Consider the following 109,639-nt stretch of genomic DNA (forward strand, 5'->3'; position numbering starts at 1 on the left):
GAGTCGCCATCACGCGTTTGTTGCGTCATATCCGAGTGCCCTGGTACACTTAAGGGCATCGTCTCGCGGTGCGAGGCACCCCGAGACGAGCCCAAGTGTCAGCCGAGGTGGCTGATGGGCGGGTGGATATGATGCCAACCTCCGTGCCGGGAAACGGCCGGAGGGGACGTGGCGGCGTGGGCCACGTCGTTCACAGTAATGACGAGGCGAGGGTACATATATAAGGCCGTCGTCTCGCGGGCGGTCTGGTCCGTGTTGGTGTGTCTCGTAAGCAAGAAAGTCACACCGGGACGATCAAAGGAGGGAAACAACAGATAGAGGGACCCTCTAGCCAATAGGGCCGAGTTCAGAAAGCGGCTAACGAGAAAGTGTGGGGCGTGACCGACACGATTTACCGGCCGCAGTCGTAGCGAAGGATATGGATCGATCGGGGTTTGTCAAACTCTCGGTGGTCGCGTTCGGACTCGTTATTCTGAGTTTTTTCGTGCGCGGGTTCAGCCAGCTTGCGTTCGGCCGTGGCGTTGCAGATGTGCTCCAGGCACCGATTGCGATCGTGGGGTTTGGGCTGCTGGTGTATCTATTCGTGCGCGCGACACTCGATGCGGTGGGGGTCTGGAAAATCGAAGAGGCAGATAGCGAGTCAGGACCGGGACAACGCGGCTAACGCGGGAAGGAAACCGTTTTTCGACTGCCGCCCTAACCCAGTGATATGACAATCGACGTGCGTGAGATCGCCGACCTTGGACCGGACGATCGCGTCGCGTTCTTCGATCGGGACGCCGGCATCGAGGCGGTCAGGGGAGACGTTCGAGAGATCGTCGATCGAGTTCACGAGGAGGGAGACGTTGCGGTTCGCGAGTTCACAAGTGAGTTCGACGGCGTCGAAGTCGGGAATCTCGAGATAACGGACGAGTGTGAGCGCGCGTACGAGGGGCTCGATACGGAACTCCGTGAGGCGATTGAGGCGGCAGCGACGAACGTCAGGGAGTTTCACGAGGCGCAGGTGCCGGAGGATTGGCGACGAGAGTTCGGCGAGGGACGAGAGCTCGGCCGTCGGTTTCGACCGATCGAACGCGTTGGCGTCTACGTTCCCGGCGGGGAAGCGGCGTATCCGTCGAGTGCGATCATGGGCGTCGTCCCGGCCGTCGTCGCGGGCGTCGAGCACGTAACGGTAGTGACGCCGCCGGCGGACGTACTGAATCCGGCGACGCTGGGAGCGATCCACGCTGCGGGTGCGGATGCGGTCTACAGTGTGGGGGGCGCACAGGCGATCGCCGCGCTGGCGTATGGGACCGAGACGATCACGCGCGTACAGAAGATCGTTGGCCCGGGGAACAAGTGGGTCACGGCGGCCAAGGCGGAGGTCCGTGGCGATGTCGAGATCGATTTTCTGGCGGGGCCGAGCGAGGTCGTCGTCATCGCGGACGAGACTGCCGATCCGGAACTTGTCGCGGCCGAGCTGGTAGCCCAGGCCGAGCACGACCCGAACGCGTCGGTCGTGGCTGTCACCGATGACGAGGAGATGGGGGAAGCAATTGCCGCGGCAGTGGACGCACAGGCCAGCTCGCGCGAGCGCGAAGATGTGATTCGAGAGGCGCTTGCGAACGAGGCGAGTGGCATCCTTCGCGCGCGATCGATGAGCGAAGCGATCCTGTTCACGGAAGAATACGCACCGGAGCACCTCTCGATTCTTGCAGCGGACGACGAGGAAGTGCTCGCGCGCGTCGAGAGCGCCGGCAGCGTTTTCTTGGGGCCCGAAACGCCCGTTGCGGCCGGTGATTACGCCAGTGGCACGAATCACGTTCTTCCGACGAACGGTGGTGCACACGTCGCAGGTGGGCTTTCGGTCGAGACGTTCCTGCGATCGACGACGGTACAGCGGCTTTCGGCTTCAGGCCTGGCCGAGTTGGGTGAGACGATCACGACGCTGGCCGACGCGGAGGGACTCGAGGCACACGCAGCGAGTGTGCGAACGCGCATCGAGGGTGCTGAAGCCGAGACGGGGCCGACCGATTCGGAGTAACGCGAGACGTAATCGGAGCCTACAGAACTTGAATGACCTGGCTACTCCGCAGCCTGGTTTTACGTAGCTACGTCTCGAACCCTATCGTAGATACCAATGCAACCGCGTGAGGTCGACCCTACCGATGAGCGAGTTCTCGAGCGCAACTACGATTATGCACAGCGAAACGTTCGGCTTCTCGCGATGTGGTACGAGTGCGATGTCGAGCGGATGCTCGTGTTGCTGGCCGAGCACGGAATCGAACTCTCCAGGAACGACCGTCTCGAGTTCGGAACGCAGTATCGAGCAGCCAGAGATCGGTTCGAACGGGATGGTGAGTGGACTCACTGAGGCAAGCGAGAGCGAGTTCCGGTGGCGTCAAGGTTAACATCGTTGCCCGGGAATGAGTGTGTATGAGCACGGACAGCGTGGACGGTGGACAGCAAACGCAGCCGGAGATCGAGGTTACGGAAGAGGCAGCGACGCAGGCGCTTTCGCTGCTCGAAGGTGAGGGGATGGATGCCGGAGAGGCGGGACTTCGACTGTTCGTCCAACAGGGTGGCTGTGCGGGACTCTCGTACGGAATGCGATTCGACGATGCGCCGGACGAGGACGACACGATCTACGAGCACCACGATCTGCGTGTGTTCGTCGATCCGGCGAGTATGAACTATATCGAGGGCAGTGTGCTCGATTACGAGAGCGGACTCCAGGCGGAAGGCTTCCACGTGGAGAACCCGAACGTCGTCAGTGAGTGCGGCTGTGGTGAGTCGTTCCGGACGTAAGCCCGCTCGGTGTTCCGGTGTTTGTTGAGGGCCGGAGCAGGAATAGAGTTCAGACGGCTGCTAGTTCGAGAGGCCGAGAAATCGGCCGTAAAAACTGTCCGAGATGTGCTGTGGTTGTGGCTCGTTTTCCTATCGGTGCCAGTAGTTACTGCGTCTGTGCGCTCAGAACGGCGTCACTCTTCGAGTTCGAATGCGACGGTGACTTCGGCCTGATACTCGCGGTTGTCTGCGGTGGCAACTTCGACGCCGAGTTCGTCGACTTCGATCCATTGGACGTTCTGGAGGGTTTCCTCGGCGCGATCGATCGCATTGTCGGCGGCGGTGTCGAAGCCCTCGGTACTCGTTCCGACGAGCGTGATCTTCTTGAAGACCATGGCTGCCCGTGCTACACCGTCGGTACCTGTAAAGCTAGTGCCGGCGTGAGAACGAGGTGGTGAGCGCAGGGATTCGAGAGTGTGAGCGAGTGAGAGTGGGTGTGGGTGTGGGTGTGGGTATGGGTATGGGTATGAGTACGGGTAAGTAGGTAAGTGGGTGAGCGGGTGCGTAGATACTGTGCCGGCGTACCGCCGAATCGTGGGTTATCGGCTATCGAGGCGATCCCGAATCGCTCCCGTCACGTCCGAGAGGTACGCGCCGCCCCACAGTGCGACGATGATCGCACCGATGGAGTTGAAGATGAGATCGAGCATCGTGTCGTCGAGACCGTACTGGGTGAGAACGGCGTTCATCCCGAGGGCATCTGCCGTGAGTGCGATCGCGAACTCGAGGACTTCCCAGAGGACGCCGAACGCGAGGACGAAAAGCAGGATGAAGATGGCGACGAACCGCGGAGGGAAGTGAATTCCTGCCGAGTGTTCGTCGAGTGCACGGACCGTTGCGTAGCCGACGCCGGCAACGAGTGAGGACGACAGTGCGTGGGTGACGTGGTCCCACCACCAGACCTGGCTGTAGAACGTCGTGGTCGTCCCTGGGAGTCCGACGGTTCCGAGGGCGTGGAGGAACACTGCGCTGGTGATCCAGAGGGTGAGTCGGGGATCCATGGGAATGCCGTAGTCGCGTTCGAGGATGGACGGCAATCGTGTGACGACGAGCGCAACGCCGGTATTGATAACGATGCCACCGTTGGCTCGCTCGAGGCCGATAAACAGCATCCCGATCAGCCCGAGTTCCATGAGATGCGTGAGCTGGCGCTGGCGACGCGAAGACAGGCGAAGGGAATCGAGTTCAAACATGGTCTCGGTGGTCTTCGTCTTCTGCTTCGGGGTCCGATTCTACGCGGGGAGCCGGCTCTGAGGGTGGGGGAGAAGTCGAATCAGGTCCTGGCTTTGGATCTGACTCGTCAGTGTGAGTTGGCTCGGATTCTGCTTCCGATGTCGGTGATGCCGTCTTGGGGTCGTCACGACCCGAAACTGAACTCGGGGAACTCGGAGTGCCCGGGTCTGATCGCGAGTTCGGTGGTGTTGCAGCCGACGGGATGGAGTAGGACTGGTCGAGACGGCCGAGTCGTCTGAAGTAGACTTCGAAGACGATGCCGCTCCCGAGGCCGGCGACGGCGGAGTAGACGAACTCCCACATGATTTCGTCGTGGGTGCCGGTAAAGGGAGTATCGAGGAGGCCGCCGATGCTCCATCGAAGGAGAGCCCACAGGGCGGCCGCGGAGAGGGTCGAGACGATGACGAAGATGACGGCGAAACCGGGCGTCATGCGGACGGTGGTAAACATCTGGAGTTCGACGGCGAGGACGAGTGCGATGGCCGCGACGGAGAGATACGATGCGAAGTGGCCCGTGAGCCCGGTGGCGTCGAGCGCCATGCCGAGCATTGGGAGGGCGGCGAGCAACAGGACCTCCCAGGGGAGCATCACGAGCGGAGAGCGAAAGGCGATCGACGGCAGGAGTGCCAGAACGAGGAGTGTCGCTGCGAACGTCGTCCAGAGGACCTCGCCGAGGAGCAACTCGCTGAGTCCGATGCCGGCGATGGCGATGACGAGTAGCCACGAGGCGATCGCGTTGGTTCGCCCGTCGGCGATCAACGTATCGAGTGTTGACCGAGACACGAACGGCTGTAGCGGTCGGGCGTACAAAAACGTACGTAACCGGCACTGTTCGTGCGCCACAGCGATTTAAACGGAACCGAGTGAAGAGAGATAGACGACGACGTACGCGAGGAACGCGCTCGTGATGGCGGCGAGCCCCGTGAGTGCGGTTGCAAGCAGCGACTCCGTTCGTGGAAGCGATGGGAGAACTGGTTGCAACCGCGGATGGCGGGCCACTGAGACCGGTGACCGCAGCGTGATACCGGAGAGGAGGCCGACGCTGAGAATCGAGAAGACGAAGTGATAGGACACATCGAGCGTTGGCGGTGTCGTCACGACTGCGGCGAGTCCGTATCCCGCGGCGAGGCCGGCCCGTGGATCGATCGCCGCGAACACGTTGCGGTCGGTGAGGCGACAGAAGGTGATCGCCGCCAGCCAGATGGCGCCGAGTTCGATCGCGAACGCGGCGAGGAGATGAAGCGTGGGGTCGGAGTGAAGGACGACTCGGGACGCGAGGAGGGTCGAGTCGGCGGGAAAGAACCAGTCGGGTGGCGAACCGGTGACGAGGTCGCCCCAGGGGTGAGACCAGAGTCCCCAGAGGGCGGCGAGCGTAAGGGTCGAGGGAGAGATCGCGGGGAGTGAAGCGGAGTTCAGGTCGGGGGTGTCTCCGAGTGCGGAGGCGAGTGTCGATGCGCGGACGCTGGCGAGGGAGAGGAGTGTGCCGGTCCCGAGAAAGAGGCTCATAACGAAGGCGGCGAGCGGACCGGAACGGAGGAGTGCCGCCAGGACGAGGAGACCGAAGAGCGAGAGTGAGGCGAGTGCGGCGAGCGCGCTACCGATCGGTCGGCGGGGGCGGTCCGGCTCTCGCGTTTGCATCGCGAACGCAACGAGTCCGAACGCGGGGGCGGCGACTGCACCGACGAGGAGCGAGTGGGTCACGGATCGGTGAACGGTTCGGCTCGCGTTCCAGAACGCGGTCGGCGCACTGAGAGCGCCGTCGGCGAGCAGCCAGTGGCCGAGGCCGGTCAGGGCGTACAGGATGTCGATATCCGGCAGTGCGCCGAACGCGCCGGCGATGACGGCGACGAAGAGTGCGTGCCGGCGCGGCCAGCCATGCCAGTCAGCGATGAGGCCGGCGACGGCGAACGCGAGTAGAGCGTGACCGACGAACACGACGTATCGGGTACGCGATGACTCCTCTTAAGCGACTCGCACGTCGGGTGTCGGGTGTGAGAAAGCGACCGAGGTCGCCGCTGTCGGTAAGTCTTTGCGAGTGGCACTCGAGCACACACCCATGGCACAGGAACCGTCGATCGAGACGGATCGAGCGCCGGCCGTCGGCGAACTCACACCACCGGATCGAACGCTGATGGGACCGGGGCCGAGCGACGTGCACCCGCGTGTGCGTCGGGCGATGAGTACGCCGCTCGTCGGCCATCTCGATCCGTCGTTCGTCGAGATTATGGACGACGTGCAGGAGTTGCTTCGGTATACGTTCCGGACGGACAACGAGTGGACGATTCCGGTTTCGGGGACGGGGTCGGCGGCGATGGAAGCTGCGATCGGGAACGTCGTCGAGCCTGGCGACACGATGTTGGTTCCGACGAACGGCTATTTCGGCGGTCGCATGGCCTCGATGGCGCGCCGCGCGGGCGGCGAGGTCGTCGAGGTCGACGCCCCGTGGGGCGAACCGCTCGATCCTGCCGATGTTGCCGACGCGCTCGCGACGCACGATCCCGACGTTTTCGGGTTCGTCCACGCCGAGACGAGCACGGGCGTTCGCCAGCCCGACGTTCCGGAACTCACCGCCGCGGCGCACGACCACGACGCGCTGGTAATCGCCGATACCGTCACCTCCATCGGCGGGGTCGAACTCCGCGTCGACGAGTGGGACATCGACGTGGCCTACGCCGGGCCGCAGAAGTGTCTCTCCTGTCCGCCGGGCGCGAGTCCGCTCACCCTCTCGGACGAAGCCATGGAAAAGGTCCTCGCACGCGAGGAGGACCCCCGGTCGTGGTACCTCGATCTCTCCTTACTCGAAGGCTACTGGGGCGAGGAACGCGCCTACCACCACACCGCGCCGATCACGAACGTCTACGCGATTCGGGAGGCGCTTCGACTCGTCGCCGAGGAGGGCATCGAGGAACGCTGGGCGCGCCACGAACGCCTCGCCGGCGCGTTGAAGGCCGGCGTGGAAGGAATGGGCCTCGAGATGAACGCACCCGACGAGTTCTGGTTGCCGAGTCTCAACGCGGTCCGCGTTCCCGACGGGGTCGACGACGGCGAAGTCTGTGCCGAACTGCTCGAGCGCTACGATCTCGAAATCGCGAGCGGCCTCGGCGATCTCGACGGGGATATTTTCCGGATCGGCTGTATGGGCTACTCCGCGCGCCCGGAGAACGTGATTTACGTCGTGACGGCCCTGGGTGACGTGCTCGAGTCACTCGGGGCGACGGTCGATCCGGGCGCTGGCGTGACGGCGACACGGCGGGCGCTCTCGGAGTAGCACGAAAAACGGGGAAGTGATCCCGGGTAGGGCGCTTGGGAGTCGGTTGCGGGCGATTCGAGTGGTGTTCGGGCGGTCAAACCCGCTGGGTCACGCCGAGACGCGGGGCCCTGGCGGCGCACGTTCGACCTGATAGTCGTCGCCGTCGACGACGATGATTGCCCACTCGTAGCTGGGGTTCGTCCGACGGAGTTCAGCTTCGAGATCGTCGGCGTCCTCGGGCTGGGCGACGAAACAGTGAAACTGCCCCGACGACGATGACGAACGCGGAAGCTCTGCGTTCTCGAGGACTGTGTTTACGTGGACGACTTTCCACGCGCGTTCGGCCCGGAAGTCGGGGCCGGTTCCTTCGACGGTGTATCCGAGCTCTGCGAAGATCGACCTGGCCTGCTCGACGAGTCGCATGTTAACAGGACCCATTCATAGAAGCCTACGGTACCCACCGACATAAATGTTGGTCTGGAATAGAAAGCAAGCCGTTGCTATCCGAACCGGAGTTCAACACAGTATTTTATTGACAATGTTTATCTACTAATCGGAACTCGATTCGGTAATATCCAATTAGGAAGCGGTGATACCAGCGTCGGTCGAGCGAGAAGACACCGTCACCGAAAGTGACCGGAGAGAGAAGACAGAGTACACGTTCGACAAAAGCGACACTGAACTCGTGTTATTCGTGGGCAGCGTCCCACTCGGTCGGTTTTCGGAAGTTCCCACACCGATTGCACTTGATTCGTCCCATCGAGTCCATGGCGTTATCGATGCGCTCGCAGTTCGTACAGAACCATCCGTACCGACTCTCTGCGTCGTTCGTCTCGTAGACGATCAGAAACGGCCCTTTCGATCCTCTGTCACCGTCGGTCTCCGAGACAAAGACGGTGCCGGCGTCCTCGGTCGTGATCGATCGCAGCGCCATGGGAACCGGTAGTCACGCGCCCAATAAAGGACTTCTGTCCGACTCGAGTAAAACCGGGATGAGACGCTCACCCACGTGAGAGTAGCGCTAACTGAAACCTTTACCCGCACGGAACTCGTCCGATGCTGTAATGGCGCTTGTCGTGGTTCCCGTTCGGTATCCGCTAACGAAACACTCACGACGAACGCTCGAACGGGCCATCGATATCGCCCGCGAGCGCGAGGCGGCGTTGACAGTTCTGCACGTGGACCTCTACCAGAACGGGAAGAAAGTGACGCGTATCGATCTGAAAAATACCGTCGAGCGGTCGATCGGGCCCGTCGAAAACGCCCGGTACGTCGTTCGGACCGGATTTCTCGTTGAGGAGAGTATTCTCGACGAGGTGGCGGCAGAGGATGCAGATGTCGTCGTCGTCGGCAGCCAACAGGCGAGTCGATTCCGCCGGCTCTTCCGCCGGCTGACGGATAACCCGGATATCGACCGCTATCTGCGGACCCATCTCGACTGTGAGGTAATTACCGTCGAGAGCGCCCGCGCGTAGCCTGCCCCGTCCGCCCAGAGACGCTACGATCTCGGAACTTATCCCTCGTTTCCGTCCGACACCACCGACTCACCGTGGGACGGCGCGGCTGAACTCGAGTCCCCGTCGGCTGTCTCGGACTCGTCGAAAACGATCCGTGCAGTCCCGCTTTGCGCGTTAAACACGTGATGGCGGTGCGGATAGGCGAACTCGACATCGAGTTCAGCGAAGCGCTCGCGGACCGCCGACTGTACTCGCGATCGGGCGACCATCCGTTTGTAGGGTTGTTCGACCCAGAACGAGAGTCGGAGCAGGATACCGCTGTCGGCGTAGGATTCGATCGTACAGACGGGGGCGGCCGCGTACCGTGCGCTTCCGATACGGATATCGGGGCCGCCGGTGATGACCGTCTCGACGCTGCGTGCGGCGCGTTCGGCGTGACGGCGCGCGGCGTCGACGTCGCTCTCGTACGTGATTTCGAACTCGACGTCGATCCGAGTGCGTTCGTCTTCGGCTGAGTAATTGATCACGTCGCGGGTGTAGATTTCGGAGTTCGGGATGACCAGCAGCGTATTCTCGAGGGTGAATATTTTCGTATAGCGGATCGTGATGTCCTCGACGAATCCGGTGTGGCCGACATCGGCGATTTCGATCATGTCGCCGATCTCGTAGGGACGGTCTGCGAGAACGAAGATACCGGTGATGAAACTGCTGACGAGCGGTGCGATGACGACGGCAATCACGGCGGAGATGACGGTCACTGAGAGGAGGATCTGCGTGTTGCCGATATCGAGGATACTGGCAGCGACACCCAGTGTTAGCAACAGGACAGCCGCTCGAACGCCGCGCAGGACGGTTCGGGTGACGCTCGGACGGTCGATACGGCGAGCGACCGTGCGGCCGGTAAGTCGTACGACGACCTTCGAGAGGTACCACCCGATGACGAGGACCAGAAGCGCCCCGACGAGTTCGGTCGCACCGAATGGGAGGTAGCCCTGAACTCTCTCGAACGGCTCACTTGCAACTCCCGGCCAACCCTCACGCATGAGATGACAGTCATGGCGGGAGTGGTTAAGGGTTCTGTCCGCCCACGAGCGGATGAAACGCGGTGATCAGTACCCGGGAATGCGAATCACACTGAGCCCGATATCGGACCGATCGCGGGCCACAACGGAGGTCGGGCCGAACAACCTAATTTCGAAAATAGATGCTACTCGATGCATAATAAATCATTTAGCCATCGGGATCGTAGGGTGTGCTATGGCATCAGACGAACTGCGCTCGACGGTCGAGCGTGTCGGGGACCGGTTCAACCTCGGCGAGTACGAGATCGACGCCTACCTGACCGTCCTCGAACACGGCCAGCTGACGGCGAGTGAAATCGCCGATCGAACCGACATTCCTCAGCCCCGCGTCTACGATACTGTCCGGAGTCTCAGTGACCGCGGTCTCGTGGAACTCCGCGAGTCCCGCCCGATGAAAGTCGTCGCGATCGACCCCGGGGAGGCGTTCGACGACGTCCAGAGTTCGCTCGAGCAGATGATCGACGAACTCGAGGCACGATACACCGCGCCGGCACGGGACACCGAGGCAGTCTCGCTGGTCAAGTCGCGATCGACGATCCTCCGATACCTGGAGGAGGTTATCGACGCGGCGGAATACGAACTCTCGCTGTCGCTCACGCCAGGACTGTTGACGCGGTTCGAAGACGAACTCCGGGCGGCGATCGATGCCGGTGTCAGCGTGGATCTGATCGTCACGCCGGCCACCGAGGCACCCGATCCGGACGAGTTCGACTACCGGGAGGTTGCGACGACGGCCCGGGCTCGACGCGGGATCACGACGCCGGTGATCGCCGTCGCGGACGGGAACTATTCGGTGTATGCGACGCAGGATGCGCTGCGTGACGATCAGGACCGGTACGGCGTCATCTTCAATCGGTCGTCGCTCGGCTTTCTGGTTTCGGGCTTCTTCGGCACCGTTCTCTGGACGACCGCCGAGCGGACGCTCGGTGAGGACGGGTCGAAGCGGACCTATCCACGCAAGTACGCCTCGATCCGGCGTTGCGTGAAGGACTTGATGGAGGACGGCGGCGAGTTCTACGCGACGATCGAGGGTCGTGATGTGGATGTTGGCGGAACGCGGATCGTTCGCGGACGAGTTCTCGATATTTCCTTCGAGGTCAGCGAGGAGGTCGCGAGTTTGACGATCGAGACCGAAAGCGGTGAGGAAGTCACGGTCGGTGGCCGCGTCGCGGCACTCGAGGACATCGAGGGCCACGAGATCCACATCGGTCGTGACGAGCCGCCGGCAATCGAGGAGTGAGTGCGACGGGGTCGACGAGAGTGGCGAGACGGAGCGATGAGGGCGGCGGGATGGAGGGCGGAGAGTAGCGAGTAGCGACGACGGAGCAATGATCCCGGGCGACTCTGTGGCGCGCAAAACGACCGTTTGTTTCTGTCCCCGGTAACGGCTAACTTCGGTCGATAGCGGTGCCCGTAATAGCGTATTATACGAGTCAGCGGACGCGACTCTCTGGAGTAAGGGCTCGTGTGCAAGCCAATCACTAAGATACCAAGCGGTATTGTATTACGTCGGATGGGTCGAGATACCGTGGACCAGGATCCGAGCCCGGACCCGAATCCGAACCCCGTGCAGCCGAGCACGCCGCGCGACGAACGGGGTCGCACTCGTCGGCAGCGGCTTTCTCGCCGCGCGTTCGTGGCCACAGCCTCGGCGACGGCGCTCGGAGCGACGGCGATCGCAGGCTGTCTCGGCGGCGGACCGGGGCCGAACACAGTTGTCATGACCGGAGCGACCGATTTCGAGGGCATTCTGCACACGCCGGACGACGAGCCGGACGTGCAGGAGGCCCTCTGGGAGGCGGGGCTCGACGAGGACATCAGCGTCGAAGTCCAGACGGTCGTCAGCGACTCCGTCCAGCGAATGCAGGAGGCCCAGTCGACGCTTCAAGCCGGGCGCGCCCCGCCGGACATCCACATGATGGACACCGGCTGGACGATCCCCTTCATCCTCCGCGAGCAGACGACGAATCTGACGGAAGAGTTCCCCGACGATGTCGTCGATCGCGTCGAGGAGAACTATCTGGAGGAAATCCTCGAAACGGCGCGCCACCCGGAAACCGGGGATATTCACGGGTTACCGCTGTTTCCGGATTTCGGCATGATGCTGTACCGCCGGGATCTGCTGGAAGACGCCGGCCACGATACGAGCGACTGGGCGAGCGATCCGCCGACGTGGGAAGCGTTCGCCGAAGCGGTCGCCGACGCCCAGTCTGAAGCCGGGCTCGACTTCGGCTTTACGACCCAGGCGGCCGCCTACGAGGGACTCGCGTGTTGTACGTTCAACGAAGTCATGTCGACCTGGGGCGGCGGCTACTTCGGCGGCACGGAAACCCTGTTTACGGCGGGCGACCGGCCGATCACCGTCACCGACGACGCCGTGATCGATGCCCTCAGAATGATGCGCACGTTCATCCACGGCGACGAGGACGACCACGCGCTCGAGGGCTACCCGCAGATCTGTCCCTCCGCTATCGTCCAGTGGTCCGAGGACGAATCGCTCGCCTCCTTCTCGAGCGGCGACGCCGTCGCCCACCGAAACTGGCCCTACGCGATCGCGGAAACCGGCGGCGACGACGCGTTCGGCGAGAACCTCGGCGTCACAACGCAACCGTACGCCGTCTCCGAAGACGACGCTGAACTCGAGGGGGTCGGCGGAACGGCCGCCGCACTCGGCGGCTGGAATCTCGCTCTCAGTCCCTACACCGACAAAACGGAGCAGGCGCTGCAAGTGCTGGAAGCGTTCACGCACGATGAGGTCATGCTCACCATCTTCGAGCTCCAGGGCTTTCTCCCGCCAAATCTTGACCTGGTTGCGGATGCAAATCCCGACGAAATCGGCCCCGTTGCCCGCTACGTCGAACAGATTCAGATGGCGGGGGAAAACGCCGTTCCCCGGCCGGTCACGGACCTGTGGCCGGAGCAATCGGCGCTCATCTTCCAGGAGGTAAACGCGGTCTACCGCGGCGCAAAAGCGCCGACCGCTGCGATGGACGAGTTAGCGTCTCGCCTCGAGCGGAGCGAATCGGAGGTGGCAGCACAACATGGCGGGTGAACCAGAAGCGGGTGCTGGGACCGGCACTGAAACCGGTGACCCCGGTCACGGCGGTCTGGGAAGCCACCCGGAACGGGAGACCGACCAGAAACGGACCGGCAATCCCGTGATCAACTGGATGGAAAACCTGAGCGAGGCGGCGTACGCCTACCTCCTCTTGCTCCCCGCGTTCGCCCTGCTCACGCTGATCGCTTTCTACCCGCTCATCCGAACGTTCATCATGTCCCTCCGTCGGGACGAAACGCGCGGCGCGGACCCCCTCGGGGGATTCGTCGGCATCGACAACTACGTCGACATTCTCACCGGCAACGCCAGGCTTGCCCGACAGTTCGTGGATATCTCGCTGTCGTCGTCGTTCCCGTTCGTCGAACTCGGCGTCCCGTTCCTGCAGCAAGCACTGTTCGTGACGCTCGGCTTTGCAATCCTCAGCGTCTTCTTCGAGACGGTTATCGGCTTCGGACAGGCCTACGTGCTCGACCAGGACTTCCGCGGCCGACGCTGGGTTCGCGTCGCGATCATCCTCCCGTGGGCAGTCCCCATCGTGATCCAGGGGATGATCTTCTACCTGCTGTTCCAGCCCGGGGTCGGCTTCGGTAGCGACCTCATGCAGTGGCTCGGTATCTTCGGGCCGAACCCGCTCGCCGACAGCCAGGACGCGTTCATCATCATCCTCGTGGCGGACATCTGGAAATCCGCGGCGTTCATGGCCCTGCTGATCCTGGCCGGGTTACAGAGCGTCGATCGAAGCCTGTACGACGTCGCTCGCGTCGCGGGCGCATCGCCGTGGCAACGATTCAAGATGATCACACTCCCGCTCGTGTTGCCCGCGCTCCTCGTCGCCATGCTGTTTCGCACGATGGACGCCATGCGCGTCTACGGGCTGATCGAGTCGACTGCCGGCTGTGCGTCCGTCCCCTCGCTCACCTGCCTCGTCGTCGAAGCCATGTTCGGCGGCACGCGAATCTTCGCCACGGCGGCCGCCGTCGCGTTCGCAACCGCGCTCGTGATCGGACTGATCATCTCGGTGTACGTGTTCTTCTTCCGCGACACCGAGGGAGGGCTCTACTGATGACCGACGACAGCACACCCACGGACCACCGACGACACCGCCATCAGAACCAGAACCAGTACCAGCGCCAACACCAGTACCGGCACCAACACCAACACACCGACGAAGACGAAGACAAAGACGAACACCGCCCCGCCGAAACGGACGGCGGCCAACCCACCGATCGCCAGTCGGACAGCGTGCTCGTCGACGGCGAGGACGCCGAACTCGACCGCGGCCCCCTCCAGCGCTGGGTCGCGAACTCGATCTCGAACCCCGGCCGCGCCTACCGCGCGATGTTTTACACCGCGACCATCTTCTTCCTGTTTACGACGCTGTTCCCCTTCTACTGGCTGCTCATGGTCGCGCTGACGCCGGAAGGACGACAACAGGATATTATCCTCACCCCGAACGGATTCAATCCCGGATCGTTCGTCGAGGTCTTTCAGGTGCTGCCGTTTTACCGGTATATGTTCAACAGTTTCGTCATCGCGACCGCCTCGACCATCGTCGTCCTGGTCATCGCGAGCCTCGCCGGTTACGCCTTCGGCCGCCTCGAGTTCCCCGGCAGAGTGCCGTTGATGTTGCTCGTGCTGGTGATCTCGTTTTTCCCACCGGCCGCGTTCTTCATCCCGTTGAACGACCTGTTCAATACGTCGTTCTTCGTTCTCGAACCGATTACGGGCGACGGCACGCTCTACAACACGCCCGGCGCGATGGTGTTGCCGCTATCGGCGATCTTCATGCCGCTGGCGATTTTCATCCTGACGACGTTCTACTCGCAGATCCCGGACGGCCTGGAGGACGCTGCGCGGGTGGAAGGGACGACCAGACTCGGCGCGCTGTTCCGAGTCATCATCCCGCTGTCGGCCCCCGGCGTGGCGACCGCCGGCGTGTTGACCTTCATCGCCGTCTACAACGAGTTCTTCTTCTCGTTTCTGATGACCGACGGCCAGCCGGAGAACTGGGCCCCGATTCTCGAGGGAATCCTCGGCTATCAGGGCCAGTATCAGGTGATGTATCACTTGATGGCGGCGGCGAGTATCATCGGGGTCATTCCCGTCGCGATTCTCGTGATCATCGCACAGGAAAAGATCGTTAGCGGGCTCACTGCGGGTGCGCTCAAGGAATAACCGTAATCGACAGTACCCTACACCCTACCACTATGGCACGAGTTCAACTCGAACACGTCACGAAACGCTACGAAGATGTCATCGCCGTCGACGATGTCTCGATGGAGATCGAGGACGGCGAATTCGTCACGTTCGTCGGACCCTCGGGTTGTGGAAAGTCGACGACCATGGAAACTGTCGCGGGGCTCACGAAGCCGACCGAGGGCCGAGTGTATATCGGCGAGAAGGACGTGACGACGCTCGCGCCCAAGGATCGCGGCGTCGCGATGGTCTTCCAGAACATCGCGCTGTTTCCTCACATGAACGTCTTCGAGAACATTTCCTTCGGGCTTCGCCTCCGGAAGTACGACGACGAGGAGGTGAGCCGTCGCGTCGAGCAGGCGGCGGACATCGTCCAGCTCGAGGGTCTGCTCGATCGAATGCCCGATGAGATGTCCGGCGGCCAGCGCCAGCGGGTCGCGATCGCCCGCGCGATCGTTCGTAATCCGGATGTCTTCCTGATGGACGAACCCCTCGCGAATCTGGACGCGAAACTGCGCGTGCACATGCGGACCGAACTCCAGCGGCTCCACCGCGAGTTGGGGACGACGATCATCTACGTCACCCACGACCAGGCCGAGGCGATGACGATGTCGAACCGGATCGCCGTCCTCAACGAGGGACGCCTCCAGCAACTCGCTCCACCGCTCGAGTGTTACAACCAGCCTGCGAACCTGTTCGTCGCCGGCTTCATCGGCTCGCCGTCGATGAACTTCATGGAGGGCGAACTGACCGAGGCCGGATTCCAGTCTGACAACGTCGATGTCGAACTCGAACCGGAGCAGGTTCCGGGAGTCGGGGTCGGCGACGGAGTCACACTGGGCGTTCGCCCGGAGGACGTTCACATCGCGGAAACGTCGGACATGATCAGCGAGCCAACCGCGCGGATCGGGGCGGAGACCGACGTGATCGAACCGATGGGTGACGAGATATTCGTCTACCTACTCCTCTCGGAGACGGCAGGGCATTCGATGGAGCAAGATCCTGCGTCCGCCCCGGATCAACTGCTCATGAGCGTCACACCGGATACGGATATTCGCGCCGGAACAACCGTCGATGTCGTTCTCGATCGATCGAAACTCCATCTCTTCGAGACGGCAACCGGCGATGCGCTCCGTCACGGACTTACGGACCGCTCCGAACCCGGTACCGGAACGACGCCGACGGAGGCCGATAGCTGACTGAAAACCACCAATGGACAAAAGGTGGTCCAGAACGAAGATTCGATATAGCGACAAAGGATGTATCGGCTCGAAACCAGTCGTATCCCTCCCGCCGGTGACTGATGGGAAACCGGGTTCTCCGCAGTCACTTCCCGTCGGATCAGGACGGGAGAGACATCGGCGAGTTCCACACCTCCAATGACAGACGATCGCACTGACATCAAGACCGGTATCGTCGGCCTCGGAAACATCGGGCAGTATCACGCCGAACGGCTCCGTGAACTCGGTGTTCCGTTAGTCGGCGGCATGGACGTCGCGGCGGAAGCGCGGCGACGATTCGCCAGACGCTACGATGTCGACGTGTACGAAGACCATCAGGAGCTGTACGAGACCATCGATGCGGTCGTCATCACGACGCCGAACAAGTTTCACGAGGAGTACGCTATTGATGCCTTCGACCGGGGCATCCACGTCCTGCTCGAAAAGCCCCTCGCACACAGCTATGACAGCGCACAGCGGATCGCAAGGGCGGCGAGAGACACCGATAGCTACTGCATGGTCGGCTTCAACAATCGCTTTGCAAACACCGTCCAAATCGTGAAAAATCGAATCGATCGCGGTGAACTCGGGGAAGTGACTCACGTCGAGGCGAACTACGTCCGACGGCGTGGAATTCCCGGTCGCGGCTCGTGGTTCACTCGGCGACAGATCGCCGGGGGCGGAGCGCTCATCGACCTCGGCGTTCACGCGATCGATCTCGCGCTGTACCTGCTCGGATACCCCGATGTCGAGGAGGTAACCGGCGTCGATCGAAGCGAGTTCGGCTCGCGCGAGGAATACGCCTATCTCGAGATGTGGGGGGACGATACGGGGCCGCGAGGGTTCGATGTCGACGACTCGGCGAGTGCGTTCGTTCGCTGTCCGGGAAAGCGAACGATCAGTCTCGAGGTGGCGTGGGCGACGAATCGGCCGACGAACCACGAGTTCATCGTTCGAGGAACGAGTGCGGCTGCCCGGTTCGACCTTCTCGAAGGGGATCTGACGATCCATTCGGCGAGTACGTCGGGGCCGGATCACCTCGAGAATACGTCGATCGAAGCGAGACAGAACGACACGCATACGGCGGAACAGCGGGCGTTTTTCGATCGGATCGTCCGCGACGACGGCGGCGATGGGACCGTCGAACAGGCGCTGTCGGTACAGCGGATCATCGACAGCATCTACCGGTCGAGTGAAGAGGGGAAAACGGTGACATTCGACGACGTGTAAGCGTGCCGGTTCGCCGATTTGCCGATTTGCCGATTTGCCGATCCGATGGACTGCTGCCAGTCAGTGCCGTCGCACCTGCGATCCGTCCTAGGTCCTTCGAGTGCGACGAGCGATCGGGACAGCGGACCGTACCGTGGCGGCTGGATCGACGTGTTGTAATCAGTATCGTACCCGCATTTTATTTCATCGTCCACCGTTCGTCAGCCCGTATGCAACTCGGCGTTCACACCCCACCGCTTGCCGACGAATCGCTCGAGGGCGCGCTATCGTACCTCGACGAGCAGGGCGTCGACGCGATCGAGCCCGGCGTCGGCGGCCACCCCGGCCAGGATCATCTGCCGCGTGCGGAGTACCTCGACGACGAGACGGCTCAGCAGGAACTACAGGATCTGCTCGCAACGTACGAGATGGAGATCAGCGCCCTCGCGATACACAACAATCCGCTACACCCCGATGACGAACGTGCGGCAACCGCAGATACCGAACTCCGCGAGGCGATTACGCTCGCCGACCAGCTCGATGTCGGCGTCGTCACCTGTTTCTCGGGACTGCCGGCCGGCGGACCGAACGACGAGGTGCCGAACTGGATCACCGCGCCCTGGCCGCCCGAACACGACGAGGCGCTTTCCTACCAGTGGGAACAGGCGACCGACTACTGGACTGATATCGCGGCACACGCCGATACCCACGGCGTCGATGTCGCGATCGAGATGCATCCGAACATGCTGGTCTACGAGCCCCACGGAATGGCTCGGCTCCGCGAGGAAACCGGAGAGCGAATCGGCGCGAATTTCGACCCGTCGCACCTCTACTGGCAGGGGATCACGATCACCGACGCCATCAGGTATCTGGGCGAACGCGATGCGATCCACCACGTCCACGCCAAAGATACGCAAATTTACGACGCACAGGCGCGGGAAAAGGGCGTTCTCGATACGACAGCCTACGACGACGAGCCGAACCGATCGTGGCTGTTTCGCTCCGTCGGCTACGGCCACGACGAATCACATTGGAAGGACATCGTCTCGACGCTTCGGATGATCGGCTACGACGGCACCCTCAGTATCGAACACGAAGACTCGCTGACGAGTTCACGCGAGGGCCTGGAGAAGGCGATCGATCTCTTAGAGCGGGCGATATTCGAGACTGAGCCGGGGAAGGCCTACTGGGCGGAGTGACTGTTGCTTGTGGCTGGCGAGGCGAAATCTAACGGAGCGGGCAGCCAGGGACCACGGATCACGGCTCGTGGCCACGAACAGAACCCATCCCGTCACTCGTCGACAGCCCCGACGGACTCGTCCTCGTCGGCGCTGGCCCCCTCATCGAGGTCGACAGTCCCATCGCTGTAGACGGTCACCGTGTACCCCTCGTACTCCAGCCGAACGTGGCCGGGAGCGGCTGATTGTGAACTCGAGGAGGGAGGACCATCAGGTGTCGTGTCGGGCTCCGAGCCGGTGCTGTGAAAGAGGGCATCGAGCGCTTCCGGATTAATGGCGGCGTACAGCGGGTCGTATGCTGGGGGCTCGATGTCGGTGGGGGCAACTCCCTCGCGTGCAGCGATCGCTTCGATGATCGCCTGGCTGAGAGAGACCGCTCCCTCGAACTCGGGCGGCGACTGATCGTCCGGGGAGGACATATCGAACGCTAAGGGATTCCAGGGGATAAGGGTGATGGCAGTCCTCGCTGCGGTAGAGACCGATCACAGACGCTCTCTATGGGAATGTATCGATCGTTCAGTGAAGCAGAAAAACGGAACGTAGAAATTCATATATTTGTCATTTGAACCGGTAACAGTCCGGAGAGTGGGCAACCAGCGACGGCGGTGGTCGTTCCGGTCACGACCACCGTGGCAGACCCGCCGATCGCGAGTGTCGGTGCATCATCCGATCGACCGTCTGAGATCACGGATAGAGTAGGATCGGCCGATATAGACACTGATGAGCGCAAGCACTGTTCCGGCGACGACATCGGAGAACCAGTGGATGCCGAGATACATCGTCGAGACGGCGATACTGATCGCGAGAACACCCGAAACGGGGACCCACAGCGGGTACTTCTTGCGCGTCAGCCACGCGAGGAAGAAGACGGTCATCGACAGAGACGTGTGCAGTGAGGGAAAGACGTTCGTACTCTGATTCACCTGGTTCGTCAGGCGGCGCATCTGTGGAAACCCGTCGTAGAGAAGCCCCTCGAACAACAGCGGATCGAAGTTCCGCGGGCCGTAGGCGATGAAGAGGACGTAACACGCGAGACCGATCGTGTAGTTCACGGTGAACGCGAGCAACAGCGTCGAGAGATCGTCCATCGTCTCGAGTGCGAAGTATGCGACGATCGGGAACAACAGCAGGAAGGCGTATCCGTAGATGTACACGAAGGCGAAGAACGATGTGAGTTCCGGTGACTGAAACGTCTGGAGCACTGCGACCGGATTCACCGGGAACAACAGCTGCTCGAGTTCGAACAGTTGCGGGGTGATGTTGTTCCCGAGCACGCGGTGCTCGATGCGGACGGCGATGTCTACCGTCGACCAGCGCAAAAACAAGACGAGTGCAAGCGCCGCAACCGGGAGGAGGCACATCTCGAGTCGCCATCGAACGTCCTGCAACGCGGTGACGAGTCGGCGCGGCCCGATGACGACGAGTGCCGCCGTCACGAGCATTGTGGCGACCACGAGGGCGAGTTGGAGTACGACGCTGGCGAGAGCCATACGGGAGCCTAGCTACGGCAGGAGGGGATTAATAGCGTCCGGTCGATACCGGAGCAGGCGGCGGTCCGCAACGCAATATTGATATTGAACTCGAATCGGTCGCGGAGCTATCGTCACAACTGCAACGAGTTCCGTATCGATCGCGTCGCTGTCGGGCAATCGAATGTGCAGTACCTTGACCTTGCAGCGGCTCCGATCACAGCAGCCGCCGGAGAACAGCTACCGGAGTAACACGCCGTCCTCGTACCGATACCCGATCTCGTCGAACAGTCGCCGGACCCGTTCGACATCGAGTTCACCGTCGGTCCCGGGAAATCCGGCCAGTGGCAGCGGCTCCGATCGGTCGTCGCCGTCGCGGTAGCCGAGAAACGATTCTTGCGTCGTCGGGGCCGTCGCCAACCCGTCGAAGAGTTCGGAGACGATGTACTCGCGGTCGATCAGCCGCGAGAGAATCCGCCGCACGTTCGGGTTGCCGAGTTCGGGGTGGTGCGTGTTGTAGCCGATCAGGTACACCGACGTACTCGGTGCCGTGAGCAGCGATACCGCGTTGTCGTCGGCGAGTGATTCGATCTGCTCCGGCGGGAGGGGGCTTGCGGTGACGTCGACATCGCCGGCAAGCAGTGCATCGACCATCGTGCCAACGTTCGGCGAAAGATTGTATCTGAGACCCTCGAACTGGGGGAATCCATCGAGGACGGCGGGCACGTCGGTCGACACCGAATCCCGGAGAACGTGATCCGCGACCGGCTCGAGAACGAGTTCCTCCGGTCCCGCCTCGCTGAACTCGAGGAGGCCGGAGCCGACGGGTGCGTCGTTGTTGGTCGTCAGCGCCCTGGTCCGGCGTTCGGCGACGAGTTCGGAACGGGGTTCCCAGATGTGTTCGGGGAGAATCGGGACGGTGAGAAATTGGGCGGCAGCGGGGGCGGTGGTGGTTCCGAACGGGATTTCGAGCGTGAGTCCGTCGACAACCTCGATCTGATCGGGCGTGTCGACGAGCGTCTGGCGGCCGCGATACCGGGGCGCAGGGATGCCGCTATCGGCTGTACCGAGCGACGTGTCGGCCAGAAGCCGGAACGTGAAGGCGACGTCGTCGGCGTCGAGCGGTTCGCCGTCGTGCCAGGTGAGTCCCGGGCGAAGCGAGACCGTCGCGCTGAGTCGACCGGTATCGTCCCAGCGAACGTCGTCAGCGAGCCACGGAACGTACTCCTCCGGGGGGACGGATTCTGCGTTCGACGGGGAGTGAGCCGGTGCGACTCCGGCGGCTCCCTCCCACCCCTCACTCGGCCGGCGGACGAGTGGGGCGTACACCAGATCGAGCAATCCGGGAACGCGATTTCGATCGACTGCGATCGGGTTCAGCCGATCCGTTACGCCGTCGCCGTAGATCCCGACCGTAAGCGGCCCATCGCGATCGCCCGCAGCGGCGGGCGCGGTCGAAAGCAGATCGATGAACTCGATCGCGCGCTGTGGCGGGGCGGGGGCATCGATCGACTGGCGGGTACCACCGATCCGATCCGGGTATGCGACGACGGTAAACGGCGTCGTCTCCGCGAGGTACTCGAATAACTCGTCGAGCGTCTCACGGCGCGTTTCTTCGCTCTCCGTTCGCTGTTGCTCCAGGAGATCATCGGCCGTGACAGACGAGAAGTGAAACGGGTTCTGCCAGCCGCCCTCGCTGACGAACTGCGAGTGCAAGAGCCCGTACAGGTCATCGAACTCGTCGAATCCCGGATACCTGATGACGAACACGTCGTACTCCCCCTCGAGAAGCACGTCCCGATACAGCTCCGACTCGGTGATCGGCTCGGGAGACACATCGATGCCGGCCGCCTCGACGTTCTCCCGGAACCGACTCACGATCATCGACGCCATCGCGTCGTCGTCCGCCGGGACCGTCTTGATCGTGAGCGCGACCTGGTCGGGACCGTTGTTTTCCGCACGCGACCAGAATCGCTCCGCACAGCCGGCGAGCGCGCTCACGCCGAGTCCGCCTGCGCCCGCCAAGAGGTGTCGCCGCGTCAGCGACGGAGCGCCTCGCGTCATATCGAGACCGATACGCAACCGCGATGTATAGGACTTCCCTTCACAGCGACACGTCAGCGCTGCCGACCGAAGGACGAACTCGTGGGGTACCTCCCGAATCCGGCTCACGACTCCCAACTCCGAGCGCTACGTCGAGCAGTGAACGCAGTACACTCCGTGTCGATTCCGAACAGGTCGCCAAACCAGCAGCAGGCACTCGATTCGACGCCCAGTAGGCGATGACTATCACGAGTTCAAGATTGTTGCAGATCGATGACGGTCTTTTCTCCGTTCGTATGCCCGCCATAACAATAGCTGAATCCGAGGACTATCGATTCGTGGCACCAGTTCGCACGTTCCGGCGCGGTCGAGCAGGTCGAGTGGCGTGGGCGACGAATCGGCCACGCGAACGGGCGAGCGTTCGGCCCGACCGCTCGAGAACCTGGCCACCCGCGGAGCGGACGAACGACCACGAGAGACAACCATGAAGCTCGCACTCATCGGCTTTGGGCAAGCAGGCGGAAAGATCGTCGACGAGTTCCTGGCGTACGACAGCGCCATCGACAACAGTTTCGTCGAGGCTGCAATCGCGGTGAACTCCGCGACGACGGACCTGCAGGGGCTCGATCACGTTCCACAGGAAAACCGCGTTCTCATCGGACAGGCGCGCGTGAAAGGACACGGTGTCGGTGCGGACAACGAACTCGGGGCGGAAGTGACCGAGGCTGACATCGACGAGCTCCAGGGCGCGATCGACCGCGTCCCGGTTCACGAAATCGACGCGTTCCTGATCGTCGCCGGCATGGGCGGCGGCACCGGCTCCGGCGGCGCACCCGTGCTCGCACGCCACCTGAAACGCATCTATACCGAGCCCGTCTACGGACTGGGAATCCTTCCCGGAACGGACGAAGGCGGCATCTACACGCTCAATGCCGCGCGCTCGTTCAAGACGCTCGTCGACGAGGTCGACAACCTGCTCGTCTTCGACAACGACGCCTGGCGCAGCGCCGGCGAATCCGTCGGCAGCGGCTACGACCGGATCAACCGCGAAATCGTCGAGCGTTTCGGACTGCTGTTTGCCGCCGGCGAGGTCGGGCAGAACGATCACGTCGCCGAGAGCGTCGTCGACTCTTCGGAGATCATCAACACGCTCGAGAACGGCGTCTCGACCATCGGTTACGCCAGCGAAACCGTCGAGTCCGCGAACGAGGGGCTGCTCTCGTCGTTCCGCTCCGACACCGAGTTCGACGAAGGCACCGCAACGAACCGGATGACGAGCCTCGTCCGGAAGGCGACGCTCGGGCGACTTACCCTCCCGTGTGACGCCGCAAGCGCCGACCGCGGGCTCGTGGTCGCGACCGGCTCGCCGGAGCACCTGAACCGAAAGGGCGTCGAACGCGGCCGCCAGTGGCTCGAGGACGAAACCGGCAGCATGGAAATCCGCGGCGGCGACTACCCGATTCCCGGCCGCGACGATGTCGGCGCGATCGTCCTCCTCTCGGGCGTGACCGCCGTCCCGCGGATCGACCAACTCCAGCAGGTCGCGATCGAAGCCCAGGAAACGACCGAGTCGGTCCGAGCAAACGCACAGGAAGACTTCGCCACGCTGGTCGACACCGGCGGCGAACTCGACGCGCTGTTTTGAGACGGTCGGATTTCGCCACGTGAAGCGACGCGTGTTTTTGCGTTCTTTCCGGTCGAAGATACTGGATCAGTCTCGACCGTCTGCAACGCTGCGTTCGTTCGTGAGAGGCCGAGACGGTCACGGACACCAATCAAGTGGCACTAACTCCGGAGTACAGCAGACACCACTTGACCGCGCAATACCGTTTAACCGCCCGCCATCGAGCGGCGAAGCACCCGAAAAGAGTCCCAGTCGACGTATCAACAGTGTATCAGTACTGATTCTGAACGTCCCCGACAAAACCGAGTCGACGACTGGTTACCAGCGGCTTCAGTCACCGTAACCGGACAATAACGAACTATGATATGATCGATCGATCGGGTATGACGAGACAGCACCGGTCTGGCTGGGGGGCAAAATCATCGATGCGAGAGGCGGTCAAATCCGTTCTCCTCGGACGCGGTGAGACGACAACGATCGAGGAATGCCGTCGCTGCGGGCGGACGACCGACACACCGGATACCGTCTGCCCAACCTGCGGTTGTACGGAAATCGTCACGTATCGAATCGAGTAATCCGACAGCACACTTCTGGAGCGGGTCGCGAGAGAGAAAGAGAGAGAGAAACCCTTACGCCAGTGGCAACGCATCGATCGCCTCTCGTCGCCCATCGAGCACACCGAACCGCTCCTCACGGCGGCTCTCGAGCCACCGGAGCAACCGTTCCGCCCACGCAAGCTTCCGCGCTTTCATCGAACTCACCGTCTCGTCGTCGAGATCCCACCCGACGAAATCCAACCGGGCCGCGCCGAGGTGATCCGCGAGAAACGCCGCCCGGTCGCCGTCGGTGAAACCCCCGAAATTCCGGACCGGTCCCCGCGGCTTCACCTGCGTCGTCGGCAGGACGAACTCGTCGGCACAATCCGGCACGACGCGCCGAATCGCCGGCATATTGTCGCCGTGGGCGTGAACTGCCACCGGAACACCGTCCGCGGTCAGTCGTCGAACCGTCTCCGGGTTCTTATCCAGGTCCGTCACCATACAGCCCACCTCGATGCCGTTCGACGCGAGCACGTCGACCGCTGTCGAGGCCGCGACAACCACATCTGCGGCCCGCGCTCGCTCGAGTTCAGGATCGGTTTCGAGCGACGGGCCGGCACCTGCGATGGCGACAACCGCACCGTCGATCGACGACAGCGCGTCGAGATCGAACGGCGTCGTGAGCGAGGCGAGCACGTCGCGGGCCCGCTCGTCGCCGCTGCGCTCGTAGCCGAACTCGCGACGGATTTGCTCGTAGACGGGGTTCCAGCAATCGAATTCCATTATCGAGAGATGGGCGCGCGTACAGTTGTGTGATTCGACTTCGACGACCCCAGCGTCGCCACTGCAAAACGTAACACCACAATAATTCCGTGTTGTGGGCCGGGGGTCGCCTCCAAAGTACCCCTACCCGGGAGGCCGCCCGGCGTCCAGTCTTCCATTTCGAAGCCTTCGGTATAAGCTTTCTCTTACGACAGTAGGTTGTCGAGTTCGCGCCCGAGGAGACCGATACCCTCTCCAGACGACCTGAGACGGCGAGAAACGGCCGAAAGTCCGGCTATCGTTCCGACAAGGAGCGAACGGTTATCAGCCGTCTCGAACAGTGCGACGGGGGCCGCACGACCCCCGTCGTCACCGTCGGCGCTAGTACCTTGACGGCTACCGCGTCCACGATCACTAGTGCGAGCGCTTGCACGCTCCGAGCGAACGGTTTCGACGGCTGCCGCCACCCGCTCGTGCTGGCTTGCAGACAGCCCCTCGAGTTCGATCGCGTGGGTCTGGAACGCGTCCGCAACGTCGGGATCGACACCGCGTTCGGCGAGCTGGCGGCGGAACGTTCGCGTCGAGTCGATATCGAGTTTCGAAATGGTGACGGACTCGGTTGTTGAACTCGCCCGTTCAGTGAACGCAGCGCCGATACGCGCCGCGTCGCGCGTTTCTGCCACGTCGTGGGTTCGAATCACGTGGGCACCGCGTTCGACCGCCATCGAGGTTGCCGCGAGACTAACCGGGAGTCGGTCCTCGGTCTCGCGGTCCGCAATCGTACCGAGGAAGTTCTTCCGGTTGATCGAGACCAGTACCGGCCGTCCGAGTGCGCGGAACTCGCGGAGCCGTCGGAACGTCTCCCGGTCGTCTTCGAGCGTCTGTGCCTCGCTCCAGCCGCCGAATGCGGGATCGATAATCGTCTTGTCCGTGAGTCCGTTCTGTTTGAGCGCCTCGTAGACCTGATCGACGTAGTCGGCCTCGGCTGCCCACGACGGAGATTTTCGGGCCGCCCAGTCGGTTTCCTCGACCGCGCCGGGGCGCTCTAAATCCGGCGGGCTTGCCATTTTCGCGACAGGTGCATCGTGGTCTGTACAGACTGCAGGCAACTCGGGATCGGCGAACCCGGCGATGTCGTTGACCATGTCGAACCCCTGCGAGAGGGCAGCGTCCGCGACCTCGTGGTAGCGAGTTTCAATCGAGAAGATCGCATCGCCGGAGACGCTTTCGATCGTTTCCAGGGCGACGTGAAGGCGGTCGAGTTCTTCGTCGGCCGAGAGCACGTCGAAGCGTTTGTTCGCAGATTCGAGACCGATATCGACGATGTCGGCACCCTCGTCGATCAGTTCTTCGTCGACGTACCGGGCCGCCTCGCCGGGGTCGTCGTAAACGCTCGGATCGTAGGGCGACTCCTCGCTGACGTTCAACACACCCATGATCCGCGGCGGGAACTCGTCGCCGATGCCGAGTCCGGCCGCGTCGACACTGTTCATACCCCGAGTGAGGAGCGGAGACTGAAAATCGACGCGGTTGCGGCGAAGCGGCTACGCACGGATCACGTTACGAACGATGTTCGAACGGTGAGAAACGGTCCTCCGGAGCGTCATACAGGAACCAGCCCAGCGAAGAGTGAGGGTACCCGAGGCAGTGACCGTCCACTGATCACCGGTGACAACTGGATCTGAGTTAAAACGACTAGAGGCGGCTGATTACAGCCAGAGATGACCGATAACGGTGAACTCGAATGTTGACCGTCACTGAGAGTTATGCCCAGTGACCTACACTCGATTGCTCGTCGTCCGTATCCTGGGGCTCATCGCTCGCTCCCTCCTCCAGCGGCGCGAGTCGTGAATCGCGCAACAGGACCTTCTTCACTATCGACGGATTCTCGAGCAACCGGTGTTTCGCGTGCGCCCCGCGTCCGCGTCCCCGCCCCTCGCGTTCGGACTGGATCACGTTGAGGAAGTTCTGCTCCTGGAGGATCTCCTGCACGCGGCGTTCCGAGAGCACGTCGAAGTCGAGTCGGTTTGCGACTTCCTTGTACTGGTTGTAGATGATCTTCGTTGGGAACTCCTTTTCCGTGCTGTTCTCGGTGAGCAGCGTCAGCGAGTACAGAATCGCTTTGGCCTGCTGTGGCGAACCCTCGATGAGTTCGTTGAACCGGTCGGCTTCGGTCTTCTCTTTGGCGTCGCGGACGTGATCCGCCGTCACGCGCGTGGCGTTTTGCTTTTTTGCGATCCGGCCCGCGTTCCGGAGGATGTCGATCGCCTTGCGCGCGTCCCCGTGTTCTTGCGCGGCGAGCGCTGCGGTCAGCGGGATCACGTCCCCCGAGAGCACGCCGTCGTGGAACGCGTCGCGGCGCTTTTCGAGAATTTCGACCAGTTGATTCGCGTCGTACGGCGAGAAGACGAGTTCGTCGCGGGAGAGGCTCGATTTGACGCGTTCGGAGAGGTGGTCGGGAAAGTCGATCTTGTTCGAGATGCCGATGATGCCGATGCTCGAATCCGAGATACGGCGGTTCTCGCCCGCCCGCGAGAGTTTGCGCAGGACTTCGTCGTCTTCGAGCATGTCGATCTCGTCCAGAATAACGATGGTTACGTCGGTACACTGGTCGACGGCCTGCCAGAGGCGTTTGTAGTAGTCGCCGGTGCCCAGGCCACGGTCGGGAACGGTGATGCCGCTCTGATTCGAGTCGTTGACGATCTGGGCGATCGTCTTGATGATCGAAGCCTCGGTGTTCTGCTCGCCGCAGTCGATAAAGGCATACTTTACCGTCACGTCGTCGCGTCGGGCTTCCGAGATCACGCGCTTGGTCACCGAGCGCGAGATAAGCGATTTGCCGGTGCCGGTCTTGCCGAAGATGAACAGGTGGTTTGGCTCGCTCCCGAAGATGGCCGGGTTCAGCGCGTCCGCCACCCGTTGCATCTGCTCGTCCCGGCCGACGATGCGGTCCGGGCCGGGCAGATGCGTGATTTCGAGCAATCGCTCGTCGGCAAAGACCGGATCGTCGTACCGAAAGAGCGGGTCACGATCGTCGTTGGCGGACATTGCAGTACCGGGTGTCTTCCAACTGGACTGAAATAAAGGTATGGAGATCGATCGCGGATGTAAATAAGGGCTGTTCGAGCCTCAAGCGCCACAATAGAAGCAGTACGAAGGATAGGACCGGAATAGCCGGCCTCGCGCTTCTAACGACACCCGTGAGAGCGTGGAAGTTCGCACGATGACCCCGCGCCCCCGACACCCCCGTCGCGGATGTAAATCCCCGACACGGAAGCGCGATCCGAGCGCAAAAGCAGGCGCTAAGAATCCGTTTCCGGAACCGGAGTCAGTCACCTGACTGCCGGAGAATCCGTACGAGTTCAGTGATAAAACTAGGAGCAGCGTTTCGACGGTGGCTGGCGCGGCTGGTACGTCGGGACACACACCCCCGTCGCGGATGTAACGCCGAGAGGGGTGGGGTGGTATTCTCGCAAGCCCTTATTTCGGAAAATACTGTGGGTTCCGAAGCGGATTTTACATCCGCGAGACAGGTGTGTTGTCACACAGACCCTCCCCACGCAAACGGCGTTACAAACGCGAGGGTGGTGTGTCCCTGTTCCACAACGCGACAACATGTTCGCTATTCCGCCGATTTGTGTCTTCAAACGCTGCTTGCGGACGGGAGCGGGTTCGACACGGGTGAAAGAGGGGAACACAACGCGAAAGCGGGAAACGAGACGGTATGAGAAAGCTCTATCTAGTAGAGCTAGATCTAGCTAGTCTAGCTAGACTAGAACCGTTCTAGACAAGAGAGACAGAACACGACACCCCTGAGAGAACACAACAGCTACGAGATATCCGAACAAGAGCCGTCAATACTCTCACTGTGGACGACTCGACAGCGACGGCGGTCGATCGTAACGGCAACTCGACCGCACCGACGAACACGTCACTTTTGACCGCTCGCTCGATACTCTGTACACACCCACTCCAGCCGTCATGACCGACACTCACTCCTCTTCGAACGGATCCGACGCGTCCGCTCCGGACCACCGAACGCCGCCAGCAGTCGCCGTCGTCGACGCCAAATTCTCCGGCAACGTCGGCACCATCGCCAGGGCCATGAAAAACTTCGGATTCTCCGATCTGCTACTCGTCGACCCGCCCGAACTCGACCCCGACGGCGAGGCCTACGGCTTCGCCGGCCACGCCCGCGAGGACGTCCTCCCGAACGCGACCGAACTCTCTTTCGACGAACTCGTCTCGTCCTACCACACCATCGGCTGTACCGCCGTCACGAACGAAGACGACCGCAGCCACATTCGATTTCCGTTCTCGACGCCCGCTGAACTCGCCGACCGACTCCCGACCGTCGACGCGCCGACCGCGCTCGTCTTCGGCCGCGAACGCGTCGGTCTGACGAACGAGGAACTCGCCCGAATCGACGAGATTTGTTCGATTCCAGCGAACGAGGAGTATCCCGTCCTCAACCTCGGCCAGGCCGCGACGGTCACGCTTTACGAACTGCGGTCGCTCGCACTCGAGGCGGACGAGACGCAACTCCCCGATGTCGACCGAGTTCGCGCGTCCGAACAGACGATCGATCGGGTCTACGACCAGTGGAGCGAATTACTCGAAACGATCAACCACCCGCCCGAAAAGCGCGAGAAGACGATGCGGATGCTCCGTCGCATCTACGGTCGCGCCGACCTCACGGAGCGCGAGGCGAACTCGCTCCTCGGTCTGGTTCGTCGGGCGGCGGAGCGGCCGGCGGAACGGGACTGAAGGCGAACCGCTCAGTGCCTAAAAACGATCAATACTTGCTCAGTACTGTGACGGTAGTACGGAGCGGCCGATCGGCCGATTAACGGCGTCCGTCTTTCCCCTCGATACGTTACCCAAACGAAACGAGGATAACGAGCGCCGCCGACCGTATCGACAATCACCGGACCAACGGTTGTAGTGCCGGTGGCCATCGCCGGTCTGAGATTTCCGGGACGGTTATCTACAGTCGACGCGCGACGACGCGCTTACGCTCGCTTCTGAATCTCCTCGCGCAGCAACTGACTCACGAGGTCGCCGTCCGCCTTCCCGCGAAGCGCGCCCATGCACTCGCCCATGAGCCCGGAGAACGCCTGCATCCCTTCCGCTTCGACCTGTTCTTCGTTTCGCTCGACGACCTCGACGACGGCCTCTCGCACCGCCGCCTCGTCGGCCCCGCCGAGTCCGGCTTCCTCCGCGGCCTCCTCGGCGGTCCGATCGGGTTCCGCCGCCAGCGCGGTCAACAGGTCCGGCACGCCCTCGTTCGGCAGATCCCCGCTCTCGACCATCTCGAGGACCGATACGATGTGCGTCTCCGTGAGCCGTTCGACGGGAACGTCGTCGCGCCGGAGTTCAGTGAGCGTCGATTCGAGCGTCGTCGCGGCGAGGGTGGGATCGACGCCGTCGCCGTCGCCGTCACCGCCGGCAACCACCTCCTCGAACAGCGGCATGTGCTTGCCGTAGGCGACCTGCTCGGCCAGCCCTTCGCCCAGACCGAACTCGTCCCGGTAGCGCTCGACCTTCTCGGTGAGCAGTTCGGGCTCGGGAACCTCGCTCGGGTCCGGCTCGACCGGCGGCACGTCCGTTTCGGGGTACATCCGCGCCGCACCGGGAAGCGGGCGCAGATAGCGGGTCGTGCCGTCGTCGTTCGCGCCGCGGGTTTCCTCGGGGACCCCTTCCAGCGCGGTTGCAGCCCGTTCGGCGGCGGCCTCGATCGCCGCCTCGGCTACGTCGGTATCGGCGGCGACGATGGCGACGGCGTCCTCGGGTCCTGCGCCGACCGCGTCGCGCAGCGCCGCAACCTCGTCGTCGGTCACGCCGTAGGCCGGGAGTTCGTCGGTGTGGAAGATGCCGCCCGCGCCGTGGCGCTTGGCGTGATCGGAGAGTTCAGTGCCGAGTCGTCGGTCGGGGACGATCTCTCGGCCGACGAGTTCGTCGAAGCCGTAGAGGGGGACGCCCACGACCGACCCGCCGTCGTCGAGCGCGCCGGCGATGACGCCGCTGTCGGTGTCCTCGAAGACGGCGGTCACGTCCTGCACCTCGCCCACGGACGCCTCCCGGGCTTCGAGTTCGTCGCGGATGGAGACGAGTTCGACCTGGCGGGCGGCCTCGGTGCGGACGATGTCGTCGATGTCGTCGAGGCTCTGGACGCCCTTGATCTCGACGCGTGCGCCGTCGGCGATGGAGACGTTGACGTCCTGGCGGATCGTTCCGAGGCCGCGCTTGACCTTGCCCGTCGAGCGCAGGAGCATGCCGATGCGCTCCGCGGCTTCGAGCGCCTGCTCGGGCGTCGAGATGTCCGGTCGCGTGCCGATTTCGACCAGCGGGATGCCGAGCCGATCCAGGCTGTAGCGAACCCCGTCGTCGGTCTCTTCGACGCGCTGGGCGCTTTCTTCCTCCAGCATGAGGTCCTCGATGCCGACCGCGCCCTCGCTGGTCTCGATCTCGCCGTCGGTCGCCATGAGCGTCGAGCGCTGGAAGCCCGAGGTGTTCGAGCCGTCGACGACGATCTTGCGCATGACGTGGGCCTGGTCGACGGGCGACATGTCCATCAACTGTGCGATCTCGAGGACCGTCTCGAGCGCCTCCGCGTCCAGTTCGTGAGGCGGCTCGTCGTCCTCCTCGACGAGACAGGTCGAATCGTACGCGAGATAGCTGAACTCGCGGTCGACGCGGCTCTCTTCGAGGGCGGCCTCGTCGATCTCCCCGAGTTCGCTTCGGGTGGGGTGGAGGTAGCGCGTGAACGTCCGTGCTGCCTCTTCGGGTTCGCGAAGGGTGGTCGGACACTGACAGAACAGTTTCGTCGCCGTATCGAGTTGCTGGTGGATTTCCAGCCCGGCGACGAGGCCGAGTTCGTCGTAATCGTACTCGGTCTCGCGTTCGCGTGCGGTCATTGCGCGGTAGTCGGTGACGGAGGGGTAAAAAACCGTCCAGTTGCGGTCTGGTCGCGTCTAGTCGTCCGACGACTCGTGCGGCGGCGTCGGGCCGTCCGCCGCGCTGTCCGCGTTCGCAGGGGCCCCTTTATCGTCCGATATCGTCCCCCCGGCGGGCAGTCCGGCGTCGGAGGGCCGTTCGGTGCGCCCCGACTCCGAAAGCGCGGTTGCAACGCCTTCGAGCACGCTCTCTGGTGGCACCTCGATCCCGCGCTTCCGGCAGGCCTCGTACCGCGTTCGCGCCACCTTGCCCGCCCCCGCCTCGCTCGTCGTCCCCTCCCCGCCCGTACTCGCCCCGCTTCGATCGGCGAACCGCTGCGTGTCCACGACGACTGGCCGCTCGACGGACGCGACGAGTTCGAGAACGCGCCCGGTTTCGCCGCCCAGTGCGGGATCGGCGAGGACCGTCGCGTCGGCGGCGGCGATGCGCGCGGCGAGTTCGTCCCGAGCGTCGGCGGAAAGCGGCGCGAAGGGATCGACGCGGATCGTCTCGACGCCCGCTGAACTCGACTCGCCGGTGAGTCGCCGAGCGGCTTCCTCCGCGGCATCGCCGGGCGTGACGGGGCCGACGGAGAGATCGAGTTCGGCGGCGGCGAGCCGAGAGAGGACGCTGGCGGCGGCCGTGCCGGTGCCGATGAGGTGGACGCGAGCGGGCGTCGAGCGGGGGTTGTCGGTATCCTCGTTATCGTGACTCCCGTCCTCGACGTCCGTGGCGATCGAGTCTCGCACAGTAGCGTCGGGAAGCGCCGTCACCGTTTCCGTCCCCGTGATCGGGTTCGTCGTCACCGTCGCCGTCGCGTCGAAGGCCTCGGCGAGGGCGTCGGTCGTGAGCACGCTCGAGGGAGTGCCAACGTCGTGGACCGCGCCGTCCGCGAGCAACGCGAGGCGGTCGCAGTACCGGGCCGCCAGATCCAGGTCGTGGATCGCCGCGACGGCCGTCCGCCCCGAATCGACGAGTTCGCGGACGAGTTCGAGCGTTTCGACCTGGTGGTTTACGTCGAGGCTGGCCGTGGGCTCGTCGAGCAACAGCGCGGGCGTCTCCTGGGCGATGGCGCGCGCGAGGACGACGCGCTGGCGCTGGCCGCCGCTGATTTCGTCGATCGGCCTGTCCGCCAGTTTCGCCGTCCGCGTCCGCTCGAGCGCTCGTTCGACCGCGGCGCGGTCCGCGGGCGTCGGCGACGAAAACCGGGAGCGATGTGGGTGTCGCCCCATTTCGACCACGTCCCGAACCGGGAACGCAAACGACAGCGCGGTGTCCTGCGGGACGACCGCGACGAGCCGACTGGACGCCCGGGAAGAGACGCCGTGAACGTCGACTTCGTCCACGGCGACCGTTCCCGCGTCGGGTTCGAGCGCGCCGCTGATCGCTCGCAGGAGCGTCGTCTTGCCGGCTCCGTTCGGCCCGACGACGCCGACGAACTCGCCCGGCTCGACCGAGAGGGAGACGTTCTCGAGCACGGGCACCTCGCCGAACGACAGCGAGAGACCGTCGACGGCGATCGACGCCGGTTCGAGTGCTGTTGTCGCCGTCTCTGTCTCCGCGGCCGTCGCTGACTCTGTCTCCGTCCCTGTCGCCGACTCTACTGCGTTCTCGCGTGCGCGCTCACCCGCGTCGGCGTCGCTCGGCGTCGGCGATTCGGTCACAGCGAGTGCACCTCCCGGCGAACGAGCAAGAAGAGGAAAAACGGCGCGCCGACGAACGCGGTGACGATGCCGACGGGGACCTCGGCCGGACCGATGCGGGCGATCGTGTCCGTCGCGACGAGGAACGACGCCCCGGCGAGCGCGCTCGTCGGGAGCAAAATCCGGTGATCCGGGCCGACGATCAGCCGCATGATGTGGGGAACGACGAGGCCGACGAAGCCGATGACGCCGGCGACCGCGACGCCCGCCGCGGTGATGACACTCGAGAGCGCGAGCAGGAGGAGCTTGGTTCGTTCCACGTCCACGCCGAGGTGGTGGGCGTCCTCCTCGCCGAGCAAGAGCACGTTCAACTCGCGGGCGTAGGCTCCCAGAACGAAGACGCCGAGCAGCGCCACCGGCAGCGCGAAGCGAACGTCGCCCCAGGTGGTGTTGCTCAGGTGGCCCATCATCCAGACGACGGCCCGTCGCAAGTCGTCGCCGCTGTGGACCAGCATGTACGAGATCAACGCACCCAGAAAGGCCTGAATCGCGACGCCGGCCAAAAGCAGCGTCGCGACCGGCGTTCGCCCACCCTCGGTTGCAATCCCGTAGACGAGAAACGCGGTCCCGAGCGCGCCGACGAACGCCGAGAGGTGAACGCTCGAAAACGGCGCGAGCACGGGAAACGCGATCGCGGCGACGGCTCCCGCCGCCGCACCCGAGGAGACGCCGATGATCGAGGGGTCCGCAAGCGGATTCCGGAAGAACCCTTGCATGACCGTCCCCGCGGCGGCCAGCGAGAAGCCGACCGTCGCGGCCAGCGCGATCCGCGGGAGCCGAATCGTCTCGACGATCAACTGGTGGGATCCAGTCACCTCGAAATCGAAGACGCCGGTGAACTCGAGCGTCGGCACCGTCGTCGAGAAACCGAGCCCCGGAACGGTGGTGGTACCCGTCGACACGCCGGTGGGAACGGCGATTGCGTTGAGCGCGGCCATCGCGACCGTTATCGGATCGATCCTGACCGGGCCGAGCGCGGCGCTACCGAGTGCGACGACGACGAGCAGAACCGTCAACCCCGCCGACCACGACGCCGTCCGACCCGGTCGGTACATACGCTACAACCACGATTGCTTTAGCCAAATATTTGTTGAAGTACGCCCCATCACGGTGCAATGCGACGCCATTTCATCCTCGCACTGACCGTCATCACCGTGGTCGCTGCAGCCGTGGCCGCGCCCGCAGCGGCTGCCGGCTCGTTCGCACAGCCACAGACGCAGACACACCCTCAGACGCAGGAGCAGGCACAGGCACAGCCACAAACCGCAATCCAAACGCAGAACGACACGCCAACCTGTGACTACCCGATCGAGGTGACCGACGCGACGGGCGAAACGATCACGATCGACGAGGCACCCGACTCCGTCGTCGCGCTTCAGGCCAGCGACGCCCAGACGATGTTCGAAATCGACGCGGCGGATCGCCTCGACGGCCTCCCGTACAGCCCCGCGACGAGCGAACTCGACCGCGGCGACCGCGCGAATATCGGCAGCGGTTGGAACCTCGACCACGAACAGATCATCGCCACCGAGCCGGACCTCGTCTTGGCCGGGAACACGACGCAGGAAGAAGACATCGAAACCCTGCGCGAGGAGGCCGGCCTCACCGTCTACCACTTCGCCGAAGCCGAATCGATCGACGACGTTCGCGACAACGTCCTCCGAACCGGCGAACTCGTCGGCGAGTGCGAGGGCGCACAGGACACCGTCGACTGGATGGACGACCAACTCGAAGTCGTCGACGCCGCGCTCGAAGACGCCGACCGGCCGCTCTCGTACTACGCGATGCCCGATGGCTGGACCGCCGGTTCGAATACGTTCGTCCACGACGTGCTGACGACTGCAGGACTCGAGAACGTCGCCGAGGAGGCCGGCATCGAGGGCTACCGAGACATCAACTCGGAGACGGTGGTCGACGAGGATCCCGAATGGATCATCTACCCCGACGACGCAAACGATGAGCCACCGATCCCAGACGCACTCCAGGCGACCACCGCCGCCGAACAGGACAACGTCGTCGCCGTCAACGCGAACCAACTGAACCAGCCCGCACCCCACGTCGTCTCCGCAGTCGTCTCCATCGTCGAAGAAATCCACCCCGAGGCCTACGCGGAAGCCAGCGCCGAACTCGAGAGTTCACCCGCCGCGAACGATAGCGGGACGGATGGAGACGGGGGTGACGACGCCGATGGCGGCGACTCGATCCCCGGATTCGGCGTGCCAGCGGCTATCGGTGCCGCTCTCGCCGCGCTCGCTATGATCGGCGCTCGAACGCGACTTCGGTGATGTTGCGCTCCGGCACCAACCGAAGTTGAAAAAGGTTTACTCACCCCCCGACACAGGAACGAGCATGGTCGAGAACGTGATCTGGCCCGCCTATCTCGATGTTGCCCTCTCGCGGGCCGACGGACGGCGCGTGTCCGAGGACTTGGCGGTCGAGGAGCCATCGGTCGACGAAATCGCAAAGGCCGTCCAACAGATCGGCTACGACGCGACGATCGAACGGGACAAGGCCTACTCGCGAGAGCCGTGGGCCGACCGCGGCCGCGTCGTCGTCCGCGGTGCGGACGATTCGTCGAAGAACGACCTCGTCCAGGCCGTGGCGGCGTACGTCGTCGCGATGCGCGAGTAACCGAGTACCCGAGACGCAACGCCCATACTCACCGGCCCCGACTGAACTCGTAATGAAACGAATCGGAACGGTCGTTCGCACGTCCCAGGGATTGGCGGTGCTGCGAGCGGATGCCACCGAGACCAGCACCGACGATGGCGCGGCTGAAGACGAACGCAGCCACCGGATCGGCACGACTGCGATCGACGACTCCCTCGCGGAAGTCGGCCGCGTCGTCGACGTCTTCGGTCCCGTCGACCGGCCGTATCTGGCCGTCACACCGGACGACGACGTCCACCTGCCGTCGCTCGTCGGCTCGACGCTGTACGCCAGATAACGCCGCGGAGCAACGTGCCCAGCCACCGTCTTGCTCTCGATCCGTTACAACTGCAGCGCTGTTCGTCCCGCAAAATCGGATGCACTCACCGCGAAATCGGAAGAACTGACCGTCAGAGTTGCGAAGAAATCTCGTCGGCCACCGCGGCGTCCATGAACGCAATCACGCGGTCCCCCGTTTGAATGACGGTTCCGCCGCGAGGCGTTCGGAGCGTTCCGCCACGAATCACCGCGCCGACGACGAACTCTTGTGGCAGTTCGCTATCCGCGCCCTGGATCGTACTGCCGGCCAAGAGACTCTCTTCGTCGACTTCGATCTCGAGAACTTCCGCCTCATCGTGTTCCAGAACGGCGACCTTCTCGGAACCGCCCTCGTAGATCGTCTGGAGTATCTCCCCGGCCACGATATCCTGCGGATGAACCACCACGTCGAGCCCCGTCGATTCGAACAGGTCGATGACGTCGCGATTATCGACAACTTCGACGGTTTGCTCCACGCCCAGTTCACGAGCCAGTTTTGCGAGCAGGTAGTTCGTGTCGTCGTCGACCGTGCCGACGAGCAGATCCGCCTCGGTGAGGTGGTCCCGTGCGAATCCGTCGACGTCCGTCGCGTCGGCTTCGACGACGGTCGAGGTGCCCAACTGATTGGCAAGCCGGGAAACTCGTTCCGGATCGTGCTCGATGACCTCCGGAGCGAACCCGCGGTCTTCGAACAGTCGAGCGACGTTGTATCCGAGGGAGTCACCGCCGGCGATGACGATGTCATCATCCGGTTGCAGCGTCGGTCGGTCGGAAACGTCCTTCGCAAACCGGCTCACGCCGTGGGTGCTGCCGATGACGACGAGACAATCGTCCGCTTTGATGACCGTCTCGCCGTTCGGGATAAGCAACTCCCCATCGCGGATAATCGCGGCGAACGTCACCGACGGATACTGATCGGCCTCGGCTACTGACTGACCGGAAATGGGCGTCTCCGCTCCGATGTCGAACTCGGCGACTTCCGCCGTTCCGTCGGCGAACGTATCGACGGCCTTTGCCCCCGGTAATACGACGGATCGAACGAGCGACCGTGCAGCGAGCAAATCGATACACAACATTGCATCCACTCCGAGGCCTTTGTCGAACGATTGCCAGGCGCGATAGAGGCCGACATCCTTGACTCGGGCAATCGTATGCGGATCGGTGGCTTCTTTCGCCGCATTGCAGACCATCACGTTGGCCGAATCGCTATCGGTGCTTGCCACCACGATATCCGCTTCGGACAGGCCCGCCTCGTCGAGCGTCCCGACGGATCGACCGTCACCGACAACGCCTGCAAGCGCCGCGTCAGCGGTGAGTGCATCGATCCGTTCCGAATCGCGGTCGATGACCGTCACAGCGTGCGAATCGGCGAGGTCGTGTGCGATATTGGTCCCAACGTCACCCGCACCGACGATGAGGATGCGCATAGTTTTACTTCTCAAAGAATAGAAATAAATCTTGTGGGGACGTGTCAATGAGCACCGTACTGCTACGCCCTTCTCCGTCGTCGCGACGAGTTCAGTCGTTGACCGTACCTCCTCAACCGTCCACCGCACATCCCAAACGAGGAGTCGGTCACAGCGCGACCGCGACCGGCGACGACCGAGCCGGAGACGAAAACACCCATACCACCACGCGCCAAACCTCGCGCCATGAACGACCGGATGCGAGTCGGTGCTGCCGTCTGCGTAACCGTCTTGCTATTTCTCGGCGTCCAGCTCGGTGCCCTGGCCCTTACGGAACCGTTCTACGAATCCGGCCACCAGGCCGTCGAGAATCCCGAGGACCCCACCAATAGTATCGCCTACATCGCAGTTATTCTCGTCGCAACCGCACTCATGCTCGCCGCCTTCAAGTACGACCTCCAGGGGCTCATCCGCGCGCTCATCATCGGCGTCAGCGTCATGATCGCCTGGTACGTCTTCGCCGAACTCGTGCCGCCGGTGGTCACCGCCGGGGCGGCGGGCGTGAACGTCCTCGCCGTCCTCGCCGCGGTCGGCGTCGGGGCTGCACTCCTGTTCTATCCCGAGTGGTACGTCATCGACATCGCGGGCGTGTTGATGGGTGCTGGAGCGGCCGCCCTCTTCGGGATCAGTTTCGGCCTCCTTCCGGCACTCTTGCTCCTCTCGGTACTCGCCATCTACGATGCGATCAGCGTCTACGGCACCGAGCACATGCTCGATCTCGCCGAGGGCGTCATGGACCTCAAAATCCCGGTCGTGCTCGTCATCCCGACGACGCTGTCGTACTCGTATCTCGCGTCTGCGGACGAACACGGGGACGAAACCGGTGCTGAGAGCGAAGTTCAGGGTGAGGACACCCCCGACGCCGACACCAGCGCCGAAACGACACCCGAGACCGCCCCAGAAGATGCTCCAGATGCGCGGGAGGGCCAGCGTGACGCGCTGTTCATCGGACTCGGCGACGCCGTCATTCCGACGATCCTCGTCGTCAGCGCGGCCTACTTCGTCGAGGAAGGAGCCCTCGACGTCCCCGGACTCACGCTGAATCTGCCGGCACTCGGCGCGCTTTTGGGAACGATGGCGGGGCTCATCGCGCTCATGGCGATGGTCGTTCGCGGCCGGGCACACGCCGGCCTGCCGCTGCTCAACGGTGGTGCTATCGGCGGCTACCTCATCGGTGCGCTCGCCAGCGGCCTGTCGATCGCGGCCGCGCTCGGTCTGTAAGGTGTACGGTGCCCATTTTGTCGTCGCGGTCTCGCCTGTCGTCGGTGCGGTTCGATAATCGCTTGCGACCGTTCTCCAGAACTCGAACGCCCACGCCTACTCTTCGACGAGTTCAACGTCGCCGGCCTCCCGGTCGAGACCGTCTCCGTGCTCGACCCCGTCGATGAGCGTATCGATCCGGTCGACCTCGTCCTCGCGTTGCAGGCGCTGGATATCCGGCGTGACGCCGATAAGGACGAGATGATCGCCCTCGCTGGTGAGCTGGGCAACGTCGACGAAAATATCGACCTCGCCGATACTGGCGTGCGTCGCCGTCCCCGGAAACGTCTCGACGGTAATCGGCTGGCCGAACGGCTCCGCGGTCCGTCGCTCGACGACGCGATCGTCGATCGTGAACTCGTCGTACCGGTTCTGGACGCGACCGACGAGTTCGGCATTGGACATGTCGCTGATGGGGTTGAGTTGCGTATCGAGGAATCCGATCTGTGGCGTCGTCGCGACGCCGAAGACGCCGGCCGCTGGCGTCTCGTCGCCGAAGAGACCGGCGAGCGCATCGATCGTCCGTGTATACTCACTTGCGTAGTTCGTCGCCTCGATAGGCCGGCCGGCGACCGTCTCGGTTTCGATCACTTCTCGCGTACCCTGATACTCGTAGTCGGCTGTCTCGAGGGCTGTCGACGAGACGATCGCCGGCGTCGCGGAAACCGAGGTCACGTCTTCGAGCATGCCGCCGAGACAGCCGGCCGACAGTCCCAGCCCGCTCACTGCGGCGGCTGCGACGAACACCCGGCGTTCCATACGCGCTCGACGACGAGCGCCGGCAAAATAGCCGCGCCTGCCATCACCCGGTGACGGCCCGATACCGCATACTGCGCTGTCGAATCCGCCCGCAGCGTTACTTTACTCCCCCTCGCCCGACGGCAACCGATACGTCGGTCCCTCGTCCGTATCCTGTACTTCGATCCCGAGCGCCTCGAGTTCGTCGCGCAGGTCGTCGGCGCGCTCGTAGTTGCCGCCGTCGCGCTCGCGTTCGCGTACGTCGAGCACGAGATCGACGACATCGCCGGCGAGGGCGGCGCTTCCGGTCGTATCCCCGGTGAAGGAGAGCCCGAGGACCCCGCCGAGCTCTTCGAGGGCGTCGACGGCCCGGCGGAGACCACGGTAGTCGTAGCCCTTGTCCTCGTCCGCTTTCTCACTCGCACTCGCACTCCCACTCTCGCTGCCGCCGACCGTCGGCTCGTACGCTTCGAGATGCCGATTCGCCGCCGAGGCGATCGACAGCAGCGCCGACTGCGCCTCGCGCGTGTTGAAGTCGTCGTTCATCGCCATCCTGAACTCGTCCCGGGCCGTCTCGACGGCCGCGCGAAACTGCTCGTCTTCGACTTTCGTCCGTGCGTCCGGCGAGTCGACGGCCTCGGCGGCCGCCTCGTGGGCGCGCTCGAGTTGGTCCCAGCGTTCCTCGGCCTCGGCGATGGTCTCGTCCGAGTAGAGCTGCGTGCTGTTGTACGAGCCCGCCGTCAGGAACGTCCGCAGGACGTTCGTCCCCCACCGGTCGACCGCCTCGTCGACGGTGACGAAGTTGCCCAGGCTCGAGGACATCTTCTCGTCGTCCATCTGGAAGAGTTCGCAGTGGAGCCAGTAGTTGGCGAAGCGCTCGCCGGTCGCGGCTTCTGACTGGGCGATTTCGTTTTCGTGGTGGGGAAAGACGAGGTCGCGGCCGCCGACGTGGATGTCGAGCGTCTCGTCCAGGTGGGTCATGCTCATCGCGGAGCACTCGATGTGCCAGCCGGGGCGGCCCTCGCCCCAGGGGGAGTCCCAGGTTTGCCCCGCGGGCGGGTCGCCGCCGTGGTCGACGCCCTCGTGGCGGTGTTCGGCGACCGCGTCTGCGTCGACGCCGTCGGCCTTCCAGAGCGCGAAGTCGGCGGGGTGGCGCTTCTCCGAGCGCTCGTCGGGATCGCCCTGGGACTCGATCTCGTCTATGTCCTGGTTCGAAAGCGTGCCGTAGTCCTCGAAACTGGTCACGTCGAAGTAGACCGAGCCGTTTGATTCGTAGGCGTAGTCCTTCTCGACCAGCGTCTCGACGAGGTCGATGATTTCGGGGACGTGCTCCGAAACGCGCGGGTAGACCTCCGCACGAAGGAGGTTGAGCGAGCGCATGTCCGCGAGCGTCCGTCCGATGTACGTCTCGGCCACGTCGGCCTCTTCCTCGCCCAGGTCGTCCTCGCCGACGCGGGCGACAATCTTCTCGTTTACGTCCGTAAAGTTCTCGACGTGGCGCACGTCGTAGCCGATGAACTCGAGCCAGCGGTGCATGACGTCGACGTGGACCCACGAGCGAGCGTGGCCCAGATGGGGTGGGTCGGAGACCGTCAGGCCACAGTAGTAGAGCAAGACGTGCTCGGGGTCCTGTGGCTCGAACGGCTCCGTTTCACCCGTCAACGTGTTCGTCACGTGCAGGGTCATTACGAAGGTGTACCCGTGGCCCGTAGTTAAACGCTGTCAATGCCGTACTGCGGGGACAGTGTATCGAGACCAGCAGACAGCGGACTACGTCGCAGGAACGCGGTCGAGTGCATCCTCGACCGTCCGGACCGCGTTCGCGCCGTCGAGCCGGTCGACGATCACGATCAGCGTCTCGTCGCCGACGGCGGCCGCCACCGTGTCGATCTCGGCAAGTGCGAGCCGTTCGAGTGTCGTCGCCAGTGCCATCGCGTCGATCGCACCCGTCGCGTAGATCGCCGTCAGATCGCCGCCGTTCGACCCAAACGGCGTGCCGCCGACGGTGATGAGTTCACTGGCGGGGTCATCGCCGTCGACGATTCCGATGCCGCTTTCCATTCTGACGCTGACACCGAGCGATTCGGGGTCGTACGCCGGCAGTTCGTCGGCGTACCGACGCAGTGCCGTGGCAATCGCGTCTACGTCGCCCTCGACGTCGAGGAATCGCGCGGCGGCGGTGTAGTTGAGGACACCCGTTCGAAGGGCGGTATGGAGAAACGGGTGAGCCTCGACCGCACGCCGCGTCTCGGCTGCCAGTGACATTCTGTCCGGGTGCTCGAACCCGGCGCGTATAAAGACGCCGACTGGCGCTCGGACGCCGAGCGTTCGCCGACGCCGGCGACCGGGGCGCTTTTGCCCCGAGCGTCCAAGTTCTCTGTATGGATCCAGCGGATGTCGCAGCCATCATCGAATCGGAACTCGCAGACGCCGAGGCAACGGTTTCGCGCGCCCGCGGCGAACACGACGACGACCATTTGAAAGCGACCGTCGTCTCCCCCGCGTTCGAGGGCCAGTCGCTGGTCCAGCAACACCAGCAGGTCTACGACGCCCTCGACGATCACATGACGACCGATATTCACGCGCTCGAACTCTCGACGTACACGCCCGACGAGTACGAGGAGTGACTGGCAGGAATCGGAAGCCGGCGGTACTGACGAGTTCAGCCGAAGCCGCCGAACCCGTCGAGAATCGAGAGTTGAGCGTTAGTGGTCGATAGTCAGCATGCAGCGCCGAACGGAACTCCGACTCTCGAATCCGGAACCGCAGGTTTCTCCTTCGCTCCTGATACGATAGTCGTATGGAATCGCTTCACACCCGGATCAGACTGCTCTGGATCGCCGAGGTGACGATCGGTGCAGTCGTCCTCGGAATCGCCCTCGCCGCCGTCAATTCGCTGTTCATCAGCGTGCCGGTCGCCGCGCAGGCCGGGGTCGTCGTCGTGGGCATCGTCCTCGGGAGCGCCTACGCCGTTCGGCGCTACCAGGTCTGGCAGTTCGACCTCCAACCCGACGCGCTCTACCTCGAACGCGGCGTCGTAACCTTCGTCGAAACCGCCGTCCCCTTCGTCCGCGTCCAGCACGTCGACACCCAGTTCGGGCCGATCGAACGCGTCCTCGGCCTCTCGAGCGTCGTCGTCTACACCGCCGGCACGCGAAACGCCGACGTTCGCATTCCCGGGCTCACACCTGACCGCGCGCGAGAACTACAGGATACGCTTCGCGACCTCGCCGTCGAGAGCGAGGCCGACGACGCCGTCTGAACTCGATAGTATGAGTGACTCACTGAACCGACTGCATCCGCTCAGCGCGGTGACGTACGCCCTGCAGCACGGGTTCGTCTGGCTCTGGATCCCGGTGACGCTGCTTCTCGTTCTGGCGGGCGTGTTCGACCCGATTCGCGCAGGGTGGATTCCCTTCGTCGCACCGGTTGGCTTTCTCGCGGGTGTCGCCTACGGTGTCGTCTATTACTACCGATTCGGATACGCCGTGACGCCGGACACCGTCGATGTCTCGTCGGGTGTCGTCGCCCGTCGGTCACGCGAAATCCCCTACAGGCGCATCCAGAACGTCGACATCAAACAGGGCGTCATTCAGCGAGTGCTCGGTCTCGCCGTCGTCTCGATCGAAACCGCCGGCGGCGGCGACAGCGAAGCGACGCTAAACTTCGTGGGCGAGGCCGAGGCGACGCGACTACAGCGGGAGATCCGCCGCCGGACTGCGGACAGCCGGGAGCGGCGGCGGTCTCGGGACGAGCAGACGGCGGAATCGGAAGCGACGACCGACGCGAGTGAACTCGCCGATACCGGTCCGTCTGGCGACTCTTCTTCGACTCCAGTTCGAACGCCCGACTCCGAGTCATCCTCGCCGTCCGCGGGGCCCGAACCGAGCGAAGCGGGTGAACCGGGCGAACCGAGTGACACGGGTACGGACGAGTTCAGTGAGCAGCGGCGGCAGCCGCTGTTCGCCCTGCAGCCGCGCGAACTGTTGTTGTACTCGTTTACGTCGGTCCGGGCCGCGGCGGTTGCAGGGGTGATGTTCGTCTTCTTCCTCGCGACGGACTCGATTTTCGGATACCTGTTGACCGTGGCCGAACCGGTCGGCGGGCCGGCGGATCTCGGCAGCGGGACGGTGGGTAGTTACGGCGTCTTGACGCTGGTCTCGCTGCTGAACGGGATCGGCGTCACGTACGTGTTGAGCGTCGCCTACACGTTCGGAACGTACTACGACTTCCAGCTCGGTCGGGTCGGCGATGACTTCGTCTACGAGCGCGGCCTGCTGCAGCGCTATAGCGGCTCCATTCCGTCGGAGAAGGTCCAGTCGGTGACGATTACGGACAATCCACTCCAGCGGCTGATCGGCTACGCCGGGCTGTGGGTCGAGACCGCCGGGTACGGCCCCGACAGCAACGGCGGCAGTCAGTCGGCCGTCCCGCTCGCCAGACGGGAACGCGTCCACACGTTTACGGAGAACCTGACCGGCGTCGAGACGCCGACGTTCCAGCGACCGCCACCGCTCGCGCGGCGGCGCTATCTCGCCCGGTACTCGCTGCTTGCCGGCCTGATCGTTCTGGTCGCGTTCGGCATTACACAGGTGACGATCTTCGATCGCTGGTACCTCGCCGCCGTTGTCTTCCTCGCAGTCCCGCCGGCGGCGCACCTGCGCTACGTCCACCTCGGCTACTACGTCGGCGACGATCACATCGTGATTCGCCGCGGCTTCTGGAAACGACAGACGACCGTGATCCCCTACTACCGCATCCAGACGGTCTCGACGCGCCGGTCGGTCTTCCAGCGGCGACTCGGCCTGGCCTCGCTCGTCATCGACACCGCGAGTTCGCGGACGATGACCCGATCCGCGCCCCGGATCTACGACATCGAACTCGCGGATGCGCGAGAGACCCATCAGACCAGCCGCGAGCGATTGCAAACGGCGCTTCGGGAGCGCGCGGCCGCGGACGATCCGGGTGTTTCGGTGGATTTTACCTGACTGACCGAGTGGCCCCGCGTATGGGATCTACAGACGGTAGCGACGGAGAGAAATCCGGTGACAACGGCGAGTTCCGCATCGAGGAGGACAGTCTCGGCGAGATGGCGGTTCCGACGGACGCCTACTGGGGCGCACAGACCCAGCGGGCGATCGAGAACTTTCCGATCTCGGGAATCTCGTTCAGTCGCCGCTTCGTCCGCGGGCTCGGCGTCGTCAAGAAGGCCGCCGCGCAGGCGAACCGCGACCTCGACCTGATCGAAGACGACGTCGCGCAGGCCATCATTGCGGCCGCAGACGAGGTCATCGCCGGCGAACACGACGACCAGTTCCCGGTCGATATCTTCCAGACCGGCTCCGGGACCTCGTCGAACATGAACGCCAACGAGGTCATCGCAAACCGCGCCGCCGAGCTCATGGGCGCGGAAATCGGCGACCGCGTCGTGCACCCGAACGACCACGTCAACTACGGCCAGTCCTCAAACGACGTGATCCCGACCGCGATGCACGTCGCTTCCCTCGAAGCCGTCGAGAAGGACGTCATCCCCGCGCTCGACACGCTCCGCGAGGCGCTCGAAGAGAAGGAAGACGAGTTCGACGACGTCGTCAAAACCGGCCGCACGCACCTGCAGGACGCAACTCCGGTCACGCTCGGCCAGGAGTTCTCCGGCTATCGGACGCAGGTCGAAAAGGGACTCTCCCGCGTCGACAAGGCCCGCGAGCACCTCGCTGAACTCGCACTCGGCGGCACCGCGACGGGAACCGGCCTCAACACCCACGAAGAGTTCCCCGGCCGCGCGGCCGAGTACATCACCAAGGAAACAGGCGTCCAGTTCCGCGAGGCGGACAACCACTTCGAAGCCCAGGCGGCCCACGACGCGATGAGCGAGGCTCACGGCGCACTCCGAGTGGTTGCGGGTTCGCTGAACAAGATCGCCAACGACCTGCGCCTGCTCGCCTCCGGGCCGCGCAACGGTCTCGGCGAGATCGAACAGCCCGAGAACCAGCCCGGCTCCTCGATCATGCCCGGCAAGATCAACCCCGTCGTCGCCGAGGCCGTCAACCAGGTCCACAAACAGGTCGTCGGCAACGACGCCGCCGTCTCCGCCGGCGCTGCGGAGGGCCAGATCGACCTCAACCTCTACAAACCCGTCCTGGCGCACAATTTCCTCGAGTCCGCCGAACTCATCTCGAACGCGAGCCAGGTCTTCGCCACCCGGTTCGTCGACCCGCTCGAGGCCAACGAGGAGTACTGCGCGGACCGCGTCGAACAGTCGATGGCGATGGCCACCTCGCTGAACGTCCACATCGGCTACGATAAGGCCAGCGAGGTCGCAAAGACGGCCCTCAAGGAAGGCAAGACCGTCCGCGAAGTCGTCCTCGAAAAGGGCTACCTCGACGAGGACGAGGCCGACGAAGTGCTCGATCCCGCGAAGATGACCGAACGCGGCATCTTGGGTCAGGACGACTAATCTGAGACTCCGTCTGACTGTCTTTCCTTTCGGCTGCGCTTCTCTACTACCACCTCTCCAACACCACTCTCTGGAAGCCACTCTCCTTTCTGACCCCTGATGCGAATTGTTGCGTTCTTCCTGCTCTCGTATGCCCCACTCTCTGTGCTTGCACGTACCAACAATCGATGTACTCGTTTCTGCGTAGTATCAGCACCTGACCAGTATTTGTTTCCGAACGCTCGATCACGAATCAGCCTAATGGAGCCGTATCACTGATGATTTCTGCGGAATAAAAATACCCAAGCAGTTTTGGGGGATGCTCGCGTCAGACATAATATGCACACCTGTCGTAACTGCAACCAGTCGTTCCAGACTGAACTCGCACTCGAACTTCATCGCGACACCTGTCAGGACGGACAACTGTTCTGTCAGGTCTGTGGCGACCGTTTTCGAGAAGCCGACGCCACACAGGACGGGTGGCACTACGAGTGCCCGAACGAGAACTGCGACGGCGACGGCCTCCAACAGGATCTCTACCGCGTCGAAGACGTCCGCGCCGCGACGCACTGAACTCGGCCTCGTCTAGCACAGGCTACCCCGTTCTCTTCCTGTAGTCCTCGAGTGCTCCCCCGCTTGAGTTCTCTGTTTCAGTTCTCCACTCTACTTCTTCGCACGCGGTTATGGCGGGAACCGTATTGGTATAGCGATATTAGATTTATTAGATCGAAATCACACACCATAAACATAACATGACTACCAAGAATCGTTGTATCACTACGTACTAGCGCCCGATTGCGACCGTCGTTTACCGTCGCCGACTGATCCGACACCTCCTCGCCGATCCGGTATTCACCCTCGAATCTACGGGTCGGAAGACAGCACACCAATAGATACCGGAAGATCCGTCTCGATTTCCGAGTTCACCTGCAGTCTCCCGTCGTGTTCGGAGCTGTTCTCGAGGCCAGTAACGCTGGCTCGAACGGGGCATCAGTTGCCCTCGTTGTAGTCGACGCTCGAATTTGACGACACCTGTACTGTCGGTGTGGTTTCGCCACCTGAATTCCTCGCAAGGTATCGGTCTTCAATCCGGCTGTCGACCGAGGACGATCTCCCGCCTTCGGCAACGGTCCACAACGGTCTGTGTCCGGTCTCCGCATCGAACTCGGGCGGTCCGTTCTCGCCATCGCTGTCCCAGTATTCCGAGGCGCCATTGCTTCCCGCACCGATCCAGTTCGACTACGGCACCGTCCGTTGCCGCTCTGTCTCTCCTCGCGGAATCACCACCCTAACTGACTATGGCTGTCGATCGCGACGAATTCGAACCCATACTGAACTCGCGGATGAGTGTCTCGCACTGCCAGCCAGGGACTATCGTGACTTGTACGGTTCACCGCCGTACAAACGAACTGTGGACACTCTAATCGGCCGCCTCGTTCGGTCTTCGTTTTTCTATTCGTTCGGTGCTTCATCCGCTCACATACGTCTCACAGGTCCGTCTTCCGCTCTTTCTCACTCCTGAACCACTGGTCGTCCTTGGCCACACGCTGCCGTGTCTCCCGGTCTCGTTCTCGATTCGAGAGCGTCGCAAGCCGAACCGGTCTGGTGCACTACTCGCACCGGCAGCCCCGCCCGAAAGAATCGATGCCAGTCGATGCGAACCGTCCTCTCTATATTGTCCCCTCCCTTTCGATTGTGCCGTCCCGACAAACTAGAAAAGCGAGGCAGTCGTCTTCCGCTGATTCACCTTCGCCTCTCTTGTTTTCCACTCGAATGGATTGGCCTCCATTCCACACCGTCCAAACCGTGCATATCGATCTGCTCGCTATCGTTCGGCTGAGTCTCGATCGAGACTCCCGAGTGCATTCAACCGAGCGATTCTGACTCCGCCATCGAGTTCGTCTTTCTCAGTTGCCAACACCGGGTTGTTCTCTTCGCTCTCGAACAGTATTAATATCCGAATACATAGCACCTCCACTGAAGGACTTGTATCTTGATTTATGCCCCGTTAGATATCCTAATCCTAATTGGTGTCACCATAATTGCGACACTAGTGGTATCAATAGATGAGATAAGCTCACTTAGCTCGAATAATGGGAATATTGAATATCACGGCGTGTGATAACCATCGTATGAGCGATTCGGCCGATACATCTAGAAAATCTGTTAAGACATACGTCCCAGCATATCAGAAAGACGAATGGCAATCTCACGCCGACGAACTCGGTATGAGTCAGAGCGAGTTCGTTCGGACGATGGTCCAGGCCGGTCGAAAGGGCCTCGAACCCGCAATAGCGGAACCCGAATCTCCGGGGTCAAACCCTGGGGGTAACGGACTCGAAACACAGGTCCTCGAATTACTGTCAGCTGACACGTATTCGTGGGACGAACTCCTCGAAGCAGTCAGCGACGACATCGAGTCACGACTCGACGAGACGCTCGAGCAACTGCAGGCGGACAACCGCATTCGATACAGCGGCCGCCACGGCGGCTACACGACGACTGGCGACGGTGGTAGTGATGGCAACTGAGGGTGCCGAGGACGTGGATGCCCCGATCGCGTACTTCCTCGACGATCAGCGCTACCATGGGAAGAGCGAACGGACGCTCGAGGCCTACGAGCGCGTCCTTCGTGAATTCGAGTTATTCGTCGAACAGGAGTTCGAGGCGATTGAGACCATTGGGGAGGCAGACCGGCGGGCCTGTATGGCCTGGATCCACTCCCTTCGCGGCCAGTTCGAATCGAGTACCATCGCGACGTATGCGTCCTATCTCAACCGCTTTTACGACTATATGACCCGCATCGGTGCGTTTGACGAGAATCCAATGGCACTCGTCATGGAGGAACTGTCCGAATCTATCGATACGAACCCGACCAGACGCGAACTCTCCATCAGCGATATGCAGGCGTTCGTCGCCTCGATCGTGCATCCGCTCGAGCGAGCCGTCGTTGTCATGCTGCTAAAGACGGGAATGCGCGTCGGCGAACTCTGTAACCTCGATTTGCGAGATTTACACGGCGAGTTCAGCTCGCTCGAACTCGAGTGGACGCCTCGCGTTGAACTCGACCAGCGGCCGTCGTCGGTATATGTGTCTGCGGAGCCGGCACGCGGGACCGTGGTGAACGGCGAAGAGCGGACGGCCTCGAACAAGCGAAAGCGAGAGACCGTTATTCCGGTAGACACGGAGTTACAGGCCGTCTTGCGCGAGTGGTTGGCTATCCGCCCCGACCCGGTTTCACCGGCGAGGGCACTGTTTCTCGATACCGGTGAGACGTGGGGTGAGCGCTTGACGCCATCCGATGTGCGCTATATCGTCGAGAAACACGCTCGCGAACAGGGGTGGTACCGAACTGGCGGCGGAACGACCGAAAACGTCACGCCGCATTACTTCCGGCACTTTTTCACGACCCACTTACGTGACCGGACGGGGGATCGCGGCATCGTTCAGTATCTCCGCGGTGACGTTGCCGGCGACGTGATCGACACGTACACCCACAACTGGGGAGATCGTGTTCGAGAGACCTATCTCGACCATATTTACCGGGTAACGGTCTAGTTTCTGTCCGATGTGTCGGTACGAGTTCAGCGATCCACGTGATGTCGCTGTCTGTTCTCGGCCGGATAAATCACATTCCGATATATAGAAACCGGGAATTTCGACCCGCAGCGGTGGCTTGAATGCGAATGGAATCCACTACTGCGCGGGTATTTGTCGGTAGTCGGCCTATGCTTGCAGTGACAGAGGAGCCATTGGCTCGAACTCTTCACCCAGTTGGTGTCGGTGGCTCCGCCGACAGTGTAGCGGACGATGGAGAATCGAACGGGGTTGAAGTGCATCGCCGGCCGGTATCTCCGTCTCGTGAACTGTGACGGGAACGCCGGTGGTTGGCATCTGTGTATGCGTGTGTGGATGTGGCTTGCGTGGTTACTCTACAATTCCTTTCCGGACGAATGCGCGGTGAGGATCGATACAGAATCCGAGGCGGTTTGGAAGGAACGAGTGCAGTCGCCTCGGCCTCAAGAGTCTCGGTTATCGACGGTTAGTTGTCGGGAATCTCTACGGTTTTCGTCTGTTTGGGTGGTTCGGTGGATGCGCTGGGCGAAGCCGCCTCATCTGTGGGGGTCTGTCGGGGTTCGTCGCTCTGGTCTGCACTGTGCCACGTCTCGGCGGGGAGTTCGCGCTCCTCGATGGCGTCTTCGAGGTCGCGCATGAACGTCGCGACGGTGTTGCCCATGATGTAGACGGGACGTTCGTTCTCCAACAGCGATTGGAGCACGTCGTCGGCTGGCGTCTCCGTCTCGTGAACCGTGACGGGGAACGCCGCCTTCCGAGCGAACGCACTCGTCGTTCCGCCGGCGACGTGGACGCGATCGAAGACCGGGTCGTCCCGATCGTACAGGTCATTGAGGTAGTGCAGGAACGAAACTGATCGTCCCCGTCTGTCACCGCGGAGGTAAAGGAACGGCTCGATGCGGTCTATCGCCGGGTCTTTTGCGAAGAGTGCTTGGCGTATCATCTCCGTGCTCTGGACGTCGTTGACTTCCGCTGCGTTGTAGACGCGTCCGCCGGCGAGCTGTTGCCATTCGACGTCCATTTGGTTGCGATACACTGCGAGTTCGTCGTCCGTCAGCGGGACTTCGTCGATAGCCCGCAGGATTTCGTTGAGCGCGTATATCGACTCGATGCCGGGAATGTGTTCGTATTGTTCGGGGACTGTAACGTGGCTCACGGTCGCGTTTCGGCGGGCGATTTCGGTCTCGAGAAACTCCCGTATGTGTGGGTCCTGTTCGGCATTGATGACGTGGGTTCCTTCCGGGATTGCGCGGACCAACCCGCGAGCGACCTTGTACCGGTCGCTGCCGAGGGTCGACAGATGGTCCTCGCGAACGTTGCTCAGCACGACGACGTCGGGATCGACGAATCGATCGTTTACCATTCGGGTGGTATACGAGGTGATCGCCTGGTTTTCGACGACCAGTGCGTCGGCTGGCGTGTGCGAACGGATCTCCTGTTCGTTCTCGTAGAGCGTGACGCGGTGACCGCGAGAAATCGGGTGGGTCTCTCCCGAATGGATCGAGACCGGACGGTTTCCGGTTACCTTCGCGAGCACGTCGTACTCCCTGTTATAGAGGATGTCGTAGACCCATCGGGTGAGACTCGATTTGCCGCGAGTTCCCGAGATCACGATCTGCGTATCGATACCGTCGAGTCGACGGCTATGGCGTATCCCGCGAAGACACGCGTGTTTCACATCGCGTACTGCGTTTTCGATCGTGCGTACGATATCCGTTGTGCGAGTTATACCGAGTGGAGAGCTTGCGTTTTCCTGTTTGTCGCTCATGCGAGCACCTGTCTGGTGTGATAGTTGGCGATCGGTTGTCGACGCGTTTCGAGACGATGTGCACAGTAGATCCCGAGCAGAACGGCACCGAGCAGGACGGCGAATTCAATGGCGGATACCGTGGTTAGGATGCCGGTTCCCCGCGGCTCGACGAACGTTCTCGTCCCGGAGAGGAGCAGGGCGTAAAGCGCCGCTCCGAGAGCGGCCGATTCGAGGCGTTCAGCGGGTGCGACGCGGTGGATGTTGTACGCGCTAATTCCCGCGAGCAGGACCGTAAAGTAAAGCGCGAAGCCGACGCTGACGGGGACGACGGCCGCGACGAGAACGCCGTATAGCATCGTCGTAACAACACTGAGGCTCAGCAAGACGCGCCCGTAGATCAGGGTGACCGCGTTGATCGCGGTGATGGATGCGTAGACGACGACCACGCCGGCGAGGAACACGCCGAGCGTCCACGCGTTCGCGATCGAGAGGGCGACGAGAAGCGGAATCGCGATCAGTCCGCCGAGTCGGACACCCCACCGGGCGTGTGCTAGTTCGGAGAGGACGAGCCCGCCGAGGAACAAGCAGAGCATCCAGACCCGAGCGATCGTCGTCGTCGTGGGAACCGAACCGGCGACTGCGTTCCGATACTGAGCAATGTCGGAGGCCGGTGTAAAGAGGATGGACGTGAGGCTCGAGCGGAGGTGCGTGGCAAGCGTCGGCGAAACGAGCGCGGCCGCGATGGCCACTAATCCGACGAACAGTCCGGCGCTCACGAGGAGATCGAGACGGCGATCCTCCGGATCGAGTTTGTGATAGTTATACGCGGCAATACCGGGTAAGATGGTCCCGGTGAACGCGAGTTCGACCGTGGAGCCGAGGATCGCCCACCGATTGAAAACGAGTGCGAGAGTCACCGGACCGAGCGCGCCGGCGGCGAGACTCACGAGCAGTAGTTGGCGGCCGTAAATCAGCGTGTGCCGTCGAATAAGACCGACCAGGCAGTACGCGAGAGTCGCCGTGACGAGGAATAGTGGTAGCGCTTCGAACGAATACAGCGAGTACACGGCGAGGAGTGGGACGACGATCACGCCGCCCATTCGGAGTCCTCGGTACTGTGTGACGCCGATACCGATCGCAATGCCGAGAATCGTAATTGCTGCTGCAACGATCATGTACTACGCTCCGTTCCGATTTTCGCAGATCTCTGCTCTCCAGTGTGGCTGTACCGAAGTTCGTACCCGGTACGAATCACCGTAGATTTTGTCATACACGCAAGTGGAAAGTTGCGATGACATCATCTTAATACTTTATACCATGTTCTTTAGTTTTGTATTTTCAAAATAATTACTCTGGTGATACTATTGGCTATAAGTAATAGTGATATCTGTTGGCATACTTCCTGGGAAGAAACAACGGGTAGAGCTATATTCTTAGATATCTGTTGTATAAACTCACCCCAACGAGTATATCGTTCTCAAGAGCCATTTTATAAATTACATGTCAGAAACTACAGGTGGAACATGTGTGGTGGTTTATACCAGCCACTTCATTACCCATCTCTCAGTGATTTCACACCGTCGGGCACATCGAATGTTCCCGTTTCCGACGGTTACCGTTCGACGCCGAGTTCAGTATCGAGATCACCGTTCAATAACGCGCGAACGTCCCGTACTGCGGTAGTTACTTCGGGAGTGCTCTCTAGCAGGACGGTTTCGCTCGGGAACAACTGTTCGCCGAGAAGCAGCCCGTGCTCGCGGGCGGTCGAACCCGTTACCGTCAGGTAGACGCCGACTCCGGTGTCGGCGATCGCCGCCTCCTCCTCGCGACCGTCGGCCGGATACCTGAACTCGACATCTTCGAGCGCGCTCGTCCCGAGGACGGCCCGGACGAGTCGCTCGTACCGCGGTTCGATACAGAGCGGGCCGTCGTACTCGGCGAGAAAGTTCCGGTCGAGCGACGTCGCAGACGGAACTGCTTCAGGACTGGCCATCAGCGTGTGATAGACGGTATCCCCGAGTCCGGTGACGACCTGCACGTCGGTATCCGCGGGATCGATCCGAGCGTTCACGTCGGCGATTCGGTCGAGCGGCTCGGGTCGGAGTTCGACGACTTCCTCCAGCACGAGATCGGCGCTGTCGAACCCGAGTGCGAACTCGTGGGTGCGAAGCGAGCGGAACGGTTCCTCGCGACCGACGAGTTGAATTGCGGTATCGTCGGTGGGCACGTCGAGACCGGCGGCGTCGTCGAGCGGGATCGTCACGCTGTCGAAGACGATCCGACGGGGCTTTCCGGCGCGGGTGTCCCGAACGAGGGTGTATTCGGGTTCGGTCGGGTCGTCGACAGCGCTGTAGTCGGCGAGACGATGGTAGACGTTTTCCTCCGCAGGATCGAGCGTTCCCTTGGTCAGGGCCTTTTCGTGGCGAAGCGTCGACGAAATCTCGTCTGCGAGGTCGGCGATATCGAGTCGGCTCGCCAGGCGGTCGAGGACCGACTCGAGCGGTCGTCCTTTTCGAGGAACGGCGATCGGGATCGTCTCGCCCATCGACGAGTTCTCACCTGGCGAGGGATAAACGAGTTGCGTTTCGTGCGGTAGTTGTGTGGGTCCGTTTCGCAGGACGTTCGCTGTCGTCTCCCGTCACCCGAGGGATTGTCGAAATACGGCGGTGGAGACTTACGAATCCGAGAACATCGACCCGAGCTGGTCGCGCCACTCCTGAATGTCGGTGACCTCCCCACGGACGTCGTCGAGTTCGTCTTCGACGGTTTCGAGGTCATCTTCGACCGTCTCGACGTCCGATTCGACGGTCGACACGTCGGATTTGACGGCGTCGATCTCCGTCGAGAGATCGTCGATGGACGCGGACAGGTCGCTCTCGAGGCTGTCGACAGTTTCGGCGAGATCGTCGACGCGCGAATCGACGCTGGAAACGTCGTCGTCGACGCCGTCGAGGTCGGCTTCCAGTTGCTCGACATCGGAATCGACAGTATCGAGGTTGGTTGCGACATCGTCCACGTCGGTTTCGATGCGATCGGCCCGCGAGTCGAGTTCGTCGACGGTGTCCGCGGTAGTCGCGAGGTCGTCCTCGATGTCGGTGGTCCACTCGGTCAGCGTTTCGACCTCGGTTTCGAGGCTCGCGACCTGCGAGTGGGTTCCCGAGAGGCGGTCGTCCATCGACGCGAGGTCGTCCTCGAAGGCGGCGAGTTCACTTCTGAACTCGTCGATGATCTGCTCGTCGGTGCCGTTCTCGCCGAGGAACGTTTCGAGGGCGTCCGTGTAGGCGGCGACCTCCTCGACGCGGGACTGGAGGTGGTCGATTCTGGCGAGATCGGCGCTCGTCGGCGTGGTCGTGTCGGATTCGGTGGCTTCGTCGTCCGTGTCCGTGCTGTCGAGTTCAGTTCGGAGGACTGCGAGGTCGTCCTCGTCGAGATCGTCGTTGCGGATTTCGGCTGCGAGTTGCGCGCCGAGCGGGCGGGCGGTGTCTGCGTCCGTCTCTGCCCCCGCGACCGGAGCCGCGTCGGATTCGGACACCGCGTCGGTGTCGGACGAATCGGTCGAAGCGGCAGCAGCGTCCGTCTCCGTTTCCGTCCCCGTCGGTGGGGCGTCAGTGTCGTCGGTGTCAGCCGGGGCGGTCTCGGGTTCGGATTCCGCGCTTCGCTCCGATTCACCCGTCACCGGCGTCTCGTCACCCGTATCTCCGTCTGTCTCGGTCGACGCAGCCGCGTCGTCCGCGACCTCGAGTTCGTCGGTGGTGTCGGTATCGTCTTCCTCGGGTGCGGTGTCAGCCGGGTCGCCGCTGTCGTCCGTCTCGCTATCCAGATCGAGTTCGAGTCCCGGACCGTCATCGTCCGGTTCGAGTTCGAGCGCTTCGGCGTCGGATTCGTCCGCGTCCGCGTCGGCCGCCGACTCGTCGCTGAGTGCGCTCGATATCGTTTCGTCCTCGTCGAGATCGGTGAGGTCGTCGTCCTCGAAGCCGAGGTCGATGTCCGGCGTCTCGTCGGATTCGTCACCGGACGGCTCCGAGTCCGAATCGGGTTCCATGTCGATATCGCCGAGGTCCAGGTCCAGATCGCCGGACTCTTCGAGCGGGTCGGCCTCGTCGTCGGGCGTCAGATCGAGCGGTTCGGTCTCGTCTTCGAGTTCAAGATCGAGGTCGCCATCGGACGGCGTCTCGGCTGTGTCGTCGTCCATCTCGGTAGCTGTGTCTGCAGTCGGCTCGTCGGCCGCTTCGTCGGGACCAGGATCGGCGTCCGTCGACTCTTCGTCGAGCCCCGGCACGGAGCCGGACTCACCGGCGATCATGTCTTTGACCGCCTGCGTGCGCTCGTCGGAGACGATGCTGTCGATGATGGCGTCATCGACCTCGTCACCGCCGGTGCTGGCGTCGGCCTCGGAACTGACCTCGACGATCTCCGGTTCGGTGAGGAATTCGGGGACCGTCTCCTCGTCGTCGATTCGAATGCCGTACACCGTCACGAGTTCGTCGCCCGGCTCGAGCGTGTGGGTGAACTCGACGCGGTTGTCCTGGAAGGCGGTCCAGTCCTCGCTGTAGTAGTCGGGGTGGAACCCGACCTTGTCCATCGGGAACGATTCGGGGATGTCTTCGGAGAGTCGGAATGCGACCTGCTCGTCGTGCTCCGATTCGATCTCGAACCGGAGGGCAGGTACGGGAAACTCGTCCGCCGCGAACGTCTTTTGGACGGTCAACCCGTCGGCACTGACCTCGATCACGTCGTCCGTGTCGGCGGTGCTACTCATGGGACCAACGTTACTAGACCATTACTATAAATGATACGGACGGTACCAGCTGCAATCACCGGCTAGCGTTTGCCATCGGCGGCTTCGGTGTCGTGGTGTCAAATCGAGACACTGCGAGCGAACCGACGATTTACGCGGGGAGGTCGACCCGGTCGCCGATCTCGATAATCTCGAGTTCCCGCGGGTAGTCGAAACTCTTTGCGTGGTGGTGGAGCACTTTCGGGTCCGCGGTCAGTCCTTTCCACATGTCCCAGTGAGTCGGTACCACGCGATCGAGTTCGAGCGCGGCGGCCGTTTCGACGAGCTGGTTCTCGTCGTTGTACCAGCGCGTTCGCTTCGGTTCGCGGGTCTCCTTGTCCGGAATCTGGCCGACGGAACCGAACGCGAGCACGCCGAGGTCGATGTCGTACGCCTCGCCGATGCGGTCGAACGCCTCGCCGGGTTTCGTGTCGCCGCCGTGGAAGACGGTTCCGGCGTCGTGTTCGAGGACGTAGCTCACGGGGTGGCTCGCGTCCGGGTCGTGGGCCGGCTCGACGTGCAGCGTGAACTCGCCGATTTCGATGGTGTCGCCCTCCGCCACTTCGGCGAGTTGCTCGTCGCGTACGTCCCACTCGTCGGTCCAGTTTTCGTCTTCGCGTGCGACCGCGAGGCTGTCGTCGGGCGCGTGGAACGTCGCGCCCGTATTTTCGAGGATCGGTGCCTGGCTCGGACCGTGAACGTGGTCCGTGTGCTCGTGGGTCGCGAGGACGGCGTCGGCCTCGGTCACGTCTGCGGGGGAGAACGGAACGGGGATCATCCGCACCGTCCGCGGCGGGTCGCCGAGTCCGACGTAGGGATCGATGAAGATCGTCGTTCCCTCGCGGCCCTTCACGATGAAGCCGTTACAGCCGAGGTACCAGATCGAGACGCCGTCCGGCGAGGCGTCTTCGACGTCGCGTACGAGCCAGTCGTCCCAGTCGCTGTGAACCATGGGTATCTGACTGCTGTGCGGACTGGCTGGGTAAGTGTTATTGTCTCCGTAGACTGATCGCCGGTGTGACATCGCGTCCGTACCCTCGCGCTACGGAGCCGCTGCTTTCGCTCGCCGGGACAACGCTAACGGAAATCACTCTTGGTGTCTGTCGGTGATGTCGGATCAGCTACTCGGTTCGGAGCCACAGCGACGGAGCATCCTGCAGACAATCGGCGGCGTCGGCGGCCTCGCACTGTTCAGTTCGGCGGCGTCGGGAGCGACGGCCGACTCCGACGACTGCGCCCCCGGCGCATCCGGTCGTCCCGACTATCGACTTCCCGAACTTCCCTACGCGTACGACGCCCTCGAACCACACATCGACGCGCGCATCATGGAACTCCACCACGGCAAACACCACCAGTCGTACGTCGACAGCGCCAACGCAGCAGTCGAAGAACTCGACGAAATGCGAGCGAACGAGGATTTCGAAGGGATTCGATCGACGAAGCGGGACTTCTCGTTCAACCTTTCCGGCCATGTCAATCACACGGTCTTCTGGGCGAGCATGAGTCCCGACGGCGGTGGGAGGCCAGACGGTGCCCTTGCGACGGCGATCGAGAAGCAATTCGGCTCGTTCGAGGCGTTTCAGGCCGAGTTCACCGCAGCCGCGACCGCGGTCGAAGGCGGCGGCTGGGCGATGTTGTTCTACGAACCGCTCGCGGACGCCCTGGTGATCGGCCAGGTCGAGGACCAAAACGAACTCGCCCATCAGGGCGCGACCCCGCTCTTGCCGCTCGATGTCTGGGAACACGCCTACTATCTGCAGTACGAGAACGACCGCGAGGCCTACGTGGATGCGTGGTGGAACGTCGTCGATTGGACCGCCGTCGGGCAGCGATACGAGATCCTCACCGAACTGCGATGCGGGCTGAACCAGGAGACTGGTGATACCGGTAATGCGACCGCTGGCTCCGACACTGCGACTGATACTGATGCTGATACTGATACTGATACTGATACTGATACGGATACGGATACGGACACCGACACCACCGCCAAAGACGCCGACCGCTCGAACTGAACTCGAGCTCCGGCTCGTGTCGAGTGAACTCGATAGTATTGGCTGTCGGTCGGCGGTCGGCGGTCGATAATCGCTGGTCGGCAGTCGATCCTACCGAGTATCGACCGCTTTCCGGTACCCGGCCACCGACCGAGTTCACCAGGTGCCGTGGAAGGTATCGAAGGAGAGTTCATCGAGCGGTTTGTTGCCGACGGCGATCTCGTACTCGCCGGGGGTGAGCATCGGTTTGTGGAACTGCGGGCCGTCGTCGGTCGTGATCCGTGGACAGCCGGTGTTGACGAAGGCGTCCATGTCGAAGTTGCGGAGTCGGTCGGGGGTGACTTCGTCCATCGTGATGAGGTAGGCGTCGTCGTTGTCGTCGATGATTGACTGCGCTTGATCCCAGCGCCCCTGACCGATTTTGGTACAGAAGATGACGCCCCACTTCTGGGCGTCCATGGCCTTGTGGACGGAGGCGTAGCGCTGTTTCATGAACTTCTCCGTATCCGCGGGGGTGACGACGTTGTTGACGGGGTCGGCGATGACGACGTGTTTGTCGGGGTGTTCCATCGCCAGCCCGAGGGGGTGGAACTTGCCGCCGCCGACGTAGAGAACTTGGTCCGCGGGCACGTCCGCGCTCGCGTAGTTGCAGCCGAGCACCTGGCCCTCGTGGGTGAGTCGCTCGTCTCCGCGGCGGCTGTGGACCTCGTAGCCGTGTTCTTCGAGGAAGGCGGTCATCTCCTCGTAGCGGTTCATGTGCTGGGCCGTCGTCACGAGGCCGACGTCTTCGGTGTCGTCCGGATCGTCGAGTGTTTCCAGGGCTTCCTCCATGATCGGGAGGACTTCGACGTTCGAGAACAGCGGCACGTAGATGACCTTGTCCGTGTTCTTCATCGGCGAGTGGCCGAAGTGGACGAACACGTCGGTCCGTTTCATCAGATAGGTGTCCAGGTCGCAGGCACCGTAACAGGGCTGGCCCGAGAGCATGAACGTCACGTCGTCGTCCGCGAGTTCGCGAAGGTCGTCGGCGACGGAGGGACCGCGGCGTTTGAGGCCCTCCGGGAACTGGAGCCCGACTTTTTCGGCGTCTCGTTCCTCGATGGCGTCGATGATTCGCTCGAGTTCGTAGTCCCACTCGCGGTCGTGCTTGAGTTGCATTCCGGTGTTCCGAAGGTCCCCCTCGGTGTACTCCGACTCCTGACTCATTGACCGTCCTAACGGCCACGAACGTATAACGGCGGCGCTTCTGGGTGTTGGGGGTGAGAGTAACTGCTGGCCAATGATTCCGGGTTGCTTTCGTAACCCACCGGGGAATGGTGCTGGTCACGGCTGGCCGATGTTGACGTCCGAGGGAGAACGGCGGAAGAGGCGCACGGGCGGGTGGTGAGCTGTCGTCAAATATATCCACTATATTGTATTTACTTTCTTCATACCCGTCCCAACAGTCATAGTACTGGAGTCTAAACGGGGTGGTAATGGCAGCGGAACGGCCCACAGACGGCTATCTCTTCGACCTCTACCGCCGATATATCGGCGAACCCGAGAGCAGGACGGATGTCTATCTCGGGTTTGGCCTGTTCCTCGGTGGCATCGGTCTGGCGGTCGTCGCACTGGTCCTCTTTCTCTGGAGTAGTACGTTCAGTAGATCGAATCCGGCGTACTTCACGTGGGTACGACCGGCCTACGCGCTCGGAATGCTGTCGCTTCCGGCGATGATTCTGGGCGTCGTCGTCCTCTTGCCGTCGGATCGGAAGGTCATCGGCATCTCGGGGGCCGGCGCGCTCGTTACCCTCGCGGCGACGATCGGCTTCCTGTTCGCGTATCCGGACAACTGGAACTTCATGGCCGAACGCGACTACACCGTCGAGGTAACGGCGACCTACGCGGTCGGACTCGCGGGGATCACCGCCTCGACGGGCGCGGCGCTCGTCGCTCACTACCTCGAACTGGCGCGCCAAACCGAGGCCGTCGACGCCGGCGATGAAGACGAGACGCCAACTGAGGACGACCCCGAGTTCAGCGACGCGGACATCGAGCGCGATATCGACGCGGCCATGGAGGGCGTTGAACTCTCCTGGGGCGGCGTCGAGAAGACGGAGCACAAGCGGCTGAGCTTTTCGGGGAACGAGTTCGACGGCGTCTCCGTCGACACGGATGCGGGGACGAAGACGACCCGATCGAGCGGCGTCGACGACCAGGTCGCTGGTCTCAAGGGGCTGAAAGGCGGCGAGACGAAGACGACGACCTCGCAGTCGACCGTGGACGATCAGACGGCGAAGTTGAAGGAACTGCGCGAGCAGCAACGCGAAGACGAGCAGTCGGCCGAGGGCGGCCGGCAGGGTGGCGTCGGTGCCAGCGCCGGCGATGGCCCGTTTGCACCGCTCACTGCCCTCCTTGAACGGGTTCGGTCGGCCGTTCGCCGCGAGTAGCGCGTGTAGCCTATTCAGACAGTAAATTCTTTGTGAATGCCGCCGGTAGGATTTAGGTACATAGTTTTATAATCTATCGGCCGCCTTGCCCAACTATGGCGAAAGGCCTAGACGTCGGAACTATGAACATCCTGTCTGCACAACAGGATGGGAACGACACGGTGTTCGTGCAACAGCGCAACTCCTTCGTAGAGATCGAGTACTCGGATATGGCCGAGCAGATGCTCTCGCGAAGCGAAGTACTTCACATTCGAAAGGACGACAAGGTGTACGTCGTCGGCGACGACGCCCTGAACTTCGCGAACATCTTCAACAAGGAGACGCGGCGGCCGATGAAACACGGGATCCTCTCGAACGACGAGCAGAGCGCGATCCCGATGATGAAGCTCATCATCGAGCAGGTCGTCGGCGAGCCCGCTTATCCCGACGAGAAACTGTACTTCTCGTCCCCGGCGGATCCCATCGACTCGGATCTGTCGACGCTGTACCACCAGAAGACGATCGAGTCGTTCTTAGACGACATGGGATACGACTCCGAACCGATCAACGAGGGCATGTCCGTCATCTACAGCGAACTCGCGGATAACAACTTCACCGGCCTCGGTATCAGCTTCGGTGCCGGGATGACGAACGTCTGTCTCTCCTACTACGCGGTCCCCGTCATGAAGTTCTCCGTCGCCCGCGGTGGCGACTGGGTCGACGAGCAGGCCGCCCGCGCGACAGGTACTCCCGTCGACAAGGTTACATCGATCAAGGAGGACGACTTCGAACTCGACTTCACGACGGATGTCGGCGGCGTCGAGGGTGCACTCTCGATTTACTACGAGAACCTGCTCGACTACGTTATCGACAACATCGTCTCGGAAGTCGACGAGGAAGACGTCGAGGAAGGCCTCGACGTGCCGGTCGTCGTCACCGGCGGGACCTCGAGCCCCAGCGGCTTCGAGGCCTTGTTCCGCGACCACCTAGAGGACGCGAGCATTCCGTTCTCGATCAGCGGCGTCACGCACGCGAACGAACCGCTGTACAGTGTGGCCCGTGGTGGCCTCGTTGCCGCACGCTCGGACGAGGACGTCGACCACGACGAGGAAGAGGCAGAAGCAGCTGCGAGCGAGTAACGTCGACTCAATCTGCAGACGCAGACCCAGATTCCTTTCGATCATACATCGCTGAGCGACGGCTCACGGTTTCGCGGTGTAGCGCTTACTACTCGTAGAATCGGTTGAACGCGTCTCGCCATGACTCACGTTCTTCGGGCGGTCGGTCGTGCTCGACCGGAATGTCCGCGTACGCACAGTGTGGACACGAGACGGTCGACGCCTCACCCAGCGAGAGTTCTTCGAGCGAGCCCTGACACCGTGGACACTCCATACCTGACTCTCTCACGGACTCTCCTTAACTCTATTCGAATTCCTTGTGAAACTGTCATCTGTGTGGGCCCTCTGTGTGCGAAGGTACCGTTTGGTATGGAATATTACTACTGCGCATTTGCAAATCTTTTTGTATGCAACTCATGTATGGTGTTGTATGAGTACCACTACGTCCGCCGACCGAGAAGTGACGCTCGACCACTGTCGTCCTGCCGACGTAACGCCCGTCTCCGTTGAGGCAGCGGCACTCGAGTCGACGGCACCCGGCCACCTCCGTGATCTGAACCGCGAGTTCGCCGAGGAGAATCTCTCGCCGGTCGAGTTGACCGTCGAGGCCTGCTTCGACGAAGATTGCTCGCTCGCGACGCAGGAGCAGGCCGATCAACTTCGAGAGTACGTCCGTGCGGCGTCATTCCTCGGCGTTGGAACGCTCACCGTCGCCGTCGACGACGTTGCCAACGCGGAGAAGGTCCGTCCTGCCCTCGCAGCCTGTGCCGAGCGCGCCGAGCGCGAGGGCCTCGTCTTCGATCTCGAGGGACCCATCACGCTCGAGCACTGAGTCGGCGTCATGACAGGCCGGTCCCGGCGCGCCCTGGCTCGCGAACTCGAGTCGCTCGCTGACTTTACCGATCCCTCGCCCGCGTTAGAGCAGTATCTCACGCCCCCGGAAATCGCCGCACATATCACTCATCTCGCCGGTTTACAGGCCGATCTCGAGCGTCCGGTCGTCGACCTCGGTTCCGGGACCGGGATGCTCGCTCTCGCAGCAGCCCTCGCCGGTGCTGATCGAGTCGTCGGCGTCGATCTCGATCGCGACGCGCTCGAACTCGCACGCGAAAACGCCGCTCGCGTCGACCGGGCGGCCGCCGTCGACTGGGTACAAGGCACCGTCACGCCACAGTCACTCCCGCTCTCTTTCTCCGGGACCGGCGTCGGACCCCGAATCGAGGACGACGACGATGTCACCGTGCTCTCGAACCCGCCGTTCGGTGCGCAACGCGGCAACCGCCACGCCGACCGCACCTTTCTCGAAACCGCTCGCTCGCTCGCCACCGTCTCCTATACGATCCACAACGAGGGCAGCCAGGAGTTCGTCGAGTCCTTCGCCGCCGACGAGGGTGGAACCGTTACGCACACCTTCCAAGCGGCGTTTCCGATCGACCGCCGCTTCGAGTTCCACACCGAGGCGAGTACCGAACTCGCGGCGGAGGTCTTTCGGATCGAGTGGTCCTGAACCCTTACAGTTCGAGATGCTGGAGTTTGAGCGTACGTCCGACGCGCCAGCCGGTGATTCCCGCGACGACCGTCCCGACGCCGACCGCGAGTGTGAAGCCGACGAGATAGACCTCGGGCGGCGTTTGCAGGAGATTCTCGAAGCCGACGAGTTCGTGTGCGAGTCGGTTGAGTGCGTGCGTGAGCGGCGGGGTAGCGACGATGCCGACGATGCCGCCCAGGAGGCCGATGACGAGGCCCTGGACGGCGATCATCCCCGCGAGGACGTGCCGCGAGAGTCCGATCGCCCGTAGCGCGGCGAGTTCGCGTCGTTGCTGGGAGACCATGAGTGCGAACAGGTTGGTGGTTAGCACGACGCCGCCGATGACGGCGAGACCGACCAGCGTCGTGCCGCTGGCGAGCACGAGCGGGCGATCCGCGACCATGGCCTCGACCTGCTCGTCGCTCGTCCGGACTTCGTAGTCCGGATACTCGGCCGAGAGGTCGTCACGGACGGTCGCCGGATCGACACCGGAAGCCGCATCGGCGGTGATGAACGTCGCCCGATCGGTCCCCGTCGTTCCGGCGACGACCTGCAGGTCGGGCAGCGGAACCGTTACTGCTGGCGTGCCGAGGAACTGCGAGTAGTAGGACGCGGTCCCGACGACGGTGAACTCGTAGTCGGGGGCGGTCTCGCGGCTGGTGCCGACGTAGACGGTATCGCCGACGGAGGCACCGACCGCGTCCGCAACCTGCGGATCGAGGACGATTTCGGCCGTCTGTGGCTCCGTCGGGCGCTCGCCGTCGCTCGGCGGTTCGACGCGATCGAAGCCGCGCCCGCTCTGGAAGTCGAAGCCGTCGTGAGTCTCCTGGACGCCGACCGCGGAGGTTCGTTCGAGGTCGTCCGGCTCGGTACCGATGTACACCTCGTGCATCGCGAGCGGTGCGGCAGAGCTCACGTCGTCGCGGGCGGTGAGTTCGGCCGCCGTCCCGTGGGAGTCGGCGATCGGATTCTCGGTGCCGCTCGCCGACGGGTCGACGGGATCGCTCGAGATCCAGATATCCCGGTTGGCGTTGTCGAGTCCGGTCTCGCCAACCTCGACGACGCCGGCCCCGAGGCTCGCGAGGAGCGTCACCGCCAGGACCGAGAGGCTGACGGCGAGGACGGCGAGGACGGTCCGTCCGGGTGAGCGCCGAAGGTGAGCGAACGCGAGGCCGATCACGGCCCGGGTTCGGACGACCGGGTAACGGAGACTCACCGGCTCACCTCCGCGAGCACGGACGTTCGGGCGGCGATGACGAGCGGGTACGGAATCGCGATCAGTCCGGCGACGCACGCGATGACGAGCGCGTACGGGAGGAACAGCGGATGGGTCTCCGCAATCGCTCCGGGTGCGATGGTCCCGCTCGCGACGGCGTTGAGCGCATGGATGCCGACGAACCCGAGCACACCGCCGAACAGCGCGCCACACAGCGTCAGCGCCTGCGTCGAAATCGCAACGATCGCGAGCCGGCTGTGCGTCGGGAACCCAACGGACTCGAGCACGGCGAGCATCCGCCGATCCTCGTTGACGGTCATCCCCGCCGTCGTCGCGACGAATGCCGCGCAGATCGCGACGCCGACGACGAGCGCGAGTACGCTGGTCACGAACGCCAGCCCGTCGTCGAACAGCAGCGAGGGATCGGTGCGATCGGGCGTCTCGACGGTCGCGTCCGGATAGGCCGCTGCAGCCTCGTCCGCGGCCGCGTCGGACTCTCCCCAGACCAGCACTCGATCCGCGAGTTCACCCTCGCTCGCGCCCGAAAGCGTCTGGAGAGCGTGCAAGTGGCCGAGCGCGACCGGCGTCTCGTCGTCACCGCTCGTCTCCACGACGGCCGCGACGGTCACCGTCGGCGGTGGCGTGTCCGTCATCTCGAACTGTGAACTCGAGACGGCGAGTTCGTCGCCCGCGGTGACACCGAGGCGCTCCGCGGCGGTCGTCGAGAGGACGAGTTCGCGCTGGCCCGGCGCCTGCGCTGCGGTGGCGTTGGTATCGGTTGCGTTAGCGGCGTCGGCGGTGGTATCCACATCGGACGCCAGTTCACCCGTCGGGAGTCCGGCGACGGTTCGTGATTCTTCGTCCGGGGTGACGCCGACGAGGAGGACGGTCTGCGGGTCGGTTGCGCTGCGGTTGTCGGTCGCGTTCGCTTCGGATCCGGGTTCCGTTTCGTTCGTACTTGCTGCGCTCTCATCACTCGGCTGCTCGAGTCGCATCGGTTCGGTGAGCACCGGCGTCGCGTGGTCGACGCCATCGGCTTCCCGGATCGACGCCGCGCGCTCGTTAGCCTCGCCGAGCCGCGCTCCCTCGACCCCGTTGATGGACGAGAGCAGGTCCGTCGATTCCGGCATCACCTGCACGTCCGCGTCGTTTTCGGTCGTCGTTCCGCCGTCCGCGAGCGCGAGCGCGACCCCGGTCACCACCACGAGCAGCGCGATCGTCAACGCAACGGCGCTGATCGTCGCGACGACCCGCCGCGAGGTCGTCTTCGTCGTCCGCTTCCACAGCCGCGTCACTGCCAGTCGGCCCAACCCAACCCAGCGAGTTCGATTCGTTCGCCGCCCGCTGAACTCGTCGGTACTTCGCTCGTCTTCGCGCTGACTCTGGCGCTCGCTGTCCGCATTCGGCGGCTGCTCGTCGTCACTGACCATCGGCGACCACCCGTCCATCGCGCAGTGTGATCACGCGGTCGGCGACGGCGAGCGTGCTCTCGTCGTGGGAGGCGAGCAGGACCGCGCGTTCGCGGCCGACGTCGGTTAACAGGTCGAGAACGGCGTCGCCGGTCGCCGTATCGAGTTCACCGGTTGGTTCGTCGGCGATGACGACGGTGGGATCGGTCGCGAGGGCGCGGGCGATGGCGACGCGCTGGCGTTCGCCGCCGCTGAGTTCGGACGGCAGGTGGGTGGTTCGATCTCCGAGTCTGACCTGTGTGAGGAGTTCGGTCGCTCGCTTTCGGCGGGCGCGCTTTGGCACGCCGGTCTGGACGAGCGGGAGGGCAACGTTCGCACGCGCGGAGAGCGAGGGGAGGAGATGGAAGTGCTGGAAGACGATACCGACGTGCTGTCGGCGCACGTGGGTTCGCTTCCGGGTCGAGAGCGGCGTCAGGTCGGTTCCGACGAGTTCGACGCTGCCCGAAGTCGGAACCAGCAGGCCGGCGACGGCGTGGAGGATCGTCGACTTGCCGCTGCCACTGGGACCTTCGAGTCCGATCGTTTCGCCGGGCTGAACGTCGATCGAAACGTCTCGAAGGGCGGTTACGGTTCGTTGCTCACCGGCTCGGAGGCGGCCACCCGTCGCACCGTACTCGTGGGTGACGCCGTCGAGTCGGACGGCAGGTGTCGGCTGCCGCTCGTCCGATGGCTGTGATGCCGCCGAGGCCAGGGTTCCCAGTATACGGTGGATCATTTGTCCAGCGCTCAACTCGCGTCGATCAACGGCCCACCCGGGCATTGTTTCTGTCCGGCTTCCGTCCGCCACGTGGCGGTTAACGGGTCGTCGCGGTCGGCGCGGTTCGAATACCGAACTGACCGACCCAGACCGGCCGGACATCACCGCTCTCGACGGGTCTGTGCCGATTGCACGCAGCGAACGACGCTGTAGTCACTCCCAACGGCGTGAAACGTCCACGTACGGGCGAGTGTTCCGTCTCGACGACTGTGTGGCTCGTAGAACCAGTGTGGCCGATCTCGGTCCAGTGCCGGCCGCGGGTACCGCTATCGTCCCGTCTACGTGCGCCGTCGCTACATTCATACTAGCTCCCCCTGCTGCCCTGCCACGCCGCCATCGAGCGCGAGCCCGCCGTCGTCAGTACTCGTACCGCTCGACGGCCGCCACCGCCACTTCGGTTCCGTCCACCCTCGCAAAGACCGTGTCACCGACCCGTTCGAACGTAACCCCACCCGCTTCCGTCGTCGCGTTCTCCGACGGCATTCCCGTCGACGCCGTTGCGCCGGTTTCGATCGACTCGACGCGAAGCCCGAACTCGCCGCCGTCGGTGGTAACCGTCACGGTCCGCTCGGCCAGAATCACTTCGGCACGGGACGAGTCGGACTCGTGGGCGAGCTGGCGCTCGGTTTTCTCACCGTCTTCCCACAGCCAGATCTGATAGACGCTCTCGTTGCCGACCGGCGTCCAGCCGGTCCGCTCGACGTGGGCCGTCTCCCGCCAGCCGGGGCCGCCGACAGTGATCGTATCCTCGCCCGTCGCGTTCAGATACTCTTTCGTCACCGCTTCCTCCCAGAGGTTGTACCGGTCGCTCGAGACGATCACCCCGCTCCCAGCCATGCTCGAATCGTCGATCATCGCGTCGATTCCGATCCCCGAGACGAGTTCGTTCGTCGCGTTCTCGTCGTACTCGATCGTGTAGCCGCGAATATCGATCCCGGACTGCCCCGTCGCGCCGCCGTCGTCCGCGATCACGCTCGTATTCACCGGGATCGCCATCCCCGCGAGTATTGCGAGTACGAGCAGGACAACCATACCCGCCACGCCACGCCGCGTCAGTGCCGACGCCCGCCGTGAGTGCCGGCGATTCCCGGTTGTGACCGCTCGAACGCGATCGCTCTCGTCCGTCCCGGCAAGGTCGAGCGTCCGCTCGATCCGCGCGTCAGCGTCGGTTTCGGATTCGGTGTCGCTCGCCGAACTCGACGAGTGTGGTGTTCGCGATACCGTCTGCGTTCCCCGGCGGCGTGCGAGCCAGCGATCGAGTCGTGCGGGGATGATCGGCCGGTCCGAGGCGGTCAGCGCGAGCGTGATGACGAGGGCGAGGACGGTGATGATCACGATGCCAGGTCCGCGAAGGAGGTAGTAGGTGTTACCCTCGCCGTACCAGTAAATCTGCCAGAGGCCTTTGGAGAACGCCACGAGAAGGACTGCAACCCAGACGTGGAGGGGGTCGGGGCGCGTATCACGACGGGCGAGGAGGAGCATGCCGAGGACGAGTCCGATGAAGAACCCGAGCGCGTGGCCCTGGATCGCGATGCCGGCCCACGACGGTGCCGTCGGCGGACTCGGCGTTGCGGTGTAGCTGAAGATCGGGTCCTGGAGCGCTCGCCAGACCGTCAGCGCCACGCCCTGGAACCCGATTGCCGCGATGAGCGTTCGAATCGGATAGTGGACGATCGCAAACCCCATGAACGCGAAGACGACGCCGGAAAAGCCGATCACGGGACCGAGTGCGAAGAGACTCGTGACCAGCCCGACGGCGATCACGGCGAGCGGAAACCAGACGACCGCTCGAATCCACGGTGTCCGCCACAGGGATCGTCCCGTCTCGTCCGGTCGAGTTCGCGCTCGATCGCTCGGATAGTGTCCCCAGGCGAACTCGGCGATCGGCGCAACGACGGCCGTCCCGGCCAGGTTCGAGACGAGGTGGCTCGGGCTGGCGTGGGCGAACGACGCCGTGAGCATGCCGACCGGCGAAAAGTACGACCAGGCGCGATAGGGAATCGTGACCGGTTCTGCCGGATCGGTCAGCCCGTCCTGCACGAACAGGTAGACGGCGAGGACGACAGCAATCGCGATGAGAGTCCCCCACGGGACGCCAAAGAGCAACCGGGACTGGAGGCTGTCGCGCCAGCGCCGGTCGGGTTGGAGTCGGCTGACGATGCCGACCGAGAGCGCAAGCGTCGCCAGGATGATCCCCGCAAGGGCGGCCGTGAACGGACGCATATGCCAGTGGTTCGACCGTGACCGTATAGTGGTTACTTTCGCTGTCGCCATCGCTTCGATCTCTGATGATTGCTAACGATACTCCCCCGACAGACGCAGGCACTGCCGTTTTACCCGAACGACAACTACCTCACACGAGTCATGAGCAACACTCCATCCGATAGCCCGACCGATAGCGGTACGAGTACCGGTACTGACACCGACACGAACGCAGGCACCGCCCGCAACCGAAACGTCCTCAATACCGACGCGATGCAGTGGCTGAGCGGCCTCGTCGCCCTCGTCGGTCTGTGGCTCGTCGCCTCGCCGTTCCTCCTCGAATCCACGGACGCGGCGATCTGGAACGACACGCTCGTCGGCACCGCCATCTTCCTCCTCGCAGGGTACAACTTCTACCGGCTCACCAGAGATCGGTTAGCCAACGTCAGCCTCGCCTCGCTGACCGTCCTCCTCGGCGTCTGGATCGCCATCTCCCCCGCCGTCATCGAGATGGGAAGCGGTGAACTCGCGACGAGTACCACCCTCTCGGGAATCGCCATCGCAGCGCTCTCCGCTTACAGCGCCTACGCAAACAACAACGCTGATGCACCCGAGCGCGCGCGAACGCGAGCCTGACGCCATCCGTGCGCCCCACGCTCCAGACGCGTTTTCTTTCGGTCGTCTCCGTGACTCTCACCATGCCCGTCACCATCACTCCCATCAGACCGCTGTGTACTCACGGCTCCGCCTCGAGACCGCGACCAACAGCACCCATACCGCTTCGAAAGGTACAAGCAACTGACGGCCGGATACCCGTCTATGGAACTGCGGGTCACCGAGAGCAGCGAGAACGAACTCTCCATCGAAATCGCCGGCGAGGACCACACGTTCATGAACGTCCTCAAAGGATCACTGCTCGAACACGACGACGTAAGTGCAGCGACCTACGACGTCAACCCCGAGCAGTCGGGTGGACAAACTGAACCGATTCTGACGATCAAGACCGAAAGCGGTGTCGACCCGCTTGAGGCCCTCGAAGACGCCGCGGTCGACGTTCGCGAAAAAGCCGTTTCGTTCCGCGATGCGTTCGAAACCGCGGCCTAACGTCGCTCGGAGCGGACGACTTTGCCGTCGAATTTCTCCCTCTCTCCGTCTCTCCCTTTCTGTCTCCCCTCTCAGTTGCCGACTCCAACCGCGCCTCTATCGCATGCTGTGATTTCCAAGGTTGCCACAATCGCTGTGATATTCAAGACCGTCACAACCGCATACCTACCGGGCGTCTTTGACGCGCGTTACCGATACGGCCTACTGTACCGAGTTCCCGACGCACCCGTAGGACGGTTCGTTGGTGCGCCGGAACTGATTTCCAGCAGTCCGTAGGAGATAGCTCCGAGCGACTTTTCGGGGACGAACAGTCTCAGCAGGCCGCGTAGGACACGTAAATCGTCCCTTCCGGCCCCACGTGAAGATCGAACCCGTCCGCCGCCACGTCGTACTCACTCGTTCCCGCTTCGAGCATGCGGACCACCTCGGTCACGTCAGCCGCGAGTTCATCCTCGCCGGTGTCGGCATCAATCGGTGTCTCGAACGGGGTGACGTGACTGACGACCAGGTCCGTGCGGCAGTCGATGTTGAACTCGCTCGGATCGGGGAGTTCGTGATCGCGGTCACCGTCGCCGTGTTCGGTTGCGACGAGGACGCGATTGCGGTACTCGGCGTACGCCGCGAGCCCCTCGTCCGCGGTGGGGTTGTCGTCCGCTCGCGCGGCCGCGAGTTGGTCGTTCGCACGCTCCTCGACGGCGTCCAGATTGATGCCGTCGTACTCGGTCCCGTTGCCGGGGGCATCCGGTGGCGACGGGGTGCCGACGCCGGGAAGGATCGAGGGTGAGACGATGCCGGAGGCGAATAGCAGGGCGACGATGCCGACGACGGCGATGATCGGCGTGTACGGTTTGGCGACTGCGAACCAGCTCGCCGTTTCGAGGGCCTCGTCGACATCGTCGTAGGTCTGTTCGGTCCGTTCGAGAGTCGTGTTTCCACAGCGCGAACAGGGCGGATTGTTCTTGACGTGGACGCGACCACAGTCGGTACACGTCCAGACGTAGGTTGTGCCTGTGTCGACGACCGTCTCGGTCCCAGTCGCCGTGTCATTACTGCTGTCTCTCTCAGTATCGGTGTCGTCCGTCTGTTCGCGCTCGTCCTGACGGACGATCGCCTTCTCGAAGGCGTTGTGTCCGCAGTTGTCGCAGGGTGGATCGTCCTTCGCATGGGGTTTGCCACACCACGTGCACCGCCACTCCATTGTATAAGACGGATTCCCCCGTTACGATAAGTATATTGAATCTGAACGGATCGGGTACAGAAGCTGGGGGGCAGAAGACGGTGGACGGCTGGTGCGTCGAAAGTCAAAGCGAGTACCCGAACGGGGGGACGAGCGCCGAACTCAGCGCCGCACCGGAACGCCGCGCTCGTCGAGATACGCCTTCGTCTCCTCGATCGAGTAGTCGCCGAAGTGGAAGATCGACGCCGCGAGCCCGGCGTCCGCGCCGGCGTCGGTGAACACGTCGTACATGTCTTCGGGACCGCCACAGCCCGAGGAGGCGATAACCGGCGTGTCGACGGCGTCACAGACCGCTTCCGTCAGCGGCAGGTCGTAGCCGTCTTTGGTGCCGTCCTTGTCGATCGAGTTCACGAAGAGTTCGCCCGCGCCGCGGGACTCGGCCTCTGTGGCCCACTCGATCACGTCGATGCCGGTTCCCTCGCGGCCGCCTTTCTTGGTGCATTCGAACCAGCAGGATTCGCCGTCGATCTCGACGTAGTGTTCGCCGCGTTCGTCGAAGCGGCGTTTCGCGTCGACGCTGATGACGATGCACTGGTTTCCGAACGCGCGTGCGCCCTCGGTGATGAGTTCGGGACGTTCGAGCGCGCCGGTCGTGATCGAGACCTTGTCCGCGCCGGCCCGAAGCGTCTCCTTGATGTCCTCGGTCGTCCGAATGCCGCCGCCGACCGTGAGCGGGATGAAGACCTCGTCGGCGACCGCGCGGACGACGTCGAGCATCGTTTCGCGCCCCTCGGCGGAGGCGGTGATGTCGAGGAAGACGAACTCGTCGGCCCCGGATTCGTTGTACGCCTTGGCCATCTCGACGGGATCACCGGTGTACTCTAAGTCCTCGAAGTGGACGCCGGTGTAGACCGCGGGATTCCCGTCCTCGTCCAGATCGACGTCGATACACGGGATGATCCGCTTTGTCAGTGCCATTTCTTACCGGGTGTTGGCTCCCCGGGTAGTAAAGCCGTCTGGATCGGGCGAATGCAGCCTGCTGGCTCGCGGCCCTCGATAGCCGTCTTTAAGGATTCGAGCGCCGAACTCGGAGTATGGCAGACGACACTGACGATACAGCGGACCACGATTCGGGTGCGGACGTCGGTCACGACCTCGGTGCCGAGCGGACGACGGCCCCGATGAGCGATTACTCCTCGCGCGCCGTCGGGATCGGGTTTCTCGTTCTGATCGTCGGCACCGCTATTTCGTTCGGAATTCCGCTCGCAACGACGGGACTGTAGCTGTTTCTCGTACCTGTCTCTCTCAGTCCCTGTACCTGACCCTGTAACCGTAGCCTCCCGGCTGTTCGCATCCAAAACAGAGTCGTGGTCACTCGTCGAGTGAACGAACAGAGCGTTAAAAGACGTACTCGTCGTCGTGACCCATCATTCCGTCGTCTTCGAGGCCGGTACCGCCGGTCGTCTCCTCTTCGTCCATCGGCCCGCTGGTCTTGTAGGCTTTGATGCCCGTCGACAGGAGGTCCTCGATGGCTTCCTCGCGGTTGACGAACTCGCCTCGCTCGACCATCTGGGCGATCTGCATCTCGAGGTGTTCGGGGATAGTGATCTCTACTTTCGGCATCTGATTCGGCTTTCGGTGAGGGGGTATTTAGGTTTGACGGGGACTCTACAGAACTCGGAATGCCGTTCGTCCGACCGCTCTTCGGACCGTTCATCTGAACTCGTCTCGAAGACGCAGACGGCGCCTGTCCGGCAGAAGAACGCGTGACGGATGAGGTGAGCCGGTTGGGTGGCTCGAGTGGTGCTCAGGCCGGCGTCTGTCTAGCGGTTGCCCATCATCGAGTCGAGGGCGTTCTTGATCGTCGTCCCCGGCTGCGTGATGGCGTCTAACTGCTGGCGCATCTTGCGCTGGTTGAAGTAGCTCGCGAACGCGAGGATCGTCGGCGGCCAGAGACCAATAAACATGCCGCGATGACGGTCTCCGCGCAGGAAGAAGTAGTACCACGAAAGACCGACGGACGCTGCAGCGGCGATAAATGCCGGCCCCATGGCTTGTTCACCGACCGCTTGTGCTGATTCTGTAGGCATCTCCCGTTCTGTCATCTGTTGTTTGTTCGCCATACGGTAGTTGTCTCGGGGAGACCGTACTAAGCGGTGGCGAGGGTTTCGAACAGAAGGCCACGACTTGCACCCCCGAAGACACGGTTTCGGATCGTTCCATCCGCCCCGTCGTCGCGCTAATTCGATGTTTCCTCGAGTTCGTCTCGGTTTCTCCGTTCTATCCAGCGTTCGGCTGTCCAGCTAGCTGGCAGATAGTTCCGTGAGACGACTCGATCCGGACCGCGAGCGCCGTGGCGTCACACCTACGTCGCTCGGGACGAAAACGTGACTATGACTACCGACCGAACAGACGCCGTCGAGAGTTCAGGTGCCACCGCGACGGAGTCCGACGTTCGAGATATCACTGACCTCTACCGCGAGTTCGGCGAGGATCGGGTCCCGGCGGGCCAGCGCGAGACCTCGGCGTTTCCGGTACTCTCGAAGAGCGGCACCCCCGGCTGGGATCCCGACTCGTGGGAGTTCACCGTCACCGGCGCGGTCGAGACCGAACTGACGTTCTCGTGGGACGAGTTCCGCGACCTACCACACGAGACTCAGAAGCAGGATTTTCACTGCGTGACCGGCTGGAGCAAACTCGACTGTGCGTTTACCGGGGTGCCGTTCACCGAACTCGCCGAGCGGGCGGGCGTCACGGACGACGCCGTCCACGTCATGTTTTCCGCGCTCGACGGCTACACGACGGATCTGCCGCTCGAGGATTGCATGCGCGAGGAAGTCCTGTTCGCGTGGGCCTACGACGGCGAGCCGTTGCCCGAGGACCACGGCGGTCCGCTCCGCGTGGTCACGCCGCACAAGTACGCCTACAAGGGGGCGAAGTGGGTCGACGGCGTCGAGTTCCTCACGGAACCGGAACTGGGCTACTGGGAACGGCGCGGCTACTCCGAGACGGCGAACCCGTGGCGAGAGGAGCGATATAGTTAGGCTGAAGGCGCGCCGGTCCCGAACTGTGGTCGATGAATCGTACGTCGGGCGATGGGCAGCTGCCGGGGACAGTTGACCGGGAGGGTACGGGCGAAGCCGACACTAACGCCGGTGCTGGTACTGGTGCTGATGCGGATCTCGATACCGACGCCGGGTCGAACTCCCGTTCTCCTCCCGCGCCGGCTCTCACCCCATCGTCTCTCCGTAGCCGTAGTCGTGAACTCACGGACGTTTCCTTCGGTGCGATACTGGATACCGACGACGAGGCCCGCATCCAGTGGGCCACCCCCGACGGATTGGAGGTCGTCGGCCGCGGCGTCGCCGCCCGATTTACCGCGCACGGCTCGGACCGGTTCGAGACCGTCCGCGAACAGGCCGCCCGGACGTTCGCCGAACTCGATCACGACGGGCCGACCGTCGCCCGTCCGCGCGCGTTCGGTGGGCTCTCCTTTCACGAGAGCCACGACGGTCGCGACAACGATACCGCTTCGAATACACCTTGGAGCGGCTTCGCCGCCGCCTCGTTCGTCGTCCCTCGCGTTCTCGTCACCCGCTGTGACGAGGCCACCTGGCTCACCGCCGTCGCCCGCGACGCCGAGACGGCAACCGAGCGATTGCACTCGTGGTACGATCGCCTGGCCGATTTCCCGGCGATGCGTCCGAGCGGGTCGGCCCCCGGTGTCGCCGCGACCGAGCGCACGACCTCGCCCGCGGCGTGGACCGACCAGGTCGAACACGCACTCGATCGAATCGAGACGACGCCCCTCACCAAGGTCGTTCTCGCCCAATCGCTGTCGGTCTCGCTCGACGAACCGATCGACGTGCCGGCGACGCTCGAACGCCTTCGCCGACAGTATCCGAACTGCTACCGGTTTCTCGTCGATCACGACGCCGATGCCAGTGGAACGTTCTTCGGCACACCGCCGGAGCGGCTCGTCTCGAAACGCGGCGACCACGTCGAAACCGAGGCGCTCGCCGGCTCCGCCCCTCGCGGCGAGACGCCCGAAGCCGACGAGGAATTCGCCGATCAACTCCGGGACAGCGAGAAGGTTCAACACGAACACGGGCTCGTCGCCGACGCGATCCGCGAGCAGCTGACGCCGCTCGCGCGCGAGTTGACCATCGACGAGCAGACGGTTCGCCGACTCGCGACGATCCAGCACCTGCAGACGCCGATCGACGCGACCCTCGACGGCGACCGGCACGTCCTCGAACTCGTCGAGGCGCTCCACCCGACCCCCGCAGTCGGCGGCATGCCGCCCGAGGCGGCTTGGGAGACGATCCGCGAGACGGAGACCTTCGACCGCGGCTGGTACGCCGCGCCGATCGGCTGGTTCGATGGAGACGGCGACGGCGAGTTCGCGGTCGGTCTCCGGTCGGGCGTCGCGACCGACGAGACGGTCACGCTCTTTGCGGGCAACGGTCTCGTCGCCGATAGCGACCCCGCGGCCGAGTGGGACGAGGTACAGTTGAAATTCCGGCCGATTTTGGACGAGTTACAGCCTGCGGGCGCGGACGGGATCGAGAAGGTAACCGGCAATGTGCACTCGCAATGAGCGCACCCAACCGCGCGACCCTCTGGGGTCGCATCCTCGTCGATGAACTCGCAGCGAGTGGGCTGGAGGCGGTCTGTCTCGCCCCCGGCAGTCGATCGACGCCGCTGACCGTCGCGTTCGCCGAGCATCCCGATATCGAGGTCTATTCGCACTTAGACGAGCGGTCGGCGGCGTTCTTCGCCCTCGGGCGCGCCCGCCGCACCGGCGAGCCGACGGCGCTGGTCTGTACCTCCGGGACGGCGGCCGCGAACTTCCACCCGGCGGTGATCGAGGCCGATCAGGCCCGCGTGCCGATGCTCGTTCTCACGGCCGACCGCCCACCTGAACTCCGCGATAGCGGCGCGAATCAGACGGTCGATCAGGTCGAACTCTACGGCGACGCCGTGCGCTGGCACGCCGATCTTCCGCTTCCGGAAGCCAGCGAGCGAACGGTCCGAAGCCTCCGCACGACGGCCGCCCGCGCGCTGCTTGAAACGACCGTCTCCGAACCCGGCCCCGTCCACCTCAACTGTCCTTTCCGCAAACCGCTCGACCCGATCGAAACGACCGGCAGCGAGGCCGTTCCCGACGAGTTCGCCGAGACGCTGGCCGGGGCGGGCCGGGACGGTCCGTTCGTCGAGACCGCCGCGGGGCGACACGCGAGCGAACCCGACGCCGACGGCACCGGTGCGCTCGAGACCCTTCGAACCGCGCTCGAGACCGCGGACAGACCGCTGCTCGTCGCCGGCCCCGCCGACCCGGTGACATCGTCGACGGGTGAACTCGATCCCGCGGCCGTCGTCGCCGTGGCCGATGCGGTCGGCGCGCCGGTGCTCGCGGATCCGCTGTCGACCGTTCGGTTCGGGCCGCACGTCGCCGCCGAGAGCGCTGCCGACGGGAATCGGACGGTCTACGGCGGGTACGACGGCTACATCGACGCGCTGCCGGCCCCGGATCCGGACGTCGTCGTCCGATTCGGTGCCTCGCCGACCTCGAAGCGGCTCCGGCACGCGCTACGAGACGCCGACGCGCGCCAGTTTCTGCTCGATCCCGTCGGCGCGTGGCGCGAGGCGACGTTCACGGCCACCGACCTTCTCGCCGCCTCGCCCGGCTCTGTCTTCGAGAGTCTTGCAGCGTCTCTCGGGGAGCCCACCACTGCGAACCGCTGGCGGGCGCGATTTGACACCGCAGAGCGGCTCCACTGGGATCTTCGCGACGACGCGTGTACGACTGACTCGCTCGAGTCTGAGCCGTTCGAGGGTGCCGTCCTCGCATCGGTCTTCGAGGCCGCTCCCGATCCGGCGACGATTTTCGTCTCGAACAGCATGCCCGTTCGGGACGCCGACCGGTTCGCCCACCCGCAACCGGCCGACCTGACCGTGCTCGCAAACCGCGGCGCGAGCGGCATCGATGGGATCACGAGTTCGGCGCTCGGCGCAGGCAGTGTGACCGACGAGCCGCTCGTGCTCGTGACGGGCGATCTCGCGTTCTATCACGATTCGAACGGGCTACTCGCGCTGGAGCGCTGCGGCGTCGACGCGACGATCGTTCTGCTGGACAACGACGGCGGCGGCATCTTCCACGAACTCCCGATCGAGGCGGTCGATCCGCCGTTCACGTCGCAGTTCAAAACGCCCCACGGCCTCGAGTTCGACGCACTCGAAGAGCTGTACGATTTCGAGTTCGAGCGCGTCGAGCCGGCTGCGTTTGAGGGTGCCTACCGACGGTCGCTCGCGAGCGACGGGACGCAGGTGCTGTCGGTGTCGTTCGACGCGGACGCGAGCCACCGGCGGCGAGCCGAACTCGATGAGCGAGTGCACACTGCGGTCGCGGGGACGGACGATTCAGGGCCGTAGGGCCCACCAGACCACGACCGCGTAGCCGAAGGGGACCCACACGAACGCGAGGGAGAGGGCTCCGTAGATCGAGTCGAGTGCGAGCGGGACCGCATCTATCGTGACCGCGCCGGCCGGTACGAGCACGCTCCAGCAGCCGAAGACGCCGCTCGCGATCCGCGGCATCGTCAGCAGATAGCCGACGAGGCAGAGCGTACACGCTGCAACGATCCCGTTGACGAGCGCCGAGAACGCCGGCGTCAGGCTCGCGTATACGAACAACGGATACAGCGCCCAGATACAGGCGATCGTCACGACGGTCTGCTGGTCCAGCGACCGGCCGTCCCACTCGAGTTCGATTTCGTCGTCCCAGTCGTGGACGGTGTACTGGAACCCGGCGTCAGAATTCGAATCCGAGTTCGAGTTCGAGTTCGCGTTTGAACCCGAACCCGAACCCGGATCTGAATCCGATTCGGTGTCGGTCCCTCCTGAACTCGTCGTCGTCTCCGTCTGTCCGGTCGTCGCGTGGGTGTGAGTATGAGTGTACGTGTGCGTGCGAGTTCGCGATCGACGTGACCGTGATCGCGCATTCGAGTTCGTTGCACTCGTGTCCGTTCTCGACCGGGCTTCGCTCCACCCTTCCTCACGCGCGGCTTGCTGGCGAATCTCTTCGAACGACCAGTCTCCGGTCGAACGAGCGTCTCCCGTTTCTTGTTGTGCGCCGCCTGCCTCCGATCGTGGCCCGGACCGCTGTTGGCTCGTTTGCGACCCGCGGGTGCGCTCGTTTGCTGAACTCGGATTCGTGCGTGTCGCAGTTGCCCCGCGCTCGGCCGAGTGCTGGGTCGCCTGTACGTAGGTCTCGTGTCCGAGCCGGTCGTACCGCGCCCGCTCGGTTTCGTCAGTAAGGACGGCTCTGGCCGTCGCGACCTGCTGGAACTGCTCGATAGCGTCGGGGTCGTTGCTGTGATCCGGATGGGTCTCGAAGACGCGCTCGCGGTAAGCCGCCTCGAGTTCATCTTGCGTCGCGTCGCTCGCAACGCCGAGCACGTCGTAGTACGTCTCGCCCACTGCCCATCCGTAGCCTGTTAGGAATCAAATATGTACTGGATGCTCCTCGATATCCCCGTTCTGAACTCGGTGCACCGACGCTCTCGAACGGTCGTTTTCGAACGAATAAATTGGTAATCGCTATACGGAATTGTGGGTCGAATCGATCGGTGCCGTATTTTCAGACGAGATGCTCGCGACAGTCACCGAAACTATTATCCCGTCGTAAACTACCTAGAATTCTGTGGTTTACGAGACTGGAAACCGAACGGTCGACGAGGCGGTCGCCACCGTCCTCGCCGGCGGTGAACTCGACCGGACCGAGGCGCTTGCCCTCATCGCTCAGCCGGTCGACGTGCTCGCACCGGCGGCGGATGCCGTCCGTGCGCACTTCGGTGACGGCACGGTCGACGCCTGTAGTATCGTCAACGCGAAGGCGGGAAACTGTGCGGAGGACTGCGGGTTCTGCGCGCAGTCGGTTCACTTCGATACCGGGATCGACACCTACGGTCTCCTCGATCCGGACCGAATCCTTGCCGCGGCAAAGCGGGCGGAGCGGGACGGCGCACAGCGGTTCGGCATCGTCGTCGCCGAGAAGGGCGTGAGCAAGGAGAACCGTCCGGACGAGTGGGCGGACGTAATCCGTGCGATCCGTCTCGTCCGCGACGAGACCGCAGTCGAGGTCGATGCGAGTTTAGGGATCCTCACCGCGGAGGAAGCCGAAATTCTGGCCGAGGAAGGGATCGAACACTACAATCACAACATCGAGACCGCCCCGCGGTACTTCCCCGAGATCGTCTCGACGCATTCCTTCGAAGACCGGGTGAAGACGCTCGAACGAGCGAAGGCAGCGGGAATGGATCTCTGTGCCGGCGTCATTCTCGGCATGGGGGAAGCGCCGACGGATCGGGTGGACGCCGCGCTCGCACTTCGGGATATCGGCATTTCGTCGCTTCCGGTGAACGTTCTCAACCCCGTCGCGGGAACCTCGCTCGGCGACGAGTTCGGCGAGTCGGCGGCGATTACGTCGACCGAGATCATCGAGACGATCGCCGTCTACCGGCTGTTACATCCGCGTGCGAGAGTTCGGCTGACGGGTGGTCGCGAGGTCAATCTCGACCGGGACGAGCAGCATCGGCCCTTCGAAGCCGGGGCTGACGGGATACTGACCGGGGACTACCTCACGACCGAGGGGCAGTCTCCCGGCGACGACCTCGAGATCGTCGAGCGGGCCGGTCTGCGGCCGAACATGGCAGCCAACGAGTTCGATCCCGAGGCGGTCAAATCCCGGGCCGGGGCGGACGACGATGACGAGGAAGCGACGACGGCGGCCGGGACCGCGACGAGCAATGTCGAAATGAGCGATTGACTGTCGATGACCGAACTGCTAGACGAACGCACAACTGCTGACAATCACGACGCAATGATGAACGAGATCAGATTCGCGGTACTGGGAACGGGAGGTATCGGTCGACGAACGCTCGAGGTATCGACGTACAGGGACGGGTTGACGCCGGTTGCAGCCTGCGACCGTCACGGCGTCGCGATCGATCACGATGGGCTCGACGTGGACGAACTGCTCGCCGCCACGGAAGGGAACATCGCATCCGACGGGGGCGTCACCCGGGTCAAGGAAACCGGTGAGCAGAAGGGTGTTGCGGCCTCGGCGCAGGCCGACCCGACTGCGACGCCGATCGACGATATCATCGCCGAGAGCGACGCCATCGATGCGGTCCTGATCGCACTCCCGAATTTCGAGCACGAGTTCATCCCGAAGGTTGCGGACCGGTTCGTCGAAGCCGACTATTCGGGCGTTCTCGTCGACGTGCTCAAGCGCTCGCGGGTTATCGGCATGCTCGACGAGCGCACCAGCGCGTTCGAAGATCGCGGTATCACGTTCGTTTGCGGGGCCGGCGCGACGCCGGGACTGCTGACGGGCGCGGCGGCGCTCGCCGCCCAGTCGTTCGTCGAGGTCGAGGCGGTCGATATCTGGTGGGGCGTCGGACTCAAATCCGGCTACGAGGACAACCGCGGCACCGTCCGCGAGGATATCGCGCACCTGCCCGACTACGATCTCGAAACCGTTCGCGAGATGGGAGACGACGAGATCGAGACGGTGATCGACGACCACGGCGGCGTCCTGGAGTTCCACGACATGGAACACGCCGACGACGTCTTGCTGGAGCGCGCCGGCATCTGCGAGGCGGCGGACGTGACCGTCGGCGGGATTCTCGACGTGACCTCGGACGAGAAGCCCACGACGACGACCGTCGAGGTGACGGGGACCACGTTCGACGGCGAACGAGGAACCAACACCGTCGAACTGGACGACGATACCAGCATGGCGGCAAACGTCAACGGGCCGGCGCTCGGCTACCTGAAATCCGCCGTTCGACGGAATCGAGCGGGCGAGTACGGCGTGTTCGGCCCGGCCGAACTCCTGCCGAGATTCTAATGGCCCGACGATGACAGGCGACCTGAACTCGCGAACCGACGGCGAGGCACCGGCGGACACCTGCGGATTCGCCCTTGCCGACCGACTCGCGGCGCGCGACGCTCGCGGTCTCCGCCGGGATCTCCGACCCACCGACCGCGTCGCCGGCCGGGCACGGATGGCGGCGGACCCGGGCCGCGGCCGTCCCGTCTACGGCGATGAACAGCTCGTCTTCGGGTCGAACAATTACCTCGGCCTGGCGCGCGACGACCGCGTCGTCCGAGCCGCGCAGGAGGCGGCCGCCGCGGTCGGCACCGGCGCGGGCGCGAGCCGTCTCGTGACCGGGGATACGGGCCTCCACCGTGCGCTGGAACGCGATCTCGCCGAGACGAAAGGCACCGAGCGCGCCCTCCTCTTCTCCTCCGGGTACGCCGCCAACGTCGGTACCGTCGCGGCGCTCGACCCGGACGTGATCTTCTCCGACGAACTCAACCACGCGAGCATCATCGACGGCTGTCGACTCGCCGACGCCGAGACGGTCGTGTACGACCACTGCGATAGCGGATCGCTCTGCGAGGTGATGGCCGCTCGACGGGACGAGCGCGACGCCGGCGAGTCGTGGCTCGTCGTGACGGATTCGGTGTTCAGCATGGACGGTGACGTGGCACCGCTTTCGGCGATCTGCGACGCGGCCGACCGACACGACGCGTGGGTGATGGTCGACGAAGCTCACGCGACCGGCCTCTACGAAGGCGGCGGCATCGTCCAGCGCGAGGGTCTCGGCGACCGAGTGCAGGTTCAGGTGGGAACGCTCTCGAAGGCGCTCGCCAGCCAGGGCGGCTACGTCGTCGGAAACGATCGCCTCGTAACGTACCTGCTCAACGCGGCGCGGTCGTTCGTCTTCTCGACCGGCCTCGCGCCGCCGGCGGTCGGGGCCGCCCGCGAGGCACTTCGGATCGCGCACGAGGGGACGCGCCCTGCGCGACTGTGGAACACCGTCGACCGCCTCCGCGACGGCCTCGAATCGCTCGGGTACGACGTACTGGGCGAGACGCAGATCCTGCCCGTCGTCGTCGGCGACCGTGACGACGCGCTCGCGCTCGCCGACCGGCTCTCGGACCGCGGTATCGTCGCACCGGCGATACGCCCGCCGACGGTGCCCGCGGGGACGAGCCGCATTCGCATCGCGCCCACGGCCACACACACTGCAGCCGAACTCGAGCGCTGTCTGGATGCCTTCGAACGCGCGGGACGGGAGCTTGATCTGGTATGAATTCCGGGACGAAGACGTCCGAGAACGCGGTCGCCGTCGTCGGAACCGATACCGGCGTCGGCAAGACCGTCGTCACGGCGGGGCTCGTCGGCTGGCTTCGTGAGGAGGGCTACGACGCGCGTGCGATCAAACCCGCCCAGACCGGGTATCCGCCGGACGACGACGCGGCGTTCGTCGCCGACGCCTGTGGAACCGAGCGGGCGGCGACGTGCTGCCGTCGTCTCGAACCGGCGCTGGCACCTGCCGTCGCCGCCACCGTCGCGGACGAACCGCTCTCGTACGACTCGCTTCTCGAGGATGTCGCCGCCGAACTCGACGCGGCGAACCCGGGCGTCGTCGAGGGCATCGGCGGGCTGCGAGTTCCGCTGGCGGACGGCCGCGACGTGCTCGATCTGGTCGCCGACCTCGGCGTGCCCGCGGTGGTCGTCGCCCGGTCCGGATTGGGAACGCTAAACCACACCGCGCTGTCGGTATCGGCGCTTCGCCGTCGCGGCGTCGACGTAACCGGGATCGTCCTGAATCAGTACGACGGCGAATCGCTCGCGGAGCGGACGAACCCCGACGCGCTCGCGGAGATGGTCGACTGCCCGATTCACACGCTGCCGTCGTTTTCCGTCGCGGAGCCGTCGGACGCCGTCTCGGCCGTCAGTGCCGCGCTTCCGCGATCGATCTTCGACGATATTCTCCCCGCGGAGCGCGTGTAACCGCGAGTTCACCTTTCGGAGCCGTTGCACGCTGACCCGCGACGGGTGCGACGGGTGCGACGGGTTGCAGACGAGACGGCCGGCGAGAACCGATACTATATCAGGACTCGCCCCCCACACTCGGGCGATGGTTTCGGAACTCTTCGACGAGGACCGCTGGGAGCCGATCGACGAGTTCGACTTCCGCGATCTCACCTACCACCGGGCGGTCGACTCCGGGACGGTTCGGATCGCTTTCGACCGGCCCGACGTGCGAAACGCCTTCCGGCCGGGAACGGTGGACGAACTGTACGACGCGCTGGATCACGCCAAGCGCCAGACGGACGTGGGCTGTATCCTCTTGACAGGGAACGGGCCGTCCTCGAAGGACGGCGGCTGGGCGTTCTGTTCCGGGGGCGACCAGACGGTTCGCGGCGAGGACGGCTACCAGTACACGGGCGAGGACGAGGAGAGCGAGGCCGCGCGCGCTTCGGAGCAGGGACGCCTGCACATTCTCGAGGTGCAGCGGCTCATCCGCCATATTCCCAAGGTCGTCGTCTGCGTCGTGCCGGGCTGGGCCGTCGGCGGCGGCCACTCGCTGCACGTCGTTTGCGACCTCACGCTCGCGAGCGAGGAGCACGCGAAGTTCCTCCAGACCGACCCCGATGTGGCGAGCTACGACGCCGGCTTCGGCTCGGCCTACCTGGCCAAGCAGATCGGCCAGAAGAAGGCCCGCGAAGTGTTCTTCCTCGGCAAAACGTACTCCGCCGAGGAGGCGGCAGAGATGGGGATGGTCAACGAGGCGGTACCCCACGCTGAACTCGAGGAGACGGCCCTGGAGTGGGGCGAGCGCATCAACGCCAAGAGCCCGACGGCGATGCGGATGCTGAAGTACGCCTTTAACATGACCGACGACGGGATGGTCGGCCAACAGGTGTTCGCCGGCGAAGCGACGCGGCTGGGGTACATGACCGACGAGGCCGCGGAGGGCCGAGACGCTTTCGTCGAGGGTCGCGAACCGGAATTCGACGAATTCCCCTGGCACTACTGAGACGAACCGCTAAAAGTCAGTTCCGGCGCGCCCACGAACTGTCCTGCATGTACGCCGGGTGATCGGTACGGCAGACCGTACGATTCGTAGCGGGACGGCAGCGGGCTGTCGCGAGTTCAGCGCGGGCGGCTTTTTCGTAGCGGTCGTTCGCTCGAAAGGAGTAACGCTTTGGACCCTGCGCGACGGTAGTGGTGACTGTGACGCTCCCCGACCGGTCCGCCCTCTCCCGCCGGGCGTACGTTCGGGCGCTCGTCGCCGTCGGCGGCGGGGCCGCCCTCAGCGCCTGTCTCGACGTGACTCGCGACGGAGACGACGCCGACCCCGTTCCCGCGGGCACGGACGACCCCGACTCGCTGCCGGCGCGCCAGCACGCCTGGAACGAGTTCAGCGCGCGCGACGAGGACGGGAACGTGCAGTTGCCCGAGCATCACGCGTTGGTTCCGTTATCGCTCGCGTCGGATGCGGCCGGCGACGCCGAGGGCAACAACGGTGACGACGGCACGACCGCGCCGAGCGAGGACGACCGCCAGACGACCGAAACCGCGCTGCGGACGCTCGAGCGGGCCTACGAGTGGAGCCACGAGGGGCTGGTCTTTACGCTCGGCTACACGCCCGCGTACTTCGACCGGTTCGAGGGCTCGTTGCCCGACTCGGTCGATCTGCCGGCCCCCGAAGCGCTGACGGCGCGCGAGGACCCCGCGTTCGACGAGTTCGACGCGTTGCTCCACCTCGCGAGCGACCGGCCGGACGTCGTTCTCGCCGCCGAGGAGGGCCTGTTCGGCGACCGGAATGAACTCAACGGAATCGACCTCGAAACTGACCTCACCGGCGTCTTCGACCGCCACGACGACCGCCGGCGGACCGGATTCGTCGGCGCGGGGCTCCCGGCGTCGAAGACCGACGTTCCGGGCGTCCCCGAGTCGGTCCCCGAGGACGCACCGTTCCTGATGGGGTTTCGCTCCGGATTCGCCCGCACGCAGGCGAGCGAGGACCGCGTGACGATCGACGCCGGCCCGTTCGCCGGCGGGACGACCCAGCACGTCTCCTCGATGGACATCCAACTCGACGTCTGGTTCGGTCAGGACAACCACCACCAGCGCGTCTCGAAACTGTTCAGCCCGACCCACGCCGCGGACGAACTCGTCGGCGAGGTCGGCGACGAACTCGCGGACACGAGCGGCGTGACCGACGACGGCATCGCATCGGCCGAAGCCGCCGCGCGCGAACACGGCGTCGTCGGCCACGCACAGAAGGCCTCTCGGGCGAGAGAAGACGGCAACCCGCCGCTCCTGCGCCGCGATTTCAGCACCGTCGACGGTGACCGGCCGGGACAGCACTTCCTCGCGCTCCAGCGGGGCATCGGCGAGTTCGTTCGCGTCCGCGAGGCGATGACCGGCGCGGACCTCGACGTCTCGTCGGCGAACAACGGCATCCTCCACTACCTGTTCGTCAACAGACGGGGGAACTACCTGCTGCCGCCGCGGTCGTTGCGGGCGCTGCCGCCGACGGCACCGAACTCGTGAGGTCCCCAAGACGCCCGTTCGATAGCGAAAACTACACAATATGGCTCCCGACGATCCGACCGCGGACGATTCGGCCGGAAGCAGCGATCGAAGGACGGCAATAGGCCCTGTCCTGGCCCCGGCTACGGACACGACTACGACGGCCACCCGTCGGACGCTTCTTTCGCGAACCGGTGCGATATCGGGAGCGCTCGCGACGGGACTCGCGGGCTGTCTCGGCCTCGGTGGGGGCGGAGACGACGAGGAGCAAGACGGCGACTACGGCGGCCGACAACCGACGGTGACCGTCGAGGACCCGCCGAATGCGGTCTTCCTGCCGACCCACCGGGAGGCGATGCGGGTCGGAGAGCCCGTGACGGCCGGCGAGTTCAGGTTCGTTCCGATGCTCTCGTATCCGCATCCGTTCTGGACGATCGCCGGCAGCGACGACGCGGCGGTCGAGCGCGAGACGCCAGATGTCGGGCGCGGCGTACACATGATGATTACGGTCCAAGACCGGGAGACGGGGCTCGTGGTGCCGGTCGACGAGGGCATTCAGTTTCGGATTCGATCGGACGGCGAGCGGGTCGGCTCGCCGGTGTCGCCGTGGGCGATGCTCTCACAGGAGATGGGCTTTCACTTCGGGGACAACGTGGGGTTGCCGGGAGACGGAACCTACGAAGTCGAGGTGACGATCCCGCCGCTTTCGGTCCGGCGCACCGGCGTGCTGGCGGGGCGAGGTGAAGAGCGCGCGACGGGGACGTTCGAGTTCGAGTACGACGACGAGTTCAGAGACCAGGTTATCGACGGGATCGACTATCTCGAGCGGGATCGGTGGGGAGAGCGGGGGGCGTTGGAGCCGATGGGTGCCGGTGCCGATGGCAGTGATGGGAGTGATAGTGGTGGGAGTGACGCTGACGGCAACGCCGGGCACGGCGAGATGGATCACGCGCACGTGCCGTACGCGACCGTTCCCGCGGTCGATGCGTACGCGGGAACCCGTCTCGTTGGCGACGCGTCCTCCGGTGGCGCATCTTCCGCCGGCGCGGACGGCGAAGAGACTGCCGCCGCCGAACTCCCGCGCAGCGACGATGCGCCGATCGTCGCCGTCCTGTTCGAGACCGACGCCGACGCCGACGAATCGGACCTGGCGCGCTTGGCCGGCGACGAGAACCGGACCCAGAACCCCGAGCAGTACCTCCTCGTCTCCCCCAGAACCCCCTACAACCGCGTGCCGCTTCCCGACGCCGCGCTTACCGCTTCCATCGAGCGCGACGGCGAACTCGTCGCGGAGCACGAACTCGAGCAGACGCTCGATAGCGAGTACGGACACCATTACGGCGTCGTGGTGTCGGGGACAGGATCGGATACGTCCGATTCGGAGTCGTCGTCGGCCATCCGTTCGGGCGACTCCGTAATCGTTTCCGTCGACTCGCCGCCCCAGGTTGCCAGACATCAAGGCTACGAGACGGCGTTTCTGGAGATGGAAGCGGTGACGTTCGAGGTGCCAGACGGTGCTGAGGGCGGCGACACCGGAAATTAGTCGATTAGCGTCGACGGTAGCCGTGCTGACAGGGCACATGTTCGGCTGCAATGCCAACGTTGACACTCTCTCGAGTCGGACACTCGACCCATGAGCACGGCTGAGGTCGAACTGTCACGTCCGAAGGCGTGGCTACTGGCTGCACGCCCGCAGACCCTGCCCGCGGCCGCGGCACCGGTTATCGTCGGCTCGGGCGTTGCGGCCGCCGAGGGCGTCTTCGAACTGCTGCCGGCGCTGTTTGCGTTCGTCGGTGCTGCGCTGATTCAGATCGGGACGAACTTCGCGAACGACTACTACGACGCGATCAACGGCGCGGACACCGAGGATCGGGACGGGTTCACCCGCGTCACGCAGGCGGGACTCATCCCGGCCCGGCAGGTCAAACTCGCGACGATTATCACGTTCGCACTCGCGATCCTTTCTGGCACCTATCTGGTCTACGTCGGCGGCGTGCCGATCCTCGTCGTCGGCCTCGTGAGCGTCTTCTGCGGCTGGGCGTACACCGGCGGCCCCTATCCGCTCGGCTACCACGGGCTCGGCGATCTCTTCGTCTTCGTCTTCTTCGGCGTCGTCGCCGTCGTCGGGACGTTCTACGTGCAGGCTGCCGCTGCCGCCGTCGAACCGCTCACAACGACGCTTCCCGAGGGAATCGTCACTCGCGAGGCGATTCTCGCGAGCCTTCCCGTCGCCGCCCTCTCGACGGCGATTATCGTCGTCAACAACGTCCGCGACTTAGAAACCGACGCGGAGACGGGCAAACGCACGCTCGCCGTCCGACTCGGCTATCGCGGCAGCCGCATCGAGTTCACCGCGCTGCTCGCGCTGGCGTACCTCGTTCCGGTGTGGCTCTGGCTCGGCGAGGGACTCGGAGCGAGCGCGTTGCTGCCGCTCGTTTCGCTGCCCTACGCGGCGTCGATCGCGCGGACGCTCTGGACCAGAACCGACGGCGAGGCGCTCAATCCCGCGCTCGAGGCGACCGGAAAGCTCCTCGCGCTGTACGCGGCGTTGTTCGCCGGGGGACTGGTGATCTAACCGTGGGGGCGAACGCGAACGCCGACTGCGATCTCGAACTCGCGTATCGGCGGTTCTCGCTCGCGCTGACGTCGCCGCTCGAAACTGCGGCCGGCTCGATCGACGCCCGCGAGGGGTTTCTGGTTCGGATCGTCGACGGAACCGACGCTGCCTCCCCGACCGCCGGCTACGGCGAGGCGACGCCGCTTCCCGGCTGGACCGAACCGATCGAGGACTGCGAGGCGGCGCTCGACCGCGCCGAGCGGGCACTCGAAGGTGGCGGACCGGAGGACGCGCTCGAGGCCGTCGCGGGAAACGGTGCGGCCCGACACGGCGTGTCGCTCGCGCTCGCGGATCTGCAGGCGACCCGCCAGGCGACGCCGCTGTACCGGTATATCGGTCAGGGACCGATGGTCGGCCGCGTTCCGGTGAACGCGACGATCGGCGACGGACCGCCGGACGAAACCGCCCATCAGGCAGCAGCCGCGGTCCAGCGTGGTTTCGACTGTTGCAAGCTCAAAGCCGGCCGTCGGTCGATCGAGGCCGACATCGACCGCGTCCGGCGAACGCGTGAGGTCGTCGGCCCCGATGTCGAACTCCGCGTCGATGCGAACGAAGCCTGGACGTTCGAGGAGGCGGCCCGAGCGATCGACGCGTTCGCCGAGCTGGGCGTCTCGATTCTCGAACAGCCGCTTCCGGCCGGCGCGCTCGCGGGACACGCCGACCTTCGAGAGCGAGCGGCCGGCACCGTCTCGGTCGCACTCGATGAAGGCGTACTCGAACACGGCGTCGACGCCATCTGCGAGGCCCAGGCCGCCGACGTAGCCGTCCTGAAGCCGATGGCACTCGGCGGGATCGATATCGCACGGAAGATCGCAGCCTGGTTCGCCGAACTCGGCGTGACGCCGCTGGTGACGACGACGATCGACGGCGTCGTCGCACGAACGGGTGCCGTCCACCTCGCGGCGGCGATCCCCAACGTTCCGGCCTGCGGGCTCGCAACCGGCGAGTTGCTCGCCGAGGACCTCGGCCGCGACCCCGTCCTCTTCGAGAGCGGTGCCGCCGTCGTCCCGCAGGCGAAAGGCCTCGGCGTCGAAGGGGTGTGGCAGGAATGACTCCCGCGCACCTCGAGTGGCCGACGCGGGACCTCCTTGCCCACCGCGCGGCGGCGACGCCACAGCGCCGGGCGCTGATCGACATCGAAACGGACACCGCGTGGACCTTCGCCGAGTTCACCGGGCGGGTGGATCGAACGGCCGCCGCACTCGAGACGGCCGTCGATCGCGTCCCCGACAGTCATATCGGCGTCCTCGTGGACACCCGCCCCGCCTTCGCGACCCTCTTTTTCGCCGCGATGCGACGCGGCGCGACCCTCGCCCCACTGAACGTCCGCGAAACCGCGTCCGAACTGGCCGCCAAAGCCGACCGGCTCGACCTCGACGCGCTCGTCTGCGAGCGCGAGACGGCATCGACCGCGAGCGAACTCGTCGACGACTCGACGCCGATCCTGTCAGTTGACGACCCGACGACCGAGGGCGTCACGGCGCTGTCGACTCTCCATACCGATCCGGGCGAAACGACGGGCGAACCGACCGCAGATGGGAAGCAAGTCGAGATCCAATCAGCTGAACTCGATCGTGATCACACACAGCTGCTCATGTTCACGTCCGGCACTTCCGGCGAGCCGAAGATCGTCCGGTTGACGGTGGGGAATCTGGTCGCCAGCGCGACCGCCTCGGCGTTTCGGCTCGGTGTCGATCCCGACGACCGATGGCTCTGCTGTCTCCCGATGTACCACATGGGCGGAATCGCGCCCGTGATCCGGTCGACGCTGTACGGAACGACGGCCGTCGTCCAGCGCACGTTCGATGACCGCGCGACGGCCCGCGCAATGGACGAGTTCGAGATCACCGGCGTCTCGCTGGTCCCGACGATGGGCAAGCGGTTACTCGACGCCGGCTGGGAGCCGCCCGAATCGCTCCGCTTCGTCCTGCTCGGCGGCGCGCCGGCCTCGACCGAGTTGATCGAGCGCTGTCGCGAGGCGGGCGTGCCCGTCTATCCGACCTACGGCATGACCGAGACGGCCTCCCAGATCACGACCGCAACGCCGGCGGAGGCGACGGCCCACGAGGGGACCGTCGGCCAGCCGCTCGTTGTCACCGACGTGGCGGTCGTGGACGAGACCGTCGATCCCGTTCCGACCGGCGAGCCGGGTGAACTCGTCGTCTCGGGGCCGACGGTGACGCCGGGCTATCTCGACGAGGAACGCACGGCGGACGCCTTCTGCGACCGGGGATTACGGACGGGAGACGTCGGATACCGCGACGAGGAGGGACGGTTGTGGATTCTCAATCGGCGCAGCGATCGCATCGTCACGGGCGGTGAGAACGTCGACCCCGGCGAAGTGATCGAGGCGCTGCGCTCTCATCCGAAGATCGAGGCGGCCGCCGTCGTCGGCCTCGAAGACGAGGAGTGGGGCGAGCGGGTAGGTGCGCTCGTCGTACCGGCCGAAGGGATAGCATCGCTCGCGGTCGAGTCGGTCCGGAAACACTGCGACGACCGCCTCGCCGGTTTCAAGCGCCCGAAGACGATCGGTGTCGTGGCTGAACTCCCGCGAACGCATTCAGGGACGGTCGATCGGGACGCTGCTCGGGATCGATTGCGCGAGGTCGGCGTCGACGTGACGTCGTCGTCCTGGTAGTCCCGGGTCGAGATCAGCGATCCGCTCCCGGGACCACCGTGCAGATCCGTGACGGCGGCTGATTCCGAATCGGGCTGCATACGGGGCGTCTCAGCGCGGGATCCGTCGAGGATGTCAACGGCGTACCCCGCGGTTAGTATTTACATCTGGACACCAAATACGAGCGTATGCCCCACGGTCAAGACGTCGAAGACGACACCTCGGAAATAACGTCGGAGTACGAATGTCTTCAGTGCGGGCGCATAGTCGAGGCCGAGACGAATCCCGGCGAGTGCGAGGAGTGTGGCGGCGACTTCCAGAACCGGGCGAAATCGATCGAGTAGCGGCTTCTTGGTCGCTCCGACAGTTTCTTCGAGCGAACTCCGAGCGCGCTTCGAGCGGTGCACCGGCGGATCGAAGTTAAGACTCTCGACCCCCTATTGCGGGTCGTGTGTACACTGACGCTCGCCTGGCAGGTCTTCGACGACGCACCGGTCGCCGTCGCCGCGAACCGTGACGAGGCTCTCGACCGCGACTCGCTTCCGCCCGAGATATACAGCGAGGACCCGCTCGTCGTCGCTCCTCGGGACGCCGAATCCGGCGGCACCTGGCTCGGTTACAACGAGTTCGGCGTCGCCGCCGGCATCACGAACAAGTGGACCGACGCGGACCTCGCCGGCGACCGGTCGCGGGGATTGCTCGTCGCGGACGTCCTCGAAGCGCGCTCCGTCTCGGACGCAACCGCGATCGTCGAGGACGCGACGGCCGCCGACGAGTACGAGGGCTTCTCGCTCGTCATCGCCGACGCGGCCGCGGCCGTCTGCTACCAGTGGGACGGCGACCTCTCCGTCACCGAGTTCGACCCGGGCGTTCACGTCGTGGTTAACGTCGCCGTCGACGACGACGTCGATCTGCCGTCGGGTCGACCCGATGTCGGACGAACGCAGGCCGACAACGCACAACGGGTTCGCGCTGAACTCGCCGCGGATGCGGACGAATCCGTCACCGAGTGGCTCACCCGCGCCGGCACCGTCCTCGGCGATCACGAGTTCGGCGTCTGCGTTCACGGCGATGGCTACGGGACGCGGTCGTCCTCGTTAGTTGCGGTCGGACCGGGGGCAGCAACGCCGGAGCGGCCGGCCGAAGCGACCTATCGATTCGCCGATGGGCCACCCTGCGAAACGCCGTACCGGCCGGTCGACCTCGGACGGGGAGCTGGGGAGCATGACGGCGATACAGAGCGAATCGCCACGCTCACAGCGGCACCCGCATCAGCGTTCGGAACGACGACTCGTCGAAACGACTGACACTGGCGTCGAAGGGCACATTTAAGCGGCTCCCTGCCTCTCATACGCACATGGACGCACACCTGCCTGTCGCGACGAGCATGGAGACGAAGAGGTGGTCACCGTGAGCGTCTCTGCAGCCGAAGCAGAACTCTCCGAGGACGAATACGCCGGTCTGGAACTCGTTCGCGAAACCGGCGGTATCCACCAAAGCGACTTCTGGAAGGAACTCGACGTCTCCTCGCGCAAGGGTAGTCGGATCGTCGAGTCGCTCGTCGAATACGAACTCGTCGACCGGGAGGACACGGTCTACAACGGGCACAACACCTACTACATCACGCCGACCGCTCGCGATCTGGATTTCACGCTCCTGATGGCCGGGGACATGCTCTCGCCGTTCATCGGTGAGGAGGAGGTCGATCCTAACAGCGACGCGTTCTCGCAGTGGATCATGAACCTCGCGTACGAGGAATAGATCGAACAGAGCGGCCGCCGCTTCGATTTTACGGAACTGCCGATCGGGTGCGTGAGACGCCAAGTTAGCGACGAAAAGTCTTTCCCTTCCCTTGTCCCTTTCCCTGCCCTTGTCACCGGGCCCGGGCCCGGGCCCACTCACCTCAGTTGCTCGATTATTCGAGCGCGCTTGCGGCCCGAATGAGCCGTTCCTCGCCGAAGGACGGGCCGACGAGTTGCAGGCCGACGGGGAGGCCGTCGACATCGCTTTCGCCGGCCGGAACCGAAATCGCGGGCAGATCCGCGAGGTTCACGGGAACGGTATTTGCGTCTGCAAGATACATCTGCAGCGGGTCATCCAGGCTTTCGCCCTGTTCGAACGGCGTGACCGGCATCGTCGGCGAGGCGAGCACGTCGGCCTCCGAAAGCGCCTCGTCGAAGTCCTGTTTGACCCACGCACGGGCGTCCTGCGCTTTCTTGTAGTACTTGTCGTGGTAGCCGGCCGAGAGCGCGTACGTCCCGAGGAGGATTCGGCGCTTGACCTCGTCGCCGAAGCCCTCCTTGCGGACCGCAGCGAAGGTCTCGTTCCAGTTGCCGTCGGCGTCGGTGGCGGGTCCGTACCGAACGCCGTCGAAACGGGCGAGATTGGACGAGGCTTCCGACATCGCGATCACGTAGTAGGCCTCGACGGCGTGCTCGACGGACGGGAGCGAGACTTCGTGGTACTCCGCGCCCTGGGCCTCGAGTTCAGCGATGGCGTCCCAGAAGGTGTCGACGACGCCCTCGTCTGCGCCCTCGACCAGTTCGGTTGGGACGCCGATCGTGAGGCCGTCGACGTCGCCGGTTGCGGCGTCGGCGTAGCTCTCCCCGTCGAGTTCCACCGCTCGAGTCGTCGCGTCTCGGTCGTCCGGTCCTGTGATGACGTCGAGTAGCGCGGCGGCGTCTTCGACGGTCTCGCCGAAGGGGCCGATCTGCTCTAGGCTGTTGCCGTAGGCGACGAGGCCGTAGCGCGAGACGAGGCCGTAGGTCGGTTTGATCCCGACGACGCCGCAGAACGCGGCCGGACAGCGGATCGAGCCGCCCGTATCGGAGCCGAGCGCGAGTTCGGCCTCGCCGGCGGCGACGGCGGCGGCCGAACCGCCGGAGGAGCCGCCGGGAACGTGGCCCGGTGCGGCGGGGTTGTCGGTCGGGCCGAAGGCCGAGGTTTCGGTGGTCGTGCCCATTCCGAACTCGTCCATGTTGGTCTTGCCGACGATGGTCGCGCCGGCGTCTTTGAGTCGGGAGACGACCGTGGCGTCGTAGGGGGGGACGTAGTCCTCGAGCATCGCAGACCCGCAGGTCGTCCTGACGCCCTCGGTCGAGATGTTGTCCTTGATGGCGACCGTGCGGCCGGTGAGTGGGCCGTCCGCGTCGGCGTCGCCGTCGATTCGCTCGTCGGTGATGAAGATGGTATCAGCCATGTGCTGGTAGCGTCGATCAGGAGACGTTCGGCCCCTTGAAGAAGCCGTCCTCGGTCTCGGGTGCGTTCTGGAGTGCCGCCTCGCGGTCTAAGGAGTCACGTACTTCGTCGGGGCGCATGACGTTCGTGAGGTCGGCCTCGCGCTCGACTTCCGGAACCTCGTCTAAGGTCTCGAAGTACTCGAGAATGTCCGCGAACTGGCCGGTGAACGCCTCGACCTCGTCGGCTTCGAGATCGACGCGAGCCAGGTCCGCGACGTGGCGGACCGCCTCGGGATTGACGGCGTCGGCGTCGTCGCTCATACGTGTCCGAACCGCCCTGCGGGGAGTAAGCGTTTCGATACGCTGGGCAGTGTCAGTGCAACGCGGCGGCGATCGGTGCAGTCGAGTTCACTGGACCCGCCATCGCGTGGCCCGGACTCACATAGTGAAAGACGGATTACTCGCCCAGACGCGCGTTCACTACCTGTACGATCACAGTCTTTAAGTTTCCGACAGCCGTTACACTGGCTACGAGAGAGCGTTTTCAGCGACGGTTCGATCGGATTCATTACAATGACTGATTCCAGCATTCGAACTCGCAGCGACGAGCAGCGTCAGACCGAGCGAGCGGGTTCCGGCGAACGGACGAGCCAGCCGGCGGAGCGCGAACGGGACGAACAAGAGCAGGAATACGAGCACGAGCAGTGTCCGGAGTGCGGTGGTCGCCTCGTCTCCGACGCCGAGCACGCCGAAACCGTCTGTACGGACTGCGGGCTCGTCGTTCAGGAAGGAGAGATCGACCGCGGTCCAGAGTGGCGGGCGTTCGATGCCGCTGAGAAGGACGAAAAGTCCCGCGTCGGTGCGCCGACGACGAACATGATGCACGACCAGGGGCTCTCGACCAACATCGGCTGGCAGGACAAGGACGCCTACGGCCGCTCGCTGTCGAACCGCCAGCGCCAGAAGATGCAGCGACTGCGCACCTGGAACGAGCGCTTTCGCACTCGGGATTCGAAAGAGCGCAACCTCAAACAGGCACTCGGCGAGATCGACCGCATGGCGAGCGCGCTCGGCCTGCCCGAGAACGTCCGGGAGACGGCGTCGGTCATCTACCGACGCGCACTCGAAGAAGACCTGCTCCCCGGTCGCTCGATCGAGGGCGTCTCAACCGCGTCGCTGTACGCGTCGGCCCGACAGGCCGGGACCCCGCGCAGCCTCGACGAAATCGCCGGCGTCAGCCGCGTCGAAAAGGACGAAATCGCCCGCACCTACCGCTACGTCATTCGCGAACTCGGGCTCGAGGTCCAGCCCGCCGATCCGGTGAGCTACGTCCCTCGGTTCGCGAGCGATCTCGAACTCTCCGACGAGACCGAACGTCGCGCCAGGACCCTACTCGAGACGGCGAAGGAGTCGGGTATCCACAGCGGCAAGTCGCCGGTCGGCCTCGCCGCCGCAGCCGTCTACGCCGGTGCGCTGTTGACGAACGAGAAAGTGACCCAGAACGACGTCAGCGAGGTCGCGAGCATCTCCGAAGTGACGATCCGCAATCGCTATCACGAGTTACTCGAGGTCGACGGCGGCGCGCCGGCGTAGGGACGCCGACTCCCTCGATTTCCGTCGATTCCCGCCGTTCAATGAGTTATTTACCGACCGTCACAGAGGGCGCACGGCGACCGTTGCGAGTTCAGGACGCGCTAATGAGTGCATACTCAAGCGGGTTGTCCTACTGGTGCGGGTATGGAGTGCGATAACTGCCAGGCAACCGACGTTGCATACACCCTTACGACGCACGTCGCCGGGGCGGCGGACGAACAGATCGACTTGCATTTCTGTTCGACGGAGTGTCTGCGCGTCTGGACGTAGCGCCGCTGGTGGCTATCCGCGGGGCCACCCCGCAGTCTACGCGACGAGTTCGTGTTGGCTGACATTCAATAGTCCCGCGTGAATGCTCTCCGTATGGCACGCACCGATAGCCACCCGCCCGCGACCGACGCGTCGGCCCTCCCGTCAGTTGCCGTCGAATCGATGACGCGCGATCTTCCGGACGTTCGCTTGCACGTCGTCGTCGGTGGAAACCCGGACGGACCGCTCGTCGTCCTGTTACACGGCTTTCCCGAGTTCTGGTACGGCTGGCGACACCAACTCGAGGCGCTGCTGGATGCGGGCTACCGGGTCGTCGTTCCCGACCAGCGCGGGTACAATCGTAGCGAGAAACCGACCGATGTCAGCGCGTACCGGCTGCGATACTTGACGCGGGATATCGTCGATCTCATTCGCGCCGAGGGCCGCGAGGCGGCATCCGTCGTCGGCCACGATTGGGGCGGAATCGTCGCGTGGGCCCTCGCCACGCGCTACCCTGATGTCGTCGACCGACTCGTCGCCGTCAACGCACCGCATCCGGTCGCGTTCCAGCGCGTCCTTCGATCGACGCCCGAGCAGGTGGGGCGAAGTTGGTACGCGTTCGCGTTTCAGCTCCCCTGGATTCCCGAACGGCTCCTCGAAGCCGGCGAGTTCAGTCCGCTCGAACGGATGCTTCGAGGCACTGCCCCGCCGGGGACGTTCTCGGCGTCGGAACTGGCACGCTACCGTCGCGCCTGGGGCCAGGCAGGTGCACTCACAGGCATGCTCAACTGGTATCGTGCGAGCGGCCGCTACCCGCCGATCCGAGCGCGCGTCGGGACTCGAGACACCCTCGTCGACGCGCCGACCCTCGTCGTCTGGGGCGACGGCGATGCCGCGCTGGTTCCTGAACTCGCCCACGAGAGCGTCGACGTGTGTGCACAGGGGCGACTCAAGCGCTATTCCGGAACCAGTCACTGGGTTCCCCACGAGGAACCTGCGAGACTCACTGCGGACGTTCGGTCGCACCTGCCGCTGTGACTCCACAACCGCGACATCGGTGCTGAACGCCGTTCGACTGCCTGCCTCGACCGACGATTCCCACGGAATAGGAACGCGCCGAACCTATTCGTTCGTTTCCTTCCAACCATCAGATACCGATTGCCATGGCGCAGGCGACACTCACCCTCACGTTGCCAGACCACGTCTGGATTCAGCAGGTATCGGCGGCGCATCCGAATACCACGTTTCGAGTTCTTGCCGCCGTTCCCGACACGGAGACGGGGTTCGCACTCGTCCGTCTCTCGGGTCCAGCGGTCGAGCACGCGCTACAGGACATGAACTCCCACCCGCAGCTCACCGAACTCACGCTCACCCAGCGCAGCGATGGCGAGGCCACCGTCCACTTCGAAACGACCGAACCCCTGCTGTTGTTCTCGTCTCGCGACGCCGGCATGCCCATCGAGCTCCCCGTCACGATCCAGGACGGCCGCGCCACCGTCACGGTCACCGGCTCGCGCGACCGACTCGCTGAACTCGCCGAACAGTTCGACCGGCTCGGGCTCCAGTATCAGATCGACACCGTCAGCGAACAACTCCACGAGAGTCAGCTCCTCTCGGACCGCCAGCTCGAAGTTCTCGTCACCGCCGTCAGGGAGGGCTACTACGACACGCCCCGGCGGTGCTCGCTGACGGATCTGGCTGACCATCTCGGTATCGCCAAGTCGACCTGCAGCGAGACGCTCCACCGCGCCGAGGAAGCGATCATCAAACGATTCGTGGATCAGATCCCCGAGACGACGGCCGACGAGTCACTCGAAGAACCGTTCGTCTGAGGTTGATGGTGATCTCTCTTGATACCAAAAATGGTAGTTAGTCTCTTATACACAATTCAAATACGCTCTTGTGTAGCACATTGTTGATCGCCCGTCGTCTGTCGATTTTTGGTTTGGAGGCGGAGATCAACAATCACAGTCACCAGTGCCGAGCGCAGTGAATTGGGAGACTCGTTTCGGGAGCGGCGATTGGATCAACAATTTCCTACAGAAGAGCGATTCAAATATGTACTCATAGGTCACTCACAACACAAAATAAGACTATATCGTTATAGGTAGAGCTAATAATGTAAAATCATTTTTTAATTCCCTATATGTTTGTCTTATATTGTTCTATGGTCTCTGTCTTTTAGAGATTTAGTATAAGTAGATAGTATTCAACACACTATAGTATGTAATCATAAGATAGAATTAATATTAACTGAATACAATAACCAATTGCTATGTCGAAAAAGAATACTAGACGGAAAGTGTTAAAGGCTGTGGGTGTTTCCGGACTTAGCGTTAGTGCACTAAGCCTATCAGCTACTGCGAATGGCAAGGAAGTCAACAAAAACGATAATTTTGATGCTTGTGACGAACTGGGCGATTTTATTGGGTCACCAACTCTTGACCTCAATAATGGATATGGTGTTTATACTACACAGATATCCCCAAATGTTAATAAAATACGATTTCATACCGTTAGTATGAACAATCACACTATCGATGGACTTTATATTTACAATCCGTATCAAGAAGACCGTTCCGATGGTGATACGGGTACAAGTGGAGCCACAACACAAGTTGTTGTGACGCGCACAGATTTCCCTGGAAGTGAATTGAGGATTGAGGTAGCAGTTGAAGATGATGAATCAGATGGAAGTATCACATCTATGCTATTTGAATGCGATAGATTACGATAATGAATATAGCCAAGCTAAGTCAATACAGTTGAGTAGTGAATAGATCATGGCAATCAGTGTGTTAAGGCACTGATCTAATAAATAACTACTTCATTCGAATTCTCAGTAACTTATCGTAAGTAATAAGAATAGTATATAAAAATATTCTGCCGAACCCCTCCTTCCTCCTTCATAATATATTCTGCACCATCTACTTATTAATGAAACTGTATAGAACTTAATACCTACATCAACAATGGAGAATGACGATATGATCTGTGAGTAGTGTCTGAACTCGTCTATCTTAATTGTGGATCTTTAATTATATTCTCTCCATATATGTACCGCGAACATGTTCGCCACCATTCTCACAACGTGGAAATCGGCTCGACGGTTCATCGGGCTCAAGTTGTGAGTGCGCTGTAGAGGAACCGCAAATGAACGTATTCAAGTGGGTGCCGTTGCGTACTCACGACATGACTGGAATCGTATGTCAAGAGGTGTTCTAAGCAGATGAGTACGGACGATGAATCGTTCCACCCACTCGGCCAAGAGTGGGAGGATGAACTCGAGACGATGCTCGACGATACCGAGTACGATAGCGACCTCGGTATGGAGATGGCCAAGGACGCGATGCGCGTCACCAAGGGCGAGCTGTCGGAAGCCGACTTCCACGAGAAATATCACGAGGACGTGATGGATGAGTTCGGCGTCGACGACCGCCCGACGGAGGAAGCCTACGAGGAGGCCAAGAAGAACGCCGGCGGCTTCGCCGAGATGCTCAAGAGCTTCGACGGCGACGGCGACGAGAGTCGCCGCGACGTGATGAAGAAGATGGGCGTCGGCGCGGCGGCCGTCGGTCTCGGTGCCTGGGGGACCGCCGAAGGCGGTCAGCCAAACGTCGCCGACGAATCGGGAGGACACTCAACGGAAGCCCACCGGGAGGGCGACACCCAGTGGGGCATGGCGATCGACCTCGAACGCTGTGACGGCTGTCTCTCCTGTGTCAGAGCCTGTGCTCAGGAGAACAACCTCGACCAGGGCGTCAACTGGATGTACGTCCTCGACTACGAGGACGGCGGTGCGGACACGAGCCAAAATCGCCTTGTCCGACCGTGTCAGCACTGTACCGACGCGCCGTGTGAGAAGGTCTGTCCGACGACGGCCCGTCACACGCGGGACAAGGACGGCCTCGTGCTGACCGACTACGACGTCTGTATCGGCTGCCGGTACTGTCAGGTCGCCTGTCCCTACGGGGTCAACTACTTCCAGTGGGACGAACCGGACGTTTCCACCGAGGAGATCGCAGCGGAACACGATGGCGAAGGCGACATGATGGTCGACTCCCGCGGTCGGTGGGTCGACAGTCGCTCGCCGCGTGGTACGATGAGCAAGTGTACCATGTGCCCGTCCCGCCAGGATGGGTTCAGTGGCGAAGACAAAATCGGTACCTCCGCCTGCGAGGACGCCTGTCCGCCGGACGCGATCCAGTTCGGAAACATGCGCGACGAGAACAGCGACCCGCAGCGGTACATCGAGAATCCGAGTCGCGGTCGCGCACTCCGCGATCTCGGTGATAAGGAGACGACGGCACCGTCGCTTAACGCCATCGAGGAAGATATCGCGGATGCCGACGCCGATCTCGCCTCCGTTCTCGAAGCCTCCGAAGACCTCGACGAGGAGACGCTCCGGACGATGAAGGCCATCGAGATCGTCACCGAGGACTTCGGCGAGGGCGATGCCGACTCCGTCGACTACGAGGTGCACATCAATGACATCTTCGACCTCCTGGAGGAACACGGTCTCGACCTCGACAGTCAGGAGGTCCTCGTTGAACTCGATCTCGCCGACGAACCCGACGAGGGTGAAGAGTTCGAAGGCGCAGACGAAGGCGATGCTCAGGACGCAATCGACGACTACGACGGGCGTCCGTCCTCGAGTTTCAAGCTGCTCGAAGACGTTGGGACCAACCCGAACGTCGTGTACTTCGGAAACGAACCTGGTCCGAACGCCGAGCAGGTCGAGGGCCCAAGCGCCTATGCAGACATCTCGTACGAGCGTGCCGACGGATCCGAACCGAACCTCGTCGACAACCGCAAGGAGGAGATCCTCGACGAGGGCACCGTCGGTGACGCTGGGGTGAGTTTATGAGCACCAAGACGCCATCCAAGGCGGATATTCTTCGCCCCATCGGGACGTTCTCGAAGAAGTACCTCGCGGTCTACAGCGTTGCAGCACTGGGACTCATCGCCTTCCTCATCGCCTGGGCCTACCAGCTCCAGAAGGGCCTGATCGTCACCGGCCTCGGGGACTGGGGTACCGGTGGCGGTGCGACCTGGGGACTGTACATCGGCGCGTTCATCTGGTGGGTCGGCGTCGCACACGGCGGGATCATCCTGTCTGCGTCCGTTCGACTCCTCGGAATGGACCGGTATATGCCGGTCGCTCGTATCGCGGAGATGACGACGATCGGTGGTCTCTCGGCCGCCGGATTCTACATTCTGGTCCACATGGGCCGTCCGGACCGGATGGTCACGAGCGTTCTCGGCCACTTCCACATCACGGTTAACAACTCGCCGCTGGTGTGGGACGTGACCGTCATTACGGCCTACTTCGTGTTGTCGGCGACCTACCTCGGTCTGACGATCCGGTACGACGTCAACCGGTTGCGCGACGATCTGCCGGATAAATTCGAGCCGATCTACAAGATTATCACGTTCGGCTACTCCGAGAAGGAAGACGAAATCATCCAGCGGATGGTCTGGTGGCTTGCAGCGGCTGTCATCATCATGGCTCCGCTCTTGCTCCACGGCGGCGTCATCCCGTGGCTGTTCTCGCTGCTGCCGGCGATGCCCGCCTGGACCGGTGGCATTCAGGGACCGATGTTCCTGAGCATCGCGCTGATGTCCGCGATCAGCGGCGTGATGATCATCTCGTATACGTTCCGACGCGTTTACAACTGGGAGCACATCATCACGGACGACATCTTCCGCGGCCTGCTCCTGTGGCTCGGATTCTTCACCCTGTTGTTCCTGTGGTTCCAGCTACAGTCCGTTCTCAACGGCGTCTTCCTCGGCCCGCTCAACACGGCACACGCGGCCGAGGGGAAGATGGCCCACCCGGCCTACCAGGTCGCGATGACGATGATCTTCCTGACGCTCGTGTACATCTTCCTGCAGGCAATCCGTCCCGCCCTGTTCAGTAAGACGCGAGCGCTCATCGCCAGCTGTGCGATCCTGGCCGGGACGCTGACCGAGAAGATCCTGTTCGTCGTCGAAGGGTTCTTCCACCCGACGTTCGACATCTACACCGCAACGCCCGGCACGTACTTCCCGAGCCTGATCGAGATCCTGTCGCTCGTCGGAACGGCCTCCCTCGTTGCGCTCCTGTTCCTCAACCTCGCGAAGCTCGTCCCCGTGGTCGAGCTCCACGCGATCGAACACCTGACCGGCGGGCACGACCACGAGCATGGTCACGAAGAGACAACTAAAACCGAGACCGAACCGGAGGTGAAAGCATGAGCCTCATCCCAACACTGATGACTGCCCTCTCGACCGTTCTGTACCACAACTACGACGGTACCGAGGGCTTCACCGGCTTCGCCAACGAAGGGACCTGGGTCATCTTCGCCATCATCCTGGTTCCCGTCTACATCATGCTCATCGCCTGGTTCGTCGGGAAACCGCGCGATACGAAGACCGGACTGCTCGGCGTGACCTACCTCGTCGGGTTGACCACATCGATGTGGGTCGGCATGTTCTTCATTACCATGCTGATCGGCATCCTCTTCTACGGCGGTATGCCCGAACCGATCACCGCTCCCGGCCCGTAACGGAGCCCGTTCACCGACGACTTCGGTTCGATTTTTCTTCGTCGATACGCACGCGAGTTCGTCTCGAGTGAACTCGAAGCGATCAACGTTTATCGTCTCTCGTTTCTCGTCGTCCGTCGACCGTCCAGTCCGGTCGCTCGGGTATCGTATCGGCTCTGTTCTCGTTCAACCGTTTGTCTCCGCAGTTTCCGTGTTCCGGTTTCCGAGTTCAGGTCCCGAATATATTCGATGATCGGCACGCGATGGGGCTCCGTACATCGATCGATAGGTCACCCTGAACCATCACACGTATCCCGCTCGACGCCCTCCAATTGACTAACAGACACAGACAGTATGAGTATCACAGAACACGAACTCAAGATCAAACTCGAGGGGATCGAAGACCCGGACATCGGCGAGGACATCATTTCGCTGGGACTCGTCAACGACGTTCGGATCGAGGACGAAACGGCCCGTATCTCGCTCGCGTTTAACGCGCCGTACGCGCCCTCCGAGATGGAACTGGGGAACCAGATCCGCGAAATCTGTGACGAGGCCGGACTTGAGGTTGACCTGCGGGCCCACGTCGGCGAGGAACACGGCTTTGACGACGAGGTTCTCCCCCGCGTGCGCAACGTCATCGCGGTCGCCTCCGGGAAGGGGGGCGTCGGAAAGACGACGGTCGCGGCGAATCTCGCGGCCGGCCTCGAAAAGCGCGGCGCGATGGTCGGTATCCTCGACGCCGACATTCACGGGCCGAACATCCCGAAGATTCTGCCGGTCGAGAGCGAACCCGGCGTCACGCCGAGCGAGGACATCGTGCCGCCTCGTTCCGACGGCGTGCGCGTCATCAGTATGGGCTTCATGACGGAGGAAGACGACGACCCGGCGATCCTTCGCGGCCCGATGGTCAACAAGTTCATGATGAAGTTCCTGGAGGGCGTCGAATGGGGTCGCCTCGACTACCTCATCGTCGACCTGCCGCCGGGGACCGGCGACGCGACGCTCAACCTGCTCCAGTCGATGCCGGTGACGGGATCGGTCGTCGTCACGACGCCCCAGGAGATGGCCTTAGAGGACACCCGAAAGGGAATCCAGATGTTCAACAAGCACGACACCCCTGTCCTGGGCGTCGTCGAGAACATGAGTTCGTTCGTTTGCCCGAGCTGTGGCGACCAGCACGGCCTGTTCGGCACCGACGGCGCGAACTCGATCGTCGAGAAGTACGACGTGCCGCTGATCGGCCAGATCCCGATCCACCCCGACTTCGGCGCGGAGGGCAGCGAGGGCGCACTCGTCAAGGACGACGAGAGCCCGGTTCAGGAATCCGTCGAGGAAGTCGTCGGCGAAATCGCAGACCGGATCGGCGAGACGAACCGCCGGACCGTCAACGAGCACACTTCCGACGAACCCGACGACCGGCTGCCGACCGAAGTCGAAGACTGACGGCGGTGTCGCTCCGTCCGTAGCGCTTTATCTGCCTCGAGTGCGAACCACTCGGGTACATGTCCACCCCACTCGACAGTTACGACGACGTCGTCACCGACCTCGACCCGGAACCAGGCGACCTCGAAACGGCCGAACTCGTCGTCAGCGACGACGCGCTCGTCAAGGCCTTCGCACTCGGCCCCGGCGCTGAACTCGATGCGCACGAACACGGGACGAGTACGAACGTCTTTCACGTTCTCGAGGGAACGGTAACTGTCTTGCAAGGTACCGAGCAGGAACCGGTCGAAGCGCCGGGTGTCGTCCACCACGAACGGGGCGTCGCTCACGGCGCGAAAAACGAGACCGACGAGACGGTGATCTTCACCGCGAGTCTGTGTCCGATGCCGTCCTGAAATCCTGCGGTCCTGCAGCCCTGATACAGACGGGAGCCGCTCTAGCCGTCCAAAAGCGACTCGACGTACCTCGTCACGTGGTCGTCCATCCGGCGTTTGTACCCCGCCTGCCGGGCCAGCCGATCGAGTTCACGAGCGACGAGGCTGCCGTACTGGACCGCTTTCTTGTCCCGCTCGGCGATTTCCGTCGGGAGGTAGTCCGCCGCGACCGCTCGGAGTCCACGCTTTCGCGTCTCCTCGTCCGCGAGGAGTTCGTCGGGAAGCCAAAGTGCCGCACTGACCACGTCGTCGTGGAGCACGGGCGCGACGGGTTCGAGCCCGGTCGCTTCGATGGCGCGAACGTCGCGCGGAAGCTGATCGGAGAGGCTTCGAATCTGTTCGCGGACGGCTCCGCGCGTCGTCTCGGCCGCGACGCGGTGGTCGAGTCTGACCACCTTCTCGTAGCCGCCGAAGAGTTCGTCCGCGCCCTGGCCGACCGCGAGCGCGTCGAACCCGTCGGCCGCGGCGCGCTCGCCGACCAGGTAGAGCGGGAGCGCGATCTGGATGTCCATCGCGTTCGTGCGGCCGGTGGCGCGTGCGACCGCGGGGACCGCGCGTTCGAGGTCGGTCGGGTCGAGTTCGACGACGGTCAAATCGCGATCCATCGCGTCCGCGGCGCTGCGGGCGGCGGCGATGTCGTGGCTGTCGGGGAAGCCGACGACGTAAAGCGGGGCGTCGAGGAGTTCGGCGACGAGCGCGGAGTCGACGCCGCCGGAGAAGGCGACGGCGACGCTGGTGGTGTCGGTTCTGAACTCGTCGGCCGCGGATCGGATGGCGGCGTCGAGTTCGTCGAGTGCACGCTCGCGGTCGGCGATCGGATCGGGGTCCGGAAGCGTCCAGCGTCGTTCGGGCGTCGAATCGTCGGGGCCGGCGACGGCACCGGCGGGGAACTGGACGGGGTCGTCGAGTTCGGCCGGGTCGAAAGCCCACGCGTCGGTCGGGTCGCGGTCGGCCTCGACGAACAGCGGGACGCGCCCGAGGGTGTCGCGGACGAGTTCGCCGTCGAGTTCGCCGGCGAAGCCGGCGGTGCCGGGGAGCGGGTCGCCGGTGTCGAGCGCCGCGCGAACGGTTTCGGGGTCGGTACCGCGGAGTGATCGTGTCACTGGAACAGTCCCATGACGCTGTTTCGGACGCGGCGGGAGACGCCGCCGGCGGCCTGACGGAAACTGATTCGCCAGGGCGTTCGTTTGCCTTCGACGGAGGTTCGGCCGGCCGCAATGGCGTCGAGGATGGCGTCGACGGACCGCTCGTCGGCGTCGACGCGGGTGACGGCCTGACCGACCATCTCGCTGATGTGGGCGTCGCTGCCGGCGGTCATCGGCAGGTTCCGGGAGGCGGCGTAGCGCTCGGCCTGGCGGTTGGCGCGACCGGTCAGGAGCCGCGAGTTGTAGACCTCGATGGCGTCGCCCATCGCGAGTTCGTCGCGCGAGATGCGGGCCATGACCCCGTGGCGGGATTCCTGGAAGGGGTGGGGAATCACGGCGAGGCCGCCCTGATCGTGGATCTCCGCGAGCGTCGTTTCGTAGGAGAGTCCGGGTGGGACGGCTTCCTCCAGGCCGAAGCCAAGGATGTGGCCGGCTTTGCTCGAGATTTCCATGGCTGGGATGCCGACTAGGCCGTACGCGGAGGCGCGGTCGGCGGCTTCGAGACTCGCGTCGATCTCGTCGTGGTCCGTCACGGCGATCGCGTCGAGGCCGACGGCTTCGGCCTGTTCCAAGATGAGTTCGATCGGGTCCCGGCCGTCGTACGACAGCGCCGAGTGGGCGTGAAGTTCGACCGACAGCACGCCCGTACGTTTATCTCGCCTGATCAAAAGCGCCTCGGTCCGCCGGGCGGTTCGAAATTCGCTGGCACACGCACGGGTATCCACGATCATGGATATAGAAACCCATTTACTCCCCGACTTTCACCACCTAGGTGAATGAGCCTTGCCGATTCGGATCGCGAACTCGTCGTCGAGGAGTTGGGACGAGAGCCAACCCGAGCGGAGGCGGCGCTGTTCGAGAACCTCTGGAGCGAACACTGCGCGTACCGCTCCTCGAGACCGCTGCTGTCGGCGTTCGAGAGCGAGGGCGAGCAGGTCGTCATCGGCCCGGGCGACGACGCGGCCGTCGTTTCTCTGCCCGAGCCGGACGACGGAGACGGCACAACTGAGGACGGGGACGACGCGAAGACCTACATCACGATGGGGATCGAGAGCCACAACCATCCTTCCTACGTCGACCCGTTCGACGGCGCGGCGACCGGCGTCGGCGGCATCGTCCGAGACACCCTCTCGATGGGGGCCTATCCCATCGCGCTCGCGGACTCGCTTTACTTCGGCGAGTTCGGTCGCGAGCACTCGCGGTACCTGCTCGAGGGCGTCGTCGAGGGAATCAGCCACTACGGCAACTGCATCGGCGTCCCGACGGTCGCCGGCAGCGTCGATTTCCATCCCGATTACGAGGGCAATCCGCTGGTGAACGTCGCCTGCGTCGGCCTGACGAACGAGGAGCGACTGGTCACCGCCGAGGCCCAGGAGCCGGGCAACAAACTCGTGCTCGTCGGCAACGCGACCGGCCGCGACGGCCTCGGCGGCGCGAGCTTCGCCAGCGAGGACCTGGCCGAGGACGCCGAAACCGAAGACCGCCCCGCGGTCCAGGTCGGCGACCCCTACGCCGAGAAACTCCTTATCGAGGCCAACGAGCAACTCGTCGACGAGGGCCTGATTGAGTCCGCCCGCGACCTTGGTGCCGCCGGCCTCGGCGGTGCCTCCAGTGAACTCGTCGCCAAAGGTGGCCTCGGTGCCGAAATTGAACTCGAACGCGTCCACCAGCGCGAGCCGAACATGTCGGCACTGGAGATCTTGCTCGCCGAGTCTCAGGAACGGATGTGCTACGAGGTCGACCCCGAGAACGTCGATCGCGTCCGCGAAATCGCGGATCGGTTCGACCTCGGTTGCTCGGTCATCGGCGAGGTGACGGACGGAAACTACGTCTGTACCCATCAGGATGAAACCGTCGTCGACGTCGATGCGCACTTCCTCGGCGAGGGCGCGCCGATGAACGACCTGCCCGCTGCAGAGCCCGCTCAACCGGATACCGACCTGCCCGACGCCGATCTCGAGGACGCCTTCGACGCCGTCGTCTCGAGTCCGAGCACGGCCTCGAAACGGTGGGTCTACCGCCAGTACGACCACGAAGTCGGCGTCCGGACGAGCGTCGGTCCGGGCGACGACGCAGCCATAATCGCAATCCGGGAAGCAAACACTGGCCTCGCCATCTCGTCCGGCGCGGCACCGAACTGGACCGCCGCCGCGCCCTACGAGGGCGCACGCGCAGTCGCACTCGAGAACGCGACGAACATCGCGGCTACGGGCGCGACGCCGCTCGCCGCCGTCGACTGCCTCAACGGCGGCAACCCAGAGAAATCCGACGTTTACGGCGCGTTCACCGGCATCGTCGACGGTCTCGCCGACATGTGCGCGACCCTTTCGACGCCCGTCGTCGGCGGCAACGTCTCGCTGTACAACGACTCCGTCGCCGGCCCCATCCCGCCCACGCCGACGCTTGCGATGGTTGGGACGAAACCGGGCTACGATGCCCCGTCGCTGTCGGTCCGGGCTGCCAACGAGAGCGAACTCCTCCTCGTCGGCGACCGCGCGCTCGACGGCGACGATGAAGAGTTCAGCCTCGGCGGTTCGGAGTACCTCGCGCAGTTCGACGGCAGCGATCGGTTCCCCGCGCTACCGAGCGAGCCGGCCGAACTCGTCGAGACGCTGGCGGCCGTCGCGGACGCCGAGGCGACGCTCGCGGTGCACGACGTGAGCCACGGCGGCCTTGCGGTCGCGCTCGCGGAGATGGTAACCGACGACGCCGGCCTCGACGTTTCGATTCCGGCGAGCGACCCGCTGGGTGCACTCTTCCACGAACAGCCGGGTCGCGCACTGATCCAGACCGACTCGCCCGCAGCAGTCCGGGAGGCGTTCGACGGCGTCGCCCCGGTCGTTTCCCTCGGCTCCGCGACCGACGACGGTACGCTTACGCTCTCGGTCGGCGACGACCAGGTCACGATTGCGGCGGACGAGATCCGGGAGCGACGCGCAACTATCGAGACTGAACTCGCGTAGGGCGAGGGGATCGTCTCGTTCCATCCCGATATGTTGATATATTTGTAGGGAGACTGCCCTGACGAACCGGTCGTCACCGCGACGACCACTGGAGGACCCCGCTTCATGGCTACCGATACCCCGACCGTCCTGATCGTCGAGGACGAGCCCGATCTCGCAACCCTCTACACCGTCTGGCTCGGCGACGAGTACGAGACGAGAACCGCATCCGACGGCACCGAGGCACTCGACGCGATTGACGCAGCCGTCGACGTTGTCCTGCTCGACCGGCGGATGCCTACCCTCTCGGGAGATACCGTCCTCGAGACGATCTGCGAGCGCGACCTCGACTGTCGCGTCGCGATGGTCACCGCAGTCGAACCGGACTTCGACATCGTCGGCATGGGCTTCGACGACTACCTCGTCAAACCCGTCTCGAAGGACGAACTCCTGCAGGTCGTCGACCAACTCCTGTTGCGCTCAACCTACGACGACCAGCTCCAGCAGTTCTTCTCGCTGGCCTCGAAGAAGGCCCACCTCGATGCCGAGAAGACCGACGCCGAACTACTCGCCAGCCAGGAGTACGCTGCACTCGAGGATCGCCTCGCCGTCTCCCGCGTCCGCATCGACGAGACGATGATCGCTCTTATCGATCAGGACGCCCACCGCCAACTCTGTCGCGAGTTCATGCGCGAGCC

The 109,639-nt window shown here is 63.7% G+C and carries 103 protein-coding genes; 63 read left to right on the forward strand and 40 right to left on the reverse strand.

Features of this window, described 5'->3' with window-relative positions; translation table 11 throughout:
* Nucleotides 1-418: 418 nt before the first annotated feature.
* From C480_RS00510 to C480_RS00525, 4 genes are all read left to right on the forward strand, one after another.
* Nucleotides 419-664, forward strand: coding sequence for a hypothetical protein (locus C480_RS00510; protein ID WP_006663666.1), 246 nt, complete (start codon nt 419-421; stop codon nt 662-664).
* 45 nt (nt 665-709) lie between these two features.
* Nucleotides 710-2,023 carry a histidinol dehydrogenase gene (hisD, locus tag C480_RS00515; RefSeq protein ID WP_006663667.1) on the forward strand — a complete coding sequence of 438 codons (1,314 nt, stop codon included), beginning with the start codon at nt 710-712 and terminating at the stop codon, nt 2,021-2,023.
* A gap of 96 nt (nt 2,024-2,119) precedes the next feature.
* Nucleotides 2,120-2,353, forward strand: coding sequence for a hypothetical protein (locus tag C480_RS00520; protein ID WP_006663668.1), 234 nt, complete (start codon nt 2,120-2,122; stop codon nt 2,351-2,353).
* 62 nt (nt 2,354-2,415) lie between these two features.
* Nucleotides 2,416-2,787 (forward strand): HesB/IscA family protein, encoded by a 372-nt coding sequence (locus C480_RS00525; protein WP_006663669.1) that lies wholly within the window; start codon nt 2,416-2,418, stop codon nt 2,785-2,787.
* 173 nt (nt 2,788-2,960) lie between these two features.
* Here C480_RS00525 and C480_RS00530 read toward each other — a convergent pair whose 3' ends face one another.
* The 4 genes from C480_RS00530 to C480_RS00545 all read right to left on the reverse strand — a co-directional run bounded on the left by C480_RS00530 (nt 2,961) and on the right by C480_RS00545 (nt 5,994).
* Nucleotides 2,961-3,161: a dodecin gene (locus C480_RS00530; RefSeq protein ID WP_006663670.1), complete on the reverse strand. Its 201-nt coding sequence runs from the start codon at nt 3,159-3,161 to the stop codon at nt 2,961-2,963.
* A gap of 204 nt (nt 3,162-3,365) precedes the next feature.
* A complete protein-coding gene (locus C480_RS00535; RefSeq protein ID WP_006663671.1) occupies nt 3,366-4,019 on the reverse strand; it encodes a hypothetical protein in 654 nt (217 codons plus the stop codon).
* The gene (locus tag C480_RS00540; protein ID WP_049902977.1) at nt 4,012-4,842 is read right to left on the reverse strand and encodes a hypothetical protein; all 831 of its coding nucleotides are present in this window, start codon (nt 4,840-4,842) and stop codon (nt 4,012-4,014) included. Before C480_RS00540 ends, C480_RS00535 begins: the two co-directional genes overlap by 8 nt.
* A gap of 66 nt (nt 4,843-4,908) precedes the next feature.
* Nucleotides 4,909-5,994 (reverse strand): metal-dependent hydrolase, encoded by a 1,086-nt coding sequence (locus tag C480_RS00545; RefSeq protein ID WP_006663673.1) that lies wholly within the window; start codon nt 5,992-5,994, stop codon nt 4,909-4,911.
* Between the two features lie 121 nt (nt 5,995-6,115).
* Here C480_RS00545 and C480_RS00550 point away from each other — a divergent pair, with 121 nt between their 5' ends.
* Nucleotides 6,116-7,327, forward strand: a complete 1,212-nt coding sequence (locus C480_RS00550; RefSeq protein WP_006663674.1) for a pyridoxal-phosphate-dependent aminotransferase family protein — start codon at nt 6,116-6,118, stop codon at nt 7,325-7,327.
* Between the two features lie 90 nt (nt 7,328-7,417).
* Here C480_RS00550 and C480_RS00555 read toward each other — a convergent pair whose 3' ends face one another.
* Together C480_RS00555 and C480_RS00560 are read right to left on the reverse strand one after the other, a co-directional pair.
* Nucleotides 7,418-7,732: a DUF7116 family protein gene (locus tag C480_RS00555; protein WP_006109082.1), complete on the reverse strand. Its 315-nt coding sequence runs from the start codon at nt 7,730-7,732 to the stop codon at nt 7,418-7,420.
* A gap of 265 nt (nt 7,733-7,997) precedes the next feature.
* On the reverse strand, nt 7,998-8,243 hold the full coding sequence (locus C480_RS00560) for a DUF5816 domain-containing protein (RefSeq protein WP_006663675.1): 246 nt from the start codon (nt 8,241-8,243) through the stop codon (nt 7,998-8,000).
* 130 nt (nt 8,244-8,373) lie between these two features.
* On the opposite strand from C480_RS00560, the gene C480_RS00565 reads away from it, so the two are divergent.
* The gene (locus C480_RS00565; protein ID WP_006663676.1) at nt 8,374-8,784 is read left to right on the forward strand and encodes a universal stress protein; all 411 of its coding nucleotides are present in this window, start codon (nt 8,374-8,376) and stop codon (nt 8,782-8,784) included.
* A 38-nt stretch (nt 8,785-8,822) separates the two neighbouring features.
* On the opposite strand, the gene C480_RS00570 is transcribed toward C480_RS00565, so the two are convergent.
* A complete protein-coding gene (locus C480_RS00570; protein WP_006663677.1) occupies nt 8,823-9,809 on the reverse strand; it encodes a mechanosensitive ion channel family protein in 987 nt (328 codons plus the stop codon).
* Nucleotides 9,810-10,023: 214 nt separating this feature from the next.
* Between C480_RS00570 and trmB the strand changes: the two genes are divergently transcribed.
* The 7 genes from trmB to C480_RS00605 all read left to right on the forward strand — a co-directional run bounded on the left by trmB (nt 10,024) and on the right by C480_RS00605 (nt 18,730).
* Nucleotides 10,024-11,088, forward strand: a complete 1,065-nt coding sequence (gene trmB / locus C480_RS00575) for an HTH-type sugar sensing transcriptional regulator TrmB (RefSeq protein WP_006663678.1) — start codon at nt 10,024-10,026, stop codon at nt 11,086-11,088.
* A 273-nt stretch (nt 11,089-11,361) separates the two neighbouring features.
* Nucleotides 11,362-12,900: an extracellular solute-binding protein gene (locus C480_RS00580; protein WP_006663679.1), complete on the forward strand. Its 1,539-nt coding sequence runs from the start codon at nt 11,362-11,364 to the stop codon at nt 12,898-12,900.
* On the forward strand, nt 12,890-13,969 hold the full coding sequence (locus C480_RS00585) for a carbohydrate ABC transporter permease (protein ID WP_006663680.1): 1,080 nt from the start codon (nt 12,890-12,892) through the stop codon (nt 13,967-13,969). The genes C480_RS00580 and C480_RS00585 overlap by 11 nt, the downstream gene beginning before the upstream one ends.
* The gene (locus C480_RS00590) at nt 13,969-15,081 is read left to right on the forward strand and encodes a carbohydrate ABC transporter permease (protein ID WP_006663681.1); all 1,113 of its coding nucleotides are present in this window, start codon (nt 13,969-13,971) and stop codon (nt 15,079-15,081) included. The genes C480_RS00585 and C480_RS00590 overlap by 1 nt, the downstream gene beginning before the upstream one ends.
* A 32-nt stretch (nt 15,082-15,113) precedes the next feature.
* Nucleotides 15,114-16,301, forward strand: a complete 1,188-nt coding sequence (locus C480_RS00595; RefSeq protein ID WP_006663682.1) for an ABC transporter ATP-binding protein — start codon at nt 15,114-15,116, stop codon at nt 16,299-16,301.
* A gap of 141 nt (nt 16,302-16,442) precedes the next feature.
* A complete protein-coding gene (locus C480_RS00600; RefSeq protein ID WP_444993545.1) occupies nt 16,443-17,552 on the forward strand; it encodes a Gfo/Idh/MocA family protein in 1,110 nt (369 codons plus the stop codon).
* Nucleotides 17,553-17,761: 209 nt separating this feature from the next.
* Nucleotides 17,762-18,730 (forward strand): sugar phosphate isomerase/epimerase family protein, encoded by a 969-nt coding sequence (locus C480_RS00605; RefSeq protein ID WP_006663684.1) that lies wholly within the window; start codon nt 17,762-17,764, stop codon nt 18,728-18,730.
* Between the two features lie 92 nt (nt 18,731-18,822).
* Here C480_RS00605 and C480_RS00610 read toward each other — a convergent pair whose 3' ends face one another.
* The 3 genes from C480_RS00610 to C480_RS00620 all read right to left on the reverse strand — a co-directional run bounded on the left by C480_RS00610 (nt 18,823) and on the right by C480_RS00620 (nt 22,302).
* On the reverse strand, nt 18,823-19,188 hold the full coding sequence (locus C480_RS00610) for a HalOD1 output domain-containing protein (RefSeq protein WP_006663685.1): 366 nt from the start codon (nt 19,186-19,188) through the stop codon (nt 18,823-18,825).
* Between the two features lie 243 nt (nt 19,189-19,431).
* Nucleotides 19,432-20,259 carry a phosphatase PAP2 family protein gene (locus C480_RS00615; protein WP_006663686.1) on the reverse strand — a complete coding sequence of 276 codons (828 nt, stop codon included), beginning with the start codon at nt 20,257-20,259 and terminating at the stop codon, nt 19,432-19,434.
* 219 nt (nt 20,260-20,478) lie between these two features.
* Entirely contained in the window at nt 20,479-22,302 is a 1,824-nt protein-coding gene (locus C480_RS00620; protein WP_006663687.1) for an ABC transporter substrate-binding protein, read from the reverse strand.
* Nucleotides 22,303-22,765: 463 nt separating this feature from the next.
* On the opposite strand from C480_RS00620, the gene C480_RS00625 reads away from it, so the two are divergent.
* The gene (locus C480_RS00625) at nt 22,766-23,926 is read left to right on the forward strand and encodes a tubulin/FtsZ family protein (protein WP_049902997.1); all 1,161 of its coding nucleotides are present in this window, start codon (nt 22,766-22,768) and stop codon (nt 23,924-23,926) included.
* Between the two features lie 344 nt (nt 23,927-24,270).
* On the forward strand, nt 24,271-24,480 hold the full coding sequence (locus C480_RS00630; protein ID WP_006663689.1) for a hypothetical protein: 210 nt from the start codon (nt 24,271-24,273) through the stop codon (nt 24,478-24,480).
* 54 nt (nt 24,481-24,534) lie between these two features.
* Here the strand turns inward: C480_RS00630 and C480_RS00635 are convergent, their stop codons facing one another.
* The 3 genes from C480_RS00635 to C480_RS00645 all read right to left on the reverse strand — a co-directional run bounded on the left by C480_RS00635 (nt 24,535) and on the right by C480_RS00645 (nt 28,254).
* Nucleotides 24,535-25,227 (reverse strand): 6-hydroxymethylpterin diphosphokinase MptE-like protein, encoded by a 693-nt coding sequence (locus tag C480_RS00635; protein ID WP_006663690.1) that lies wholly within the window; start codon nt 25,225-25,227, stop codon nt 24,535-24,537.
* Between the two features lie 185 nt (nt 25,228-25,412).
* Entirely contained in the window at nt 25,413-26,699 is a 1,287-nt protein-coding gene (gene folP, locus C480_RS00640; protein ID WP_006663691.1) for a dihydropteroate synthase, read from the reverse strand.
* A gap of 271 nt (nt 26,700-26,970) precedes the next feature.
* Nucleotides 26,971-28,254, reverse strand: a complete 1,284-nt coding sequence (locus tag C480_RS00645; RefSeq protein ID WP_006663692.1) for a Cdc6/Cdc18 family protein — start codon at nt 28,252-28,254, stop codon at nt 26,971-26,973.
* 933 nt (nt 28,255-29,187) lie between these two features.
* Between C480_RS00645 and C480_RS00650 the strand changes: the two genes are divergently transcribed.
* Complete coding sequence (locus C480_RS00650; RefSeq protein ID WP_006663693.1) at nt 29,188-29,973, forward strand: RNA methyltransferase; 786 nt, start codon at nt 29,188-29,190, stop codon at nt 29,971-29,973.
* Between the two features lie 245 nt (nt 29,974-30,218).
* Here C480_RS00650 and gatE read toward each other — a convergent pair whose 3' ends face one another.
* The 3 genes from gatE to btuC are packed head-to-tail and all read right to left on the reverse strand — an operon-like array spanning nt 30,219 to nt 34,900.
* On the reverse strand, nt 30,219-32,123 hold the full coding sequence (gatE, locus tag C480_RS00655) for a Glu-tRNA(Gln) amidotransferase subunit GatE (protein ID WP_006663694.1): 1,905 nt from the start codon (nt 32,121-32,123) through the stop codon (nt 30,219-30,221).
* Between the two features lie 57 nt (nt 32,124-32,180).
* On the reverse strand, nt 32,181-33,806 hold the full coding sequence (locus tag C480_RS00660; protein WP_006663695.1) for an ATP-binding cassette domain-containing protein: 1,626 nt from the start codon (nt 33,804-33,806) through the stop codon (nt 32,181-32,183).
* The gene (gene btuC / locus C480_RS00665; RefSeq protein WP_006663696.1) at nt 33,803-34,900 is read right to left on the reverse strand and encodes a vitamin B12 ABC transporter permease BtuC; all 1,098 of its coding nucleotides are present in this window, start codon (nt 34,898-34,900) and stop codon (nt 33,803-33,805) included. The genes C480_RS00660 and btuC overlap by 4 nt, the downstream gene beginning before the upstream one ends.
* A gap of 60 nt (nt 34,901-34,960) precedes the next feature.
* Between btuC and C480_RS00670 the strand changes: the two genes are divergently transcribed.
* From C480_RS00670 to C480_RS00680, 3 genes are all read left to right on the forward strand, one after another.
* Nucleotides 34,961-36,130 carry a PGF-CTERM-anchored ABC transporter substrate-binding protein gene (locus tag C480_RS00670; protein ID WP_006663697.1) on the forward strand — a complete coding sequence of 390 codons (1,170 nt, stop codon included), beginning with the start codon at nt 34,961-34,963 and terminating at the stop codon, nt 36,128-36,130.
* A gap of 64 nt (nt 36,131-36,194) precedes the next feature.
* Nucleotides 36,195-36,476: a signal recognition particle subunit SRP19 gene (srp19, locus tag C480_RS00675; RefSeq protein WP_006109107.1), complete on the forward strand. Its 282-nt coding sequence runs from the start codon at nt 36,195-36,197 to the stop codon at nt 36,474-36,476.
* Between the two features lie 52 nt (nt 36,477-36,528).
* On the forward strand, nt 36,529-36,792 hold the full coding sequence (locus C480_RS00680) for an H/ACA ribonucleoprotein complex subunit GAR1 (protein WP_006663698.1): 264 nt from the start codon (nt 36,529-36,531) through the stop codon (nt 36,790-36,792).
* A 112-nt stretch (nt 36,793-36,904) separates the two neighbouring features.
* On the opposite strand, the gene trkA is transcribed toward C480_RS00680, so the two are convergent.
* Nucleotides 36,905-38,254 carry a Trk system potassium transporter TrkA gene (trkA, locus tag C480_RS00685; protein ID WP_394296348.1) on the reverse strand — a complete coding sequence of 450 codons (1,350 nt, stop codon included), beginning with the start codon at nt 38,252-38,254 and terminating at the stop codon, nt 36,905-36,907.
* Between the two features lie 210 nt (nt 38,255-38,464).
* Here trkA and C480_RS00690 point away from each other — a divergent pair, with 210 nt between their 5' ends.
* Nucleotides 38,465-39,499: a presenilin family intramembrane aspartyl protease PSH gene (locus C480_RS00690; protein ID WP_006663700.1), complete on the forward strand. Its 1,035-nt coding sequence runs from the start codon at nt 38,465-38,467 to the stop codon at nt 39,497-39,499.
* Between the two features lie 96 nt (nt 39,500-39,595).
* Here C480_RS00690 and C480_RS00695 read toward each other — a convergent pair whose 3' ends face one another.
* The 3 genes from C480_RS00695 to C480_RS00705 form a co-directional block, all read right to left on the reverse strand.
* The gene (locus C480_RS00695) at nt 39,596-40,297 is read right to left on the reverse strand and encodes a DUF6517 family protein (protein WP_006663701.1); all 702 of its coding nucleotides are present in this window, start codon (nt 40,295-40,297) and stop codon (nt 39,596-39,598) included.
* Nucleotides 40,298-40,399: 102 nt separating this feature from the next.
* Nucleotides 40,400-41,962 carry a cysteine--tRNA ligase gene (cysS, locus tag C480_RS00700; RefSeq protein WP_006663702.1) on the reverse strand — a complete coding sequence of 521 codons (1,563 nt, stop codon included), beginning with the start codon at nt 41,960-41,962 and terminating at the stop codon, nt 40,400-40,402.
* An 84-nt stretch (nt 41,963-42,046) separates the two neighbouring features.
* Complete coding sequence (locus C480_RS00705; protein ID WP_006663703.1) at nt 42,047-42,541, reverse strand: DUF7523 family protein; 495 nt, start codon at nt 42,539-42,541, stop codon at nt 42,047-42,049.
* A 116-nt stretch (nt 42,542-42,657) separates the two neighbouring features.
* Here C480_RS00705 and C480_RS00710 point away from each other — a divergent pair, with 116 nt between their 5' ends.
* From C480_RS00710 to C480_RS00740, 7 genes are all read left to right on the forward strand, one after another.
* A complete protein-coding gene (locus C480_RS00710) occupies nt 42,658-42,903 on the forward strand; it encodes a BolA family protein (protein WP_006663704.1) in 246 nt (81 codons plus the stop codon).
* Between the two features lie 173 nt (nt 42,904-43,076).
* Nucleotides 43,077-43,538 (forward strand): PH domain-containing protein, encoded by a 462-nt coding sequence (locus tag C480_RS00715; RefSeq protein ID WP_006663705.1) that lies wholly within the window; start codon nt 43,077-43,079, stop codon nt 43,536-43,538.
* Between the two features lie 10 nt (nt 43,539-43,548).
* A complete protein-coding gene (locus C480_RS00720) occupies nt 43,549-45,264 on the forward strand; it encodes a PH domain-containing protein (RefSeq protein WP_006663706.1) in 1,716 nt (571 codons plus the stop codon).
* A gap of 20 nt (nt 45,265-45,284) precedes the next feature.
* Nucleotides 45,285-46,733, forward strand: coding sequence for a class II fumarate hydratase (locus C480_RS00725; RefSeq protein WP_006663707.1), 1,449 nt, complete (start codon nt 45,285-45,287; stop codon nt 46,731-46,733).
* Between the two features lie 318 nt (nt 46,734-47,051).
* A complete protein-coding gene (locus C480_RS00730; protein ID WP_006663708.1) occupies nt 47,052-47,285 on the forward strand; it encodes a hypothetical protein in 234 nt (77 codons plus the stop codon).
* A 1,559-nt stretch (nt 47,286-48,844) separates the two neighbouring features.
* Complete coding sequence (locus C480_RS00735; protein ID WP_049902986.1) at nt 48,845-49,243, forward strand: DUF5805 domain-containing protein; 399 nt, start codon at nt 48,845-48,847, stop codon at nt 49,241-49,243.
* Entirely contained in the window at nt 49,233-50,270 is a 1,038-nt protein-coding gene (locus C480_RS00740) for a tyrosine-type recombinase/integrase (RefSeq protein ID WP_006663710.1), read from the forward strand. Before C480_RS00735 ends, C480_RS00740 begins: the two co-directional genes overlap by 11 nt.
* A 484-nt stretch (nt 50,271-50,754) precedes the next feature.
* Here C480_RS00740 and C480_RS00745 read toward each other — a convergent pair whose 3' ends face one another.
* The 5 genes from C480_RS00745 to C480_RS00765 all read right to left on the reverse strand — a co-directional run bounded on the left by C480_RS00745 (nt 50,755) and on the right by C480_RS00765 (nt 57,767).
* Nucleotides 50,755-51,966, reverse strand: a complete 1,212-nt coding sequence (locus C480_RS00745) for a Mur ligase family protein (RefSeq protein ID WP_241433770.1) — start codon at nt 51,964-51,966, stop codon at nt 50,755-50,757.
* An 86-nt stretch (nt 51,967-52,052) separates the two neighbouring features.
* Nucleotides 52,053-53,213: a poly-gamma-glutamate biosynthesis protein PgsC/CapC gene (locus C480_RS00750; protein WP_006663712.1), complete on the reverse strand. Its 1,161-nt coding sequence runs from the start codon at nt 53,211-53,213 to the stop codon at nt 52,053-52,055.
* Nucleotides 53,214-53,650: 437 nt separating this feature from the next.
* A complete protein-coding gene (locus tag C480_RS00755) occupies nt 53,651-54,583 on the reverse strand; it encodes a hypothetical protein (RefSeq protein ID WP_006663713.1) in 933 nt (310 codons plus the stop codon).
* Nucleotides 54,584-54,712: 129 nt separating this feature from the next.
* Nucleotides 54,713-56,797 carry a midas domain-containing protein gene (locus C480_RS00760; protein WP_006663714.1) on the reverse strand — a complete coding sequence of 695 codons (2,085 nt, stop codon included), beginning with the start codon at nt 56,795-56,797 and terminating at the stop codon, nt 54,713-54,715.
* Between the two features lie 130 nt (nt 56,798-56,927).
* Nucleotides 56,928-57,767: an MBL fold metallo-hydrolase gene (locus tag C480_RS00765; protein ID WP_006663715.1), complete on the reverse strand. Its 840-nt coding sequence runs from the start codon at nt 57,765-57,767 to the stop codon at nt 56,928-56,930.
* Between the two features lie 157 nt (nt 57,768-57,924).
* Between C480_RS00765 and C480_RS00770 the strand changes: the two genes are divergently transcribed.
* Nucleotides 57,925-58,830, forward strand: a complete 906-nt coding sequence (locus C480_RS00770) for a superoxide dismutase (RefSeq protein WP_006663716.1) — start codon at nt 57,925-57,927, stop codon at nt 58,828-58,830.
* A gap of 135 nt (nt 58,831-58,965) precedes the next feature.
* Here the strand turns inward: C480_RS00770 and dph2 are convergent, their stop codons facing one another.
* Nucleotides 58,966-60,015 carry a diphthamide biosynthesis enzyme Dph2 gene (dph2, locus tag C480_RS00775; RefSeq protein ID WP_006663717.1) on the reverse strand — a complete coding sequence of 350 codons (1,050 nt, stop codon included), beginning with the start codon at nt 60,013-60,015 and terminating at the stop codon, nt 58,966-58,968.
* Nucleotides 60,016-60,284: 269 nt separating this feature from the next.
* Between dph2 and C480_RS00780 the strand changes: the two genes are divergently transcribed.
* Nucleotides 60,285-61,238 (forward strand): DUF7139 domain-containing protein, encoded by a 954-nt coding sequence (locus tag C480_RS00780; RefSeq protein WP_006663718.1) that lies wholly within the window; start codon nt 60,285-60,287, stop codon nt 61,236-61,238.
* Between the two features lie 95 nt (nt 61,239-61,333).
* A complete protein-coding gene (locus C480_RS00785) occupies nt 61,334-62,356 on the forward strand; it encodes a disk-shape morphogenesis protein volactin (RefSeq protein WP_006109129.1) in 1,023 nt (340 codons plus the stop codon).
* Nucleotides 62,357-62,444: 88 nt separating this feature from the next.
* Here the strand turns inward: C480_RS00785 and C480_RS21970 are convergent, their stop codons facing one another.
* Complete coding sequence (locus C480_RS21970; RefSeq protein ID WP_006109130.1) at nt 62,445-62,609, reverse strand: zinc finger domain-containing protein; 165 nt, start codon at nt 62,607-62,609, stop codon at nt 62,445-62,447.
* 156 nt (nt 62,610-62,765) lie between these two features.
* Between C480_RS21970 and C480_RS00790 the strand changes: the two genes are divergently transcribed.
* Together C480_RS00790 and C480_RS00795 are read left to right on the forward strand one after the other, a co-directional pair.
* Nucleotides 62,766-63,167 (forward strand): hypothetical protein, encoded by a 402-nt coding sequence (locus tag C480_RS00790; RefSeq protein ID WP_049902990.1) that lies wholly within the window; start codon nt 62,766-62,768, stop codon nt 63,165-63,167.
* Nucleotides 63,168-63,176: 9 nt separating this feature from the next.
* Nucleotides 63,177-63,842 carry an METTL5 family protein gene (locus C480_RS00795; RefSeq protein ID WP_006663719.1) on the forward strand — a complete coding sequence of 222 codons (666 nt, stop codon included), beginning with the start codon at nt 63,177-63,179 and terminating at the stop codon, nt 63,840-63,842.
* 4 nt (nt 63,843-63,846) lie between these two features.
* Here the strand turns inward: C480_RS00795 and C480_RS00800 are convergent, their stop codons facing one another.
* From C480_RS00800 to C480_RS00815, 4 genes are all read right to left on the reverse strand, one after another.
* Nucleotides 63,847-65,079 carry an ABC transporter permease gene (locus C480_RS00800; protein ID WP_006663720.1) on the reverse strand — a complete coding sequence of 411 codons (1,233 nt, stop codon included), beginning with the start codon at nt 65,077-65,079 and terminating at the stop codon, nt 63,847-63,849.
* A complete protein-coding gene (locus C480_RS00805; protein ID WP_152423998.1) occupies nt 65,076-66,509 on the reverse strand; it encodes an ABC transporter permease in 1,434 nt (477 codons plus the stop codon). Before C480_RS00805 ends, C480_RS00800 begins: the two co-directional genes overlap by 4 nt.
* Nucleotides 66,499-67,263, reverse strand: a complete 765-nt coding sequence (locus C480_RS00810) for an ABC transporter ATP-binding protein (protein ID WP_006663722.1) — start codon at nt 67,261-67,263, stop codon at nt 66,499-66,501. The genes C480_RS00805 and C480_RS00810 overlap by 11 nt, the downstream gene beginning before the upstream one ends.
* 399 nt (nt 67,264-67,662) lie before the next feature.
* Nucleotides 67,663-69,528 (reverse strand): rhomboid family intramembrane serine protease, encoded by a 1,866-nt coding sequence (locus C480_RS00815; RefSeq protein WP_006663723.1) that lies wholly within the window; start codon nt 69,526-69,528, stop codon nt 67,663-67,665.
* A 141-nt stretch (nt 69,529-69,669) separates the two neighbouring features.
* Here C480_RS00815 and C480_RS00820 point away from each other — a divergent pair, with 141 nt between their 5' ends.
* Both C480_RS00820 and C480_RS00825 read left to right on the forward strand, forming a co-directional pair.
* Nucleotides 69,670-70,143, forward strand: coding sequence for an SPW repeat protein (locus tag C480_RS00820; protein ID WP_006663724.1), 474 nt, complete (start codon nt 69,670-69,672; stop codon nt 70,141-70,143).
* 183 nt (nt 70,144-70,326) lie between these two features.
* Nucleotides 70,327-70,611 (forward strand): DNA-directed RNA polymerase subunit L, encoded by a 285-nt coding sequence (locus tag C480_RS00825; RefSeq protein ID WP_006663725.1) that lies wholly within the window; start codon nt 70,327-70,329, stop codon nt 70,609-70,611.
* A 313-nt stretch (nt 70,612-70,924) separates the two neighbouring features.
* Here C480_RS00825 and C480_RS00830 read toward each other — a convergent pair whose 3' ends face one another.
* Nucleotides 70,925-71,809 (reverse strand): hypothetical protein, encoded by an 885-nt coding sequence (locus C480_RS00830; RefSeq protein WP_006663726.1) that lies wholly within the window; start codon nt 71,807-71,809, stop codon nt 70,925-70,927.
* A gap of 141 nt (nt 71,810-71,950) precedes the next feature.
* A complete protein-coding gene (gene hisF, locus C480_RS00835) occupies nt 71,951-72,766 on the reverse strand; it encodes an imidazole glycerol phosphate synthase subunit HisF (RefSeq protein WP_006663727.1) in 816 nt (271 codons plus the stop codon).
* 116 nt (nt 72,767-72,882) lie between these two features.
* On the opposite strand from hisF, the gene C480_RS00840 reads away from it, so the two are divergent.
* Nucleotides 72,883-73,071: a DUF7550 family protein gene (locus tag C480_RS00840; protein WP_006663728.1), complete on the forward strand. Its 189-nt coding sequence runs from the start codon at nt 72,883-72,885 to the stop codon at nt 73,069-73,071.
* A gap of 115 nt (nt 73,072-73,186) precedes the next feature.
* Here C480_RS00840 and C480_RS00845 read toward each other — a convergent pair whose 3' ends face one another.
* Nucleotides 73,187-73,411, reverse strand: a complete 225-nt coding sequence (locus C480_RS00845; protein WP_006109142.1) for a ribbon-helix-helix domain-containing protein — start codon at nt 73,409-73,411, stop codon at nt 73,187-73,189.
* Nucleotides 73,412-73,611: 200 nt separating this feature from the next.
* The gene (locus tag C480_RS00850; RefSeq protein WP_006663729.1) at nt 73,612-73,911 is read right to left on the reverse strand and encodes a hypothetical protein; all 300 of its coding nucleotides are present in this window, start codon (nt 73,909-73,911) and stop codon (nt 73,612-73,614) included.
* Between the two features lie 270 nt (nt 73,912-74,181).
* On the opposite strand from C480_RS00850, the gene C480_RS00855 reads away from it, so the two are divergent.
* The 3 genes from C480_RS00855 to menD are packed head-to-tail and all read left to right on the forward strand — an operon-like array spanning nt 74,182 to nt 78,223.
* The gene (locus C480_RS00855; RefSeq protein ID WP_006663730.1) at nt 74,182-74,832 is read left to right on the forward strand and encodes a sulfite oxidase-like oxidoreductase; all 651 of its coding nucleotides are present in this window, start codon (nt 74,182-74,184) and stop codon (nt 74,830-74,832) included.
* 32 nt (nt 74,833-74,864) lie between these two features.
* A complete protein-coding gene (locus C480_RS00860) occupies nt 74,865-76,388 on the forward strand; it encodes an isochorismate synthase (protein WP_006663731.1) in 1,524 nt (507 codons plus the stop codon).
* Nucleotides 76,385-78,223, forward strand: coding sequence for a 2-succinyl-5-enolpyruvyl-6-hydroxy-3-cyclohexene-1-carboxylic-acid synthase (menD, locus tag C480_RS00865; protein WP_006663732.1), 1,839 nt, complete (start codon nt 76,385-76,387; stop codon nt 78,221-78,223). Before C480_RS00860 ends, menD begins: the two co-directional genes overlap by 4 nt.
* Here menD and C480_RS00870 read toward each other — a convergent pair.
* A complete protein-coding gene (locus C480_RS00870) occupies nt 78,212-79,270 on the reverse strand; it encodes a J domain-containing protein (protein ID WP_006663733.1) in 1,059 nt (352 codons plus the stop codon). The two genes, menD and C480_RS00870, sit on opposite strands and share 12 nt — an antisense overlap.
* A 223-nt stretch (nt 79,271-79,493) precedes the next feature.
* Here C480_RS00870 and bioB point away from each other — a divergent pair, with 223 nt between their 5' ends.
* The 13 genes from bioB to C480_RS00930 all read left to right on the forward strand — a co-directional run bounded on the left by bioB (nt 79,494) and on the right by C480_RS00930 (nt 93,187).
* Nucleotides 79,494-80,618, forward strand: coding sequence for a biotin synthase BioB (gene bioB / locus C480_RS00875; RefSeq protein WP_006663734.1), 1,125 nt, complete (start codon nt 79,494-79,496; stop codon nt 80,616-80,618).
* 57 nt (nt 80,619-80,675) lie between these two features.
* Entirely contained in the window at nt 80,676-81,704 is a 1,029-nt protein-coding gene (locus C480_RS00880) for a Gfo/Idh/MocA family oxidoreductase (protein ID WP_006663735.1), read from the forward strand.
* A gap of 10 nt (nt 81,705-81,714) precedes the next feature.
* Nucleotides 81,715-82,956 (forward strand): aminotransferase class I/II-fold pyridoxal phosphate-dependent enzyme, encoded by a 1,242-nt coding sequence (locus C480_RS00885; RefSeq protein WP_006663736.1) that lies wholly within the window; start codon nt 81,715-81,717, stop codon nt 82,954-82,956.
* Nucleotides 82,953-83,660: a dethiobiotin synthase gene (gene bioD / locus C480_RS00890; protein WP_006663737.1), complete on the forward strand. Its 708-nt coding sequence runs from the start codon at nt 82,953-82,955 to the stop codon at nt 83,658-83,660. Before C480_RS00885 ends, bioD begins: the two co-directional genes overlap by 4 nt.
* A gap of 127 nt (nt 83,661-83,787) precedes the next feature.
* Entirely contained in the window at nt 83,788-84,690 is a 903-nt protein-coding gene (locus C480_RS00895; protein WP_006109152.1) for a 1,4-dihydroxy-2-naphthoyl-CoA synthase, read from the forward strand.
* Between the two features lie 197 nt (nt 84,691-84,887).
* Nucleotides 84,888-86,213 carry a DUF7405 family protein gene (locus C480_RS00900; protein WP_049903001.1) on the forward strand — a complete coding sequence of 442 codons (1,326 nt, stop codon included), beginning with the start codon at nt 84,888-84,890 and terminating at the stop codon, nt 86,211-86,213.
* Nucleotides 86,214-86,253: 40 nt separating this feature from the next.
* Complete coding sequence (locus tag C480_RS00905) at nt 86,254-87,735, forward strand: DUF7350 domain-containing protein (RefSeq protein WP_006663739.1); 1,482 nt, start codon at nt 86,254-86,256, stop codon at nt 87,733-87,735.
* Nucleotides 87,736-87,825: 90 nt separating this feature from the next.
* On the forward strand, nt 87,826-88,767 hold the full coding sequence (locus C480_RS00910) for a 1,4-dihydroxy-2-naphthoate polyprenyltransferase (RefSeq protein WP_006663740.1): 942 nt from the start codon (nt 87,826-87,828) through the stop codon (nt 88,765-88,767).
* Between the two features lie 2 nt (nt 88,768-88,769).
* Nucleotides 88,770-89,861: a mandelate racemase/muconate lactonizing enzyme family protein gene (locus C480_RS00915; RefSeq protein WP_006663741.1), complete on the forward strand. Its 1,092-nt coding sequence runs from the start codon at nt 88,770-88,772 to the stop codon at nt 89,859-89,861.
* Complete coding sequence (gene menE, locus C480_RS00920; RefSeq protein WP_006663742.1) at nt 89,858-91,447, forward strand: o-succinylbenzoate--CoA ligase; 1,590 nt, start codon at nt 89,858-89,860, stop codon at nt 91,445-91,447. Before C480_RS00915 ends, menE begins: the two co-directional genes overlap by 4 nt.
* A gap of 167 nt (nt 91,448-91,614) precedes the next feature.
* Nucleotides 91,615-91,770 carry a rubrerythrin-like domain-containing protein gene (locus C480_RS22875; RefSeq protein ID WP_006663743.1) on the forward strand — a complete coding sequence of 52 codons (156 nt, stop codon included), beginning with the start codon at nt 91,615-91,617 and terminating at the stop codon, nt 91,768-91,770.
* 105 nt (nt 91,771-91,875) lie between these two features.
* Nucleotides 91,876-92,733, forward strand: coding sequence for an NRDE family protein (locus C480_RS00925; RefSeq protein ID WP_006663744.1), 858 nt, complete (start codon nt 91,876-91,878; stop codon nt 92,731-92,733).
* 103 nt (nt 92,734-92,836) lie between these two features.
* Nucleotides 92,837-93,187: a helix-turn-helix transcriptional regulator gene (locus tag C480_RS00930; protein WP_006109160.1), complete on the forward strand. Its 351-nt coding sequence runs from the start codon at nt 92,837-92,839 to the stop codon at nt 93,185-93,187.
* A gap of 154 nt (nt 93,188-93,341) precedes the next feature.
* Here C480_RS00930 and gatA read toward each other — a convergent pair whose 3' ends face one another.
* Together gatA and gatC are read right to left on the reverse strand one after the other, a co-directional pair.
* Complete coding sequence (gene gatA, locus C480_RS00935) at nt 93,342-94,625, reverse strand: Asp-tRNA(Asn)/Glu-tRNA(Gln) amidotransferase subunit GatA (protein ID WP_006663745.1); 1,284 nt, start codon at nt 94,623-94,625, stop codon at nt 93,342-93,344.
* A 16-nt stretch (nt 94,626-94,641) separates the two neighbouring features.
* Nucleotides 94,642-94,926 (reverse strand): Asp-tRNA(Asn)/Glu-tRNA(Gln) amidotransferase subunit GatC, encoded by a 285-nt coding sequence (gatC, locus tag C480_RS00940; RefSeq protein ID WP_006663746.1) that lies wholly within the window; start codon nt 94,924-94,926, stop codon nt 94,642-94,644.
* A gap of 252 nt (nt 94,927-95,178) precedes the next feature.
* On the opposite strand from gatC, the gene C480_RS00945 reads away from it, so the two are divergent.
* From C480_RS00945 to C480_RS00980, 10 genes are all read left to right on the forward strand, one after another.
* Nucleotides 95,179-96,198 (forward strand): transcription initiation factor IIB, encoded by a 1,020-nt coding sequence (locus C480_RS00945; protein WP_006663747.1) that lies wholly within the window; start codon nt 95,179-95,181, stop codon nt 96,196-96,198.
* Between the two features lie 144 nt (nt 96,199-96,342).
* Nucleotides 96,343-96,468 carry a hypothetical protein gene (locus C480_RS24450; protein ID WP_006663748.1) on the forward strand — a complete coding sequence of 42 codons (126 nt, stop codon included), beginning with the start codon at nt 96,343-96,345 and terminating at the stop codon, nt 96,466-96,468.
* A gap of 93 nt (nt 96,469-96,561) precedes the next feature.
* Nucleotides 96,562-97,485, forward strand: coding sequence for an alpha/beta fold hydrolase (locus C480_RS00950; RefSeq protein ID WP_006663749.1), 924 nt, complete (start codon nt 96,562-96,564; stop codon nt 97,483-97,485).
* Nucleotides 97,486-97,610: 125 nt separating this feature from the next.
* Nucleotides 97,611-98,279, forward strand: coding sequence for a helix-turn-helix domain-containing protein (locus C480_RS00955; protein WP_006663750.1), 669 nt, complete (start codon nt 97,611-97,613; stop codon nt 98,277-98,279).
* A gap of 443 nt (nt 98,280-98,722) precedes the next feature.
* Complete coding sequence (locus C480_RS22880; RefSeq protein ID WP_152423999.1) at nt 98,723-99,184, forward strand: hypothetical protein; 462 nt, start codon at nt 98,723-98,725, stop codon at nt 99,182-99,184.
* 492 nt (nt 99,185-99,676) lie between these two features.
* Entirely contained in the window at nt 99,677-101,314 is a 1,638-nt protein-coding gene (locus tag C480_RS00960) for a 4Fe-4S ferredoxin N-terminal domain-containing protein (RefSeq protein WP_006663751.1), read from the forward strand.
* Nucleotides 101,311-102,684 (forward strand): NrfD/PsrC family molybdoenzyme membrane anchor subunit, encoded by a 1,374-nt coding sequence (nrfD, locus tag C480_RS00965; protein WP_006663752.1) that lies wholly within the window; start codon nt 101,311-101,313, stop codon nt 102,682-102,684. The genes C480_RS00960 and nrfD overlap by 4 nt, the downstream gene beginning before the upstream one ends.
* Entirely contained in the window at nt 102,681-102,995 is a 315-nt protein-coding gene (locus tag C480_RS00970; RefSeq protein ID WP_006663753.1) for a hypothetical protein, read from the forward strand. Before nrfD ends, C480_RS00970 begins: the two co-directional genes overlap by 4 nt.
* A 333-nt stretch (nt 102,996-103,328) precedes the next feature.
* Nucleotides 103,329-104,420, forward strand: coding sequence for an Mrp/NBP35 family ATP-binding protein (locus C480_RS00975; RefSeq protein ID WP_006663754.1), 1,092 nt, complete (start codon nt 103,329-103,331; stop codon nt 104,418-104,420).
* 59 nt (nt 104,421-104,479) lie between these two features.
* Entirely contained in the window at nt 104,480-104,815 is a 336-nt protein-coding gene (locus C480_RS00980) for a cupin domain-containing protein (RefSeq protein ID WP_006663755.1), read from the forward strand.
* 41 nt (nt 104,816-104,856) lie between these two features.
* On the opposite strand, the gene C480_RS00985 is transcribed toward C480_RS00980, so the two are convergent.
* Nucleotides 104,857-105,957, reverse strand: a complete 1,101-nt coding sequence (locus C480_RS00985; RefSeq protein ID WP_006663756.1) for an asparagine synthase C-terminal domain-containing protein — start codon at nt 105,955-105,957, stop codon at nt 104,857-104,859.
* Nucleotides 105,954-106,640 (reverse strand): PHP domain-containing protein, encoded by a 687-nt coding sequence (locus tag C480_RS00990; protein ID WP_006663757.1) that lies wholly within the window; start codon nt 106,638-106,640, stop codon nt 105,954-105,956. The genes C480_RS00985 and C480_RS00990 overlap by 4 nt, the downstream gene beginning before the upstream one ends.
* 135 nt (nt 106,641-106,775) lie before the next feature.
* Between C480_RS00990 and purL the strand changes: the two genes are divergently transcribed.
* On the forward strand, nt 106,776-108,962 hold the full coding sequence (gene purL, locus C480_RS00995; RefSeq protein WP_006663758.1) for a phosphoribosylformylglycinamidine synthase subunit PurL: 2,187 nt from the start codon (nt 106,776-106,778) through the stop codon (nt 108,960-108,962).
* A gap of 105 nt (nt 108,963-109,067) precedes the next feature.
* On the forward strand, nt 109,068-109,639 hold a 572-nt coding region (locus tag C480_RS01000), incomplete at its 3' end, for a response regulator (protein WP_006663759.1).

Origin of the sequence: Natrialba aegyptia DSM 13077 (assembly GCF_000337535.1) — an archaeon.
In the GTDB taxonomy this organism is placed as follows: Archaea; Halobacteriota; Halobacteria; order Halobacteriales; family Natrialbaceae; genus Natrialba; species Natrialba aegyptia.

Coding starts and splice junctions, on each gene's coding strand:
- C480_RS00580 (WP_006663679.1), top strand. CDS start 11,362: ATGGGTCGAGATACCGTGGACCAGGATCCGAGCCCGGACCCGAATCCG.
- C480_RS00770 (WP_006663716.1), top strand. CDS start 57,925: ATGTCGGATCAGCTACTCGGTTCGGAGCCACAGCGACGGAGCATCCTG.
- C480_RS00780 (WP_006663718.1), top strand. CDS start 60,285: ATGGCAGCGGAACGGCCCACAGACGGCTATCTCTTCGACCTCTACCGC.
- C480_RS00765 (WP_006663715.1), bottom strand. CDS start 57,767: ATGGTTCACAGCGACTGGGACGACTGGCTCGTACGCGACGTCGAAGAC.
- C480_RS00680 (WP_006663698.1), top strand. CDS start 36,529: ATGAAACGAATCGGAACGGTCGTTCGCACGTCCCAGGGATTGGCGGTG.
- C480_RS00555 (WP_006109082.1), bottom strand. CDS start 7,732: ATGCGACTCGTCGAGCAGGCCAGGTCGATCTTCGCAGAGCTCGGATAC.
- C480_RS00860 (WP_006663731.1), top strand. CDS start 74,865: ATGAATCGTACGTCGGGCGATGGGCAGCTGCCGGGGACAGTTGACCGG.
- C480_RS00550 (WP_006663674.1), top strand. CDS start 6,116: ATGGCACAGGAACCGTCGATCGAGACGGATCGAGCGCCGGCCGTCGGC.
- trmB (WP_006663678.1), top strand. CDS start 10,024: ATGGCATCAGACGAACTGCGCTCGACGGTCGAGCGTGTCGGGGACCGG.
- dph2 (WP_006663717.1), bottom strand. CDS start 60,015: ATGAGTCAGGAGTCGGAGTACACCGAGGGGGACCTTCGGAACACCGGA.
- C480_RS00830 (WP_006663726.1), bottom strand. CDS start 71,809: ATGGAGTGGCGGTGCACGTGGTGTGGCAAACCCCATGCGAAGGACGAT.
- C480_RS00520 (WP_006663668.1), top strand. CDS start 2,120: ATGCAACCGCGTGAGGTCGACCCTACCGATGAGCGAGTTCTCGAGCGC.
- C480_RS00610 (WP_006663685.1), bottom strand. CDS start 19,188: ATGTCCTCCCCGGACGATCAGTCGCCGCCCGAGTTCGAGGGAGCGGTC.
- purL (WP_006663758.1), top strand. CDS start 106,776: ATGAGCCTTGCCGATTCGGATCGCGAACTCGTCGTCGAGGAGTTGGGA.
- C480_RS00945 (WP_006663747.1), top strand. CDS start 95,179: ATGACTGATTCCAGCATTCGAACTCGCAGCGACGAGCAGCGTCAGACC.
- C480_RS00950 (WP_006663749.1), top strand. CDS start 96,562: ATGGCACGCACCGATAGCCACCCGCCCGCGACCGACGCGTCGGCCCTC.
- C480_RS00810 (WP_006663722.1), bottom strand. CDS start 67,263: ATGATCCACCGTATACTGGGAACCCTGGCCTCGGCGGCATCACAGCCA.
- C480_RS00960 (WP_006663751.1), top strand. CDS start 99,677: ATGAGTACGGACGATGAATCGTTCCACCCACTCGGCCAAGAGTGGGAG.
- C480_RS00620 (WP_006663687.1), bottom strand. CDS start 22,302: ATGACGCGAGGCGCTCCGTCGCTGACGCGGCGACACCTCTTGGCGGGC.
- menD (WP_006663732.1), top strand. CDS start 76,385: ATGAGCGCACCCAACCGCGCGACCCTCTGGGGTCGCATCCTCGTCGAT.
- C480_RS00595 (WP_006663682.1), top strand. CDS start 15,114: ATGGCACGAGTTCAACTCGAACACGTCACGAAACGCTACGAAGATGTC.
- C480_RS00750 (WP_006663712.1), bottom strand. CDS start 53,213: ATGATCGTTGCAGCAGCAATTACGATTCTCGGCATTGCGATCGGTATC.
- C480_RS00690 (WP_006663700.1), top strand. CDS start 38,465: ATGAACGACCGGATGCGAGTCGGTGCTGCCGTCTGCGTAACCGTCTTG.
- C480_RS22880 (WP_152423999.1), top strand. CDS start 98,723: ATGTCGAAAAAGAATACTAGACGGAAAGTGTTAAAGGCTGTGGGTGTT.
- C480_RS00905 (WP_006663739.1), top strand. CDS start 86,254: ATGGCTCCCGACGATCCGACCGCGGACGATTCGGCCGGAAGCAGCGAT.
- C480_RS00855 (WP_006663730.1), top strand. CDS start 74,182: ATGACTACCGACCGAACAGACGCCGTCGAGAGTTCAGGTGCCACCGCG.
- C480_RS21970 (WP_006109130.1), bottom strand. CDS start 62,609: ATGGAGTGTCCACGGTGTCAGGGCTCGCTCGAAGAACTCTCGCTGGGT.
- C480_RS00650 (WP_006663693.1), top strand. CDS start 29,188: ATGACCGACACTCACTCCTCTTCGAACGGATCCGACGCGTCCGCTCCG.
- C480_RS00815 (WP_006663723.1), bottom strand. CDS start 69,528: ATGCGTCCGTTCACGGCCGCCCTTGCGGGGATCATCCTGGCGACGCTT.
- C480_RS00725 (WP_006663707.1), top strand. CDS start 45,285: ATGGGATCTACAGACGGTAGCGACGGAGAGAAATCCGGTGACAACGGC.
- C480_RS00880 (WP_006663735.1), top strand. CDS start 80,676: ATGAACGAGATCAGATTCGCGGTACTGGGAACGGGAGGTATCGGTCGA.
- gatC (WP_006663746.1), bottom strand. CDS start 94,926: ATGAGCGACGACGCCGACGCCGTCAATCCCGAGGCGGTCCGCCACGTC.
- btuC (WP_006663696.1), bottom strand. CDS start 34,900: ATGTACCGACCGGGTCGGACGGCGTCGTGGTCGGCGGGGTTGACGGTT.
- nrfD (WP_006663752.1), top strand. CDS start 101,311: ATGAGCACCAAGACGCCATCCAAGGCGGATATTCTTCGCCCCATCGGG.
- C480_RS00530 (WP_006663670.1), bottom strand. CDS start 3,161: ATGGTCTTCAAGAAGATCACGCTCGTCGGAACGAGTACCGAGGGCTTC.
- C480_RS00955 (WP_006663750.1), top strand. CDS start 97,611: ATGGCGCAGGCGACACTCACCCTCACGTTGCCAGACCACGTCTGGATT.
- C480_RS00845 (WP_006109142.1), bottom strand. CDS start 73,411: ATGCCGAAAGTAGAGATCACTATCCCCGAACACCTCGAGATGCAGATC.
- C480_RS00720 (WP_006663706.1), top strand. CDS start 43,549: ATGAGTGACTCACTGAACCGACTGCATCCGCTCAGCGCGGTGACGTAC.
- C480_RS00740 (WP_006663710.1), top strand. CDS start 49,233: ATGGCAACTGAGGGTGCCGAGGACGTGGATGCCCCGATCGCGTACTTC.
- gatA (WP_006663745.1), bottom strand. CDS start 94,625: ATGGCTGATACCATCTTCATCACCGACGAGCGAATCGACGGCGACGCC.
- C480_RS00805 (WP_152423998.1), bottom strand. CDS start 66,509: ATGGTCAGTGACGACGAGCAGCCGCCGAATGCGGACAGCGAGCGCCAG.
- C480_RS00895 (WP_006109152.1), top strand. CDS start 83,788: ATGGTTTCGGAACTCTTCGACGAGGACCGCTGGGAGCCGATCGACGAG.
- C480_RS00760 (WP_006663714.1), bottom strand. CDS start 56,797: ATGAGTAGCACCGCCGACACGGACGACGTGATCGAGGTCAGTGCCGAC.
- C480_RS00795 (WP_006663719.1), top strand. CDS start 63,177: ATGACAGGCCGGTCCCGGCGCGCCCTGGCTCGCGAACTCGAGTCGCTC.
- C480_RS00850 (WP_006663729.1), bottom strand. CDS start 73,911: ATGGCGAACAAACAACAGATGACAGAACGGGAGATGCCTACAGAATCA.
- C480_RS00695 (WP_006663701.1), bottom strand. CDS start 40,297: ATGGAACGCCGGGTGTTCGTCGCAGCCGCCGCAGTGAGCGGGCTGGGA.
- C480_RS00710 (WP_006663704.1), top strand. CDS start 42,658: ATGGATCCAGCGGATGTCGCAGCCATCATCGAATCGGAACTCGCAGAC.
- C480_RS00790 (WP_049902990.1), top strand. CDS start 62,766: ATGAGTACCACTACGTCCGCCGACCGAGAAGTGACGCTCGACCACTGT.
- C480_RS00980 (WP_006663755.1), top strand. CDS start 104,480: ATGTCCACCCCACTCGACAGTTACGACGACGTCGTCACCGACCTCGAC.
- C480_RS00975 (WP_006663754.1), top strand. CDS start 103,329: ATGAGTATCACAGAACACGAACTCAAGATCAAACTCGAGGGGATCGAA.
- bioD (WP_006663737.1), top strand. CDS start 82,953: ATGAATTCCGGGACGAAGACGTCCGAGAACGCGGTCGCCGTCGTCGGA.
- C480_RS00510 (WP_006663666.1), top strand. CDS start 419: ATGGATCGATCGGGGTTTGTCAAACTCTCGGTGGTCGCGTTCGGACTC.
- hisD (WP_006663667.1), top strand. CDS start 710: ATGACAATCGACGTGCGTGAGATCGCCGACCTTGGACCGGACGATCGC.
- C480_RS00645 (WP_006663692.1), bottom strand. CDS start 28,254: ATGTCCGCCAACGACGATCGTGACCCGCTCTTTCGGTACGACGATCCG.
- C480_RS00525 (WP_006663669.1), top strand. CDS start 2,416: ATGAGCACGGACAGCGTGGACGGTGGACAGCAAACGCAGCCGGAGATC.
- C480_RS00785 (WP_006109129.1), top strand. CDS start 61,334: ATGGCGAAAGGCCTAGACGTCGGAACTATGAACATCCTGTCTGCACAA.
- C480_RS00715 (WP_006663705.1), top strand. CDS start 43,077: ATGGAATCGCTTCACACCCGGATCAGACTGCTCTGGATCGCCGAGGTG.
- C480_RS00615 (WP_006663686.1), bottom strand. CDS start 20,259: ATGGCTCTCGCCAGCGTCGTACTCCAACTCGCCCTCGTGGTCGCCACA.
- C480_RS00625 (WP_049902997.1), top strand. CDS start 22,766: ATGAAGCTCGCACTCATCGGCTTTGGGCAAGCAGGCGGAAAGATCGTC.
- C480_RS00730 (WP_006663708.1), top strand. CDS start 47,052: ATGCACACCTGTCGTAACTGCAACCAGTCGTTCCAGACTGAACTCGCA.
- C480_RS00585 (WP_006663680.1), top strand. CDS start 12,890: ATGGCGGGTGAACCAGAAGCGGGTGCTGGGACCGGCACTGAAACCGGT.
- C480_RS00885 (WP_006663736.1), top strand. CDS start 81,715: ATGACAGGCGACCTGAACTCGCGAACCGACGGCGAGGCACCGGCGGAC.
- C480_RS00840 (WP_006663728.1), top strand. CDS start 72,883: ATGGCAGACGACACTGACGATACAGCGGACCACGATTCGGGTGCGGAC.
- C480_RS00970 (WP_006663753.1), top strand. CDS start 102,681: ATGAGCCTCATCCCAACACTGATGACTGCCCTCTCGACCGTTCTGTAC.
- C480_RS00755 (WP_006663713.1), bottom strand. CDS start 54,583: ATGGGCGAGACGATCCCGATCGCCGTTCCTCGAAAAGGACGACCGCTC.
- C480_RS22875 (WP_006663743.1), top strand. CDS start 91,615: ATGCCCCACGGTCAAGACGTCGAAGACGACACCTCGGAAATAACGTCG.
- C480_RS00705 (WP_006663703.1), bottom strand. CDS start 42,541: ATGTCACTGGCAGCCGAGACGCGGCGTGCGGTCGAGGCTCACCCGTTT.
- srp19 (WP_006109107.1), top strand. CDS start 36,195: ATGGTCGAGAACGTGATCTGGCCCGCCTATCTCGATGTTGCCCTCTCG.
- cysS (WP_006663702.1), bottom strand. CDS start 41,962: ATGACCCTGCACGTGACGAACACGTTGACGGGTGAAACGGAGCCGTTC.
- C480_RS00825 (WP_006663725.1), top strand. CDS start 70,327: ATGGAACTGCGGGTCACCGAGAGCAGCGAGAACGAACTCTCCATCGAA.
- C480_RS00820 (WP_006663724.1), top strand. CDS start 69,670: ATGAGCAACACTCCATCCGATAGCCCGACCGATAGCGGTACGAGTACC.
- C480_RS00670 (WP_006663697.1), top strand. CDS start 34,961: ATGCGACGCCATTTCATCCTCGCACTGACCGTCATCACCGTGGTCGCT.
- C480_RS00735 (WP_049902986.1), top strand. CDS start 48,845: ATGAGCGATTCGGCCGATACATCTAGAAAATCTGTTAAGACATACGTC.
- C480_RS00910 (WP_006663740.1), top strand. CDS start 87,826: ATGAGCACGGCTGAGGTCGAACTGTCACGTCCGAAGGCGTGGCTACTG.
- C480_RS00565 (WP_006663676.1), top strand. CDS start 8,374: ATGGCGCTTGTCGTGGTTCCCGTTCGGTATCCGCTAACGAAACACTCA.
- C480_RS24450 (WP_006663748.1), top strand. CDS start 96,343: ATGGAGTGCGATAACTGCCAGGCAACCGACGTTGCATACACCCTTACG.
- gatE (WP_006663694.1), bottom strand. CDS start 32,123: ATGACCGCACGCGAACGCGAGACCGAGTACGATTACGACGAACTCGGC.
- C480_RS00630 (WP_006663689.1), top strand. CDS start 24,271: ATGATCGATCGATCGGGTATGACGAGACAGCACCGGTCTGGCTGGGGG.
- C480_RS00535 (WP_006663671.1), bottom strand. CDS start 4,019: ATGTTTGAACTCGATTCCCTTCGCCTGTCTTCGCGTCGCCAGCGCCAG.
- hisF (WP_006663727.1), bottom strand. CDS start 72,766: ATGGCACTGACAAAGCGGATCATCCCGTGTATCGACGTCGATCTGGAC.
- C480_RS00635 (WP_006663690.1), bottom strand. CDS start 25,227: ATGGAATTCGATTGCTGGAACCCCGTCTACGAGCAAATCCGTCGCGAG.
- menE (WP_006663742.1), top strand. CDS start 89,858: ATGACTCCCGCGCACCTCGAGTGGCCGACGCGGGACCTCCTTGCCCAC.
- folP (WP_006663691.1), bottom strand. CDS start 26,699: ATGAACAGTGTCGACGCGGCCGGACTCGGCATCGGCGACGAGTTCCCG.
- C480_RS00605 (WP_006663684.1), top strand. CDS start 17,762: ATGCAACTCGGCGTTCACACCCCACCGCTTGCCGACGAATCGCTCGAG.
- C480_RS00570 (WP_006663677.1), bottom strand. CDS start 9,809: ATGCGTGAGGGTTGGCCGGGAGTTGCAAGTGAGCCGTTCGAGAGAGTT.
- C480_RS00590 (WP_006663681.1), top strand. CDS start 13,969: ATGACCGACGACAGCACACCCACGGACCACCGACGACACCGCCATCAG.
- C480_RS00560 (WP_006663675.1), bottom strand. CDS start 8,243: ATGGCGCTGCGATCGATCACGACCGAGGACGCCGGCACCGTCTTTGTC.